This window comes from Nostoc sp. FACHB-892 (genome assembly GCF_014698795.1).
Lineage (GTDB): Bacteria > Cyanobacteriota > Cyanobacteriia > Cyanobacteriales > Nostocaceae > Nostoc.
In genome coordinates, this window is the sequence record NZ_JACJTR010000004.1 from 1 (window position 1) to 115,343 (window position 115,343).

Genomic DNA, 115,343 nt, shown 5'->3' on the forward strand with positions numbered 1-115,343 from the left:
TCAAGGAACCTGCTACTGGTTCACGGATACCATCGATGTCTACTGGAGGTGCGGCGATGAAGGCGATTACGAAGCAGGCGGTAGCGGCTAGCAGGGTGGGGATCATTAGTACGCCGAACCAACCGATGTATAAACGGTTGTTGGTGCTGGTGATCCACTCGCAAAACCGATCCCATACGTTGGCGCTTGAGCGCTGTTGTAAGGTTGCTGTCATGGTTTTATAAGTGCGGTTAGTTATTTATAAATCAGGCGGTTTTGTTTTTGCCTGTGAAACTACTTTACAATGCTTTACATTTTTTAATCAAGTTTTATTACTTCAGTAAAACTGATAGAAATTATTAGTTTTACTTATATAACACCGTGTGCGACTTATATGAGTTTTTGCTGATGTCAACGCTGAAAAGATAGAATAGAAAGTAAAAATTGTTCTTATCGACTCTGAATAGAGAGTTGATATCGAATTACTACCAAAATTAGGAGGGGAGGTGTGACATGGCAATTACTCTAAATCACACCATCGTGCCCGTACATGACAAGGAAGCTTCGGCGAGGTTCTTTGCAAAAATTTTTGGTTTAGAGGTAGAGGTTCCCGTTGGTTATTTCGCTGCTGTGCATATAAATGATGCACTAACGCTCGACTTCGCTGACGCTGAAGCATTTGAGTCGCATCATTATGCGTTCCATGTCAGTAATGAAGAATTTGATGCAATTTTTGCCCGCGTCAAAGAGGCAGGTCTTGAATACAGTAGCGACCCCATGCATCAGAATAAAGGGCAAATTAACCACAGAAAGGAAGGTCGTGGCTTCTATTTCTATGACTCTAATGGTCATAATTTAGAACTGTTGACCCGTGCATAGATATTTGGTATTAGTTTAATTCCTAACTCTTGGAGAGGCTGCGCCCTAAGCGTACTCCTAGGTCGAAGCAAGCTAGGCGTAGCGTCTCTAAGAGTTGCTATGCCGCAGGCTTTACGACTACGCTACTTCAACGCCGCCCTTCGGCTACACTCAGGACAAGCTCAGTACAAGTCAGGACAAGAGGCTCAGTGACCCCTGCCTCCTGCCTCCTTCACTGCATTACTTCTTTACTAAAAAATATGCTGTAGCATATTCCGGCAATTGGCTGATATTTTGCCCAAATTCTTTTTGATTCTTAAAAATACCTGCCAAAAAATCTAGTTGATAAAGATTGGGTAAAAAGGCTCCACCTGTATCAGCCATAACTCCCATTTGCAGATGTTTGCGACCATTTTTAGTATGCTCAATAATTATTACTCTACCTAAACCGATATTCAAAACATCTCCGGCAAAAGTTACTCCTGGTTTAATTGAGATTTTTGCATCTATTTTGTATCCATAGCCTTTAATGGCATCAACCTCTCTAAAATACCAATAACGTTTTTGTGCTGTTGCTTTTAATCCGCGAACATACGACATTCCATTATTTCTATCTACGTTAAAAAAGGCTTTGTAACCATCTGTAAAGTTAATCAAGACTGTTCCTTGCATTAGTGCTTCTTCTAAACCAGTTCTGGTTAGATATGCAAGACTTTTAACTTTTCCAAATTCTTTACCACCTGGTTCATAAATACCTGACAAAACATCCTGTTTTGTATATTTGGTGTAGAAAGTATCGTTTTTAGAGCTATCTTTTAGGCTATAAATTGGTGTATTAAACTTAGAGGTTTTCTTACGAGAGCCGGGATGAGTAAACACAGCATATTTAGTAATTCGTAATTGTTTTTGTTTCCTATTTTTTGGGTTATAGGCAGTCCATTTGATAACTCGGAAATTGGTATTGATAAATTTAGGATCTTGTAAACGAGTAGCTCGATTATTAGCAATATCCTCTTTCAAAACAGCAACCATGAAATCTAAAGTCTTAAGGACATCTGGCACAGTAACTCCTTGACTAGCAAGGATTCCTGTACGGAGAATATCTGGGTCTTGTGAACTATAATCTTGAAAATATTTTCTAGTATTAACGAGAACGGTTAATAAATCTTTTTGATTGAAATTAACCTTACTACTTGGCAGTTTGACCGGAGTAACAACCTGGTTGCCATTAATACTAAAATTATATTTTTTGAACTCATCGACAACTTGATAAGGTGCAGATGCTGCTAACAAATCTTGCCCAGATGAAAAAGCGTTTTCTTTGCCTATAATTTCATCAGATGTTTGCTGAACGGTAAAAGGATTTTGAAACGTTGAGGTGAGTTCATCAGAAGCTTGATTTGATGTTAAGGAAATTTGTGATTGAAGTGGGGCAAAATTATCTTGCTGAATAAAAGACTGATCTTGTTTGGTTTTTGACTGAGTATATAGATGGCTACTGGTTAAACTGACAAGCAATAAGGCAGCACAACCCACTGTGAAGCGGAATTTTTGGCTAGATAAGATATTCATAACTTGAAAAATAAATTTTTAATGCTAAATAATCAACATTATGCCTCTATTATCTCACGCACTAAGTGCGCCAACTTTTCGGCACTATCGGGAACTGCGATCGCCTTTGCATTTTCCCCCATTCTTGCTAACTCATCTGGTGACTGCAACAGATTCAACACATTACTTTGCAATATTTGTGCTGTCAACTCCGATTGCTTCAGTGTTAACGCCGCACCAGATGAAGTAAATACGTCTGCATTGTAAGATTGATGGTCTTCTGCGGCAAAGGGGTAAGGAATCAAAATCGCTGGAGTTCCACATACTGCTAATTCTGTCAAGCTGCCTGCACCAGAACGACTAATGGCTAGAGTAGCTCGTTGCAACAACGCCGCCATATTGTTGTAAAAAGGTAAGGCTGTATACTGTGGATGTTTGAGGCTATCTGCTTCCTCGTCGCGATCGCCAGTTAAATGTACTACATAAGCACCAGCATCAAACCAAGCATTTGCAGATTCACGCACTAACTTATTTACCGCAACTGCACCCTGGCTACCACCAAAGACAACAATTAACGGAACACCCTCTGGGATGGCTAAATCTAATGGTGCATCAATTGCTGCATCGAGAAATTGCGCTCTTACAGGAGTACCGACACAGACATTTTTAGCACGAGGCAAGTACTTAGCAGCTACTTCAAATCCCAAGGCTACCGCACTACACCAAGGACCAAAAAAACGAGTTACTTTACCAGGTATTGCGTTAGATTCGTGGAAAACCACGGGTAAACCGAGGGAACGCGCCGCAATGACGGCTGGCCCGGCAATGTAACCTCCTGTGGTAAATACCCCTTGAAAATTTCCCTGCTTCAAAATTCGTCTAACTTCTATAATCGAACCAGCGAGTTTACCCAAGATGCGAATTGAGGAAATTCCAAACCCTTGCTGAAACCCTTCAACTGCAATAGTATTCAAGGGATACTCTTTAGGGACAAGTTGAGTTTCCAGGCGATTGGGTACTCCTAGCCATTCGATTTGATAATCTGGAAGTTTTTGTGCCAGTGCGATCGCTGGAAACAAATGTCCACCAGTCCCACTGGCAGCTATTAATAATCGTATCGGTGCGTTTGCCATCAAACCTCTACCGTTTAGCCTCTAGCTTAACTAAGATAAAACAATTTCCTTATCTTCTCTCATCAAATCAGTAAATTCTTACCAATGACTAACATTATTAACACCTTAATGAAACGACAACTCAGATTTCCAGCTAATATCTGGCTAGTTTCATTCCTGCTAACCATTGGTTTAACAAGTGGTTGGCAACGCACTCAAGCGGCGACACCACAGCAATTAGCTCAAGCTGGTATATCCCAAAATGCACCAGCTGATTTGAAAAACCTACTGACACAAGTTGATGCAGCCGCCAGTCGAGGTGATGTCAAAGGGGTGTTGCAATTCTACAGCCCCAACTTTGCTCATGGGGATGGATTAAACCTCCAAACTCTGGAAAAGTCTTTGATTTCACTTTGGCAACGATATCCTAAATTGCAGTACAGTACAAAACTACTATCTTCAAAACCTGAAGGTAATGCGATTATTGCCGAAACAGAAACGACAATAACAGGCTTACCTTCCGGTAACAGTAATAATTCGGCTCTCAATGCCACGATTAAATCGCGTCAGCGCATTACAGGTGGAAAAATAGTCCGCCAAGATATTTTGTCAGAACGTACCCAACTTACCTCTGGTACTAAGCCGCCCCAAATTGATTTTAAATTACCAGAGCAGGTGCAAGTTGGTCAAAAGTATAATTTTGATGCGATCGTTCAAGAGCCGCTTGGTGATGATTTTCTACTAGGAACGGCGCTAGAGGAAGCCATCAAACCAGATAACTTTCTCAACCCCACATCCGTAGATTTGCAATTACTAACATCTGGCGGACTGTTTAAAACGGCACAAGCACCATCTACCCCTGGTAGTCGCTGGGTTTCTGCTGTCATTCTACGAGGTAATGGGATGACGATGGTAACTCAACGTATGCAAGTGGTGAAGAAATAGTTAGGAGTTAAGAGTTAGGAGTTAGGAGTTTGGGGTTAGGAGTACTTGCGATCGTGAAACAACCCAATTAACAAAATGATCGGTGCAGCTAGAAACAGCCACATCGTTAGCTGTAACCCATACTGCTGTGCTAGCCAACCCAGTGCCAGGGGCATGAAACCACCGACTAAACCCCCCAGGTTATTGAGAACCATCACGGTGCTACTTTGCCCCAGCATGGCAGTATATAGCTGCCCCTGAAGGATGGAATACCAACCTGCATTCAGGAAACCCAGACCGCCCAAAATAACTATTTTGATGGTGATATTCGGGATCGCCAAAAAAGCGGGATAAAGGCACAAAACTAAAAATGCACTCACCCGCAAGTACTCAATGCCTCGAACCCGCTCTAGCAGCGGAATGAGCAATAAATCGCCTAATAAGCCGAACCCCAACCAGATAGTAAAAGCAAAACTCGCTTGTGTGTCGCTTGTACGCACAACATCCACAAAATAAAGGGCTAAAAAGCTCCGCAGAACATCCAACATTAAATCTGAAAATTGCAACAGGGTTAACCAGCGTAAGACGTTGCGTCGTTTGAGTGCGCGGATGATATGGCGGATACTTTTTTGAATACTAAGGCCTGGCAAATTCACTGGAGTGGATACGGTTGCTATAGCCATCGGAGACTTCCACATTAAGCCAACCAGACAAAGCGTCAGGGCTGCCAGGGTGAAAAAAACATTCCGCCAACTCTGGTGCAAGGCGATCGCACCTGCCAACGCCAAGGGGCCAATCACATTGCCGAGAGAACCTGCCAATGCCCAGCGTGCCATGTTTGGTTCGTGGCGGGTGGGTTCTAGATCCATCAGCGTCGCTTGAGACAAACTGACAAACGCACCAGATGCCGGGTAAAACAACACCAATGCGGCTAATAAACTCCAAAAGTGATGGCTGAGGGAAATCAGCAAGAGAGCGATCGCAAAACTGATGCCTCCTCCCAAAATCAATAACCGTCGATGACCGAAATCTCCTAAAACCCCAAAAATTGGCTCTATCACACTGCTGACCGTATTGGGTATGGTCAATAGCAACCCGACTTGTAGGTAGGAGAGATTCAGATCATGACGAATCAACGGATAGGCTACACCCATCACACCATCAACAATTTCGTCTAATCCTTCGATCGCCAGGAAGAGACTGATGAATAGAATAACTGATCTGGTTGTTTTGTTCTGACCATCCAAAGGCATCATAAAATTCTCCCGTTCTCCAAATTTGTTTACCAACGCACTTTTGTCACAGCGTGGCAATTGGAGGGGGAATCCATGAACAAACGCTTCGCCATAATGATCGGGCGAATTGCCTGTTGGATTGAGTTTCAGAAGCTTACCAAGGAGGGAATATCATCATTACGACAAGGTTAAACATGCGACATACGGACAGTTAACACCGTCTCTAGCCCATTGTAGACGCTACAGTTACTGAGTTTTCACCCGTCCTTTTCACGTTTATAAGACAATACAGTTCAGTTAAGCATTGATTTCTTCTCTCTGTGTCGTGCCAGTAGTTCTTAATTTTGGATAAAATCGAGTTTAGATTTAGCTTTCGAGTAACATCTAAGAAAAAAATAAATATTAATAGCTGAGAAAATATGTCTGTACTCAGTAACTTGCTAAATTGCTAAATTCTGTATTTAAATTAACACTGGACTCTTGACTTTTTCTTCAATGACTTCCCTACAAAATCAAATCATTTTGATCACTGGTGCTAGTAGTGGTATTGGTACTGCTTGTGCAAAAATCTTTGCTGGTGCAGGTGCAAAATTAATCTTAGCGGCACGACGGTTAGAACGTTTGCAGCAGCTAGCAGATACTCTCAGCAAAGACTTTAGTATAGAAATTCATTTGTTACAGCTAGATGTGCGTGATCGCAACGCTGTTGAATCTGCTATTTCTTCTCTACCGTCCGACTGGTCTAACATCGACATTCTCATTAATAATGCTGGTCTAAGTCGTGGTTTAGACAAGTTGCACGAAGGCAGCTTTCAAAATTGGGAGGACATGATTGATACTAACGTCAAAGGTTTACTTTACGTTTCGCGTTATGTCGTTCCGGGAATGGTGAGCCGCGATCGCGGTCATGTGGTAAATTTAGGTTCCATTGCTGGACATCAAACCTATCCCGGTGGTAATGTCTACTGTGCTACTAAAGCTGCTGTAAGGGCAATTTCTGAAGGTTTAAAACAAGACCTGTTGGGAACGCGGGTACGTGTAACTTCCGTTGACCCTGGGATGGTAGAAACTGAATTTAGTGAGGTGCGTTTTCACGGAGATACTGAACGCGCCAAAAAAGTTTACCAGGGAGTTATGCCCCTGACAGCAGATGATGTCGCTGATGTAATATTTTTCTGTGTGACGCGATCGCCCCATGTCAATATTAATGAAGTTGTGCTGATGCCTGTTGACCAAGCCAGCGCTACCCTAGTTAATCGGCGAACATAAGGAATAATTAAGCAGTCTTAAAAAATCGAATAATTTCGCGGACATGATCAAGAAATTGCCCGTCAGTTGAAAGTTGTGCGATCGCAGTTCGTGCTTCTCTTGCTAAACGCTCATGTTCAGTTTGATTGGTCGCCCGTAATTCCTCCAAATTAGCAGCAATTCGAGCTAAATCTCTGCGAGTTTCTTCGGCAAAGCGTTGTTGAGTTGCGGGTAATGAATAAGATTGTTCTGGGTTAAGTTGCTCCTCAAATGACTGGATTTTTTGTTCCAATATCGAAAAGCGATCGCGCAGTTCAACAATATCTTCGCGGGGATACTTCCATTCTTGGCGAATCATTGCTAACCGCGCATATAAGTACTCATACGCCCGAATCGCTGGACGCAGAATTGTTAATAACAAAGCCGCACCAGAACTTATATATCCCACAGTACTAATACCAGTGGCAGCAAGAGTATAAAGACCAACGGCTGAGAATAAGTGTAAAGCAATGGCAACCCAGAGCGATCGCTTTGCCAAAGCTGTGACATACTTCACTTGTTTCTCATCAACTGGAATTCCTTTCTCTTTGGATTGTGCTGCTTCTGCTAAGACTTCTTTAGCTTGAAAATGTACATTCCACGGTACGGTAACAATTACCAACAGCCACCAAAAGCTTGCACCACCAATTACCCAATCAAGAAAGTTACCAGCAGGGATGTGCAACCATTGCAGTAAGCCAAAAGCTGTTAGTATCACAACCACAATTCCAGCAATGGAACTGATGAAAAAGTTTATATACATTTTCCCCTGTCTCCGGTGAAACCATCATCTCGATCATGACTATTTCTTAGCAGTTATACGTAAATTATTGTGATGGTTTTTCTATTTGCACACACCAGCTTCTCGATGAGATAGCTACGCCAATTCGGTTGAGTATCTTTGCTACCCTTTTGGAGAAAGTAGCAACAAACATGATTGTGATGGTTTTTTTTGTTGCACATACATAATACATTTTGTATTATATAAAGTAATATAGCTAAAACTTTTATTCTTTCGTAACAAGCTTGTGCCAAATTTGACTTGATTGCACTAAAAGGAGAGTGGCAATGAAAAAAGTAGCGGTGTTTGGTAATACTGGAGGCGGGAAATCAACTCTAAGCAAGAGATTATCTCAAATCACTGGTTTGCCACTCTATGCCTTGGACAAGATTCAATATCAATCAGGCGGCACAGAGGTTCCACATGAAGATTATAAGCGTGCCCATCAGCAAATTTTAGTTACTGACCGATGGATTATTGATGGGTTTGGTTGCATAGAAACTCTCTGGCTGCGACTTGACGAGGCGGATACTCTGGTTTTTGTCGATTTACCGCTATATGTGCATTTTTGGTGGGTAACTAAACGATTTATCACAGGTTACTTTCAACCGCCAGAAGGCTGGCCTCAAAACAGTCCAATATTGAGGAGTTCGCTTACTAGCTACCGCGTACTTTGGCTATGTTACAAATATTTAACCCCAAAATATCGTGAATATATCGAGCAGGCTCAAAGCATCAAAAATGTTTATCACATTCGCTCGACTAAAGAAATTTCGCAATTTTTTGAATTAATTGATGCAGTAAGTAGCTAAACAAAATTAATTCAATTCAAATAATGTTTGCGACGCATCAATTATTCGTAAGGGCACAACATTGTTGTGCCCCTACCCATCTGTCGCATTCTTTTTTCAAATTGGTAAGCTGTTCCGCATTTAAATTGCATAAGCTGGGCGGGCAAGATGCAACGTGAGACAATTTAAACCTTTCCCCGCCTCTATTGGATAAGATAGCTACGCCAAATTGATGGAGTATCTTTACTACTCTTTTCTGGAAGTAGCAATCGCCAAGTTTTGCCTTCTTGCTGAATTTGCAGGTAAACATCAAAAGGTTTTTTTGGTTGCGTCAAGCTCCGTTTTGGTAGCTTTACAATTAAGTCGTAGGTTCCCCGAACGTGGAAAGCTGGTAAATTTTCAATGGTTAGGGGTTGTTCTTGGGTAATTGATAGCCGCTTAATTTCAAATCCTTGAAAATCTAGATCCAACTGTTGGCTAAGTTTTTGTTGAGTTTGCTCTAGCCCAAGTGCGATCGCTTTTTGCACTAACTCGTTAGTCGGTAGCAGTCCAATACTGCCACAAGCCGTTACTAGTATCAGCAATATTGCTGTCAAAACTAACCGCACTATGTTATTCACTGCCTGATCTGCTATTTTCATCCTTATCAGTTTAAACCGAAGTGAGAACAGCTATATATCCTCTAGATACTAGTAAAGGCACGGTATAACCGTGCCTTAATTCGCAAAAAGTATTATCTTGAAAGGTTTTTGCTTTACAGTAAATTTAATACTGGCGTAAAATTGCAGACAATGAAGTCTCTTTACGAAGATCCATTAAGTCTGCTAAAGATTCTGTGCGCGTATCCAAGTGGTGCTTATGTTCTGCTGGCAGAACCGTCACCAGATGTTTTGCTTTAGGTTGCATCTGCATAAGCGGCATTAGTTGTTGCTGTGGCACAAAAACTGGCTGGTTCTTGGGAAGGCGTGGCTCCAATCTTTGGTAATGGTTCTGTGCCAAGCGTGCTTGATGACGGTTAATCTGTTTTTGGACTTTTTGCGGTTGCTTTGTTTTGTTGAGCATTCGGAAAATGAGCAAACAACCACTACCACAACTGAGGACGATCGCAGCCACCATCCATAAAGGTGTTGGATTACTATTCTCAGAGGGTGCATTAATTGGTTCTTCAACTATAACTGGGATTTTTTCTGGTTCTTCTTGTGCTACCTGTCCAGCATTACCTAAGCTGTACAGGGCAAAAGCACCTCCTCCTAAAAACATGGCTAAACACCCGGTTAACAATAGCCAAGGATGATGTGTAACCAGATATATCAGAACATTCGAGCTTTGTTTTAATCTCGATTTCCTGTTTGTCAGCTCTGGAGTAGCCCTTCTGAGTTGGGTTGGCTCGCGCTGTACACTCTGACTTTTTTCCATGATTACTTTCAGATTTGTACCCCTCTAGTCAATAAATTGTACTGGAGGAATTAATCATCAGGTATCCGTAACAAAAGTAAAGATTTAAGTAGCTTTTTTGTAAAATATAGGCTACTAAATCTGGCTAACTTTTGCCAAAATTCTGTATTTATTGTGACTTTTTGCTCTAAAAATTTGGAAATTAGTTCGCTTATTTTTCCCGTCAGTTAGGAGAATGCCTTTCAAGAGCAAGTTGAATTAATCGATCAACTAATTCTGGAAATGAGACTCCACTATGTGCCCAAAGTTGTGGATACATACTCGTTGCAGTAAAGCCTGGCAAGGTATTTATTTCGTTAATAAAAACTTCTTTTGTCGCTTCCACATAGAAAAAATCTACCCTTGCCAACCCCGCAGCATCAACGGCTGCAAAGGCTTGCAAAGCCATATCCTGAATTTGACGAGCGATCGCATCTGGAATCGATGCAGGTATCAGTAAATCTGCCCGACCCTCAGTATATTTAGTTTCATAGTCATAAAAATCGCTATCATAACTAATCTCTCCAATGACAGAGGCTTGGGGTTGATCATTTCCTAAAACGGCGCATTCTACTTCTCTAGCTACGACACCAGCCTCTACCACCAACCTCCGGTCATAACTAGCAGCATTATCTAAGGCGGCTTCTAATTCTTGGCGCGATCGCACTTTGGCAATACCCACTGATGAACCCAAATTAGCAGGCTTAACAAAAGCGGGATAACCTAATGCTGCTTCAATTTCATCACACAATTTTGGAAACACGCAAGGATTAGACCAAACCTGCGTTCTAGTTATCGCCTTGTATTTTACTTGTGCTAATCCTGCTTGCTCAAAGGCCATTTTCATGGCAATTTTATCCATCCCCAGTGCAGAACCTAACACTCCAGAACCAACAAAGGGGACTTGCATCAAAGTGAGTAACCCTTGAATCGTCCCGTCTTCACCGTTGGGGCCGTGGAGAATGGGAAACCAAACATCCACTTGGGCTACTTGAGAGGGAGATTGCCACTTGCTGAGGGTTTGGGCTTGAGGGTTAGATGTCAGATTCCCAACAGATGTTGATTGTTCAGATTCCAGTAGAGGACTGCCGGTTTCTAAAACCTTTTCGGGTGCTTCTCCTGCTAGCCAGCGTCCATCCTTTTGGATGTAAAAAGGCAGGATTTCGTACTTACTAGCATTTTGCTCTGCACTTAATGCTTTAGCGATCGCCCGTGCTGATTTGATCGAAACTTCATGTTCTCCGGAACGACCGCCAAACAGTAACCCCACCCGCAGCTTAGTCATTTTCGGTTCCTCCACACTTCTCAAGCAGATAGCGTATCACAACCTACAAAAGTTGCCATGTTTTTCTAAATTATTTTTATTGCCTGCCCAAATTGCAAGAGAAAGCTTTCCTATTTGAGGAGTTAGTCAGCGATCGCCCATCTGACATAAGGGCGGGAAGCCACCACATTTTTGTAAGTAATTAGGTGAGCAGGTGCATCAATTTTTCGCAAATCCACACGGAAATAAGCTTTTTCATCCTTAAATTCTACGTTGTAGAAAGTATGTTTTTGCCCCCGAGTTCGGCCTACACAAGAAGCATAATTACTCCGTAAAGGTGAAACAAATTCCACAAACTGCTTATTATTAGATGAAACTAACTTAGTTGTATCTGCAAACTCTCTAGTATCTGCCACTACCGTATGTTCAGCACCGCCTTCATAAGGGAGAACAAACCACCATAATCCAATTCTTTGAGGACATTTACCACTGCTACGTTGTACATTCAGTGTCACATGAGGAGCAGAAATCGGCTCTGTACCTGACTGTGGCTGTGCTTGTGCTGTAGAAGCTATGGTTCCTGCCACAACTAGAGGGCATAAAATAGTACCAAAACTTGTTAATTTTACCCAATTTTCCATAACTTGAATCTTTTCAAATTTCAGGTATCCAAATAACATCGACTTTCATAAATTTGTAAAAGTGCCATCTTATTTGAAACAACCGTGTTGTCAGCTACAGTTATATTCCAGGAAAATGGGCAACAATATTGATGAATAACTAGAAATGCAGCCCCACCTGTAAAAGATGCTGCCGTTTCATGAAACCCAGAATTATTGTTTGTGGCTTAGGACATACCGGATATAAAACCTTTCGTCTGCTGAGACATCAGGGAGCTTTCGTTGTTGGCATTCATCACCACCCTATCCCTGGCGAAACAGCAGGGGATGTGATTGTTGGCGATTTACAAGCAGCTTCTACCCTAACAGCAGCTGGAATTCAACAGGCACATACTTTAGTCATCGCTGGATCTAAAGATGCTCTGAATTTGTCTATTATGATGCAAGCACGGGTGCTGAATCCCCAGATTCGCATTATCAACCGTTTTTATAATACAAATTTGGGGGAGCGCCTAGATCAAAGTTTGCCAGACCACTTGAGTATGAGTGTTGTAGGATTAGCAGCACCCGTCTTCACCTTTGCAGCAATGGGAAACCGAGCGATCGGACAAATTAAATTATTTCAGCAAACTTGGCCAATTCACGAAGAGTACATTGATGAAAACCATTTTTGGCAGGGCCTAAAGCTGAGTGATTTGTGGGAAGACCGATCGCGGATGCTAATTTATTACTTGCCAGTAGAAGGTGAGATGGATTTGGTGTCAGCTGTAATATCTGGACAAGAGATACAAGTAGGCGATCGCTTAATTATTGGTACACAACCCCGCATCTGTTCCCCTCGGAGATCATTGATTAAAAAAGCGCTGAAAGCCCTCACCAATTTTAGGCAGTTTCAGCAACACGGGCGATCGGTAGTAGTGGGTGCTGTTGTATTATTCGCAGTGATTCTCATTGCTACACTCACCTATACGTCGGCTGAGTTGAGTTTATCTGCTATTGATGCTCTATATTTTTCTGTAGGCATGATTACTGGAGCGGGCGGTAATGACAAAGTAATAGAAAATGCTCCTAACAGTATCAAGTTATTTACTGTCGTGATGATGCTGGTTGGAGCAGTGGTGATCGGTATTTGGTATGCCATGCTCACCGATTTTGTCTTAGGAAGCCGCTTTAAGCAGTTTTGGGATGCAGCCCGAATTCCCCAGCGATATCACTACATTGTCTGTGGCTTGAGTGGTATTGGAGTAAGAATTGTCCAGCAACTCCACGCCAGTGGACATGAAGTTGTAGTAGTTGAACCCGACTCCAACAATAAATATATCAACACCGCCCGCGAACTGGGTATCCCCGTAATTCAGGGCGATGCCAGCTTTCGTACAATACTCAAAGCCAGCAATATAGACTCTGCCGCCGCAGTGCTTGCTGTTACTAGCAATGATGCTACCAATCTGGAAATTGCCCTCAAAGCCAAAGGCTTAACACCCAACATTCCAGTGATTGTTCATTATGCCGATCCTGATTTTGCTGGTATAGCGCAACAGCTATTTGGCTTCGAGGCCGTACTAAGTCCGGCTGAACTAGCAGCCCCAGCTTTTGCTGCTGCTGCACTAGGGGGACGCATCCTCGGTAATGGCATCACAGCAGATAGTCTTTGGGTGGCTTTTGCAACTGTGATTACACCTTCACATGTCTTTTGTGGTCAGTGGGTGAAAGATGTAGCTATGTCTGCCGATTGTGTTCCTTTATACGTAGAAACAAACCACCAAACCCTTCACGGCTGGGATTTATTAGAAACCAATCTTAGTGCTGGTGATATTTTATATATGACTATGCCAGCGACGCGACTATATCAATTGTGGCGGGGCGAACAAGTTTGCGAAGCACACGCTTAAATAATTCCTAATACTCGCCTCCAGCGAGAAGCAAGCTACGTAATTCGTAATTAATACACTACTTCCCACTCCTCACTCGCATTTATTTGTTAACTACTCGTTGTTGATATTCCTGCTCAGTAATCATATCGAGAGTGTTTTCTAGACGATCTACAAATACGATACCGTCAAGATGATCGTACTCGTGTTGAAAAATCCGAGCGATAAAATCGGTCAATTCTTGTTTTTGTAGGTTGCCTTGAGAGTCTGTGTATTCAACTTCAATAGATTTATATCGAGGAACTAGCCCCCTAATTCCTGGAACACTTAAACAACCTTCCCAATCTTTGACAACTTCAGTTGAATGAGCAATAATTTTGGGATTAATCATAGCAGTAGGTTCCATTTCCGGGGCGTTGGGATACCTGGCATTAGGACGAGAAGCCACAATAAATAAACGATAGGATTGTGCTACTTGAGGCGCAGCAATACCCACGCCGTTAGCTTTGGCAACAGTGGCGATTAAGTCTTCAATTAACTTTTGGATCTGCTCATCTTGAACATTGTCAACCCAAACAGCTTTTTGGCGTAATGTTGGATTGCCTAATTGAATTATTGGTGTTAATTCAGTCATGAAAAAACTCTTTTAGGTGATGGGGAGTGGGAAATAGGGAATAGGGAATAGGGAAAGGGAATAGGGAATTGGATATGCCTTCACCAATGACCAATGGCTAACATCACCCTTCCCGTGTCATAGGCAAAGGAGCAGGTTGGACTCCTACTTGAACAATTTGCCCATTGCGTTCCACTTCTATTGGTAACTTAGTGCCGATTTTGCTCTTTTCTACTAGCCTTTGTACTTCTTCAATTTTAGTCACAGGCTGATTATTAATGCTTTTAATCACATCACCCACTCGTAGTCCAGCTACAGAAGCAGGCGATCGCGGCACAATCTCAACCAGCAAAACGCCCTCATCAGCTGTAAGATTTAAGCGATCGCCTGCTCTAGTTGTTATTTTTTCTTTAATATCTGGTGTCAGTGTCACCATCTGAATACCCAAATAAGGATGATCCACCTTGCCTGTAGCAATTAGTTGCTGGGAAATTCTTTGTACCGTATTAATGGGGATAGCAAATCCCAAACCTTGAGCGCCTCGAATAATTGCTGTGTTCATCGCAATTACCTGGCCGCGAATATTTAGCAATGGGCCACCAGAGTTTCCAGGGTTAATTGCTGCATCCGTTTGGATGTAATCAACTCGCTTGTCGCTAGCACCGATGTCGCTACCAGAACGACCTGTAGCACTAATAATCCCAGAAGTAACAGTATTATTCAAACCTAACGGGTTACCAATGGCGATTACTGCTTCTCCTGGTTGCAAAGCATCGGAATTACCCACAGCTATAGTTGGCAGATTATTAGCATCAATTTCGATCACAGCCACATCTGTAACCGGATCTTCACCCATTACTTTCCCGTCAAAAGTTCGGCCATCTTTGAGTGTGACGGTTACTCTATCAGCGCCATCTACTACATGGGAATTGGTCAAGATTTGACCTGAAGAACTAATGATAAATCCAGAACCGCTACCCCGCTCTACCCGTTGTCTAGGCTGTGGCACACCGTCTCCAAAAAACCGCCGGAAAAATGGATCGTTAAATTCGTTTGGTACGCGAGAAGTGATTGTTCGGGAAGAATCAATCTGAACTACCGCAGGCCCCACATTTTGTACTACTTTTACCACAAAATTAGGATCTCCAGACGAAGAAAAAATCGGCGGCGGGACAATTACCGGATTAGGTTCTGTTGTCTTTTGGACTGGAATATCGCTTTGCCGATTCTCAAAAGTCTTAGCAGGTAGAAGAGAGCAGCTCCCCAGGAACAACACTGCTAACCCATATGAGAGCATCAACAACCTATGGCGTAAAACTCTTCCGAAGAGGCAAGGGGACTCGGAGTCCCCACGGAGTGGGGATTGGGGGAGAGGGGGTACTTCCCTTGGAGAAATGACCCCATCCCCCTCGCTCCCTGCTAAGAGCTCCCTTGACTCTTTTTCAATCTTTTTGGGCGCTGAATCATCGTTTATTATCTTCATGTGTCGTTCCTTCTCCGTGTCAGTCAGTGGATGTTAGGATCTTGCCTACCGGGTATGTCCCAAAATGATTACAACTTAAAAGCTTATTCTAGGTCTAGCGTGTCTGGATGCTAAATTGATGCTTTCTCTTCTATTGTGACGATTAGCAGCAAAGGTGGTGGATAATGGAAATTCCCATAGAAACTCTGTGGAGTCAGGTACTAGAGCGCCTACAGCTTGAGCTATCCCGACCCACCTTTGAAACTTGGATCAAAACTGCTAGTGCGGAGCGATTAGAAAATAATTGCTTGGTAATCCGTACTCCTAACCCATTTGCTCGTAATTGGTTACAGAAGTATTACATCAATACCATTGCTCATGTAGTACAAGATATTCTGGGTCATCCCGTAGGAATTTATATTACTGTTGCTCAAGGTGATGAAGTTTCTCATTTTAGTGAACGAGAGATTTCTTGGGAATCAACAAATCCTAACGGTATTTCTGAACCTATTTCTAATAATAATCAGAAAACTACTGAATTAAACTCTAAATATCTCTTTTCCCGATTTGTAGTTGGTGCTAATAATCGGATGGCTCACGCTGCTTCTTTGGCAGTTGCAGAATCCCCGGGTAAAGAGTTTAACCCTTTATTTTTATGCGGTGGCGTAGGTTTGGGTAAAACTCATCTCATGCAAGCTATTGGTCATTATCGCTGGAAAATCTGCCCTGATTGTAAAATATTTTATGTTTCTACTGAACAGTTTACTAATGATTTAATCACAGCGATTCGTAAGGATAGTATGCAAAATTTTCGAGAGCATTATCGAGCTGCTGATGTTTTATTAGTTGATGATATTCAGTTTCTTGAAGGAAAGGAATATACCCAAGAAGAGTTTTTTTATACTTTTAATACTTTACATGAAGCTGGTAAACAAGTTGTGATTGCTTCTGATCGTCCTCCTAATCAGATTCCTAGCTTGCAAGAGCGCCTTTGTTCTCGGTTTTCTATGGGGTTAATCGCAGATATCCAAAAACCGGATTTAGAAACTAGAATGGCGATTTTGCAGAAAAAAGCCGAGTATGAAAATATTCGTCTTCCCCGCGACGTGATTGAGTATATTGCTTCTAACTATACTTCTAATATTAGAGAGTTAGAAGGAGCTTTAATTCGGGCGGTGGCTTATATTTCTATTTGGGGCTTACCGATGACGGTGGAAAATATCACACCAGTTTTAGAACCGCCTAATGAAAAAATGACAGCTACCCCAGAAGGAATTTTAAAGGTTGTAGCAGATAATTTTGATGTTTCAATAGACGACCTCAAAAGCAACTCAAGACGAAGAGAGATCAGCTGGGCGCGTCAAATTGGAATGTATCTCATGCGCCAACACACGGCTTTGAGTTTGCCGAGAATTGGAGAGGAGTTTGGTGGTAAAGACCATACAACGGTAATCTATAGTTGCGACAAAATTACCCAACTTCAGGAGAGCGATCGCACTTTAGCACAAACACTACGCCAACTAAGCGATCGCATCAACATGACTAGCCGTTCTCAAAAACCATCCTGAGAATGTATTTGAAGTTTTCCACAACTAACACCCTAAAAATTAGCCTTGGCGGCTGAATAATTAGCCGATAATATTAAGTAACGGATAAAAATTGATTAAATTTGACTTAAATTGTGGAAAATATCTTACTTTTTGTGGATAAATCTGTAAAATTCTTGATATTTTGCTAGTAAAGCTTAATTAAGTATAATTACCTTGTGGAAAAGTATGTGAGTTTTTCCACAAGTTTTCCACAGATGTAGAATTACATAAATTATCCAAATGAACGAACCACAGAGACGCAGAGAACACAGAGACAGGAGAAATAGAGAAGATTTTTGAGTCAGTTTTAGGATATTTTTTTATTTGGAAATCCCTAAAATAACCTGTTAAACCCTTGTTCCCTCCGATCGCGAGCAGAGGGCAGGTGATAAACTAATAGATATAGCAATGAAAAATCATATTAAATTAAAAATTTTTTCATTATCACATGAGTAATCCCAGCTTCTTCAAATATTTCTCCTTCTTCTACAAAGTCTAATTTTTGATATAAAACTTTGACAGATGTTTGGGCGTGAATTACAACTTCTCGAATATTTTGACTAGCTATAACTTGTAACGCATTTTCCATTATTTTCTTACCAATACCCTGCCCCCTAATTGTAGACAAAACAGCAAGTCTTTCTATTTTGGCAGTTTTATCATCTAAATATCTAATCCTGGTAGTACCCACAGCTTTATCATCTAAATAAGCAATCAAATGCTGAGATGTTTCATCTTTGCCATCAAACTCTAAAGCGGGATCTACCCCTTGTTCTTCCTGAAAAACGGATTTTCTAATTGCTATGATCGCTGGAAATTCTTCTGGTAAATCAGCAATTTTTATGACTAAATTACTCATCAAACTTTTTCTGTATTTAGTATATAAGAAAAGGTGGGCAATGCCCACCCTACAAGTTTTAATCTGCACCTTCAATTGGTGCAAAACCTTGACGTTGAATATTTTCTGTTACTGCGCGTGGTTCGAGGAATTGCAGGAGGTAATCAGGGCCTCCGGCTTTAGAACCGACTCCAGAAAGTTTGAATCCACCAAAGGGTTGTCGTCCTACGATCGCTCCTGTAATATTGCGATTAATGTATAAATTTCCGACTTCAAATTCTGTCTGCGCCTGCTGAATATGCGAAGGTGTTCTAGAATAAAGTCCTCCAGTTAAGGCGTAGTTTGTACCATTGGCGACTGCTAACGCTTCCTGAAAATCTTTCACCCGAATTACCGCCAGTACAGGGCCAAAAATTTCTTCTTGTGAAATTACCGCATTTGGCGATACTTCACTAAAAATGACAGGCCCGATAAAATATCCTTGTTCGGGTGATGGTAACTCTAAAGTTAATTGTGCTTCTGCCTTACCCTTCTCAATATACTCGCGGATGCGATCACGGGCATTAGCATCAATCACCGGCCCAACTTGTGTACTTGGTAACTCTGCTTCCCCAATGTTCAAGGATTTTGTCGCTTCTACCAATCGTTGCACAAAGGCATCATAAATCGGTTGCAGCACAATCACCCTGGAAGCAGCAGAACATTTTTGTCCACTGTAACCAAATGCCGACTGTACAACCCCCACAACGGCTTGGTCTAAATCAGCACTTTCATCGACAATAATGGCATTCTTGCCACCCATTTCAGCAATCACCCGTTTCATATGCTTTTGTCCGGGTTTTAAGATTGCCGCTTCTGCGTAAATTCTACAGCCGACTTCTTGAGAACCCGTAAAAGCAATTACATGAGTATCTGGATGATTTACCAAATAAGCGCCGACTTGCGAACCCTTGCCAGGTACGTATTGAAATACACCTTTAGGAAAACCAGCATCTACCAAGATTTCTGTGAGTTTAGCTGCAAGCACAGAAGATGTTTCAGCAGGTTTGAGGAGAGTACAATTGCCTGAAACCAAAGCTGCAACAGTCATTCCACAAGCGATCGCTAGCGGGAAATTCCAGGGAGAAATTACCACAGCAATTCCTCGTGGTTGGTAGATATAATGGTTAGTTTCGCCAGGTATGTCGTAATTCACACCCTTATCTAACCGTTCTATCTCATCAGCGTAGTAGCGACAAAAGTCTATCGCTTCCGAAACCTCTCCATCAGCTTCCTTAACTGGTTTCCCGACTTCTAAAACTATCCAAGCTGAAAGTTCAGCGCGGCGGAGTTCCATCAAATCACCAGCTTTCCGCAAAATATCAGCGCGTTGTTTAGCTGGTGTTTTCCTCCATCCAGGAAAGGCAGCTTTAGCAGCTTGCATTGCCTGCTCCGCTTGTTCAACGCTAATCAACCCAACTTTACCAACTACCTCACTGAAATTAGAAGGATTAAGAGAATCAACAAATTCTGGCGGATTAACATACTCCCCGTTAATCAACGGTAAATAAGTTTTACCCAACTGTTGACGAACACTTTGGAAAGCTTGCGCCGCTTTCGTTCTCACCTCTTCCTCAGCGTAATCGGTATCAGCAGCACCAGAGAAATGAGAGTGAGGAGTTAGGAGTGAGGAGTTAGGAGTTAAAGAGTTTTTCTCCTCTTTGACAATCGGCGGCGCTAATAATTCTTCAATTGGTCGATTTTCGAGATTTTGACGTAAAAAAGAACTATTAGCTGTATTTTCTAACAATCGGCGAATTAAATACGCCATTCCAGGTAATAATTCACCGTAGGGACAGTAAACTCTGACTCGATAGCCTTTATCAACCAACGCTTTTGCAACTTTATCACCCATCCCGTAAAGGACTTGCAATTCAAAGCGACGGCGAGGGATATTTAAACTTTCAGCTATGGCAATGGCGCGAGAGTGCGATCGCACATTATGGCTACCAATGGCAGAATATACATATTGGTGATTTTCTAGCAATAACTGAGTGATGGTTTCAAAGTTAGCATCAGTTGCCGCTTTATCGTTGTAAACTGGCTGTGGCCAATGCTTTTGTGCTGCTTTGATAGTTTCCTGATCCCAATATGCGCCTTTCACCAAGCGGATTGTCAGGGGATAACCACGTTCTTTCAACCAAGAAATTAGGTCTTTGGTATCTTGCTCACTATCACGCAGATATGCCTGAACTGTTATGCCAATATCTGTACGTTGCCGAAACTCTTCTTCTAGTAACAGTTTTTTCAGGATGCTGAGAGTTATATCCTTGTAGGCATACTGCTCCATATCAAAATGCACAGCTGCACCTAATTCTTTAGCACGACGTAAAAGAATACGAATGCGATCGCTAACTCGCTCCTCGCTACCTTTAGCATCTAAAGGGTCAAATTGAGAATAAAATGCTGTTAACTTAACAGAAACCTGAACTTTTGGTATTGCTTCGCCATCAGCCTCATCAATAGCTGGGATAGCTGACCAATTCTTTGATGCTTCCACCAATTGTTGCATTAATTCTAGATAGCGTTCTAGATAAGACTGCGCTTCGGCTTCGGTAATTACTGCTTCACCAAGTAAGTCGATGGTGAAAGCCATTTTTTCTTTTCGCAGTCGTTCAACTGTTTTGATGACTTGTTTAATATTTTCCCCAGAAATATATTTATGAGCAAGAGTCTCAACGGCTGTACCAACAGTTGTAGCAGCAACTTGTCCGGGCATCGAGTCGGGGTTAGCAAAGTTTAGCATTCCCTTCAAAGCTGCCGGTAACTCTACACTTTCATCTCCTAAATATTCTTGTAAATGTGAGGCAATTTCTGATTTACTGTGTAAAGCAGGTAGGGTATCTATAAAGCGAAATAATTGCACCCGTAATCCAGGATTACTCATCGCCCAAGCTAGTAATTTATCATCCCAGCGCATTTGATCCCGTAGGGAAGAAAAAAACGAACGATTTTCCTGGGTTGCTGCTAGAAGTTGTTTAGCAATTTCTTGGGTTTTAGCTTCGTAGGTGCTTGTTTGTACTTGTAATACCACTGATAATAAACTCCGTTAATCAAAATAAGGCTTTTTGTCGAAAGCCTGTGTCTTCTATTTTGACGCTTTCATTTAGCTGTCACCATATTTAGGAATAGCAAAGAAATAAGGGAGCAAGGGAGAAGAGTTTTCCCTCTGCCCCCCGCACCCTGCCCCGCTGCCTCTTTTCAATGCCCAATTCAACCACTGACAAGTGTTATCCTTTTGTTGATCTATTTCTAACTTAGTTGACAAATGTTGCAACACAAGAGATTAACTCAGTCTTATTAAAAGTGTGGATATTACATTTATGTCTACAGAAAACCTTACGCATATTTTATTTTCTAACTGGCAACACACACTCCAACCCTTTGGTGTTGACCAGGTAGCGGCTGAGAAAACCTTTAGTTGCTTGGTTGCAGCTTATTCTACCCCTGGTCGCTATTACCATACACTAAAACATATTGATCAAGTCCTCAGCACAATTCAGATTTTGCAAGGCTACACGAACAACCTAGCTGCTGTTCAACTAGCTGCCTGGTTTCACGATGTAGTGTATGACACTGAAGCTCAAGATAATGAAAAAAGAAGCGCAAACTATGCTTTTGAATTGCTGAGTAATTTGGGTATTCCAGAAACTACCATAACTACTATCACCCGTCTCATTCTGAATACTAAAGACCACCAAGCTACGGCGGATGACTATGATAGCCAAGTTCTACTTGATGCAGATTTAGCGATTTTGGCTACTAACTCAGTTCAGTATTATGAATACACCCATGCTATTCGCCAGGAATATGGCTCGGTCGCAGAGGCAGATTATATCACAGGTCGTCAGCAAGTTTTAGAACGATTTTTACAGCGATCGCGTATCTACTTTACGCCTTTAATGTCAGAGTTCGCCGAACCATCTGCCCGTGGCAATATCCAGGGAGAAATTCAGTCTTTATCAAAGAAAGACACATGGTAGTCTTGCTGAAGGCTCATCCCAATTCACGAAAAGCTTGATACATATTTCTGGTAAGGGCATAGCAATGTCATGCCCTTACCAGCGTATTTGTACCATTATTAAATTGAAAGAAAATATGCCTCCTGCTTCTTTCACTTGCTTACCGTCTACTACCACCACGGTAAGGCAGTTCAGGATCTACTACTTTTCTTTTAGGTGCAAACGTTTGTTGATGTTGTTGCGGCTGAATTTTTTGCTGTGCAAACTTAACACGGGTGCGAACTCCAAGATCAACATCTGTATCGAGCATTTGCTGAAGCTGATTTGTAATCCGCGACGCTTGCTCAGGTAAAGTGACTGATATGGCGTTGCCGCTTTGCGGGTTGTCGCCAGACATCGCTAGTGTTTCTAAACTCGTCACTGCCGCATAGCGCACTACCCACTCTGGATCTTGAGAAATCAGTAGTAAAGCCTCTAGTACCTGAGTCTGGATAGATTCTAGTTTCTCAGGCGGTACTTGATACCAGCGCAAAGTGCCTAATCCTCTGGCAGCTGCCCGTCGCACGCTCAAGGAAAAATCGCTTTTTGCCGCTTCTAAGAGGGTATCCAGCGCCCGTACATCTCCAATTCCTGCTAACGCACGAACTGCCCATGCTCTAGCACCATAGTTGTAGTTATCAATTAGTTCCAACAGTGGCTGCACTGAAGCTTCCCCGATCGCAATCAGCCCATCTACCGCCGCCACTGCCGCCCCTGGATTGTTGTAACCCAAAGCTGCAATTAAAGTGGGAATAGCTTCCTCTATACCAGCTGCTGCTAACTCTTGAACTGCGTCTAATAAGCGCTCCGAGGAATCTGCTTCTTCTACAGCACGGATCAATATTTGGGCAAGATCGCTGTTATTCATAATAATTTTTCATCAGTAATTAGTTGTCAGCCAATTGTAGCTTAAGTTATCCGTAGTTGACATCATACATAAACCCCCAAGCTTTGATTTTACAGTTAGCTTGGGGGTTTATGTGTAGCAAACATTCTTTTGTAAAGTATTAATGACAACTAATGATCTAGAACTTATGACTACAATAGCGAGTCCATCAAGTTCATAACTTTAATTGTATCTTCTGAGAAAGTGCTTGGTGTTGTGTGATTGACTTGATGTTCTAGTAATCCTTTAAGAGAAATTAGCTTGAGGCTATTTTCTGCTAGAGTCTGTGCGATCGCATCTGCTGCGGGTAGATACCCAATCGCTCCCAAATCTGCCAGCACTGCTCGACGCAATTGCAATTTCTCTCCCGCCAAAGCTTGTACCAACCGTTCTCCATAAACTGGTTCTTGGGTTAATTGATACATGGCTCGTGCGGCAGCATATTGCACCAATTCGATTGGATGCTCTAAGAATGGCTTTATTAAAGGGATATACTCAGTAGCCCGCAAGCTTCCCAAAGCTTCTAAGATAGCCTCGTAGGGTTGAGATAAATCAGGCTGCTTTGATATGAGCTGCTCTCCCTGCAAACCTACTGCTAATAGCTTGATTAGCGCGGGAATACAAACCGGATCGCCCAGCATCTCTAAGGATTGTGCCGCCGCTTCCCGTACATAAAAATCTGAGCAGTCTAAACACCCAATTAAAGGTGATACTGCTTGGCGATCGCCTAGTTTTCCTAAGGCTCTAGCTGCGTTTCGTCGCAGAGGATATCCGCCTTCTGGTGTCTTATCGGCTTCATCCTCTAAGGCTTTGATCAGTGCTGTAACCGCAGCTGCTTCACTTATACGAAACCTACCCAACCACCAAGCAGCATAAAATCGCAGACCTAAATCTGCACCTTCAAGATTAGCTAGAGCCTGCTCTACCGTTAAAGATCCACCTTCGGCATTGTTACCTGTCAGTGATAAATCTTCAGTTTTCTCCGGACTGGGATTCATGAGAAGATTGATGGCCGTGTTCGCTATTTGTTTGAGCCTCACCGTTCCAGGGCTGAATGCTGACTATTTTGCCGCCCAAGCGAGTGATCCGCTGCATTTCTTGATTCATCCGGTTCTCAGGCACTGTGATAAAGACACTAGCACTAGAACGAATGGGATAGCCGACTTTTTCTGTTTCTTCGCTTTGGCGCATACCAACTACTTCATAGCGGAAGGAGCGATTACTATTTCTACCACTAATTTGTCCCAGCATAAATCAGTTCCTAATTTATAAATCGTAGTTTTCATTAGTCTTTGGTCAAAAACTAATAACTCATGACCAATGACTAATGACTAATGAAATTAAAGTGGCTTCACACTGGCAATTTTACCACCTTGTTTTAGCACTCTCTGGAAGTAAGGAGATAGCCCTTCATATGGTAAAATAACAGCTTGATTGACGCGGCGTGTACTAGGATATCCGGCTCCAAAAACGCCTGCTACTTCAACGCGGTAAAGTCTGCCTTCTTGGCCAAAAGTTCCTGCACCACCAAAAGTACTGTTAGGAGTAACGCCTTTTTCAGGAGCAACGTAGGAAAAGCCTGAACCGCTACCAGATGGAGGAACAACAACAGATGCACTATTGCGACCTAGTTCGCCGGCAAGACGGGGGGAATTACCTCTAAGCTGAGAGGTATCGCTGCTGGCATAGCCGCGATAAAGTTGGAATATCCGGCTAAATCCGACAGTTTTCTGACCTGTTTGAGTTTTAAAACCGCGATAGAAAGGCACAATATTTTCACCAAAGCTACTTTGATACTCTGGCGAATCAATATAAGAATCAATGTCGGCTTCATATCCCTTGGTTTGATATAAGTCCAAGTGATAAATCACCTCTGATTCATCATAGGGAGCACGACCCAACAAATGTTTATAGTTCAGTTCAATGACGCGAGTTTGAAAACTGTTGTAGAAAAACTTGGATTTGTACAGTTCTGATTTAGCTACTTGACGCACAAACTCTTGTACTGTAATTTTCCCATCGCGCAGAAGAGATTCAGCACTTGTGAGACGCTCAGATTTCATTAAGTAATCGTTGCCCAACAACTGACGATAGGTGGCAGCAATTATCTTTTCTATGTCTTCTTGACTTGCATTTGGGCGCAATTCTAGAGGAGCGTTATCACTAAAAGCTTCTGTTCCCAGACGCGAAGCTGCTGTTGTAATAGCCATTGGTAATTTTCCTTATGTAATTGGTAGTTGGGAAAAGTTAGGAGTTAAGAGTTAAGAGTTGGGGTAGAGTTAGGAATTGAAAACTCATAACTCCTCAATCCTTATTCTTAACTCCTCACTTAATTCCCTATTCCCTAATTTATACAGATGTGATGCTAATAACCTTGCTGCCCTTACGATTAAGCTGCTGCAATTTACTAGAAAGTTGCTCATAGGGTACGAGCAATTCCGCAGTACCCCGGCGCACTACAGTTGAGTTTGGAGAAGCTGCTTGTAGTACCCTAATCCGGTATGTTTCTCCTCGCTCACCTCTTGAGAGACCTGTTAAGGCTCCTGTAGAGACTGGGTAGATGGGTGAAGCCAGATTCTTAGCTATTTCCCAAGTTAGACGTCCTTGTTTTTGCCCTTGGGCGCGATCGCTATTGGCATAACCCCGATACAGCTGGAACAGTCGGCTATAGCCAACGTTTTTCTGCCCTACTGGACTATTAAAGCCACGATAGTATGGTACAATATTTTCACCAAAGCTTTCTTGATATTCTGGCGAGTCAATGTATGAATTAATCTCAGCTTCGTAACCTTGTGAGTTGTAAAGCTCAACGTGGTACGAAATCTCTGACTCATCTTCTGGGGCGCGACCCAATAAATGCTTATAATTCAACTCGATAAACCGAATTTGCGAGTTGCAATGGAAAAATTTCTCTCGATAGAGTTCGGATTGAGCAATGGCTAGCACAAAATCCCGAACAGAAATCATACCTCGCTGCAACAGTGATTCAGCACTGACAAGACGCTCGGATTCCATCAGGTACTCATTACCCAAAACCTGACGGTAAGCCGTCCGGATGATTACTTGCACATCCGATTCTGTTCTATCGGGACGTAGTTCTGCCAGTTCTGAGTTTTCAAAGGCTCCAATTCCTAGCCTTGCTGCTTGTACCAAAGCTGCCATCTTTAAACCTCCTCAGTTTTCACTGCAAAACTGAAAACAAAGTTTTTACAAAATTTTTTTCTAGTTTTTTAACACTTGTTTGAAAATAAAACTGCCCAGAAAGGTAAACCAACTCCTAGCCATTTGCCAACAGAGCTTGTTTTCCTTTCCGGGCTAAATACACTCTTTAGCTTAGAGCGTTAATTGCGTAGTCGATGTAGGAATTAGCTTCTACAGCAGGGTCGCCACTTAGACCGTGGTTAGCCTTGATGTACTTGAGAGCTTCAACGTACCAGCTGGGAGATAGATCAAAGGTGCGGTTGATTTCAGCCAAACCAGAAATCAAGAAGTCATCCAAGGGGCCCGTACCACCGACAACCAAGGAATAGGTAACGATCCGCAGGTAGTAGCCGATGTCACGCGCACACTTTTCTTTACCAGTGTTGGTAGAAGCGAAGTTAGGGCCTTGTTGTTGAGTGGTGTAAGGGAACTTGTTGTACACCGCTTGAGCTGCGCCTTCTGTCAAACGTTGAGCATTGGCGCTCAAAGCTTTTGCTGCTTCTAAGCTAGCTGGAGCTTGGCGGAAACGACCAAAAGCGGTTTGAATTTCGGTGCTGGAGAGAAAGCGGCCTTGAGAATCTGCTGCTGCAACTGCTTCGGTAAGAGGTGTCTTCATCGGTTTAGTATCTCCCTATTTACAATTTTGTTGAAATTTGTTTTGTCTAACTGACAGTTGTCAGTGAATAGTCTTGACCGGGTTTAGCTTACTGCTGCGGCTGCACGATCAAAGTAGCTAGCAACTTCAGAGGATATAGCGCTGCAATCGCCTCTGGTGATACCATTGGGGTCGTTAACAAGAGCCAAAGCTGCGTCTTTCATTTTTTGCACACCAACTGCTACAGAAGCACCAGGAGTTCCTAGAGCCAAGTAGGTTTCGCGCAGACCGTTCAAACAACGATCATCTAATACACTTGCATCACCAGCAAAGATTGCATAGGTTACATAGCGTAAGATGATTTCCATGTCACGCAAGCAAGCAGCATTTCTACGGTTGGTGTAAGCATTACCACCAGGAGCAATCAACTGGGGTTGTTCTGCAAACAGAGCGCGAGCTGCATTGGCAACAATTGCTGAAGAGTTGCTGGTAATCCGGTTTACGGTATCTGCACGCTTGTTGCCATCTTTAATCATGGCAGATAGGGCATCCAACTGAGCAGCACTGAGATATTCACCACGGGCATCAGCTTGGGTGACTACTTTTGCAAATGCATCTAAAACCATTGCCTTAAATCTCCTAATTTGTTTGCTTAAGAATAATTTGGACTCAAAACTGAATGGTTCAGCTTTTTTGATGTCAGCACTGCCTGACGAGTTACGAAAGGTTCAAAACAGACATCCACGGAATAAGTTTACAATCTCCAGGCTTTCAGATTAAAACTTTTGTTAAAAAACTTCAAACTTCTGTAAACTACTGGAAAACCTGATTAAGATGTTGTTTTTCCCTTCCAAGTTATCTTTATACAATGCTGCCGGGTCATTATTTATTACAAATTATTGTTATGTTTGTTAATTTCGTTTACATAACTTTACAGTATTATGTCTTTTCCTTATTGACTTCTCTTCAACCCAAAATATGGGATAATTTGTTTTTGGGAAATCCCTTTAAGGGTGCGTAGGCGTAGCCCACCGCAGGCATCGTATATTTAATTGTGTATTATTGACTACTTTCTAGTTCCTGCCAAGGTCACGTGCTATATGTGCGGTTGCATTGCAGCCGTGGGTTTATAGCCGCAGTGAACCATGCAATTGCAGACTTAGCATTATTATTAGCATCGCCGAAGCTCTAGATTTGCAACGCAGTATAAATGAAGCCAGTGTTGCAGAATAGTGGGATGAATTAGGGCAAGCAGGGGGAGAATTTTGGAAGTTGCTAAATCATCCCACTATTCTGCAACGCCATAAAACCTACCAAAATAGGCTACAAGAAATAACTTTAGGGTGAACTATCCACATTTAATTCTATGTTCTATAGGCTAGCGATCGCGTGGTCACTTATGCCTGACTTAAACAATAAAATCCTCTCCAAAGAAAAATGCACTTGGAGGATGATAACTCGTGCCTTCAAACTCTATACAGAGATGGAAGCGTTATTTGTAAAGTAATAGAATGTTTTAGATGAAACAGAGTTAGAAAAGCATGTCACAGCAAATCATCGATTTCGATACTAATTCACCTGTTGCAGCAGATGAATATGAGCAAATGGCACGCCTCGCATTGCCCGGTTATGAAGTAATGCATACTTTTGTGCTGGCTTCTTTGCGCTCCTATTTATCGGAAACAGCAAATTTATTAGTTGTCGGTGCTGGTGGAGGGATGGAGTTAGTTCGCTTGGGGCAAGGTAATCCCCAGTGGCAGTTTTTGGGTGTTGATCCTTCAGCAAAGATGCTGGCGATCGCACAACAAAAAATAGCTCAACATCAACTATCGCAACGTATTAAACTCATTCAAGGATATGTTCAAGATTTACCGAATACCCCAGTCTACGATGCAGGCACTAGCATTTTAGTAATGCACTTTATCCCAGATGAAGATAGTAAACTTACTTTCCTTCAAAGCATTGCTCAACGTTTAAAAACATCGGCACTGTTTATTTTGGTTGATGTTTTTGGTACAAAAGGAAGTCCTGAATTAGAGCAAACTATTGCTACACTTCATGCCTATTGGAAAGAAACGGGATTTCCTATAGATAGGCACAAACAACTCCTGGAAAACTTCAATAACGGGGTTTATCCACTCTCAGAAGCGAAAACTTTAGAACTACTTCAGCAAGCAGGTTTTAGCCATGTCATTCGCTTTTACACTGGGCTGTGGGTAGGTGGTTGGATGGCATTCAAAGGGTAATGAATAGTTCGCGGATGAGTTTTTGATACTCATGAGCGATGTTTCTATATTAATTCTCTAAAGTGCCATGCCAACAGGATGTGTTATGTCATGTCCGGCTAATTAGTTACAGTTACTACATCTGTGCAAAAAGCGGAAACCCTCTTTCCTCCTGTCCCCCAGCTTACTTATTAGCCCCTGCCAAACACACTACCAAGGGCACGCGCCATATTTTGCGGTTGCATTGCATCCATTGCGGCAGTAGGTTCGTAACCGCAGTGAACCATACAATCGGCACACTTGGGATTACCACTCTTCCGGCCATATTGGCTCCAGTCAGTTTGTGCCAGTAATTCTTTGAAGGTGGAATAATAACCTTCGTTCAACAGATAGCAAGGTTTTTGCCAACCAAGAACGCTATAACTAGGACTACCCCAAGGCGTGCATTCGTAGTCCTTCTCACCAGTGAGAAAATCTAAGAACAACGGATTGTGATTAAAGTTCCAGTTTTTTTCACCAGCTTTGTATGGAGCCAAAATTTGCCGAAAGAGGGCGCGTGTTTGTTCACGGTGGAGAAAATGATCTTGATCTGGTGCCCACTCGTAACTGTAGCCGGGAGAAATCATCATTCCGTCAGTATTTAGTGTGTCCAGAAAGTCGAAGAACTCTTGCATATCTTTGGGTTTAGTCCCCTCAAAGATAGTAGTGTTAGTTGTTACACGAAACCCTTTAGCTTTAGCGGCGCGAATAGCTTTGACAGCAATATCAAAAACACCTTTGCGATCGACGCATTGATCGTGCAACTCACGCATTCCATCTAAATGGACGCTGAAAGTCAGGTAAGGAGAAGGTTGAAACTTATCCAGGCTCTTTTCTAACAACAAACCATTGGTACACAAGTAAATATATTTCTTGCGCTCAATTAATCCTTGAACAATTTCATCAATTTGGGGATGTAGAAGAGGTTCTCCCCCAGGAATTGAGACGACCGGTGCGCCACACTCTTCCACTGCGGTAAAGCACTGTTCTGGGGTGAGGTTTTGCTTTAAAATTTCCTTTGGATGTTGTATCTTACCACAACCAGTACAAGCTAAATTACACCGAAAAAGGGGTTCCAACATCAATACTAATGGGAAGCGTTTACGTCCTAAGAGACGTTGAGTAACCAAATACTTCCCAATATCTATAGCTTGTTGTAGATTAACTGCCATTCTATAACTCCTCTGTTGGTAAAAACACCCCTTCTCAATCCCAAGATTTATCTGGTGGGGTCTTTAATTTTGAATTTTGAATTTTGAATTCCCCTGAGGGGTTGACATACCCCTGAGCAACAAACCAATCCACAGCATCTTTAAGTGCCACCTTTAGCGGAGATTGAGGTAGACCCAACTCTCGTACAGCCTTAGCGGCATTGTAATACATAGGTTGTTTCGCCATTCGAACGCCATCCAATGGCACTGAGGGCGATTTACCCAAGGGTGCGAGAATCTTTTCATCGACCCAGGCAACACTAAGAGGGAGCCAAGCGGGTACTGTTCTTTGAGGTGCTATCAAACCTGTGATATCGGCGAGTTGTTCGAGTAGTTCCTTGAAACTTAGGTTTTGGTGACCTAAGATATAGCGATCGCCTGATTTACCCCGTTGCAAAGCCAGTAAATGCCCCCATGCCACATCCCGCACATCGATAAAATTCAGACCAGTATCTAAATAAAAGGGCATTTGCCGCCGCAAAAACCGCAGAATTATATCACCCGTCGGGGTAGGTTTGATATCCAACGAGCCAATCGGGCTGCTGGGATTGACTATAACTACCTCCTGACCTGTAGCAACGGCTTGCATAGCTTCTTGTTCAGCGAGAAACTTAGACTTTTTGTAGTTACCCACCAACTTTTCTAAGGGACTCTGATGTGTTTCATCGACGACTTGACCAGATGATCCTACCCCAATTGCCGCTACTGAACTAGTATAAACGGTGCGCTCAATGCCAGCTTTGCGGGCTGCTGCCAACACATTGCGCGTACCCAGAACATTGTTATGGTGCAGTAGCTCCCGATCTGTTTGCCACAGGGAATAATGAGCTGCTACATGAAATAGATATTGACAACCTCTCATCTGTTGCCAGAGATTGGGATCATTCAAATCGCCTTTGACAATTTCCACCTCCAAACCGCGTAGATTCTCCAAATTGCTGCTTGAGCGTACTAGGGCTTTGACTGTGTAACCCTGTTGCAGCAACAACCGTACTAAGTGGGCACCAATAAAGCCTGTACCCCCGGTGACAAAAACTTGCATTAACTTCTCTCCCTCGTTTGAAATCGGGGAAACCAATCATCCAAAATGGCGTAGACTACCGGCACTACAATCAAACTAAGGATAGTCGAAGTTACGAGTCCACCAGCGATCGCTACAGCCATAGGCGATCGCAATTCCGAACCAGCACCAAAACCCAATGCGATCGGTAACATCCCTAAAAGTGTGGAAGCGGTCGTCATCATAATTGGTCTAAGGCGCACTGGCCCCGCCCTGAGAATCGCCTCTGTACGGTCTAAGCCAGATTTGCGGAGTTGGTTGATGTAATCTACCAGTAAGATGGCATTTTTGTTTGCTAGTCCCAACAAGAACACAAAGCCAATCAGGGAGATCATGCCAAAGTCACTCTTGGTCAAGAGTAAAGCCAACATGGCACCGACAATTGACAAGGGCAAAGAAACACCAATAACTACTGGGTCTATCCAGCTTTTGAACAGCAAAATCAGTACCACGACAATGCACAGGGTTGATAAAAGCAAAGTAGTACCAAAACTACTAAATACTTCACCCTGGCGGGCAGAATCTCCACCCAAGTCTAAAGTTACACCAGCAGGTAACACTGTTTTTGCTTCTGCTACTAATTGGTCTGTAGCACTACCCAAGGACAAATCCTTGCCCAGATTGGCACTGATATAGGCAACTCTTTGATTGTTGAGCCGCTCAATTTGAAAAACTGTACCCTGTGGATTAGTTTCACTTGTCACAGTAACATCAGCAAATCCTGGTAGTTTTTCAATTCGCTCTTTAATTGCCTTGGCAGCTTTGCTGAGGCTTTGGAGGTTATCACCTCGTAGTGACACCTGTAAAGGTTTTTGTCCACCAGTGTCAACAAATTGAATATCTTCCACACTAGTACTCACACCAGGGAGATTCGGCAAAGACGAGCGTAATCGGTCTTGTACTTCCGCAGTTTTGATATTGCGGTCTTCCTTAAGCTTCACATAGAGAGTACCTTTATTTGGTTCACCTTCACGAGAACCAACAGTAGTAAATACCGTTTCCACTACTGGAGATTTTCTCACGACATCTTCTAGTTTCTTGGCAACCTCTAGAGAATCATTCAAAGGGTTGGGGATGGAAAATTGAGATGAGGGAAATGAGGGAGATAAGGGAGAAATTCCTGCTTGTTGCTGTAAAAATTGCTCAGGGATTTTTGGTAAGGGGGCGGTATAAGTAATATTGAACTCGCCGCGATCTAATTTAGGAATAAACCCTTTAGGAATGAATAGACTCAGTGCCATACCTGCAACAAAGCTGAGTATAGCTAAGGCGATGACTGTCTTGCGGTGGTTTAAAGACCAGTGGAGTAAGTTTCTGTAAAATTGGGTAAAATTCCCCCAAGTGTTTACTCCCTGACGGCGTTGGGGAGTTGAAGTAGCAGGTTTTAACCAGTAGGTAGCCAAGGCTGGTGATAATGTACGGGCAACCAATGTCGAAGCAATCATGGCTGCTGAAACTGTAATTCCGAACGGCTTAAAGAACTGCCCAATTACTCCACCCATCAAACCAATGGGTAAAAAAACCGCTACTGCTGTAGCAGTGGTGGCGATGACTGTTAAGCCAATTTCATCTGTAGCTGAAAAGGCGGCTTGCCGAGGAGTTTCCCCTTCTTCGATGTGCCGCATGATGTTTTCAACATCGATGATCGCATCATCGATTACACTGCCGATAACTAAGGCTAAAGCCAGCAACGTAATGGTTTCTAGGTTGAAGCCAAAAATTGCCATGACAATAAACGTTGCCAACAAAGATGTCGGAATCGCCAGGGCTGAGATGAGAGTTGCCCGCCAATTCCATAAAAAAGGAAAAATGACCACAATGGACAACAAAACTGCTTCTAACAAAGCATCGATGGTTGACTGAGTGGCTTGACGGATATATTCTGCTTGGGTAGCAGCTAAAGTGAGGTTGACATCCTTGAGGGTGGAGCGTAGCCTTTGGACTTCTTTTTCAACTAGACTCACCACTTCCAAGGTGTTAGCACTACCGCGTTTGATTACCTGGAATGCGAGTGCATCTTGCCCATTAAACCGGACTAATGTCGCCCCTGCTTGGGGGACAGCGGCACTTGCATTCGATGGATTTAGGGGAGGAGTTGCAGTAGCACCACCCAACAGAGAGACTTTCAGGACTCCTGGTAGTTTAGCGATCGCACTCACAATCTGATCTTGTGCCAACTTTGTCAAATCTGTGAGATTCCGGGTGGGACTCTCAATGGCATAACTAATGGCGGCTGACTCATTTAAATTCAAAGGAATAATTTTAGAAGTCGCTCCTTGAGGCAAAGTCAGCTGCTTGAGCGCAGTTTCAACTTCTCTAGTCGATGTTTCTAAATTTGTCCCAACAGCAAAAGAAAGGGCAACTGCTGTTTGACTAGGATACGTGGATGAGCGAATATTCTCCAGTCCTTCTAAGGAGCGGAGGCGTTCTTCCAAAGGTTGGGTGAGCTTCGCCTCGGTATCCAGAGCAGTTGTCAGAGGGGCTGTAGCATTTACAACCACTACTGGAAATGTAATATCTGGAAACAAGGCATACTTGAGGGAACTGAAAGCCAGAACACCAGCTACCGTTACGGCAATCCAAAAACTCACCGTCAGCCACGAAAATTGAATCGCCAATTTGGAAATATTGAACAGTTCTCGTGCGGATTTTGAGTTACGAAGCTTAACCATCTTAGAAAATTATCGTGTGGGTGACACAATTATTTAGTCATGCTACAGCAATCACCTTCGTTTGCGAGTTTTGGTTACCAGCAAACGGCAATATTAGTTATTGTCACTCAGATGTGGCAAAATTTTTAATACATTGAACTTGAAAAATGAAACTTGGTTCTGTTGAGCATAAAGAATTATGCCGTGATCGCCTATTTATAACCAAACGCAAACTTGAAACTGTCGAGGGGGCTAGTGCCTAATTTTTTGCCCAACAACACAATTCTGGTACCTCAAGGAGCAGAATATAAAGCTGTCTGTCGCGGATTAAGCGGCATTACTGGTTCTATCCCAACGGTAGTAGCCATACCTGTTGGAATGAAGCCTTTACTCAAATACCTGCAACAATCTCAAGGAAATGGACAATTTCTGCCTCCAAAATCTAGGGTACTGATTATGGGTATCTGTGGTAGCTTGAGCGATCGCTATACAGTTGGTGATATTGTGCTGTATCAAGATTGTGTTTACCTTGGGGAACGGCAAGAATGCGATCGCACTTTCACATCACAATTACACTCTGATATATCAGAACAAGCCTCATTAGTCAAGTCAATGACAAGCGATCGCGTAATTTGGTCTGCTACTGAAAAACGTCATTTGGGTGAGACTTTGGGAGCTGATGTTGTTGATATGGAAGGATTTACCGCCTTAGAGTTTTTCAATGCTGCTGGAGTTGCAGTCGCGATGCTGCGAGTAGTTAGTGACGATTGTCAGCATAATATTCCCGATCTTACATCAGCAATTGACTCTGATGGCTCTTTAAAGCCTTTCCCTTTAGCGATAGGAATGCTTCGACAGCCTCTTGCTGCAACTCGGCTGATTCGAGGTTCATTAACAGCACTAAAGGTGTTAGAGCAAGTTACAAATCGCCTTTTTTCTGGCTATAGATTGGAATAATTTGTTGCAAAAATAATGGCACAAGTCTTAGGGGACTTCTAGTCGCTACTATACAAAGAAAGTCCACCTACGTGGACTAACACAAAATCAAGGATTTCCTAACCCAATACAGTTCAGTTAAGCATTTATTTCTTCTCTCTGTGTTCTCTGCGCCTCTGTGGTTAGTAAAAAAAACTAACCTTGACAAAAAGCTTTAGCCTTAACTGAACTGTATTCTTTGGTAACCTGCGGAGGCAGATTTCAAGGCTACTGATTTTGGGAATGGAAGGGACAACCCCCTGCCGTTAATTTCTGGAGAAAGACATTATTATCAAAATAATGCTCTAAAGACTCAATTTTCAAATCATCACTCACACGAGCAATACTAATTCCTACAATTTCTATGGTTTCCCCTGTGGGTGCATAGTCTTTATAGGAACCATTAAATGTTCCCCAGTGTCGCCACTTAAAAGTAACATTAGGTGGTCCTGAAAGAACTTCTGTTAATTCCCAAAGAAAGCCATTAGGAAAAGCATTATGAAAAACCTGAAATGAAGATTCAAAAGTTTCTATTTCAGAGCTATACTGCTCACTCTCACCCAGGAAGAGATTATAAGTACCTTCGACTGCGACATCCTGAGCAGTGTATTGTTGTCCTCCATTAGTACTCATTTTAAACTTATCAGTAACAATCGAAAGCCACTGTTGAGGATTAGCTTTATTAGAAGCTTCCATCTCAAAATTTCGGACTAAGTTTTGTGCGATCGCTTCTAAAGAACCTTCTGGATGCTGAAATTTACTCTCTTGATGAAGAAATTCATTGGTGTAAGAATAATCCGGGCGTTTTCCTTCTCGCCACTGTACTTCTTCATCATGAGCAATGACTATATCTCTATCTTGTACCCAGAGTGGCAATTCTGTAGTTTTTTCGCTACTCATACAAGTTGATTGGCTATAAACATCGTTTCTCAGAATAAAGTTTTATGGATACAAGTCAATCAAAAAATATATAAAATTAAAAAATATTTATAATTACAGCGTTTTTCAGCTAAATGAAGTACATGGGTAGGGGCACAACATATTGTGCCCCTACAATAATCTGTACCTCACCAACTTGGAATCTGCTGTAAGCCAATTTTATTGGGTTTTTGCACAAATCTAAATAATGCCAATTATCTAAGAGGCTGCACAAAATCAGGCTTATTCAAGCTTGAAGCTTAACCCTGATTTATCATAAAAAGGGAATAAAGAAGGGCCAAAAACTGGTTTTGAACCTCAGTATGCTTTCAAAATTTAAGTTTGAATCTAATATTTGCTTTGATATCACATGAAAACAAACTAATAAATATTAATAGAATAACAATCAATTCATTTACGTATTAATGCTGAGGTTAATTATAAACTAATTTTTACATAAACTTTATCATTATATATATTAACTAGAAAAGGAAATTGGGAAACATAATATATAACCTGATCAGGGTTGGGTTACATGAGAGCTAATTCCACTAAATTGCTAATTAAAAATGCTTTTTTGTCAGGATAGCTCGGAACTAATTAGCCAATTATCAAATATTATTTATGAAGCTCAATCACAAGCTCTACCTCTACTCGTTCCTAGCTAATTTCAGATGGCTCAAAAAAAGTTACACCGCTAAAATTATGTTGGTGGCATTTTTGGGCACTCATGTACCACTTTTGACTTTACTCTTGAGTTTCGTCATCTCAAACTCTTATTCTTTGGGGATGGCAACGCAAGTTATGATAATTGCTCTGTTGGCGACGTTAGCAGGTACGGCTGTCACCCTCTATGCACTAAACCATCTCCTCAAACCGGTCATTTTCACATCTGCTACATTACAAAATTATCTGAACACCAAAACACTACCCCAATTGCCTACAGAATATGCTGATGAAGCAGGTACATTGATGGCAGATACCTCACAAACTCTTTACAAATTAGATGAGTTAATTAAGTACATCACTAATTATGATGATTTAACTGGATTACCTAATCGTGATTTATTCCGCGATCGCCTCCATCAGATTCTATCCCAACCTGAAAACAACCAGCACCTTGTAGCTGTCTTTTTGCTAAGTATTGATGATTTCACTGGGATGAGTCATGGATTGGAGCATGAGACAACAAATTTGTTGTTAAGAGCAGTTGCCCAAAGGTTATCAACCTGCACAACGCAAACAGATATTCTGGCCCATTTGAGCGGAGATGAATTTGCTCTTGCCCGAATCGACATTCATTCTTTTGAAAGTTTAATTAAGCTATCTCAAGTGCTGTTGAGTACCTTGAGCAAACCCTTCTCTATAGAGGGTAACTCGATTCGTATAACCGCCAGCATTGGTATTACAATTAATGACCTAAATGATCGTAATAGCGTAGATCAACTTTTGCAACAGGCTCACATAGCACTTTATCAAGCCAAGCAGCAAGGACGTAGTCAATACCAATTTTATTCGCCGGAAATTAATGCTCAGTTACAGGAGCGACTGACCTTAGAAAATGAATTACATGGGGCGCTTGAGCGCAACGAAATGCTGGTTTATTATCAACCTCTGATTGATTTACATAGCGGACAAGTTACAGCTATGGAAGCATTAGTTCGCTGGCAACATCCTACATTAGGTTTGATTTCTCCAGCAAAGTTTATTCCGATCGCAGAAGCCAATGGTGCGATCGTACCAATTGGTGAATGGGTTTTGCGAACTGCTTGTGCCCAAACCCGTGCTTGGCAGCTGGCTGGATTTACCCCAATTCGGATATCTGTGAATCTGTCATCTCGACAGTTTGAACAACCGTATCTGGTTGAGATCGTCAATCAAATTCTTGAGGAGACTGGACTTAAAGCATCTTACCTAGAACTGGAAGTGACAGAAAGCTTCTTGATGGCTGACATTGAGCGTTCATTTAAAACCTTAAAAGAATTACAAAAACTCGGTATATGCTTGGCTCTAGACGATTTCGGCACAGGATATTCCTCGCTGAACTATTTGAAGCGTTTTCCTGTGGATATGCTCAAAATTGATCGCTCATTTGTACAAGATGTCATGTCTAATGCTGATAGCGCCGCCGTCACTGATGCGATTATTGCCTTAGCAAAGAGCCTCCGGTTAAAAATCACGGCAGAGGGTGTGGAAACTCAAGAACAGCTTGAATACCTGCAAATGCGTGGATGTGATGAAGGTCAGGGTTTCTACTTCAGTCGTCCTGTCCCTGCTGATATAATTGCCTCGATGTTGCAGAAAAGTTCTCGGCAGATGGAGATAATTGCAGCATAGGTGGATGCCTAAGCCATTACAACGTGTGGTAGCAAGGCTTCCACACAAAAAACCAAAATTGGGCCAGAAGTTTTACTAGTTTATTTGCGATCGCCTATTGTCTGCGAAATCCTCGATCTTCATACAACTAACCATTTGACAAGATTTGTATTTTCTTAACTTGACATCAATAACAGGATGCTCACCCCACAAAAACCATCTGTTGATTCAGCAATACCTATTTTGAAACTGTGGAAAGCTTTGCAACCATCTGAGTCCGAGATGAAACCTCAAGCTTGCGAAACATCCTTTTTAAGGCTTGTTTGACAGAGTTTTCAGTAATCCAAAGTTCAGCACTAATTTCTGCATTGGTTTGTCCTTGAGCTACCAAGTCAGCAATTTGCACTTCACGAGGCGTTAAACGCTCTGTCTGTAATAGTAATGGGTGTTGCGCTCGCGCCATTGTCACCCAAGTAGAAATGTGTAGACAAAGCGCACTCAAATCTGTGAGATTTTGTGAGTTGAATACATCCATCCCTTGCTCACGGGTAAAACCTACCGCGCCCACTAACTGACCATTGCTGACAATTGGCCCTGCCATAACGTGCCAGTGATCAGCGCGAGGACAAATCAACCTCCACGTCTTAGGTTCTACTACTAAAGCTTCATGAACAGGGGCATGGTGTTCTAGCAAGTAGCGTGCAACTGGATTATGTTGGGGTGATAATGCAATTTGCAATGCTTTTTGGAGCTTGCTATTAACTAGAGGAATTTGAGCAAAGAAAAACAGCCCACCTCGTGTAGCTGAAAAATATTCACTCATTTCTGCGGATATGTGCGATCGCAATGTCTGTTCATCTTCAGCTTGAGCAATTGCATGAAATAGAGCTTGTAAGGCAATCATGATTGGCAATTTGTACCCTTTCGAGGTCTAGGCGCAGTATAGCAACCAGACCTATCTTAGCTTTAGTCACATCAAGTATTTTCTCTTGTCTGCTTTTTTGGGATTACTTAACCATGACTTTAAATTCTGGCATTGATGATACACAGATGTCCGGGCGCTGGATTCAAATCAGTTTTTTTATCGCAGTAGTGTTTTTCAATCTCTGTTTAGCAATCCAAGTACTCAGTGTTGGACTGGCTTACTTTTACAACTCTGATTGGTGGAACCTACACATTTGGCTGGTGCGAGGATATAGCGGACTCTCACTAATTTTGTTGATTTGGGTGTTTTTGATGCCGTTTCCTTCAAGAGTCCAGCGCCTGACAGCAGTTATTCCAGCGCTGCTGGGACTGCAATTTCTCACAATTCACTTGAAGACTTCTTTTCCTTTGGCAGTCTTCCACCCACTCATCGGTTTTTCCTTATTCTCTATTTCCACAACCTTAGTTCATCGGACATCGCAGATCGTATTTCCCAACCACAACCAAGGCTAAATCTGTAACTTTCAATTCTTTTAACGCTATTACAGGAGAAATATAAATGTCTCAGTACGCTCATCCATCCGTTCTTGTTGATACCCAGTGGCTGGCAGATCATCTCAACGATCCAAATGTCCGCATTATTGAAGTGGATATCAGCCCAAAGCCGTACAAAAATGCTCACATACCTGATGCTGTTTTCTGGAACATCTTTACAGACTTACTATTACCCGATTTTAAGATGAATTGGGATGCGCGAGCTTTTGAGAGACTGATGGCACGCTCAGGCATCACCAATGACACCACAGTGATTGCCTATGGCAGTTATCCTGGAACTGGAGCCTGGATTTTCTGGTTTTTCCAAGTCTTTGGGCATAAAAATGTAAAAGTTCTCAATGGTGGCTACCAGAAATGGAAGTCAGAAAATCGTCCGCTAGCAACTGAATTATCCACGTTTCCTCCTACTGATTACCGTGCCACAGCTACTCATGCTCATCTGCGAGTATTACATAATGAAGTTCAGGCATCAATTGGTAGAAGCGATGTCTACGACGGGCTACGCCAACGCGTGTTATTGGATGTCCGAACAATTCAAGAATACTGTGGTGAGTGGTTTTTCGATCAGCCACCAAAAGAAGGTCAGCTTACTGGTCATATTCCGGGTGCAGTGCATCTTGAGCATATTTTAACTCTCAATGAGGATGGCACTTTTAAATCATTCGACGAATTGAAAAATCTTTATAACAGTAAGGGCATTACGGCTGATAAGGAAGTGTTTCCTTACTGTACTATCGGTGCGCGTTCTGGATATATCTGGTTTGTCTTGAAGTATTTATTAGGTTATCCGAATGTTCGGAATTACGATGGCTCTTGGAATGAGTGGAGCCGCCTGCCTGATGTAACTATAGAGAGGTAGTGAGAGTTACTTGGCATGATCTCAATATTACCAATAACCGCACCTTTACAGACGGACACCACTACCGTTAGAAAGATTAAAACCTCTTAACCTTTCGTTACATTAGAGACATCGAGAAGGACGAAAGCAAACCTCTCGAAGCTGAAATCAAAGGTGAACGACATGAATGGCACAATTCGCGTTGGTAATCTCTTCGGAATTCCCTTCTATATCCATCCGTCATGGTTTTTAGTTCTGGGTTTAGTAACTTGGAGCTATAGCAGTGGACTGGCGGCACAATTTCCCCAACTATCTGCGGGATTAGCTTTGCTACTGGGATTGATGACAGCGCTGATGTTATTTGCCTCTGTCGTCGCCCATGAATTAGGCCACAGTTTTGTTGCGATTCGTCAGGGTATTGATGTCAAATCTATTACTCTGTTTATATTTGGCGGTTTAGCTAGCTTAGAAAAAGAATCGAAAACCCCAGGTGAAGCTTTTTGGGTAGCGATCGCCGGGCCTTTAGTTAGTTTCCTACTGTGCGGTATCGTTACAGGTGTTGGGGTTACTACTACTGCATCAGGTCCGTTAGCTGCAATTCTTGGTGTTCTAGCTTCTGTTAACTTAGCATTAGCGCTGTTTAACCTGATTCCTGGCTTGCCCTTAGATGGCGGGAATATACTGAAAGCCATAGTTTGGAAAATTACAGGCAATCCTTACAAAGGTGTGACCTTTGCTAGCCGAGTTGGGCAAATCTTTGGTTGGGTAGCAATTCTTTCAGGTGTACTCCCCTTACTATTATTTGGCAGCTTCGGTAACTTCTGGAACTTATTAATTGGCTTCTTCTTGTTGCAAAATGCTGGTAATGCGGCTCAATTTGCCAGAGTGCAAGAAAAACTCACAGGTTTGACTGCTGAAGATGCTGTAACTCATGATAGCCCGATTGTATCTGGTAATCTTACTGTGAGAGAGTTTGCCGATGAGCGAGTTATAAGTGGGCAAAACTGGCATCGGTTCTTAGTAACTGATGATGATGGACAATTAGTAGGTGCGATCGCAGTTGATAATTTACGAACCATCCCAACAGCACTGTGGTCAGAAACTCAAGTAAAAGAAGTCATGCGTCCGATTACTGAATCTACCATAGTCCAATCAGATCAACCTCTGCTGGAAGTCATGCAGTTACTCGAACAACAAAAGGTATCTGTGCTTCCTGTGATTCGTGAGAATGGCGTTTTAGTTGGAATCTTAGAAAAAGCTGCAATTGTCCAGCTACTTCAAAGCCGAACCCAACCTAACCCTGCATAATTTAATTGATAGCCGCAAGGATTCCTCCACCATAATTAAAAATTTGGTGGGGGAATCCTTGCAGTTATCTTACTCTTTACTGGGAAAAAGTTGCTGAAAAATAATTTAAACCCCTCAAAATTGACGTTGAGAACTGTCATTTACTTCTCTCCATGACTTGATGTAGGATCAATAAACCAAAAAGTTTTTCTCAAAGAGCGATCGTCCAGGCGAGTAGCAAGCAATGGAACAGGAAGGTAAGCTAAGTCCAAGATGCTTACTATCCTCCTAGGTTCTTCACCATCTCTGCGGTAAGAACACGTCCCCAAGTTAATTCTTTTGTAGTATCATCCCAATGCCAACGTAATAAATTAGCGGGTTGACTCTTGGCAATTCCTGGTAAACCAATTGCTTTTCTAGGTGCATTAGTAGCTAGTAAAATTGCACTTTCTACGTCACAAATTCCCCACTTCACCAAATTCTGCACTCCCACCAACAAAGGTAAAGTCGTCCCCGACAAAGTGCCATCTGGCAGTCGTGCCGTACCGTTTTTAACTTCAATTTGCCGAGTATCCCAAGGATATACACCATCGGGTAGCCCCAAAGGAGAAAGGGCATCGCTGACGAGGAACAGCCCTTTTTCTTGATAGCTAGCGCGAAGTAAAATTTGCAGCATTATGGGCGAAACGTGTTCACCATCAGCAATAAAACCACACATTACATCAGGATGGGTAATTGCTGCCCCTAATAAACCTGGTTCGCGGTGATGTAATGCTGGCATAGCGTTGAAAGCATGGGTTACCATCGTTGCACCCTCCTCAAAGGCACGTTGCGCTTGAGTCGCTGTTGCTTGAGAATGCCCTAAACTCACAGTAATCCCCAGAGAACGCAAATATGGAATTACTTCACCAGTGAAATCTAACTCCGGTGCTAAAGTGATGACTTTCACAACATGGGCATAATCAGCCAAAACCCGCTTTACCTCGTCAATTGTCAGAGATAACAAATACTCTGCCGGGTGTGCGCCGCGCTTTTGGAAATTCAAAAATGGGCCTTCTAGATGTACTCCCAGAATCTTGGCACCAGCTTGTTGGCTGCGGAGAATCTCAGCAATAATAGCAAGCGATCGCTGAATATTTTCTACTGAAGTTGTCACAAATGTCGGTAAAAATCCATCTACCCCTACATCCCACAAAAATTGTGAGATTTTCACCAGTAAGTGAGCATTTTCAGCCGACAAATCAGGAAATGCCAATCCCAAAGCACCGTTAATTTGCAAATCAACGCCGCCTAGAGAAATCCAGTCACCTGCTACATCTAGTAGGGACATACATCTGTGCATCCCTACCGTACCCATTGGCAAGATTTGCTCAATTATGCCTTCTTGGTTAACCAAGAGCATCTGCAAATCTTTGTAACCAGGCACTCTAGCATTGATAATATCTACAGGATTTTGTGTTGCTTGGGTCATCACACTGGCTAGGGAATAATTAAACCTGACCCGATTTTAGATGCAACAATCAGTAATTAATCCAAAATCCAAAATTCTATGGCTTCCTTAGTTGGTATTATCATGGGCAGCGATTCCGATTTGCCCACCATGAAAGATGCGATCGCAGTTTGTGAAGAATTTGGCGTTGAGAGCGAAGTGGCGATCGTTTCTGCTCACCGTACCCCAGAACGCATGGTGCAATATGCCCAAGTTGCACACCAACGCGGTATTAAAGTGATTATTGCTGGTGCAGGTGGTGCTGCCCATCTTCCGGGAATGGTAGCGTCTTTAACTCCACTTCCTGTCATTGGTGTTCCTGTACCCACCCGTAACTTACAAGGTGTAGATTCTTTGTATTCTATTTTACAAATGCCTGCGGGGATTCCTGTGGCAACAGTAGCGATCGGTAATGCCAAAAATGCCGGACTTTTAGCAGTACAAATCCTCGCAACTCAGCAACCAGAATTACTAGAGAAAGTGCAACAATATCGCCAAACCCTATGTGAGTCAGTAATTGCAAAGCAACAAAAGCTAGAACAGCTAGGCTATGAGCAATATTTAAAGCAGATGCTTTAAGATAATTCGTAATTCGGTAAGAAATCTTAACAGCACAACAGGGGGGATGAGGGAGATGAGGGAGCAGGGGAGGCAGGGGGAGCAGGGGAAGAAGAACTATTGATTGATTCTTGAGCCATGCCCAATCCCCAATGCCCAATTAAATTCCAAGATTGAAGCGATCGCTCCAGAATCAATGCAGCATTCTGAAGTATCTTGATGCTGAGGCCTTAATCAAAAATTTAGAGCTGCAACATCCATGTGCCAATTGCTCGGAATGAATTGCAATGTTCCAACGGATATTTGCTTTTCTTTTGAAGGGTTTTCTGCACGGGGAGGAAAAACGGATGATCATAGCGATGGTTGGGGCATTGCTTTCTTTGAAGGAAAGGGATGTCGAATGTTTTTAGATGCCCAACCTTCTGTTGCTTCTCCGGTAGCGGAGTTTGTTCGGAGTTATCCCATCCACTCAACCCATGTCATAGCCCATATCCGTAAAGCTACTCAGGGTGAAGTTGCCCTACACAACTGCCATCCTTTCCGCAGAGAATTGTGGGGTCAATATTGGGTATTTGCCCACAATGGTAATTTGCCAGATTTTGATCCAGAAAATTTGGGCTTTTATCAAGCCGTAGGCGACACCGATAGTGAAAAGGCATTCTGTATGATGCTAGAAACACTGCGATCGCGTTTTCCCCAAGGTAAGCCTGACATCAAGGAACTGTACTTTGTGCTGCAAGAAATTACTGCTGTAATTGCAAAACTGGGTATATTCAATTACTTGTTATCAGATGGAGTCCACTTTTTTACTTATTGCTCAACTAATCTCAGTTACATCGTCCGCCAAGCGCCCTTCGCAGCTGCCCATTTAATTGATCAAGACATGACCGTAGATTTTCGGGAGGTGACTACTGAACATGATCGCGTTGCTGTCATTGCTACCACACCTCTAACTGACAACGAAGTTTGGACACAAATCCAACCTGGAGAATTACTAGTTTTTCAGGATGGGCTGCCCTTGAAATATACATTCAGTTAAGAATAAGCAGTTGCTAAATTTTTCCCATTTAGATAATTTCTAGATGGGTTTTGTTTTTCATGCTTTTCATCTTAATTTTGTTGCACTGCGTTGGGAAAAAGCGATCGCTAATTAGTCATTCCCTAGCAATTTGCTTGATCTATTAAGTAGCGAATTATGATGACAACTTGATAGTTGAAAATAAAACAATTGTAATTCCTCACAAAACTGGTAAAATCACCATATTCTTGATAAAGAATGTGAGGTTTTTTGGTGTTTGCAACTACATATATGGAATCATCTAGTATTATAAACACTATATAACTGTATTCCCATCAATTATTTGTAGATTTAGTGGAGGAAATGGAATGAGTTTGTGGCAACGCCAACTGAAAAGATTAGAAGCAATCGCTGAACATAGAATTAATCGGTTCAGACTGAATTCGCTCAAAGGCTTTGTATCACTCTTTTTGGTAGGAACTGTTTTGAGTGTGGCGCTTGCTGCCTGCTCCGGTGGAAGTGCGAGTAATTCTTCCTCTGAAACCCCTAGTGCTAACCCTGTTGCTGCACGCAAGGATAATGTTGAGCTAACCCTCGTTTCCTTTGCTGTCACCAAAGCAGCTCACGAAGCCATCATTCCTAAGTTTGTAGAACAGTGGAAGAAAGATCATAATCAAACTGTCACCTTCAAACAAAGCTATGGCGGATCTGGTTCCCAAACTCGTGCCGTTATCGATGGTTTGGAAGCAGATATTGTCCACCTGGCACTAGCTGGAGACACCCAAAAGATTGAAAAGGCTGGATTGATTCAACCAGGATGGGAGAAAGAAGTTCCCAACAATGGTATTGTCTCCAAATCTGTAGCGGCGTTAATAACTCGTTCAGGTAATCCTAAAGGTATCAAAACCTGGGAAGATTTGGCGAAAGATGATGTAAAAATGATTACAGCTGATCCAAAAACGTCAGGCATTGCTCGCTGGAATTTCTTGGCACTTTGGAACTCTGTAATTAAAACTGGTGGTGATGAAGTTAAAGCTACAGAATTTGTCACCAAGGTTTACAATAATGTGCCAGTTTTAACTAAGGATGCACGAGAAGCCACTGATACATTTGCCAAGCAGGGTCAAGGGGATGTCTTAATTAACTACGAAAACGAAGTTATTCTGGCACAACAAAAAGGCGAAAAAGTTGATTATATTGTTCCCGATGTGAATATATCTATCGACAACCCGATCGCAGTGGTAGATAAAAATGTTGATAAACACGGAACCCGCGAAGTTGCTGAAGGATTTGTCAAATTCCTTTATACTCCAGAAGCACAGGAAGAGTTTGTAAAATTAGGATTCAGACCTGGAAATGAGGAAGTAGCCCAAAGTAAAGCAGCTACAGATAAATTTCCCAAGGTGAAAACTTTGGGTACAGTTGCAGACTTCGGCGGTTGGGAAGCAATTGATCAGAAGTTTTTCGCAGATGGGGGTGTATTTGACAAGATTCAAGCCCAAAAGAAACGGTAACTAAATAATTCGTAATTTGTAATTCGTAGTTCGTAGAGTGTGCGTAAGCCCTATAGTAATTACGAATTAACAATTACGAATGCTAACAAAAAACTTCTTTTGAATTTTAAACTATGACAACTGTATCTCCTTCTTTAGAAGTTGAACACAAAACACCGTTCTGGAATAGATTACGGCGGGTTCCCTGGACTTGGCGAATCACCATAGGATACCTGACGGTAATGTTGTTTATCCCCATCATTGCCATGTTCCTAAAAGCAAGTACGGAACCTCCGGCGAGATTTTGGGCGATCGCAACCAGTGATATTGCATTAGCCACCTACAATGTCACTTTTGTTACAGCGCTATTTGCTGCCTTCCTTAATGGCATTTTTGGTACTCTGATTGCTTGGGTTCTGGTTCGCTACGATTTTCCTTTAAAGCGCTTGATTGATGCCACAGTAGATTTACCCTTTGCACTACCAACTTCGGTAGCAGGGCTAACCTTGGCAACAGTTTACAGTGATAATGGGTGGTTAGGTTCTTTACTCGCACCTCTAGGGATTAAGGTATCTTTTACTCGCACGGGAGTAGCGGTGGCAATGATATTTATCTCACTACCTTTTATCGTGAGAACTGTGCAACCCGTGCTTCAGGAAATGGAACGCGAAATTGAAGAAGCCTCCTGGTGTCTGGGTGCTTCTCAATGGCAGACCTTTTGGAAAGTGATTTTGCCACCTTTATTTCCGACAATTTTAACTGGTGTAGCCTTGGGCTTCTCTCGTGCAGTTGGGGAATATGGTTCGACTGTGATTATCTCTTCTAATACGCCCTATCAAGATTTGATCGCACCTGTGTTGATTTTCCAGCGATTAGAGCAATATGACTATTCTGGTGCAACAGTAATTGGCATAGTTTTACTATCAATTTCATTGGTACTGCTGTTGGCAATTAATTTCTTACAAGCATGGGCAAGGCGATATGACAGTAGATAAGCCAAGTTTTCACTCATCTGCATCTGATACACATACGCCCAAGGCTAAAGAGCAGAAAAGTTGGGTACCAGTAGTTTTAATTGGTGTAGCGATCGCCTATTTAGCCCTAGTTCAATATATCCCGGCTATCAACGTTTTCACCCAAGCTTTTAGCAAAGGAGTTGGGCCATTTCTTGCCAACTTGTCGCAACCAGCTTTTCTCCATGCAGCTTGGCTAACGCTATTGCTGGCTGTGATTTCTCTACCTTTAAATACAGTATTTGGTTTATGTGCAGCTTGGGCGATCGCTCGTCATAAATTCCCCGGACGCGCCGTAGTTTTGAGCATTATTGACCTGCCATTTTCCATCTCGCCCGTAGTTGCAGGATTGATGATTGTGCTACTTTACGGGCGTAATGGGTGGTTTGGTCCTTGGCTTCAGGCTCTTGATATCAAGATAATCTTTGCCTTTCCAGGTATGGTGCTAGCTACAGCCTTCGTGAGTATGCCCTTTGTAGCGCGGGAAGTAATTCCTGTTTTAGAGGAATTTGGTAAGGATCAAGAAGAAGCTGCTAGAACTCTAGGTGCGAAAGATTGGCAGATATTTTGGCGCGTCACTCTGCCTAGTATCCGTTGGGGTTTACTCTATGGTTTAATTTTGACCAATGCCAGAGCAATGGGTGAATTCGGGGCGGTTTCGGTAGTATCTGGCAACATTGCGACCCAAACCCAGAGTCTACCACTGTTTGTAGAAGATGCTTACAAACAATATGAAACCGAAGCTGCCTTCTCTGCGGCTGTACTGTTAGCATTATTAGCAGTAGTAACCTTAGTACTGAAGGAAATTCTGGAACGGAAAACCCGCATTAAAGATGTTGAATAGGTTCGGCATGGGGTATGGTTTATTAATTATTCTAGCCCCCAATCTTTTTGATGGTGACAATCATGACTAGTGAAAATACACTTACCAATAAACGGATTCGATTAAGAATTCCCAAGGACTATCACCAAGAACCTGTAATTTCTCGACTGGTATCTGATTATGGACTGACTATAAATATCACCGCAGCGATTTTAGGAGCCAATGCCGTCGGTGATGGTTGGTTTGACCTTGAATTACAAGGAACAGATGCACAGATTCAGAGCGCACTAACCTATCTCCACGAATTGGAGCTGGAAGTCTGGGATGACACTAAAGCAACTGATTGGTAAAATCAAATGCAGGTGAAATTAAATTACTTTGAGCTGACTAACGCTTTTTTATGACTCTCACGAAATAAAAATCAGAAACATTGGTTTCTGATTAGTTTTTATAAATTTAAGCGTAGGTTGGGTTTCACTTTGTTCAACCCAACCTATAAATATTTTATTTTTTCATAGTAATAAAAGAAAGTATTTAGCGATCGCTCTCTGGAGAAAAAGTTTTTGGTTTACTGAATATATGCGATTACCCAATAGCCAATCAATTAATTTCAATTAAAAAACTTTAAAATTGCGTTTCAATGTTTTGGAAACACTCAAATACTCTTATAGTATACATTTATACTACAGATGTAGTAAATTTTCAATAGTAGTACTATAATACTCCAAATAAACTGAGTATAGTTACGTGCATTTACTCATTGCTTTTTTGCGGTCTTTGTGAGAATCTCCTTTACATAACAAATAAATGCATTAAATCGATAGTGTTACCGTAGTTTAATAGAAGCCAGAAATATGAAAATCTCTATGAGGCTGAAATTCAAGGAAGCACAGTTGAATTGCAGGGGTACGGCATTAGCAAAATTCTCTGCCGAACCTAAAGATTGCGTAGGCACAGCTCACCGTAGGTATCGCTATTGGGAATGAATCTGATGTCTCAGAATAAATCTGTAGAACCCGCTTCAGTCCAAAGCCGCATTCTCGTACCTCAGAGGTATCACAGGCAACCTGTAATTTCGCGGCTGGTGTCTCGTTATGGTTTAACCGTCAATATCAAAGCTGCATCTCTGACATCAGACAATGACAGCGATGGCTGGTTTGATTTGGAACTTTCGGGAAATCCCCAAAAACTGACAAAGAGCCTATCTTACTTGCAAGGATTGGGAGTGAATTTATTGGAATTAGCGATCGCTAACCACATTCAACCCAACCAGCACTCTTTAACTTTCCCAAATCCAACTAGCAAACAGAGTCCCAAAGACTCTGCATGGCTGACAAATCAATGGCAAGAACAACTCCAGCAATGGATTTCTTTGGGTCAAACCAATCGATTACGCTTGCAGCTGTGCGTCTTAAAATCTTATTACGAAGAACCGATAATTTCTGAGTTAGTTTCTCGTTATGGACTAACAGTTAATATCACCAGTGCTAGACTTCAACCCGATACGGAAGATGACGGCTGGTTTGATTTGGATTTGTGGGGGAGAACAAAGCAACTCTACTCTAGCCTGAGTTATTTAGAAAAACTGGGGCTACCAATTTGGTTGGATTTGTCTAGTGTTTATAGCGATGTCTACGACGGGCTACGCCTACGCTAATTAATAAAATAGTCACTATTTAATGGCAGCATTAAATAATCAAACCAATTCCCAAGCCAGATTATCACTGGTTTCTTCAGTCTATGCAAAAAGCCAAGTAACTCAGATTCGTCTGCGGATACATATTCCCAAGTACTATTTGCAAGTGCCTGTAATTTCGCAACTAATTTCTGTTTATGGCTTGGTAGTTAATATTACTAAGGCTCTGCTACAACCAAATGTAGATGGAGAAGGATATTTTGACATTGAACTTCGGGGAACAGCGCCACAAATTTGTAGCGGTTTGGCTTACCTGGAATCCCTAAATCTAAGAATTGTGGGCAAGCCGAATACTGACGGCGATGGCTGGTTTTGCTGAAATAATCTAAATTTCGTAGTACCAAATCTCTTCTTCTCGCACTACGATTCGATGGAGGGAAAGACGATCAATTAGCCCCTCTTGCTCAAACTGCCCAAGAACACGAGTGATAGTCACACGAGTTGAACCTAGCATTTCTGCCAAGTCTTCATGAGTCAGACGCATATCTATTAAACGTCCCTTTTCAACTTCCGAACCAAACTTTTTAGATAACCATGCCAACAGCTTGATCAACATAGAATCGACTTTTTTATGGCTACGAATAACCATCAATTCTTGAGCCTGTTGGATATGAGTAAGTAAAGTTTCTGTTAGTTGAGTCCATTCCTCTAAAGGTAAGGCTGTTGCCTCTACTTTAGTTAGGCATTCCATTTGGTAAGGTTCTAATTTTGACAAAGCCTTACCAACGACATCTCCAGGGCCCCACAATCCTAGAGCGACGATTGTACCATCTTCTAGATAGGTAAAAGTTCTGACAAAACCCTTTTCAATCTTCCAGAGGCCGTTTTGATGCTCAGGTAGAAATGACCTACGGGCAAAAAACTCTTCAGTCTTATTACTGCTTAAGCTAGGTAAATCCGTATATAAAGCTACCATAATTTATAAAGCTGTTCTCCGATAAATTAACCGTAGTATTATATTTATATCAGGTTCTAAGAGGCTATGAATATTTTAAATAGGGGAGTGGGGAATGGGGAATGGGGAGTGGGGAGTTAGGAGTTAGGAGTTATTATTTGCCCCATGCCCAATGCGCCCAATGCCCAAAATTAAATTCCTGCGCCATCAAGAAAATCTTCAATCATCCCATCAGAATTATTGCTTTTAGGATTATCGGTTTGTTCGTCGCCAAGCTCAGTTGGAGACAAACTTGATTGTTGCAACTCCTCGAACTGTTTCTCTAGAGCCTTGACGCGTTCAAATAAAGCACGGATCACTTCAGCTTCTACGTCGCGGACTTTATCATGATCCAGAATATTAGTAGACGAGTTGTTCTGACGAGTCACGCGCCCTGGAATGCCGACTACAGTAGTGTTACTGGGCACATTTCGTAGCACCACAGAACCTGCTCCAATACGGACGCGATCGCCAATTTGAATATTCCCTAATACCTTTGCACCGGCTCCTACAACTACATGAGAGCCTAAAGTTGGATGGCGTTTGCCGCTTTCTTTCCCAGTCCCGCCAAGGGTGACACCTTGATAAATCAAGGCATGATCGCCCACGATCGCTGTTTCGCCAATCACTACTCCCATCCCGTGATCTATAAACACTCCCTGCCCAATTAATGCCCCAGGATGGATTTCAATGCCAGTTATAAACCTACTAATATGAGAGATGAGCCTTGGTATAAAGGGAATTCCAATTTTATACAGCCAGTGTGCTAATCGATGAAACACTAAAGCTTGGAGTCCAGGGTAACAGAACAATACTTCTAGCCAGTTACGGGCTGCTGGGTCACGCTCAAAAATGGTTCGCAAATCATTTATTAGCATACTCTGTTGGGATTTTTGTTGGTAGGTGAGGTTCTGAAAACAGAAACTCAGGATAATTCCCACAAAAAGATCAGGTCATTTATGGGAATTGTGTAGGATAATAATCTACGGTAAGTCGATAGCGTATCGTGCTTTTGTGGGTAGTTAAGTGGGATGCTATCACATTCCACACCTTGAGAAAAATTAATTTCGCATAAACTGCGATAAACCCCCCAATTCACCGTAGTATGTTTAATACAGTCTTGAATAGCCAAAACTATGCTCTTTTGGATCTCTCTTCCAAAGTGGAATACGCACTGCTAGCACTCTTAGAACTGGCAAGTCACCACGGGAAAAAACTTCCTCTAACCATGAGCGAGATCACTGCCAAGCAACTCATACCTGAACGCTATCTTGAACAAATTTTGACCAACCTCCGGCGTGCTGGTATAGTGCAGAGTCAACGCGGCTCTAAAGGAGGTTTTGTTTTAGCTCGTGAACCTTGGCAGATCACAATGCTAGAAATAGTCACTTTGGTCGAAGGTGAACGGAAAGAGAAAGATACCTCTAACTCTCCGACTCTAGAAAAGACTCTAGTTTATGAAGTCTGGGAGCAAGCCAACGCTGCCTCAATTGAAGTTTTGGGTCGCTATACACTCCAAGACTTGTGCCAGGAAAGGGAAACTCGCGCACAGCAAAGTCCAATGTATTATATTTAGTCACCAAGGAGTACTAATATGCGGATAGCACAAGATATCACAGAGTTAATCGGACGGACTCCTTTAGTTCAATTAAACAAGATTCCCCAAGCTTCAGGAGCGGTGGCTCGGATTGTGGTGAAGCTAGAAAGCATGAATCCAGCATCTTCTGTGAAAGACCGGATTGGTGCGAGTATGGTGGAAGTGGCGGAGGAAGCAGGCTTAATTCACCCTGGAAAAACCGTTTTAGTAGAGCCGACTTCTGGAAATACAGGAATTGCGCTGGCAATGGTGGCAGCCGCCAAGGGGTACCATCTCATTCTAACGATGCCTGACACAATGAGCCAGGAAAGACGATCCATGCTCAAAGCTTATGGCGCTCAACTAGAGTTAACGCCAGGGGTAGAAGGGATGCGAGGAGCGATCGCCCGTGCAGAGCAGATTTTAGCTCAAACCCCTAATGCTTATATGTTGCAGCAGTTCCGCAACGCCGCTAATCCGAAAGTTCATGCCGAAACCACGGCAGAAGAAATTTGGGATGATACCGATGGAGAGGTGGATATTCTGGTGGCGGGAGTCGGTACTGGTGGGACGATTACGGGAGTTGCAGAAGTTATTAAAAAGCGCAAACCCAGCTTTCAAGCGATCGCAGTTGAACCAAGCCGCAGCCCAGTATTAATAGGCGGTAAATCAGGGCCTCACAAAATTCAGGGTATTGGCGCGGGATTTGTCCCAGCAATTTACCGTCCAGAACTGGTGGATGAAGTGATTCAGGTAGCGGATGAGGAGGCGATTGCTTACAGCCGTCGCCTAGCAAAAGAAGAAGGATTGCTATCTGGCATTTCTACTGGCGCTGCGTTGTATGCTGCTATTCAAGTGGCACAGCGCCCAGAAAATGCAGGTCGTCTAATCGTCATGGTGCAACCTAGCTCCGGCGAACGCTACCTAAGTACTTCTCTGTTTAAAGACCCAAGTGAGAATGAATGGTTGAGCAAAGTTTGATTCCCGATACCAATTTTAGATTTTACTGACTTCTAAAAAATAAATTATCTAGTAGAGTGGGTTGCAACAATTAGGGGTGCAAAGCTGTGCGCCCCTAAGAGAAATACTTAGTCGTTCTAGCACATTAATGCGGTATTGTGGGAAATCGTATGTTATGACCATCCTGCATGAGTGAGCTACAGACAGCCTTCACTGAAGGGATAATTGCCTTCACAGCTACCAATATTGATGACATCATTATTCTATTAATATTTTTCTCACAGGTAAATGTTAATTTTCGACCGCAGCATATCTTACTTGGTAAATATTTGGGTTTTACAGCCATTGTCATCGCTAGCTTACCAGGATTTTTTGGTGGATTGGTTGTACAGCGAGAATGGATCGGGTTGCTAGGGCTGCTACCAATAGCAATTGGTCTTCAACAATTAATATATAGAAAAGAAGAAACTGCAACAGTTCAGATCAGCAGTGATTTTAGGCAATCCACAGTTACCAACCCGATATTGTCTTTTCTTTTGAGTGTTTTGCAGCCCCAAACCTATAAAGTAGCAGCAGTAACTGTTGCGAATGGTGGTGACAATATTAGTATATATATCCCCTTATTTGCTGGTCACGATCTTGCCAGCTTGGGAGTAATTCTAAGTATATTTTTTATCATGGTAGGGGTTTGGTGTGCGATCGCTTATTTTTTAAGCCGTCAACCAACCATTGCTTATATTTTAAGTCGCTACGGTCAAGCTATTGTACCTTTTGTGTTAATTGGTTTAGGTCTGTTTATTATGTATGAGCGAGGCACATTCACTTTATTACCTTGGGTAAGAAGTTAATCAATCTTCGAAGAAAAGCTTTTTGTTTACCAATTCTTAACCTAGATGAAGGTTGAGCATCAATATAATAGTGTGACTTATTAAAAGTTAAAAATTGTATAATGCAATACTAAATAATAGTGGAATTCCCATAAACCCTGCACTGACTATTCCACCGAACCAAGCTTTAGGAGGTATTGTAATTCGCACCGACGAACTTGTATCACAGGGAAAAAAGGTCTACGGCTACTCGCTGTTTGCCCCTGATGTTACTTGTACTCCGAAAACACTGCTGAATATCGCTAATTCTTGTTTTCCTATGAATACTGGAACGGATGGAGGCATAGATTTAGCTGCACCTAATCTGGGTGCTGTCTTTTTTGGAGAGTGAGCGAGCGGCGAAAAGCTTTTACAACCAAAAGTTAGGCAGAGAGAGGATTGCTGGATAGGTTAAAACCTATCTAAAAGTTTTTGGAAGCATGAAAACTGGCATTTAGCTTAAACAAGCTTTAATAACTGCTTATCAGAACTCAGCGCTGGAAAATGCTTGACTTTAAAACGCTTTTCGTTATATAAACAAACCATTCGGTCGGTAATATTTAATTTACAGCAATTTTTAATTCAATAAACTACACCGCTTTTTACTCTCTACCTAATAAATCGCTGTAATGTCCAAAGGCGAAGAAACAAAAAGCAGAATTCTCTATCAAGCAGCCGAATTGTTTAACCAACAGGGGTATGCAGGCTCATCGATGTCAGACATCATGCGTGTTACTGGATTGCAGAAAGGAGGAATTTACAATCACTTCCAAAGCAAAGATGATCTCGCACTACAGGCTTTCGATTTTGCGATCGCTCGCATCAACCAGCATACTAGATTTGCATTACGAAGCAAACGCCACGCAGTAGAACGCCTGCAAGCAATCATTGGTGTATTTAGTAGCTTTGCAGAAAATCCACCTATCAAGGGAGGGTGTCCACTGCTAAATACTGCTGTAGAGAGTGATGATGCTCATCCAGCGTTGCGGGAACGTGCTCAACAGGCGATGAACTCTTGGCTGCATTTGATTCATCGAATTATTGAAACGGGAAGAAAAAAGGGTGAAATTCGTCCTGAAGTTAGTGCTGATGAAATCGCTACTATCATAATTGCAACGTTAGAAGGAGCAGTAATGATGAGTAAGCTTTATGGAGATTCAATTCATATGTACAGAGTGATTAATCACTTGAATCAATATTTCGAGACTAACCTTAGAATCTATGGCAAAAATCAAGGTATAGAGAAATAATGCTAATAAATAATAATTTGCACAGACCATTAGAAGTCATATTAGAAATTCCTGTAAAAACATACGACATTGATTTTATGGGAATCGTGAGTAATATTGTGTATATCAGATGGCTAGAAGATTTACGTTTAAAGTTTTTAGATGAACACTGGCATCTCAATCAACAAATTGAGCAAGGATATGCACCTGTTCTAGCTGGAACTGAAATTGAATATAAACGCCCGATAAAGATGATTGATCAAGTAATTGGACGTTTATGGCTGAGTAATTTAGGAAGGCTGAAGTGGACTGTTCAAGCTGAATTTTTATCTAACAATGAGTTAGCAGCAGTGGCTAGCCAAAAAGGCGCTTTTGTCAGTTTACAAAATAGTCGTCCTATTCCCATTCCAGAGGAATTAAAGAATAAGTATTTCGAGGTTCAAAAAGGGAATTTGAAAGACTGTTTATAAATTAATATGCTTTGGTTAAAAATTGATCCTCCCTAACCGTCCTTTTTACCAAGGGAACTAGAGCAAGTCTTTTTAAAGAAATGTTAGGGTTTCCCAACTTGTATTCCTACTTTTAAAGCTTGCTTTAAGCTGCCATATCTTTAAAAACAGAGGAGCGAGAAAAATTTCTTCTCATCACTCCTCAATAAGCTACTCCTTACACTTGCTTTAAGTACAACAGTTTAGTGCATCAGTAAACCTCTAACTAAAGATGCACATTATCCATTAATAAGGAGGTGTTATCTACATGGATACTATGGACATTATGCGTTAGTCAAGCATATTGCTAGTTACTAGCATCATTTTAATAATTCAGACTAGAGCTTTTCTTAATTAAATGAGGTAAATAAGAGCAAGCTCTCGAAGATCGGGGAGGGGGTAGGGTTCTTGTATTTGACTCAAGCGAGAACCGCTATAATTTACTTAGCACCAGTCAATATACTTTCGATATCTGTTAACTGCACCACTCCTGAAAAAGTTGGACTATTAATTACAAAAAAAGGTGTGCCAGAAACAGCCAATTTCTCAGCCAGTTGAATATCTTTTGTAATTGCGGGAGTAGCACGAGTAAGGTCGCGTTTAAACTTACCCAAATCTAACTTCAAATTTTTAGCAATATCTAAATATAACGCCTCACCTAGCTTCTTTTGATTAGTAAATAGCGCATCATGATACTCCCAAAATTTACCTTGCTGATATGCTGCCCAAGCTGCTGTTGCAGCTGGTAATGCTTCAGCATGAATTGAAGTCAATGGTAAATTCTTATAAACTAATCTTATTTTATCTGGATATTTTGCTAGCAATTCTTTCAATGTTTTATGCGCCTCAGCACAGTAGGGACATTGAAAATCTGAAAATTCTATTAGCACAGTTTTTGATTGAGCGGAACCTATGGTGGGAGACTCACCAATCACTGTTTGAGGATTCGTTTTTAAATCCTGTAAAAATCCTAGTTGTGCTTGCTTAACTTTTTGTTGTTGTTGCTGCTGATAAGTTTGAACAGATTCAATAATTACCTCTGGATGTTCGCGGATAATTTGTAATACTTGCTGTTCTAACTGCGGATCAATGCGGCTAGCAGCTTGTGCAGGAAATGAACAGGTAACAACTAAAAGTAGCAGACCTATTGCTGACCAAATACGCAAATACTGAAATAAGGGACTAAACCAATCAAAGAATATACGCATACAAAAACTGATAAATATTTTTTGTTTCACCCATAGATTTGCAGTCGTTTCGACTTTTAAAATCCCATAATTTAAGCGATGGAAATTCTTTTTTTACTTCTTAAACAGAGCCAGCAATCATCCCAGCAAGTAAAATAAAACCAATCCACACGTTTTGCCGAAACATCTCACCATAAACAGGATTAGGTAAGTCTTGCTGTCTTAATCGCAGAGACTGCCAAACCCATCCGATAGTAGCAAATGCAAGGCTAATCCAGAAGGCTAAGTCTAGATGTATCAATACACCTAACCAAGCCAATAACAAGATAGTGCCAGCAAAGAAAATTCCAATAACTACAGGGGCATAATTCCCAAAAAATAGAGCGCTAGAATTAACACCAATGCGGCGATCGTCTTCCTTGTCGCTCATGGCGTAAACTGTATCAAAACCCAATGTCCACAGTACAGTCGCGCCCCAAAGTAACCAAGTTGGTTGAGTGATAGTTTGTGTCACTGCACTCCAGCTAATTAACACGCCAAAACCCCAAGCAATAGAAAGTACCAGTTGCGGTACAGGAAATACCCGCTTTGCACCTGGATAAAGGAGAATTACAGGCACTGCTGCCACACATAACCAGAAACTCAGGGGGTTAAGGTAAAAGGCCAGGATGGCTGCACATACTAGCGATACGATCGCAACTACAATCCCAACTTTCACAGACAATGCGCGAGAAGCGAGGGGGCGATCGCGTGTTCTCTCTACTTCTGGATCAATATTCCGATCCCACAAATCATTGACAACACATCCGGCCGCACTTGTGGCCAAAGTCCCCAATATAATCACACCAACCAGAGGTAAAGGCGGTTTCCCAGAAGCTGCCAAAAATACAGCCCAAAGGGCAGGAATCATTAAAATTAACCGTCCTTCTGGTTTATGCCAGCGCAAAAGCCGGATAATTACAAGCCAAACTGGTTTCTGAGGGTATTCTGGCGTGCCTAACATAGAAATCAATGAATAACTTTAGATAGATGTATTCACACATCTTTACATCTATAGAATAACGTTATTTGTTATTTGTAAAAGCATAACCTCAAGTGGCAACTTTAAATATCTTTAAGTAGTCACTACGGTTAGAAACAGTAGGGTGAATATACTTAGCTCTGTTACGCTCAACAAAATATGAACAGTGCTGAGTATGTTTTAATTTACTCAGTGCTGAGTACGGGCTAAACGCCCAGCTAACGCTAACACTACTCAGTTTGAGCAAGTGTGTTGCAACAAATATCAGTGCCAGCTACCCCGACATACCACCGTTTGCCATCATTTCTTATATAGAGAGAAAAGTAGATGCAGAATTTAGTTTCGGCTAGCTGGGAGAGTGTTCCAACTCAACCACCTAAGCAACATCGGATTATTGCGGCTATTGACTTGGGAACAAATTCTCTACACATGGTAGCAGTCAAGATTGACCCCAGACTACCAGCTTTCAGCATTATCGCTAGGGACAAAGAAACTGTAAGATTAGGCGATCGCAATCTTACCACTGGAGAACTTAAACCAGAGATCATTAAAAAGGCGATCGCAGCTTTAGGACGCTTCCAAGAAGTTGCTAAAACTATCAACGCTGAAACAATCATTGCTGTGGCAACTAGTGCTGTACGGGAAGCCCCCAATGGTAAAGATTTTTTGTACAGGGTAGAAACGGAGTTAGGTTTAAGCGTTGACTTGATTTCTGGTCAAGAAGAAGCGCGACGAATTTACCTTGGCGTGCTGTCAGGTATGGAATTTCACAACCAGCCCCACATGATTGTTGATATTGGCGGTGGTTCAACAGAGTTAGTTTTGGGCGATAGTCACCAAGCGCGTACTCTCACCAGTACCAAAGTCGGTGCAGTGCGACTCACTAGCGAGTTAATTACCACCGACCCGATCAGCAACACCGAGTTTCTGTATCTGCAATCTTATACGCGCGGTATGTTAGAACGTTCCGTGGATGAGATACTAGGAAACCTGGAGTTTGGCGAATCTCCCCGTTTAGTGGGTACATCTGGCACGATTGAAACCCTGGCGATGATTCATGCACGAGAAAATTCAAGTGTTATTCCTTCCACTCTCAATGGCTACCAGTTAAGTCTTAAAGACTTGCAAGAGTTGGTAAACCGCTTGCGGAAACTGAGTAATTTAGAAAGAGCTGCGATTCCTGGTATGCCAGATAAGCGAGCTGAAGTTATACTGGCTGGCGCAGTTATATTACAGGAAGCAATGACCCTTTTGGGAAGTGAATCGATCACAGTTTGTGAGCGTTCTCTGCGGGAAGGTGTAATTGTGGACTGGATGCTAACCCACGGTTTAATTGAAGATAAGCTGCGCTATCAAAGTTCAGTTCGGGAACGCAATGTTTTAAAACTCGCGAATAAATACCACATCAACTTAGAATATAGCGATCGCGTAGCAAAATTTGCCCAGAGTTTATTTGACCAAACTCAAGGTACGTTACACCACTGGGGATCTGACGAGCGACAACTGTTGTGGGCAGCAGCAATATTACACAATTGCGGTCATTATGTCAGCCATTCGTCCCACCACAAGCACTCTTACTATCTAATTCGCAATGGTGAATTACTCGGTTATACAGAAACCGAGATTGAAATCATCGCCAATTTAGCGCGTTATCATCGCAAATCGCCGCCCAAGAAAAAACATGAAAGTTATCAGAGTTTGCTAACTAAACACCACCGCCAAATGGTTAGTCAATTGAGTGCAATTTTAAGATTGGCAGTGGCATTAGATAGACGGCAAATTGGTGCGATCGCTCAAGTGCAATGTGAATATTATCCACAATTACAGCAGGTAAATCTGCTGGTTTTTCCATCTCAATCTGATGATGACTGTGCTTTAGAACTCTGGAGTTTAGATTACAAAAAAGGAGTATTTGAGGAAGAATTTGGAGTTAAATTAATAGCGACTTTAGAAAAATCTAGCGTTGCTAACTTCTCCTAAAAACTAGAAAATAGGGTGCGTTAATGCTTAACGCACCTGCTGAACAAAGTATAAGCGCATATATGTACGTCACTACAAAATATGTTGATAATTTCAAAATTTCAGTTATCTCATATAGTTTTCATCATACTTAAGGATGAATTGAAAAACTTCCTAAAGAAGTAATTTAAAAACAGAAACTAGAATTATAATTAAGTTTATAGTTAATAGTCTATTTACTGTTGGTTATGTTGCTATTGGATATCTAAGCTGGGAAAACTTAGATATCCTTATATAAAAAAATATAAAATTTAAAATTTTATTCAAAAGCATACAAAAGAAAATTTGGCTGCATCATCTCAAACAATGCAGCCCAAATAAAACTTTATTCTGAGAGGTAATTATACCTTTGCCTTGCGAAATTCTGCTTGCTTTCTCTTCGCTAGCCAAGCCAGACTAACAGCAAGTATACTACCAGCGATCGCACTTGGTTCGGGTACTCTTGTCAGTAAAACGCTACTGGCTGTAAGAGTTATACTGCCTCCTGCTCCTGAATTATTGTTACTAGCAGCGATTGCACTTGGTTCGTTGGGTACTGCAACTATGAAATCAGTATTAATATTTATGTTACCTCCTAGCCCTGAATTGTTGCTATCAGCAGCGATCGGGCTTGGTTGGGGCGCTCGTCTTAATAAAAGAAGATCGCTAACATTGAGACTGAGGTTACCTCCTAAACCATTGCTGATTGACCCAGAATTGCTGTTGAGGGTGGCACCATCTCTTATGGAAAGGGTACTGGTTGTAATAGTTATCTCACCTCCAGCTCCCAAATTATTGCTACCAGCGTTAATTTGCTCAGAATTGTTGTTGACGGTGCTGGTGGGAATCGTTACCTGACTACCTGGATCATTCACGGAAATGCTATCGGTAGCTGTTACAGTTAAATTGCCTGCTGCTCCTGAATTGTTGCCACCACCCTTAATATAGAGCCTACCAGTAGAGATAGTAAAATTGCCGCTAGAGGTAGTTAAATTGCCGCCGATGGTGATGCTATCGAGAGCCTTGACATTACTATCATCGCTTCCTGTTAGTCCACCATTGATCGCCAAATTCTCGCTGTTGATAGTGCTATTGATAAGTGTTAAGTTACCATCTATATTCAAATTGCGGCCGCTAATAGTGCTATTGGTAAACGTTAGGTTACTAGAATTGTAAGCGTTGATATCACCAGCGATCGCTAGCCCAGAAAATGTAACATCGGCAGCGTTAATGTCAAACACGGGGAAGTGATTATTGCCACTGATGGTAAGTAAGTTAGCACCTGGGCCATTAATAGTGAGGTTTTTAGCGATCGCAAGTGCCCCACTCGTTAGGCTAATTGTACTAGGATGACTTGCCAATAAGAACTCTACCACGTCATTGCTATTTGCAATGTTGATAGTATCTCGCAATGAGCCAACGCCACTATCATTGAGATTATTAACCACCAAGGTAGCAGCTTGGGCTGATTCCACTTGCATTATTACCCAGCCCAAAGCAACGGCTGTGGAAATAGCTTGAGCGACAGCCTTTTTTCTATTGTTTTTTGTCACTTAAAACTCCTAGTATTAATTTGTCAAAGAATAAAAAACTTATTTGTACAATTACATAGATACATCATAATGTTTAAATTTAATTTGCAAAGCGGGTTTTGATAATTCGCAGATTCAAAACCTAATTGAAGAATTTTCAGAAGTCTTCTTCGGTGTACCATACAAATAATAATCGTGTTCGCTAGACCAATCCTGCGGTGCGTCAACAGTTCCCGCGATCGCTTCCAGCACATCCCAAGCATCCCCGGATGATGATTTTTCTTTCAACTCTTGAATTGTAATTACATAACGCGTGTTAGGTGCTAAATCTAAAGGGACATCTGAGCGCAAAACACCCCCGTCAAATACAACTGTTACTCTCTTGTTCATAAAAAACCTCTGAAAGTGCAGCAGTTGTGTGAGCTAATCTAAAGTACCCGAAGCTGACCCGATCGCGCTTCCACAATCATGATAATATAGTGCGAAAATTGGCAGAAGCAAAATTGTACGTAGGCGTAGCCCATTGTAGAAATCGTTATTTGCGATCGTTTTAGAGGATGCTTTTAGACTGTGGTAGCGATCGCATAAGCGTTTGCCACAAATAGATAAGTTCTGGTAACGAAACTACTTAATTGATAAGCTTTGCTTAAGCATTGTTAATGAGCGCATAAGCGTTGCTATAGATAGACAAGCGTTCTGAACGAAACAAGTTGATTGATAAGCTTTGCTTAAGTTGTGGTGACGAAAACATAAGCGTTCTGAACGAACAGACAAACGTTCTGAACGAAACAAGTTGTGTTCTGAACGAACAGACAAGTTTTCTGTAACAACGGACAAGCGTTCTGAACGAAACAAGTTGTGTTGTGGACGAACAGACAAGTTTTCTGTAACAACGGATAAGCATTCTGAACCAAACAACTTGTGTTGTGGACGATCGCACAAGTTGTGGTGACGAAAACAACTTTATTGTTAACGTTTGCTTCTGTTTTGGTAACAAATTGTCATCATCCACAGTAGTTGATTCCAGCAGTTGCACCAAGGCGGCGATCGCAATTTCATTGCCAGTGCCGATTTTCCCTAAGCTATGTGCTGCCCGCGCGCGTACGGGTGAAGTCATGCACAGTAGTTTATTGCAGCAGTTGCACTAAGGCGGCGATCGCATTTTCTTTGAGGTCATCTAACAAAATCGCGTTGTTTCCCAGCAGACTTTGCGGCATTTTGCGTTTAGATATTACTATATCAAACTTAGACATCTGCTACTTCTACGAAGTTCGCTTGAAAGATTTTGTTCTTGGATTAAAGTAAAATCATGACGTCCGAAAAATCTGAGTGATTCAGGCGTAGGGAACACATAAATTGGTCTAACTCCTCTACGTGCAAGGTTTTGCACTAAACAAGACCCCAACCCAAGGCGGCGATAATCCGGTTTAACATATAAAGATTTCAACAACGAATAACTACTTTTCTTAGACTGTATAGCATAAGCTACTAAGCGATTATTATGTTCTATTAGTAAAACTATTAAGCTATCTCTTCTATGAAAAATACTTGCAAGTTGCAAAGAGGAAGTTATTAATATTGAACTGCTTACTATTAGTGGAATTATTACTAAAGATATCAAAAAATCCTGAAAACTAATAGAACAATTCCCGATAATAATACATATAGCAGAAAGGAGTAAAAAATACTCGTTATTAAAAGTATAACAAAAATAATTAAGCTTTTTAAGCTACTAAAACTCATTAGAATAATTTGATATATTGCTGGAATGTCAATATTACGCGCTTGGCGAATAGTATAATCCGGTGGCAAAGATGAAGCTCTAGTCATTTATTTAGTCTCTGCTTTTGATTATGCCAACCTAAATCCATTACTAATCTTAAAATCATCGCGTAAGCACCCCAAATTTTGATTTAACATGAGTTCGACGGAACTAAAAAACGGCACAAGGCAGTGTAGGCAAATTTTTTGGTTAAATGTCAATCGAGTTTATCACCAAGCTTTTTGCCTTTTTATAATCGTCGAACTCACGTTCAATTAGAAGCTGCCTTTTCTGCCACATTACGAATTATTTCCTCCAGGGTTTGGAGTAATTCTTGCTCGTTATAAGGTTTAGAGAAATAAGCCCGTGCCCCCAATTGCATAGCCAATTGCCGATGTTTATTGCTGCTACGAGAAGTCAGCATTGCAACTGGAATATTTTTTGTATCAACGTCGGAATTTATCTTACCTAAAAAGCCATAACCATCAAGACGAGGCATTTCAATATCACAAATTACTGCCTCAACCCTCAATCCACTATGGAGTTTCTCTAAAGCATCTTGACCGTCTTTAGCTTGCTCTACTTGATAGCCTCCTTTTTCAAGAGTCAAAGCTAAAAAGCGGCGAACATTAATTGAGTCATCTACGATTAAAATTGTACCTTTCTGCTTAACAGTTGCTGCTGATATTTTGTTTTCATCAAATATCAAGAACGGTGTTTTTAACCTTGCTGATGGTAATTGGCTACCTTTATGAGTCCGCCGATTTGTAGCAATCCAATACAGCAATTCATTGACATTAACTAGTGGCACTACTCGACCATCACCAAGAACTGTGCAGTTGCTAAAGCCTTTCGGTAAAGGTATATTTCCCTCAACTTGGCGGATAGCAACTTCTTGTTCACCCCAGCAACGGTCTATTTGGATTGCTACTGACTGATTATTACCTTTGACTACTAACACACTATTAGCATTAATTGCTGCCGGAGTTTCTAACTCTTGGCTATCGTAGCGCACGCAATTAAACTCTAAATAACGATTCAGGCGAATCAGTGGCAGCGTGGTTTCTTGCCAATTTATAACTTCGCTACCTGCCATTTGGAAAACTTGCTCGTCTTGCAGTAAAGATATTTCTGAAATGACATCTGTGGAAAATGCCAACAGCATTTTGTTGATTTCTACCAACAAAACTCGTGCAACGGAAAGTGTAAATGGTACTGATAGTGTGAAGGTAGTACCAACTCCTGGTTCCGTATCAACTTTGACATCTCCTCGAATCAGTTTGAGGTTGTTACGAACTACATCCATGCCGACACCGCGACCAGATAATGTTGTAACTTGCTCGGAGGTGGTAAAACCTGGTTCAAAAATTAGTGATAATAGTTCTTCATCACTTGCATTAGCCAGTAGAGAAGCATCCAACCCCATAGCTAAGGCGCGGGTGCGAATTTTCTCCAGAGAAATGCCCCAACCATCATCACGGATGGTAATTAAGGTGCGATTACTGCGGTGAGTAGCTGTAATTTCAATCAATCCTTGTTCTGGTTTACCCAAAAGGCGACGGGTACCAGGGTCTTCGATACCATGATCGAAAGCATTCCTTAAGAGATGCATTAAAGGATCGTTTAACGCTTCTAAAATGCTGCGTTCAATTAAAGTGTTACCACCTTCAATTTTTAACTGGACATTTTTCCCATACTCCACATTTAAATCACGTAAAGCTCTAGGAAAACGTTCGGTCAAATCAGACAATGGCCGCATTCTAATGTGATTTAGTTTTGTCTGTAACTGTTTCGATGTTTTGTTGAGTTTACGAGCAATTTGGTCTGCATCATCTACACTGAGTTGCACATCAGTTGTAACTTCCTGTACCTGAACAATGGTTTCCATAACTTCCTGCGATCGCAGGTTAAATTCGTTATAGCGATCCATTTCTAAGGCATCAAATTCTGTGTTTGCATCCTGTATTTGGTGACTATTCTCAGCTTGCATCTGCACGCTAACAGAAGTAGCCGCTTGAGTAGAAATCTTGTTGTAGGCTGTGCGTAAATCCTGGTTTTCTCTGTCGAGAGTTTGGACTCGTTGGTTCAGGTTACGAACAAGTTTACGTAATCTTTCTATTTGTGAGTTTAATCCATTGCGCTGGACAATCAGTTCGCTAAATAAATCATTAATTTGCTCTAGTTGTTTGCTGGGAACTCGGACACTATTTTCATGATTTTCTCGTTCTTTAACAACGCCATTTGGCTCTCCTTTGCTTTCACCAAATTTAGCATCTGGAGGATTATTTTCTCTAGTAAATATTGTATTTTGCTCTGTGACATTGACAGCATTAACATCATCGGCAAATTCTGCATCTAGAAATGTAAAATTAGCAGCGATACCTGCGATCGGCTGCGCCAATGCTTCATGATTAGTCCAATTTTCGCTAGTGTTTTCTGGTTGCCAAACAGGTGTTGACACTACTTCTGTGTCTGCGGGGGGAAGCTGTGGTATTATTTCTGCTGGTAATAATAGTGGTGGCGTAGAACTACTATTGAAGTCAAGTTCTGTAGGTAAGTTATCTAGTTGATTTGTCAGCACCAAAGCTTGCGATCGCCGCCATGCTTGCAATGCTAACTGGGCAATTTCTGGAATGCGCGAGCTGCTAACCGTTTCTAATTGCTGCGTTACTGACTCACAAAGCTTGGTAAAAGCTGCCAACTGGAGCATTTCACCCAAACCGCCCAATTCAGCTGCCATGATCACAACTTCTTCATGCAAACCAGGTTGTTCCCTATCTGCCAATACAGATTCTAGACGCTGCAAACACTCTTCGACTTCTGTGCCAAATAGCAAGGGGACAACGTCTTGCCCGTCTTCTGGGGATAGCATGGATGAGGCATCTTCAGGGGTGGGGTCGCCCAAGCGATCGTGCAACTCATCAAAAATCGGGTAACAAAAGGTTGCTAACCACGCATCTTCAACAACATTTCCTTCTGCAAGTAATTCTACAATCTGACGCAGCCAGTCAACTCCAGATAGCAATAAACTTTGCAACTGAGTATCAATTTCTAAAGAATTTTTTTTAGTTTTTAAAACTTTAAAGGAATCTTCCAAACGGTGAGCTAAATGACTTAACGATTTAAATCCCATCATTCCCGCGCCACCTTTGATAGAATGAGCGGCTCGGAGTGCAGCATTGATTTTATCTAAATCAATGCGGTTAGTAGTATCGATTTCCAACAATACCCCTTCTAAGGTATTCAAGTAATCAGTTGCTTCTTCCAGAAACTGCATCTGGATTTCTAATTCTTTGTCTTGTAACATGGTTTTTGTCCTTAGTCATTGGTCATTGGTCATGGTCATTAATCATTGGTCATTAGTCATTAGTCATTGATAAAAGGACATAGACGCGCTAGCGGCTTCCCGCAGGGTAGGACAAATGACAACCGACAAATAACAAAAGTCATTTGTCATTGATCACTAGCAAATAGCAAAGGACAAATGACAAATGACAAATGACAAACTTAACTAACTTTGAAAGCCTCGACAGTCTCTTGTAACTGATGAGAAATCTCCACAGTTTGTTGCAGAGATTCAGAGACTTGGCGAGAAGAATCGCTAGTGCGTTGTGATACAGCAGCGATATCTTTCATCAATTGGCTAACACTTTGCGATGTTTCAACCTGAGATGCAGTTGCAGTGGAAATCGACTGCACTAAGGAGTCAATTTGACGCGATACATCCAAAATTTCACTCAGGCTTTCTTTAGCCTCCTCCACAATTCGAGTTCCTTCCACCACTTGGGTAGTTCCTATTTCCATCGCTTGTACCACTTCACTGGTTTCTCGTTGGATATTTTCAACAATTTGTTCAATTTCTTGGGTTGCTGCGGCACTCCTAACTGCTAGTTCGCCGACTTCTTCAGCCACTACGGCAAAACCTTGACCTTCTTCACCCGCACGCGCTGCTTCAATACCGGCGTTAATGGCTAGTAAATTAGTTTGAATAGCGATTTGGTTAATCAAGGACACCACGCGAGAAATTTGTTGCGAAGATTCTCCCAAACGTTTCACTTTCTTGGCAGTTTCACCCACAGTTTCCCGCAAAGACAGGATGTTTTGTACTGTCAAATCCATCGCGTGTCCACTCTTGCTAGCTGTGTGAGCCGCATGGTTGGCAACGAAAGCAGCTTTTTCGGCGCTTTCGGCTACAGATTTCATCGATTGGGTCATTTGGTCAACAGCATCAAGGGTGTGGTTGATTTCGGCAGCTTGGGTAAGTGCTTCTTCTGCTAGGTGGCGGATGGCTCCTTCGTTAGAGCCAATAGCAGTATTCACATGGGTAGCAGCTTGTTGAACTTGGGTAACAATATCTCGGAGGCTTTCTACAATAGAGTTGAAAAAGTCGGCAACAGTGCCTATTTCTCCAGCCGTCACGTCTGCACGTACTGTCAAGTCGCCTCTAGCTGCACCTTCTACATCGTTGAGCAGTTGTAAAAGTTGCTGTTGCAGTGTCTCTTTTTGATGTCGTTCGTCATCAGAACCGATTACTGGAACATTCCTAGATTCTTGTATCTCGTCGAGTTCCTGTTCCTTAACTAAAACCTGCAATTGTTCGGCCATCTGGTTGATATTTGCACTCAATAAGCCTAATTCGTCTTCTCTTTCGATTTCCAGACGGGTATTGAATTTACCTTGACCAAGCTTTGCTAATGCCGCAGTCGCATTTAAAATTGGCTGTGTAGTAAGTTTAGCTAATCGAGATGCGATCGCACCCACAATTAATGCTGTCAGTGCTGTACCGATGGCTATAGTCCACAACAATTGTCTTTGTGGCTCAAATACAATTGCTGTATCTGTGGATAAAAGTACTTGCCAGTTTAAATCTGGTAAGCCATCTAACTTAGTGGCTGGTACGTAGCTTACTAGTTCTTGTTTTTTGTGAGTTTTGGGAACTTCTATAAAACTATTTACCTTTTTGGCTGCTACTAGTTTAGGTAAATTAGCATACTCTCCCTTTGCCTCTTTCCCCAATAATGCCTTTTGTGGACTCAAGAAAACTGTTCCTGAAGCATCAAGCAAATGATATTGTTGTCCATTGGCTACGTAGTTTTTCAAGATTTCCTCTAAAGATTTTACGGGCATACGTGCTTGTACCACGCCAATGGTTTGGCCCGTCCTTGTCTCTTTAACAGGTGCAGCTATATAAATACTCACTACTCCAGTATCCTTTACTGTTTCGGGTTTGCTGATGACAGGAGTATCTTTTTGTAAAGCGTCTTGAAAATAGGTACGGTCTTTTTGGTTGTTCAGGGGTTCGCCTGTAGATTGGACAATCAAGTTACCTTGGCGATTAAAAACAGCAACGCTGTCATAGGCTTTGTAGGCTTCAACAACACGATTTAGGACTGCTTTTTTTTGTTGGTTAGTGGTATTTACACTAGCTTGGGGACTGGTTAAAAAAGGCAAACTTGATATTACCTGAATATCCCCGTAGCGTTCCAACATGAAACGGTTAACTTTATCACTTAAGCCACTGGCTTCAGCTTGTTGAGACTGGGTGATTTGCTTAGTAATTGATTTGTTTGCAAAGCTAAAAGCGATCGCGCCTATCCCCAATACTGGTATTGTACCGATTGCGATCGCTAAAATAGTCGCTTTTTTAACTAGTCCTAGCCTTGCAAAAGATGCAACAACTTGACTTAGGGAAGAATTATTAGCCGTTTTACTAGTAGTCTTAGTTGGTAGGTTTACTCCACTAGCAGTGATTTTTTGGGAGGAAATCAGCGAGGCTCGATTTTTAGCACTACTACCTTGATTTGAGTTGGTTTTATTAAACATAAAATTAATTCTCCTAACTATGTGAATAAGAACACTAAAAATCCTTTTTAGTAGTACACCCTAATCACTGCGGAGAATAGAAGACTGGACAATTGCCAGTGCATCTAATACCAGTAATATTTCTTGTTGTTGCACAACGCACCCACATAAATAAGGAACTAAACTGGATGCCACTTGTCCTATAGGAGAATGAATATCATCAGGGAGGAACTTGGTTGTACCTTTTATTTCTTGCACAACTAAACCTAATACTAATGATTCCACTTGGATAACGATCGCACTGTACTGTCGCACTCGATAATCTAGAGATTCTAAATTGAGCATTCGTGGCAAATCAACTACCCAAATTATCCGACTTCGCCAATTCATTAATCCCAATATGCAAGAAGGCATATTAGGCATTGAGGTTACAGATTCAATAGGGACAATAACTGCTTCTTGCGTATATTTCATTGATAAAACAGCAGCAGTCTGTTGATTTAACTGAAACTTTAGATAACCATCTCCTAAATTAGTTTGTGTTGGTTTTAAAGGAAGTGTAATGTTTGCATTAGTCATTGATTCAAATTACCACTGATTTAATAGTACGTAGAAGATGGTCGCGGGTGTAAGGTTTAGTTATATAAGCATCTGCGCCTTGTCTCATAGCCCACAAACGGTCAATTTCTTGATTTTTAGAACTACAAATTACAATTGGCACTTTTGCAGTAATCGGGTTTCTTCTCAAAGAACGACATAATTCAAATCCACTCATTTCTGGCATTACTACATCAGTAACGATCACATCTGGTTTTTCTAAAACAGCTTTCTCTAAACCCTCTTTTGCACCGCTTGCTTTAATTACGTTGTAGCCACTTTCTTTGAGATAATGGCTCATTAATTCCAATTCGCTGGGAGAATCTTCTACAATTAGAATTGTGCCAAGCAAAGTCAGGCTCACTATTAAATCTCCTAAAAAAATAAATTAAATTTGTTGTTTTTATTACCTTGTTTAGATCAACCAAGATGCTTAAAAACCATTTTTAGCAATTCTGATTGTGTAAAAGGCTTAGTCAAATATCCTGATGATCTAACCATCTTAGCTTTTGCCCTGTCGATAAATCCTGTTCTACCAGTCACCATGATGATAGGTGTATTCTTAAAAGCTGAATGTTTCCGTAATAGCGAACATAGCTCGTACCCATCTAAACTTGGCATCTCAACATCTAGCAAAATCAGATCAGGTTTACTCCGAAGAATTTGCATTAAAGCTTTCACCGGATCATTTATCATTACAACTGAAAATGTGTTTTCATCCAAAAAATATTTAATAGAATTCAAAACCGTTTGACTATCATCAATGCAGGCAATTGTATATAGTTTTTTGGCAACAGGTGCTTGAATATTTTTATTATCAGGAATATCAAAATTAATTGGTTTCGGTAATTTTTGCCCAAGTTTTATTTGCAGTTGTGGCTTAACTTGAGAAGGTTGTGTTGTAGGCAAAACTTGGGAACCCCCACCAGCCGGAATTGATGACCGGATGTTTTGCCGATTTCGTAACTGCTTTTGACAGTATTCAACAAGTAACCGCAAATCTAGATGACAAAACTTTGGTAATTCATCCAAAGAGCTTTCCGGGCTGAATTCATAGCTACCTTCTTTTAAACACAGAAATAATTCCAGTACTTCTTTTGCCAATTCGTCTATCAGGCTTGCTGCTTGCACCGAAGTGATGTAACCCTGATTTACTAACCAACAAATAGCTTGATAATCTGCATTTGGTATTGCTTGATGTTCATTCTTCGCCTCAAACATCAGCCGCATTTGCACACGAGTGGCGCTGTTGAGGGCAGGAATTTGCTGGCTCAACCGTCGCAAGTTACTGTCAAGCCGCTCAAACAATTTATCTGAATAGGAGGCATAAGTAAGTTTACCGTCCTCTAGATAAATTGACCAAGAAACTATTCCAGTAAATATGTTTAAGCACCCTGTAGCACGCCGACTGGTTAATTGCGCCAACAGAGATAGCGGATGTAGTTTCTGGAACAACCTGTAGCTACCTATAGGAGTTGTGCTCATTTTGCTTTTACTTCAGCTAAATTCGGTACGTGTAAACTAAATTCATCCAAAGTTATTCCACAATTTAAATTGAGTAAAAAGCATCAAACTTTTGTATTTTAAAGTACATTAGTTTATCTCTAGGGTTTGTGGTCAAACTCAACAAAAACAGCGTTATTTTCAAATGATCAAATCTCAGTAAATTCGTAAATTATTGTTAATTTACTTCCTGTTACTGAGATTTACAGACATTTTTGGAGAATCAGACATAAAAATGTCAAGAGTAGATGAAGCCACTTTCCATTGAGTAACCCCAATCTGACCACAGGAATAATACTGATTTTGCAGATAGTAATATATTTGAACTTCTGTATTTACACTTAAGTAAATATGTTTTTTGAGTAGATAATGGCTAGATGAAGCCACTTTGCATCGAGTAACTTCAAGTTGACCACAGCAATAATACTGATTTATTGATAATAATAAATTGATTTATTAATATTCACACTTAAAAATGTAGATTAAACAAAATACAAAACTTATCTTTTGTAGCGTCTCTACAACACATTAGGCTATGCGGTAAAGCATCTTCAAAAAGGGCTACGGTGTATATACAGATGCTTTCTAAACGTAATTTCCGGTTAAATCTGATAGCTTCTGAAATACCTCAAGAAAGTTTTTGCATAGTAAAACCTGTCCCTCTCCTCACTAAGTCTACCGTGTACACACAAGTGACTTATTTTGCTCAAAGCGCTCCCAGACCTAACCTCCAACCCCTTAATAGCTAGAATCTTCAAAACCCCTCTCCGCGTCGGAGAGGGGTTTGGGGAGAGGTCTGCTGACTTGTGCGTACACCGTAGCCTCACTAAGTAGAGGGATTAAAGAGGAAGCCCGTTGGGAAATTCGAAGGGTAGTCCGCCTACGCGGACTCAAAGAATTTGAAACTCACGCAGGTGTGTTTTTACAAAAGTGAGATGCTCCCAATTTAAAGATATGACAGGGTGAGGTTTTAGAGGATTTTTAACTAATTAGATAACTTATGTGTATATATACCTTAATAAAAAGTAGGCTTTCAAAACCCCCTTTTTTAAAAGGCTGGTAATTATACCTGAACTTTTAAATCAAGCATCACTACCAGCCTAGATAAAGCAATTCAATTTATCAAAAGTGCGGATGAAAGGACTTGAACCTTCACTCCTCTCGGAACTAGAACCTAAATCTAGCGCGTCTGCCAATTCCGCCACATCCGCATCAGTTTACTATCATACCATAAGAAATTATTTATGGGAATAGGGAGTGGAAAGTAAACAAGGGAATAGGCTACAGGGTACAGATTATTCCCTATAACCTGTCACCTGTTACCTCTGCCCTAATCCCAATGCCCATACCTAATTACATAACCGCAACACGAGGCAAACGATGCTTAAACCCACAAAGAATTTCCCAGGAAATAGTGTTTAGTTGTTCTGCCCAATCGTCTGCTGAAATTTGTTCTTTTCCCTGTTCCCCTAGCAAGGTGACAACTTCCCCTTCTTGGATATTAGGTATGGCACTTACATCCAGCATCAACTGATCCATTGTAATTGTCCCAATTTGCGAGACTCGCTGACCGCGAATTAATACCTGCATTTTGTTGGAAAGATTACGAGGCACACCGTCAGCATAGCCAATTCCCACGACAGCTAGGCAAAGTTCACGTGGGGCAATAAATTTATGCCCATAACTGACAGCAGTTCCTGCGGCGATTGTTTTAACTTGGGTAACTCGTGCCTTAAGTTGCAAAACTGGTTTGAGATCGATCGCATTTTGTAAATGCGGTGCTGGGTAAAGCCCATAAACAGCTAAACCTACTCGCACAATGTCGTAGTGCAATGCCGAATCTGTGAGTGCAGCTGCTGAGTTTGCCAAGTGCAAGCAAGGTGGTTCAATTCCCATTGCTTTGATTTGGGCGATCGCTTCCTCAAATCGTCTATGCTGTTCTTCCATTGCCGTAGTATCAGGATCGTCTGCTGTTGCCAAATGGGAATAAATGCTGGCAATAGATAAATGTGGTAATCGCTGCACTAATTGCACAAATTCACCAGCTTGCTGCCAATTAGTTCCCAACCTAGACATACCCGTGTCTAATTTTATGTGTACGGGCACTGAAGAACCATAATTCAGGGATTCTAGAGTATCGGAAAATACCAAAGCTTGTTTAGGGCTACAGAGTGTGGGCTGAAGATTCCAATGTGCGATCGCATGAATCTGCTCTGGTGTATGAGTTGCCCCTAAAATCAAAATGGGTGCTTGAATCCCGCCTTCTCGCAATTGGATAGCTTCTGGAACTGTAGCGACTCCCAGCCAACTTGCTCCCGATTCAATCGCAGTTTGAGCTACTGTTACCGCTCCATGTCCATACGCATCAGCTTTTACTACTGCCATCAACTGGGTACGCGGCGATAAAAACTGCACTAATTGTTGTATATTATACGACAACGCCCCTAAGTCAATTTCTACCCAAGCTCGTTGCGAAAACCACGCGTAGGTGTCGCACTGCTCATTAGGAACTACACCAGAGATTTTTTTGCGACTTAACATTTGCACTGACTCCTATCCCACCACGGCTAAACTTCCAATTTATCCATCTATACACGCTGCTAAAAGCGAGATCAGATTAAATAGGAAGTTTAACCTTCAGATTGGAATTGATACAAGATGTTGTGGTAGTAAAGTAAAAGTTAAGATTTATGAGTTTAGGATTTAGATAAAAACTCTCTGAAAATCTTATTTTTACCCTTAAGTGCAGGACGCTGTGCGAATGTATCCTTTGTTTCGTTTGCCCTTAATTGTTGCAAGTGGCATAGGAAAACTACCGCAGCGACTGGCTCAACTTTTGGCTGCATTCTTTGCATCAACCACGTATTTATTTTACTTTAAGTTAAAAATTTTACTTGCAAATTCTTAACTCATAACTTAATTGCTGAATTCTTCCGAAAGTATAATTTATTCTCATTTCCCTAGCAGGGTGTATTTGTGTTAACATTTATGTAAAGCTATTACCCTGAGCGCAGATACATGGGGAAGGTTTTAGTCTTAAACGCATCTTACGAACCTCTCAATATAACGAGTTGGCGTCGTGCTGTAGTTCTGTTAATCAAGGGCAAAGCAGAACGCGTAGAACACAACGGTAAATTTTTGTACTCGGATTTTCCGTTGCCGACTGTGATCCGGTTGCGTCATTACGTGCGTGTTCCTTATAAAGAAATTCCTCTGACTCGCCGAAATATACTGCACCGTGATGGTCATGCCTGTCAATACTGTGGTTACACAGGGGATGAGTTGACTCTAGACCATGTAATACCGCGATCGCGCGGCGGTGGCGACACTTGGGAAAACATTGTAACTGCTTGTGTCCGTTGCAATGTTAAAAAAGGCAGTCGTAATCCCCACGAAGCTCATATGCCTTTGCGTCATCCCCCCCGCCAACCTTATAGCAGCCTCTATTTCGAGGTCAGCAAACATCTTAAGAGTGGACTGCATACAGAGTGGCAAAAGTATGTTATAGGTCTTTGAGCAAAAAAGCAGAGGAACAGAGGAGAAAGAAAAAAGACCTTCTTGCTTTGGGAAAGTGCCAATAACTTTAGTTATCGATTGTTGAACAATTGGTGGCTATATAACCTGCAACGAATGCGATCGCGTCTCGTAAACACCTGCAATGCGTCAACACTCAAGCCTCTACTTTGTGTATGGGGCTTCCTCTTTACTCCCCGTCTTCTCCCAAGGGAAGACGTTAAAAACGATCTGCCTTCTTGCACTGGGTTTTGCTATCAATTATCAGAATTTTCAAAAAGGATACAAAACACGCATTGTTCATTAAAAATTATTGTTAATTGCTCAATAGTCAGAATGATGAGATTATTGAGCGTAAGACTATTTCAAATATCAAGGACTATACCGAAAGTATAAAATAGAAAATATACCCTAAGTCAGATTAAAATCCTGCTAATTCAATTTATAGAAAACAAAAAAAGCTCCTCAAACAGATTTATGCTCTCAGATACAGCTCGATATACTAAACTTCCTTGTTCCCAGCATCTATATGCTCTCTAGTGGAATTTAGTTGATTGTTTACCATTGTTGAGCATTGCTGTTACTGGCAAAAAGTATACTTAGATGTAGAGTGCAATGTCTTGATATTTTTGCGAAGATCATAATCTGGCTAAATTCAAGGAATTGCTGCTCGTGGTATTTCTGAATTAAAGGAGCCTCACACTTTAAAAAAGTTCCCTATGTACTTGAATTCTCCCACTAGTCAGTTTGAGAGTTTGTCATTGACCACAGAACCAAAACCAGAGGAACCTGAAATAGAGAAAGTGCCAGTAGAAGTTGCATTTAAAAGTCCGTCATTACCGCCATCGGTAGCTGAAGGAGCTATATATCTCAGCCAGCGTGGTAATTCTCTGGCACAACAAAAGTCAGAAGAACTGCAAAAGACCCTTCTGGCACACCGACATGATCGCCAACTGGTAATTCTGCAAGATTTTCCTGACCCTGATGCTCTTTCTTGCGCCTGGGCTTATCAGTTAATTGCCCAGCAATATGATATCAAATGTGAAATCATTTATGCTGGCGCATTGAGCCATCAAGAAAATATTGCCTTGGTAAGGCTGACCAATTTACCTATCCAACGCTGGACACTGCAAACCTTGAAAACCAAAGATTTGTCATCTTATCAAGGTTTTGTATTAATTGATAACCAGGGAACCACTTCACAGCTATTGTCAGCAGTGCAGCAGGCTGGAATTCCCCTAATAGCCCTCATCGACCATCACAGTATCCAAGGTGATCTCCAATCAGAGTTTGAGGATATTCGTCCCCATGTAAGAGCGACGGCAACCATTTTTACCCAGTATCTCCAAACTGGATTACTGGCATTAGATAGCAGTATAAATCAACACGTTAAATGTGCTACTGCCTTAATGCACGGCTTGCGATCGGATACAAATCGGCTCATGCAAGCGCAAGAAGAAGACTTTATGGCAGCAGCGTATTTAAGCCGATTTTATGACGCTCAACTGCTAAACGCCATTTTACAGGCGAACCGTTCCAAGCGGGTAATGGATGTGATCGAGCGATCGCTAAAAAATCGCATCGTCCAAAATAACTTTTCCATCGCTGGTGTTGGTTATTTACGTTACGACGACCGCGATGCCATTCCCCAAGCGGCTGATTTTCTCGTCACCGAAGAAAATGTCCACACCGCCGTAGTTTATGGCATTGTCCACGATGAAGATGATGAACTGGAAATAGTCATCGGCTCCCTGAGAACCACCAAACTTACCCTTGACCCTGATGAATTCATCAAAGAAGCCTTTGGGCAAGATAGCGCAGGGCGGTTTTTTGGCGGTGGAAGGACAAGCGCAGGCGGCTTTGAAATCCCGATGGGTTTCTTATCTGGCAGCAACGAAAATTCCGCCTATGCAAAAATGAAATGGGAAGTATTCGACACTCAAATTAAGCAAAAACTGCTGAGGTTGGTTAATCCTAAAGACAACCCGATTCAGTCAGAATAAAGGGAGAAGGAGATGGGGAAAACTCCTAACTCATGCAGCAGTCAAAGTGTTTGGTCAAATAGCATCCCTAAATCATTCGTGATAAACATCTTTCCCGACTTTTTATAAAAAGTCGGGAATTTTGATCTTTACACAGAGGCTGAACTGATTGAGGATGTAGTTTGTGCATAATGTTAAGTAGCTAGGCAAAATAAAATTAACTTCCACCTACTTATTCTATAAGTGTAAATATGTTTAACATATAAGGAATCATCTGTGAAAATTGCTGTCAGTTTGTTAACTAATTATAAAGATATGCGCTTGGGATGCGAATAATACCTTTTGAATTTCTCATTCCCAGACGACCTGTTTCGTTACAGACAAAAAAAAGAGAAAATCTTCAGGCATGGAAGAATTTTGTGCGCGTTGAAGCCCAAAAGGTTTGGAAAGATAACAGTCCGATAAAAGACGGCGATCTCCAACTGACGCTAGTTTATCTTTGTGATGAATTTCCGGCTGATATCGATAACATTATCAAGCCAATTCAGGATGCACTTGTAGACTTAGTTTTTGAAGATGATAGTTTAGTATCAGATGTAGATAGTCATCGTCGATTTATGTCTGATCCGATTGATATTATAAGTCTGCCTTCTTTATTACAGCGTGCTGTCATCACAGGGAAAGAGTGTGTTTATGTAAAAGTGAGTCAATCTCAACCACTGGAACAATACTTATGATTAACAATACTAAAACTCTATATGATGAAAAGTTAAAATCTCTGGCAGATAAGTACAAAAGTCAAGGATTTCGTGTTTTCACTGGTCCAAAAACAGATGAATTACCATTCGGTTTGGGTAACTACCAGCCAGATATGATTGCTATTAAAGACGGCTCAGGTTTGGTAATTGAAATAAAAACAAGCCTCAGCAGAGTTTCTGTGGAAAGTTTACAGGCTTTAGCAGAGGAAGTTAGTAAACATCCAGGCTGGCGTTTTTTATTGCTAACACTTGAAGACATAGAAGGCAAATCCTTACCTGGAACATCCGAAGAACTTCTTTCATGGCAAGAGCTAACTGATCGGTTTGTCCAAGCACATAAGCTTATTGAAAATTGTGAAATTGAACCTGTTTTTCTTTATATGTGGAGTATTTTTGAGGGGGCTTTAAGAAAGCGAGCAGTCAGTGTGTCAATTCCTATTGAGCGTTTCCCAGCCATAGGATTACTAAGACATTTGTACTCTTTGGGAGAGTTATCAATTTCTCAATTTGACCTTGCTCAAACTTGTTTTGAAGTTCGTAATCGTCTTGCTCACGGATATGGATATATTGAAAACCTAAATTTGCGAGTTGTACATGACTTTGAAAATTTGGTTCGTGAATTATTAGCGGAATGGACAACTGATAGTTTGGAAGAGTCGTGTCTTGATTCATCATTATCACTAGCTAAAGATTTAATAAATGATAAAAAACTAAAGAAGGAATTAAGTAACGAGTCGGTTGTAAAAAATTTAGAACTCGCTATTAGTCAACTTTCGCCAGAGGATATAGCTGTTTTTCGTGCTTGGTTCGCAGAATTCAATGCAGCATCCTTGGAAAAACGAGAAGACTTAAGGAGAAATTTAATCAATCAGAAAAGCAATGTCATCTCACCACTAGAACTATTAGAACTAATGATAGATTCAATAAATGAGAGAAGTGAGAAAAAAATAAATAAGGACTTAAACAACAAGCAGGTTATAATAACAAATGTCGAATTTGCTGTTAGTCAACTTTCACCAGAGGATCTCGCCGCCTTTCGTGCCTGGTTTGGGGAATTCGATGCAGCAAGGGATAAACAGATTGAAAAAGATGTGGTTCAACAAGAAACCCTCTCGTCTATTACTGACAGTCCAACCTTAGAATCTTTAACCAACCTTGACTCCTGGACTCAGAGTTTAATAGGTGTAATCCAGCTAGAAGAAGAAAATCCGACAGAAAATTATGTGGATTATTTAGAGGAGAAATACGGTTGAAAGGGGTGTTGTTCGACAGCGATGTGTTGCTCGATATTTTGGCACAGCGTCAACCATTTATCGTAGCTTCTGCACGAGCATTAAATACAGTAATGCAGAATCAAGTACAAGGTTATGTTTCAGGTCATGCAGTAACCAATATTTTCTATATTCTGCGTCGTCAAGTTGGTAATGAAGTAGCGCGTGAACTATTAGCAAAGTTATTGCAGCACCTTCAAGTTGCCAGCGTAACAGATGAAGTGATTCGGAAAGCTTTGAATAGCTCAATTAAGGATTTTGAGGATGCGGTAACGAGCGCTGCGGCGCTTACGGCAGGTTTAGAAATAATTGTTACACGAAACACACCCGATTTTGTGGCTTCTTTAGTTCCGGCAATGCTGCCAGATGAGTTTTTGACAATGCTATCTGAGTGCTCCTAAATCCATAACACTTAGAACCTATAACACTGCACTGTACTGGGTAAATCGCATATCAATGAATACGTAATAATGATTAAGATTAGGATAGGTTAATTGACAGCAGACGTAAATCCTAACTAAGCACGGGCTACGCCCCGCTATGCTAACAGAACTAAAACTATGGAACTATATTTAATTCGTCATGGCATCGCCGAAGATAAAGGATTAGGCATCAAGGATGAGGAGCGCAGTCTTACCAAAGAAGGAAGGCAAAAAACTGAGAAAGTTGCCGAGAAACTTGTTAAATTGGGATTAAACTTTGATTTGATTCTCACCAGCCCCTTAGTGCGGGCCCGCCAAACGGCTGATATCCTTATAGCAGAAAAATTAAGCTCTAAATTAGAGGAATCTAGCCACCTCGCTCACGATGGTCAAATTTCTAGTTGGCTAAAAGACTGGTTAGAGCCAAGAAATTATTCCCAAAATACCCAACTGGCGCTGGTTGGACACGAACCTGATTTGACCAATTGGGCAGAAATTCTCCTATGGGGAGAGGTCAAAGAAAGCTTAGTCTTGAAAAAAGCAGGTATGATTGGGATAAAACTACCAGAAACAGGTTCTCCTTTGGGTCGGAGTCAGATGTTTTGGTTGACACCACCCAAGTACCTGCTATAACAGTTTTTCAACATTTTCGATTGTTGTTAGAAGGGCTACTGTTATAGCGACAATAATTTCTGGTAAGTTAGCTTGATCAGATATTTCACAAAGCGAATGGTGGTGCCATGATGGTGTGCGAATACAAGCCTGGTTTAGAAGGCATTCCCGCCGCCCAATCAAGTATCAGCTATGTTGATGGGCAAAAGGGAATATTAGAATATCGTGGCATCCGGATTGAGGAACTAGCAGAGAAAAGTACATTCCTAGAAACTGCTTATCTCTTAATCTGGGGCGAATTGCCAAGCAAGGAAGAACTGAAAGCATTTGAGCATGAGGTTCGTTACCACAGGCGGATAAAATACCGCATTCGGGACATGATGAAATGCTTTCCAGAAAGCGGTCACCCAATGGATGCGCTGCAAGCCTCTGCTGCTGCTTTAGGCTTGTTTTATTCGCTCCGGGATTTACATAATCCTGCCTACATTCGAGATTCGGTGGTACGCCTGATAGCAACTATTCCCACAATGGTAGCTGCGTTCCAACTGATGCGAAAAGGCAATGACCCGGTACGTCCTCGTGATGACTTGGACTATTCCGCCAACTTTCTATATATGCTCAATGAGCAAGAACCCGATCCTCTGATGGCGCGGATTTTTGATATCTGCTTGATACTTCAAGTCGAGCATACAATGAATGCTTCCACCTTTAGTGCTAGGGTGACAGCTTCCACCTTAACTGATCCTTACGCTGTGGTTGCTAGTGCCGTGGGAACCTTGGGTGGGCCCCTGCATGGTGGAGCCAATGAAGAAGTAATTCAGATGTTGGAAAAAATTGGCTCTGTGGAAAATGTCCGTCCCTACATAGAGCATTGTCTGCAAACTAAATCTAAGATTATGGGCTTTGGACATCGTGTGTATAAAGTAAAAGACCCACGAGCCATAATTTTACAAGGACTAGCAGAGCAACTGTTTGAGAAGTTTGGGCATGACAAGTTCTATGACATTGCTCAAGAAATGGAGCAAGTGGTAGGGGAAAAACTAGGTAGCAAAGGAATTTATCCTAATATTGACTTTTATTCAGGTTTAGTGTACAGGAAGATGGGGATTCCTACAGACTTGTTTACGCCAATATTTGCGATCGCTCGTGTTGCCGGTTGGCTAGCCCACTGGAAAGAACAACTAGCAGAAAACCGGATTTTCCGTCCTACCCAGGTTTACAACGGTCTCCACGAAGTTACTTATACCCCCATTGAGCAACGGTAAATGGGCAGGTGGCAGGGGGCAGGGGGCAGAGAGCAGAGGGAAATGTGAAGAAGCAAGGGAGCAGAGAGCAGGGGGAAAAGGGGAAACTTTCTCCCCTGCAAAGCGCACCTTGCCCCAATTCCTCTTTTCCATCCCCCCTGCTCCCTGCTCCCTTGCCCCCTCATCTCCTCAACAGCAATCTCAATGCCAATCATAAGTAGAAGTTCTCATTTTGCTTCAGGGTGCTCAAACCATCCAACGATATACTAGGCATGGGAATTAGCAACAAATCTTCAATCAAGCGTCATCTGGGCAAAAATTAAAAATGGGTGAATTTACAGGTATTAATTTAACTAATAGTTGTAACTCACCATGACTCGATGTCTTAAAGAGTGGAAACATGAACTCAGGAATTGACCTTCAAGGAACTTTTATTGAATCCCTCCGGGATTTAGGTATACCAGCAGGAACAGCCAAAGCGATTTGGATGCCACTGCCAATGATACTGATGCTGATTGGGGCAACAGTGGGGGTATTAGTCGCTACTTGGCTAGAACGAAAGATTTCTGCCGCCGCACAGCAGCGAATTGGGCCAGAATACCAGGGGCCTTTTGGGTTGCTGGTACCTGTAGCGGATGGTTTGAAGTTGGTATTTAAAGAAGATATAGTACCAGCCAAATCTGACCCCTGGCTGTTTACCCTTGGCCCAATTATTGTTGTGATTCCGGTGTTTCTGTCATTCCTGATCGTCCCCTTTGGGCAGAACATCGTAATTAGCAATGTCGGCATGGGTGTCTTTTTGTGGATTGCCTTATCAAGCATTCAACCCATTGGCTTACTAATGGCTGGCTACGCATCTAATAATAAATACTCCCTCTTAGGGGGGTTGCGGGCAGCAGCGCAATCTATTAGTTATGAAATTCCTTTGGCATTGGCGGTGTTAGCGATCGCTATGATGTCTAACAGCCTCGACACCGTTGATATTGTAAATCAACAGTCTGGCTATGGCATCTTGGGCTGGAACATTTGGCGACAACCAATCGGTTTCCTGATCTTTTGGATAGCCGCTCTAGCTGAATGTGAACGATTACCCTTTGACTTACCAGAAGCGGAAGAAGAAATCGTCGCAGGCTATCAGACTGAATATTCAGGTATGAAATTCGGTCTTTTCTACCTGGGTTCTTACGTTAACTTGATCCTTTCTTCCTTGCTAGTAGCAATTCTTTACCTGGGCGGTTGGGACTTTCCCATTCCTCTCAACCTCATCGCTGGTTGGGTGGGAGTCAGTGAACTAAATCCCGTCTTCCAAATAGTAACTGCGGCTTTGGGAATCACGATGACCGTGTTCAAAGCCTATCTACTAGTGTTTGTCGCCATCCTGTTGCGCTGGACAGTGCCACGGGTACGGATTGACCAACTATTAGATTTAGGATGGAAGTTCTTGTTGCCAGTTGGTTTGGTTAATCTCCTATTAACTGCCGCCCTGAAACTAGCCTTTCCCTTCGCCTTCGGGGGTTAGTCATTAGTCATTAGTCATTTGTACTAATGGCCAAGGACAACGGACAAGGGACAAAGGACAAAGGACAAATAAAGAGAGAGTGAAACATAATGCTAAAGTTCCTGAAACAAGTTGGTGATTACGCCAAAGAAACAGTACAAGCTGCACGTTACATTGGTCAGGGACTTTCTGTTACCTTTGACCACATGCGGCGGCGTCCGATTACCGTACAGTACCCTTACGAAAAACTGATTCCTGGCGAACGGTTTCGCGGTAGGATTCACTTTGAATTTGATAAGTGTATCGCCTGCGAAGTTTGTGTTCGCGTTTGTCCGATTAACCTGCCTGTAGTCGATTGGGAATTCGACAAAGCCAGCAAAAAGAAAAAACTCAACCACTACAGCATTGACTTTGGAGTTTGTATCTTTTGCGGTAATTGTGTGGAATTTTGCCCTACTAACTGTCTATCGATGACAGAAGAGTATGAACTTTCCACTTACGATCGCCATGAATTGAACTATGACAGCGTGGCACTCGGTCGTCTACCCTACAAAGTAACAGATGACCCAATGGTTACACCACTGCGCGAACTAGTTTACCTACCCAAAGGTGTCCTCGAACCACATGGACTGCCCGCAGATGCGCCACGTCCGGGTGCGCGTCCAGAAGATTTGGTGGAACAAACAGAAAAATAAATGTCATTTGTCATTTGTCTTTTGTCTTTTACTAACGACCAATGACCAATGACCAATGACCAATAACCAATGACTAAGGACAAAAAACAGTGAATCTAGCGGAAGGAGTACAGTTTGTATCGCTTGGCATACTGGGCGTGATGATGATTGGGGCGGCCATTGGTGTGGTACTGTTCTCCAACATCGTCTATTCAGCCTTTATGCTGGGGGGCGTGTTCATTAGCATAGCGGGAATCTATCTGTTGCTAAATGCTGATTTTGTTGCAGCTGCACAAATACTGATTTACGTTGGGGCAGTTAACGTGTTGATTTTGTTTGCCATTATGTTGGTGAACAAGCGAGAGGATTTTGTCGCATTTCCGAACTCTTGGGTGCGGAAAGCATTAACGGGTTTAGTCAGTGTAGGATTGTTTGGTCTTTTAAGCACAATGGTTCTGGCTACTCCTTGGGCTTACTCAACTCCTGCTGTGGCGGGTGGTGAAAGTTCGATAATTTTAATTGGAGAACATTTCTTCACTGACTTTTTACTGCCTTTTGAATTGGCTTCCATTTTGCTGCTGATAGCGATGGTAGGAGCAATTATTTTGGCACGCCGCGAGTTTTTGCCAGACCTATTGACACCATCCAAACAGGGGCAAACTGTTTTGACTTTGCAAGAACGCCCCAGAGAACTAGTATCAACAACCAGCGAAACAAAAGAGTAAGATTTGCGACCTGAGTCGCAGATAGAAAGCCAGTTTTTTCAGGAGGGATACCCAGATTCATGCAACTCCAGTACTTTTTATTACTAGCAGCAGCTTTATTCTGCATTGGCATCTTTGGTTTAATTACCAGCCGCAATGCTGTGCGGGTGCTGATGTCAATTGAGTTACTGCTCAATGCTGTTAATCTGAATTTAATGGCATTTTCCAACTTCCTCGACTCAACATTAATTAAGGGTCAGGTTTTCACAGTATTTGTGATCACTGTGGCCGCAGCCGAAGCGGCGGTAGGTCTAGCGATCGTGCTTGCCATTTATCGCAACCGCGATACCGTCGATATGGAGCAGTTTAATCTCCTGAAGTGGTAACTGTGCGTGCAACTAAAGCAGGTAATCATTGCTTATAAAGCGCGGGATGCCCGGAGTAAACAATGGGCAGAAATCTGTGCTAAACAACTAGAAAGCCGCGAGTGCCATGTGTTGATGGGACCTAGCGGGCCAAAAGACAACCCCTATCCTGTCTTTTTGGCTTCTGCGGGTCAACCAATCGATCTCGCTTTGGTGCTCGGTGGCGATGGTACTGTTTTAACTGGTGCCAGACACTTAGCCCCAGCGGGCATCCCGATTCTGGGAGTGAATGTGGGAGGTCATCTGGGGTTTTTAACTGAGTCAGTGGAAGAGTTTCAGGATACTGAGAAAGTTTGGGATCGGCTGTTTGAGGATCGTTATGCTATCCAACGGCGGATGATGTTACAAGCTGCGGTGTATGAGGGTCATGGGTCTAATTTAGAACCAGTGAGTGAGCATTATCTGGCTTTGAATGAATTTTGCGTCAAACCCGCCTCCGCTGACCGAATGATTACTTCTATTCTAGAAATGGAAATCGACGGTGAGGTAGTCGATCAGTACGTCGGGGACGGGTTGATTATTTCCACTCCCACGGGTTCGACTGGTTACACCGTTTCTGCTAATGGGCCAATTATGCATGATGGTATGGAAGCGATTACCATCACTCCTATTTGTGCAATGAGCCTTTCTAGTCGCCCCCTCGTTTTACCCCCTGGTTCTGTGGTGAGTATTTGGCCTTTGGGGGATTATGATTTGAGTACCAAGCTGTGGACAGATGGGGTTTTGGGGACTTCAATTTGGCCGGGACACCGCGTTGATGTGCGGATGGCAGATTGTCGGGCTAAATTTATTATTTTGCGCGAGAACAATTCCTACTATCAGACGCTGCGGGAGAAGTTGCTTTGGGCAGGTACAAGAGTTCACTACAGCAATAATCACCGTAATTAATTCAGTATTTTAGAGTGCATTTACCGCAGATTGCGTAGGCGTAGCCCGTCGTAGACATCGCGTAGGCATCGTAACCAAAATTATCCAAGCCCCTGGATTCATCCGGGGCTTTTCTGTCCTAATTGTGATTTTCTTCGCTAAATTGCATTTATAGCGTATATCAAAGGGAAATTTTGTATCTTATTGCCAGATTTCTTGGTAATTAATGCTCATAATAAAAGCACTCTACCTCTAATCTGAAAGAATAAAAAGCTCTCTAGAGGTTCTGTTATCGAAAACCGTATCAATCACACTCGACACATTAATGCATAATGTGATCTATTTGTATAGTGCCTAAATCATAGTAGAATATTTTCGCAAATCGTAAGTAGGAAGATAGATGGAAGTTTCTGGACGCAACATCAATTACCCACTAAATCCTCCTCACCCCCTGGAAGATTTCCCCGTCCTTCAAACTGAAAAATATATCCTAAGACTGGCATCAACTGAAGAAGAATTAGAATCAATCTTTCGGTTACGGTTTGAAGTTTTTAATCTTGAACTAGGTTTGGGATTTTCGGCTTCTAAGTTTACCCAAATGGATATAGATAAATTTGATGCAGTTTGCCATCATTTAATCTTGATCTCCAAACAAACGGGTAAAACAATTGGAACTTATCGGATGCAAACCTATACAATGGCTTCTCAAAGACTAGGCTTTGATGCTGCCGATATATTTAATCTTAATGCGATTCCTAATTCTGTGCTTCAGGCATCAGTTGAAGTTGGGCGTACATGTATAGCTAAAGAATACCGCAATATTCAAGCACTTTTACTCCTCTGGGAAGGGCTGGCAAACTATCTCATTTGGAGTAAAAACCAATATTTCTTTGGCTGTGCATCATTACTAACACAATGTCCTTGGCAAGGTACTTGTGCTTATGATTATTTTCGGCAAAATCGCTTGATGCATCCAAGTATTTTGGTTTATCCAAATTCACAATTTTGTTTAGAACTGTCTCAAAGTTATCCAGATTCATATAATGTTGATATTCCTAAAATTTTGCAGGCGTACTTGAATATTGGAGCTAAGATATGTAGCCTTCCAGCTATTGATCGGCAGTTTCAGACGATTGATTTTTTAACTATATCTAATATTGTAGACTTTGCCAGATGGCGTTAGCAAATATTGTAAAAATTCTCTAACTTGAATTCTCCTTATTGTCTTGTAGGGAACTCAGGATTTCCATAAAATTTGGGTTTAACCCAAATTTTATGGAGATTAGAGTCGAAGGGCTGGCTTTCAAGGGTAGGTGTTTAAAAAAGGCATAGATAATAGGACTAGTACCGCAAGGTGAAAGTCAAAAGCCAAAACAATTGTATTCCATTCCTTTGCGCCATTTGAAATGGTATGTTTAGTCTCAATTATTTACCTTTTAACATTTTTGTCTTCCAATGCTCTTACTTTGTCTGACAATGCTAAAATTGTTTTTTGCTGTTCCTGAACAACTTTGGTTAGTATCCCTACAATATCCATAGAACTGAGTCCATTTCTATCAGGGGTTGCTACAAGCTCTGGAACATCTTCTGCAATGAATCCAATGTGGTGTGTTTTTTCTGTATCAGCTTTGTATTTGAACTTGACAGGGTTCAGGTCTTTTAGTGTCTCAAGCGCTTCTTTACTTGAAAGCTCGGTAATATTTTCCTTCAACTTCTTAGATGAGCCCTGGATTAACGAACCACTAATTGAAACATTTCCATTGGGGCTCAAACTCATTACATTTGTAAGGTTTGTAAAGAAATTCATTACGCTATTATCACCAGGACCAACTGCGATATCCCAAAAGTTAAAATTAGCCACATTGAATCGCAATCGGGCAAAATCACCAGGCTGTGTCTGCCTAATCTGAATCTAAGGAAAATCAAAACCAAGATTATTACTGACAAAAATCCTTTGGGTCTGTTGTGCTTGTGCTGGTTCATCGCTAAGGATTTTTGTGGCTGCTGCTCCAGCAATGAAAGCGCTAGTTGCCCTTAAAATTTGATTCCGAGAGAAGTTATTAGACATGTGCTTATAACCTAATGGAATGTAAGGATAAACTAAGTACCTCTGGTAGTTAATCAAGTATAGGACTGACGCAAAAGTACATGCTGTAGGGACAATTCATGAATTACCCCTACCTGAAAATAAGGGTTTTGGTTATTGTTTACGTAAGTCCTGAAGGAGACTAACTCTTAAGCATAATATCAATGTACGCGTTAACAGAATAGAGGTATTTATAAAACTTAGCATCATACATAAGCAATACACGCGATTTGGGTATTTCAGCCATCTTTAGCATTCAGTGATCGCAAAGAGAACGAGTAAATCAGGATTATGTAAAACGCTTAAAACGACCAAATCTCATGATCCACATTATGATTATGGTTAATTTGTACAGTGTGTAAGAAAAATTTTGTATCTTATTACCAGATTTTTTCGGAATTAATGTTCATAATAAAAGCACTCTACCTCAAATTTTGCAGGCATACTTGAATATTGGAGCTAAGATATGTAGCCTTCCAGCTATTGATCGGCAGTTTCAGACCATTGATTTTTTAACTATATCTAATATTGCAGACTTTGCCAGATGGCGTTATCCAAATCCTTTCAAAAAAGCTTTACCACTGAGGATTTGTCACGATTAATGCCACTGCTGCCACGTTATCCAACGGACACGAGAAAAAATATCCTTGTCCACATTCACAGTTCAATTTTCTCAGAAATGCTAACTGCTCTTTTGTCTCCACTCCTTCGGCGGTCACATCCATACCTAATTTGTGTGCCAGTGTGATAATTGTCTCGATAATTTCTAAATTCTTACCGTTAGCATCTATTGGGCTGACAAAGGAACGGTCAATCTTTAACACACTAATCGGAAAGCTATGAAGACGGCTTAAAGAAGAGTAGCCTGTACCGAAATCATCAATTGATAACTCAATGCCCATTTTCCGAAGTTTTGAAAGTGCGGCATTTGCCTCATCGTCATTTTCCATAATTACACTTTCAGTAATTTCTAACATGAGACTGCCAGCATCAAGACCAGTCGAGTGCAAAATTTCCCCAATCTGCTCAATCAAATCCGGTTGAGAAAATTGCTTGACTGAGAGATTAACGCTGATTTTCTCTAACGAGTTTATGCGATCGCGCACTCGCCAATTTTGCATCTGGCGGCACGCCTCATGTAGCGCCCAGTAGCCAATCTCGACAATCAGTCCGGTTTCTTCTGCCAGAGGGACAAAATCTGTTGGCAAAATTAGACCACGCTCTGGATGCTGCCAACGCAGCAAAGCCTCAAAGCCTAAAATCCTGCCAGTAGTCAGGGAAACAATCGGTTGGTAATAAACTTCAAACTCGTGGCGTTCGATCGCTCGGCGTAGATCGTTCTCTAACTGCAATCTAGCTAGAGCATTACTATACATCTCTGGGTTGAATAGTTCATAGCGTGCTTTGCCCAGCGCCTTGGCTCGGTACATAGCCGTATCAGCGTCTCTTAGCAAGTTTTCTGCTTGGTCATAGGCTACTGTCGAACTCAGGGCGATGCCAATACTTGCTGTTGTAGATACTTCTTGCCCGTCAAGCTCAAGAGGTAATGTCAATTCTTGTTGAATCCGCTCAACTACTTTGATGGCATCTGATAAATTCTGGATTTCGTCAAGTAGGATTGTAAATTCGTCTCCCCCAAGCCGTGCAGCTGTATCCGTGGAGCGTATACATACTTCTAACTTATTTGCAATAGCAAGTAGAAATTGGTCTCCTTTTAGGTGTCCGAGACTGTCATTGATCACCTTAAACCGATCCAGGTCGAGAAATATTACAGCAAATAAATAATTCTCCTGCCGTTTGGCTCGCTGGAGACTCTGTTTTAAACGCTCCATAAAGAAAGCTCGGTTGGGTAAACCTGTCAGTGCATCGTGAAACGCATTATGTAGTAACTGTTCTTCTGCCTGCTTGCGATCGTTAATTTCAGCTTCTAACCGCCTGTTAACCTCTAATAGTCCAGCAAATGACTCTTGTAATTGAGTAGCCATTTGATTATGAGCCTGACCGAGAACTCTTAATTCGTTTATACCCCCCAATGTAACGGTTTGGTCTAACTTTCCATTAGCGATTTCCTTGGAAGCAAAGCTCAAATGGAGAATTGGTTGAGTAATCCAATGAGAAGTAATTACTCCTATGACTGTAGCTAGTATCAAAGCTCCTAAACACAACAAAATAGTGGTTCGGGTGTTGGCTTCGATATGCTCCATAAAGTCGGCTTCAGGAACCACCACGATAATCATCCAATTCAGCCCACAGTCGGCTGCAAAGGGCATTAAGTGTACGAATTGCCGCTTGCGATCAATTTCAAATTCTAGCTGCTGGCTAGAATAAATGTTTCTAAAGCTACCAAATTGTGACTGCAAATACTGTGTTGTTAGGCGAGTGATCCGATCGCTGCTGGCGATCGCTCTAAGCCGTTTGTATGTTTTTTTGCCACCCTGAACACTCACAATGAAAGGTTGCTCCGCCGTTGAAGTTGCTACCAAATCTCCAGAATGCTCGACAATAAAGGTTTTTCCTGAACGACCAATCTTTAAACTGTGTAAAAACTCATTCAGTTGCGAGAGAGATAACGTTGCATTCGTCACTCCAAGCAAAGTATTTGTCTGGTCATAAAGAGGTTGGGTTGCACTGAATGCTAGCCCTGATGAAGAGAAATAGGGATAAATTTCTGTGCAAGTAGATTTACCTGCTTTTACAGCATTTGTGTACCAGGGGCGAATGCGAGGATCAAAGATTTTGTTAACTTGAATTAACTTGACACGATTACCTTCATGATCAGTGGCGTAAGTATAATAATTGTTACCTGTTGATTGATCCTTTTTTCGGATGACTAGTGAGCCATCCTTAAGGCGATCAATCGAATGAATTTCTCCTTGTGTATTTGCAAAAGCGATCGGGTTTAAGGGCTTGAATAACTGTATTTGATGCCATAAATGGTGTTCTAAAACTTTTCCATTTTTTAAACTTAGCTCACCAATATGGACAGAATTAGCGTTAATCTGAGTGACGAGTTGGGGGATTTTTATGTAATCGGTGACATGTTGATGAATTCGAGTAGTAACTTCATTCCGCAGCTGAGTAGCAACGTCATTAACAGCTTTCTGACCATTTTTTAAAGACAAGAATGCTGTTAATCCCACAGCAGCAGAAATTTGCAGGATGAAAGGTACTACAAGAGCTACACGGAGCGGCACCCTCAATAACCCTTTTGGAATCGGACGCAAGAAGTTCTGCTGTGGCATCTGCGCGATCTTAGCCTCGCATAGTTTAAAAGCAAGAGTTGTCTTGCCAAGGCAGTATTTTCAATCTGCTGATACAGCTACTTTAAACTGCTACCTTGAATTCTTATTAGTTAACAATCGCCTACAGTAGGCGGGTACGCGATCGCCGAATGCACGGTAGCTGTAGAGTCGTTTTACCACAGATGCAGCTACACTTAGTGTATTTTACACTCCATTCGGATTTCGGTTTCAAAACTAAGTCTAGTTTTGCGGGATTTGATACAACCTTGTCCAATTCTTTTTGTAGTTAATAAAGGAGAGGTGTTGATTGCCAATCTTCCCAATCAAATTAAAGTGCAGTTGGCCATGTTTAACAAATAGGCGATGTCTACGGCGGGCGTAGCTACGACACCTCATCCACTCTGCTTAATTAAATGATTTGAGAAAATTTTTAGGAACCCCACTTATGCGCCACCTCAAATTTGCTCCGAGTTGGTTGCGATTTTTAATTATTTTCTTATTGGCGATGGGTATATTGTTTCGCTTTTTTAACCTTGATGGCAAAGTTTACTGGCATGATGAAACTTATACCTCATTGCGGATTTCTGGTTACACAATTAATGAAGCAAAACAGCGACTTTTTAATAATCTTGTCATTGGCGGAGAAAGTTTTGCCCAGTTTCAAGGTGTAAATCCAGAAAAAAGCTTAAATGACACAATTATGACTTTGGCAAAAGAAGATTCTTACCATCCACCGCTTTATTACATAATAGCCAGATTGTGGATGGAAATCTTTGGTAATTCGGTGACGGCGATTAGAAGTTTATCTGCCTGCATCAGTTTACTGGTTTTTCCTTGTGTTTATTGGCTATGTCGAGAATTATTTAATGTGCCGTTATCGGTTCCTGGGGTAGCGATCGCACTTATGGCAATTTCCCCAATTCATCTAGTTTATGCCCAAGAAGCACAAGAATATATTCTTTGGTTAGTCACCATATTGTTATCGAGTTCATCTCTGCTGCGAGCAATGCGGCTGGAATTACAAGATAAACATGAGCCAGTAAAACAAAGGAAACGACCTGATTTATTCGCTATTTGGAGTATTTATGCAATAACTTTAGCTATTAGCTTTTATACATTTATTTGGAGCGGATTTGTAGCAGTTGCTCATGGAATTTATGTGATAGTTACTGCCAAATTTCAGTTGACTGCAACTGTCAGAACTTATCTGTTAGCATCACTTGTAGGTTTCTTAGCCTTCATGCCTTGGGTAACAGTTGTAATAGGTGACTTTTTTCAATTTTTGATTTCATCAGACAAAACAGAAACGCAGCAAAACCTGTTACCTATATTTCCCTTTTTACTAATGCAGTTAAGTCGGATTTTTTTTGACATAGACCTTAGCCTAAATAATCCTTTTAATTATTTGATTATACCAATTTTATTAGTTTTGGTAGGATATTCAATTACTTTTCTTTGCTTAACAACTAACTATAAAGTCTGGTTTTTTGTCATTACATTGATTGTAGTACCAGCACTACCTCTAATACTGCTAAGTCCTGGGAGCATACAACCATTTACTGAAGCATATTTCATACCATCTTATTTAGGAATCCAAGTGGCTGTTGCTTACCTATTCGCTACGCAAATATATAATGGAAGCGTGTTACGCCGGAGCATTTGGCACGTAATTATGGCATTAGTAATTATTTGTGGACTGATTTCTTCTAGGGTGAGTTCCCAGGCAGAAACTTGGTGGAATAAGGGTATGAGTTATGGCAATCCACAAGTTGCTCAAATCATCAATCAAGCGACTCGCCCACTTTTGATTAGTGATGCTTTGGGGAATAATTATGGGAATGTCTTTTCTTTGAGCTATCTTTTAGAACCAAAAGTCCGATTTCTGTTGGTGAACAATCAAAAAATTCCCCAAATTCCTGATGTATTTGTTGATGTATTTTTACTCAATCCTTCAAACGCTTGGCGCGAAACAATCGAAAAAAAGTATAGATTAAAGACAGATATTGTTTACAGTGACAATTATTATTCGGTCTGGAAATTGATTAAATATCCTAAGTTGCGCCAACGTAATATTTCACCTAATAATAAGTTATCTGCTAGTTTATAGCATGATAGGCTGCACAAAATTTTTATTAACACAAGCTAAAAATAACAAATATTAACCAGATTCTCATCTTAAATTAATTTAACTGTTAGAAGGATACTTTATATTACCCTTTGATATGATTTTAATGATTCATTAAAAGGGTATTGTATGCAAATAACAGATTTGCTTGGTCTTTTACATCCAGCGATCGCAGTTATATTCGTGTTCCCACTCATTGGTACAGTGGTTAATTTTGCTTGGCAAACACGCCAACGCAGATTGCAAATTGTAGGCGGAAGTAAGAGTAAAATTCCTCCAGTGGTGGGTGTAGAGCATAAGCAGTTAGGTGAATGGCTAACAAGTGCAGTTGTCGGACTAACTTTAATTGGATTAAGCTACCCTATCGGCAAAAATATTATCAAAAATCAATTGTGGAATGGAACACCTTTTCAAGTTGTTTTTATCGTATTAATATTTGCTGCTACCATTGCATCTTTAGTATTACTTTTTCGGGCGAAACAGCGAGTGTGGCGGGCAGCTTTTGCAACTTTAACTGGTGCTGGTTTAGTAATACTAGGCTGTCAGGATGGAGTGTATCGCCGCACCAATGAGTGGTATTGGTCACATTATTATATTGGCATTAGTGCAGCACTGCTGATGATTTTTTCATTAGCAATTGTTCAAGATATTTATCAAGATAAGTCCAATCGCTGGCGCATCGTCCATACGATATTAAACTGTATTGCTTTGTTACTATTTATTGGGCAAGGTATGACAGGAACGCGAGATTTATTAGAAATTCCTCTGAGTTGGCAAGAACCCTATATTTACCAGTGTGATTTTGTCAATAAAACTTGTCCAACGCCAAATTCAGAAACACCAAAGTGAACTAAGAAATTTCCAATACAATAAATAAATTATCGAGACTTCAGTTAAAGGTCTGTTACCAAACCACCAGCCGCCAAGGGAAGCAACCACAGCATCAAGCCTTCCAAATTGTTTAAGCAGTTGATCACGAATACTTTCGGCACTATCAATTTGACCAATTTCTCCCACAATGGGAATAAAGCGATCGCCTTGTGCAAGTTCACCTAAATAAGTGCGTAGTTCTTCTAGTTTTTCGACTTTACGGGACGGCACAGCTACTATGGTACCTGCTTTGAGAAATGCTCTCACAATGCCTTCTCCTACATTGCCTGCACCACCAAGAATTAATGCAACTTTGTTCTCTAGTTGACTCATGATTGCTCCCGCATCTATTGTTTTTACAAAACCCCCATTCAGCAAGTAAAGCAGTGATCACGCCGCCAGTAATCCGCCATCCACAGCCAGGGTATGTCCATTGACAAAATTAGTAGCATCAGAACACAACCAGATCACAGCATTAGCAATGTCATCGGGTTTGCCCAAACGTCCGGCGGGAACAAAATTCTCAAAAGCTTTGGTATTACCGCCAGTCGCCTGACTGAGCATTTCCGTTTCAATTGGCCCTGGTGCGATCGCATTTATCCGAATTTTTTGTGAGGCATATTCTAGGGCTGCGGCTTTTGTCAGCATCACCACAGCAGTTTTAGAGGCATCATAAATCGATAAGCCAGGTGCTAAAGGACGAAAACCATTGATGGAGGATGTATTGACAATTGCTCCACCATTACCTTGAGCCAACATCTGGGTAATTTCATGCTTCATACAGAGAAAAACTCCCTTGACATTGACTCCAAAAACCCGGTCATAAGTTTGCTCTGTTTGCTCTGCCAGCAAGGCATTTTCACCCAGCAACCCCGCATTATTAAAGGCGATATCAAGCCTACCAAACTTATTGACAACGGCGGCAATGGTTGCTTCTATGTCTGCTTCTTGAGAGACATCGGCTTTCACAAATAAACCTTCACTTCCTACCTGATGAATCAAGCTGACGGTTTCACTGCCTTCTTCTTCTCGTCGTCCGACTACAACAACTTTGGCACCAGCATGAGCAAAAGCGATCGCAGTAGTCCGCCCAATTCCAGAAGTACCACCAGTAACAAGGGCAACTTTGTTTTCTAACGGTTTCATCCAAATCTCTCCATTTTCGCTAACTAAAACAGTGTGCCTGATTTGTATTCTTCTTTACAAGAAGGAACTTTCTGGTGATATAGTTACCTCATGGTTCCCAACAATGAGCAAATACTCCTGGGCGCAAACTGTCCTATGCGGCAAATGCTGGATTTGGTAGGAGATAAATGGACACCGCCAGTACTCTATCTTCTATCTTCTGGTACTAAGCGATATACTGATTTTCAACGTCAAATTCCTGGAATATCAAAAAAAATGCTGACACAAACCCTAAGAAGGTTGGAGTCAGCTGCTATTGTTAATCGAACTGTGTATCCAATTGTGCCGCCCAAAGTGGAATATAACCTGACTCCCTTTGGTGAAAAGTTGATTGAACCGATTGCAGGTTTGGCAGAGTGGGCTTGGCAACACCAAGAAGAGTTGAAATTGGTTTCCGAACGTCAACAGATGTCTTTGAGTAGTCAGAAATTGAAACTTTGAAGTTTTTCAAAACGGATTCAGGAGTTAAGGCACCAGACCCTATAAATTGCCGTCTCTACGAAGGATGATTCTTGTAAAGACGGCGGTAAACCGCGTCTTTGTGATCTATCAAAAAACTTTAACCGAAACGTATTGCCATCTATCTTTCTGCTTAATTGCGTAAAATCCAGACAATAGGGGCGCACAACTACAGACATATATAGCAGTCCTAAATCAGTCGTTAACAATAAGATCCCCGACTTCTTAAAGAAGTCGGGGATCTGAGCCTCTCGATTTTCACAACTCATTTAGGATTGCTATAAAAATCCTGTAGTAAGACTAAAAGTTAGTACAGGAAAAATTAAATTAAGCTCATCTCATTCCCTAAAAGGGGATGGGCTAACACAAAACACTGTTAACCGTCAACCGTCAACGGTGTCGGAGCGTTTCTCATCCCATTTTTAAAACAAGTGCGTTTTCCCAACGCCTTTTTACAATCAAATAATTACAAAAAACTTGTCAGATTTCTAAATTAGTTGTTTACCTAATATTGTCTACAAGCCGATCGCGAATTGTTTGAAGTTGGTCTTGAGTCTTAATTGGTTCTCGCGGCGCGGGTAATTCGGTATTAGGCCAGTTAGGTAAATCATTGCAGGGGCATAATAACGCCGGCATCCCGATGTTTCGCGCGGCTACTGGCATACTGCAACGACCACAACGCAGCATATCCCATGCCGGTGTCAAGAGTTCAGCAATGGTTTCTTGCGTACCCTCCAGGTAACAATCACCCGATTCTGGTGAGAGAATTTTTTGCCAGCACTCTTCAAATTCTTCACTATAGCGATCGCCATTTAGCACCGATTGGGGCAAAATGCTTGCCTTACCGTTGCCCGTAATCACCTTCTTACCCAACTGAAACCAGTAGGCAAGGTATCCCTTAACTTCTTGTTTGGTTGCCATATTACAATTTTAGATTTTAATTTAGATTTGGAATTAATTTGAATCAATTAAGAATCTTGACTCATCACCTCTCCTTCCCCTCTAATTGGCAATGGCGAACCAAGCACGCTTAGATTGAGAATATGACCAGCAGTAACTAAATAAACAGTGTGGCTAAGTGCAGCTAGTTGGCGCACTAAAGAACCCAGGCGATCGCGGAATGCCCTCCCAAGAGGATAAGCTGGTACCACACCCCAACCTACCTCTTCTGCTACAAACAGCATATCAGCAGCAACCAAATCCACTGTCTCTAATAACTCTGCAACAATGTTTTCCCAGCTAGATTCGTCCTCTTCTAAGAGATTAGCAACCCAAGTTCCTAAAGAATCAACTAAAAGACAGGTATGGGGTTTAGCATCGGCGAGGGTCGCAGACAGTTCCACAGGTACAGATAAAGTTATCCAGTCTTGAGGGCGACGTTCTTGGTGTTCTAAAATGCGTTGATGCCATTCTTGGTCATCGGGGTTATCAGTGGCTGTTGCTACGTAAACAACTGTTTTTCCTGACTGCATAGCCAGAGTTTCCGCCCATTCACTTTTACCAGATCGTGCTGGCCCTGTTACTAAAATGATTTTACCCAAAGTTGTTTTCTGAGTATTTTAACAAGAGAGGCAGGAGACAGAGGGCAGTTCTTGCTGGAGAAATATTGCCGTCTCCCTCCAGCCTTCTCTACCAATATGCCTACAGTTGTAATTTATCACCGCAATTTTTTACTACATTGACGAGATTTTTGGTTTCAAATAACTTTTAAGGGATAAAATTAGCACCAGCACCATTCAAAATTTATAATTCATAATTCTGTTTCCAGTCAGGATTGAAACCCCACCGCAAACAGGACTAGCGTCATTATGCACCAGGTAAAAACCCTTTCTAATTACGAATTACGAATTACGAATTAGATTGATGTCACAACTGGCAAAAGCCAAAAATCCCAACAACCCCATTCTCAATTATTCAACACCATTGGGGAAAGCAAACTTTAGGATGTCTTTATGAACGCAGGCTTAAAACGCATAGAAGCAACTCTACACGATTTAGGGAATCGCGGCACTGCCTCTGCCGCCGAAACAGTTGATTCGACGACAAAACGACCTTTCTCCTTTAGAATCAGCGTCGGAGCTAATGAACCGACAGAAAGTACACAAGCTCCATCCTCTCAGGAAGAACAAACAGTTGACTTGGGCAAAGATACTGATAGTGATTATCCTTCTGAAGAAAATTTCTTTCCTCACCATGACTCTGTGCAAACCTTTCAGGCAGAAGAGAATGGTGGCAAAACACCCAGCCTACCCAAATTAAAAACTCCGAGCTTTAGTAGCCATCGCCACGGAGCAAATCCAGCATTGGCGATGAATCTATTGGTAGAAATTCAGGAAACTGTCGCCGATTGGCAAACAGAACTGCAAAATATTTTGAAGCAAATTCAGGATATTTACTTAGAAGGGCCAATTGTTAATGGCTGGTTAGAATCCAATCCCACCGAACCAGAGGCAGGAGGAACTGCAACACTGCGCCACGCAGAAGTTGACCGCCTAATGAACTACGTAGAAGAAATTTGCGCGACTGGTGGAAAAGTATCTTATCAATCATCTATTACTGGCTACCGCCTTTGTGGTGTGGACGATGCTGGTAAAGTCTGGTCGCGCCCATGTCCAGCAGATCAGGTTCCCAATGTTAGTATGGCGATCGCACGTTACCAAAAGTTACGTCAACTGTTGGGACGCAAGCAATCTTTGGAAACCCGTCTGAGTCAACTGGCTCAAACACTTGTAGTTTTACACAGTCATATTCAACAAACGTAAAGTTTTAAAGTTTATTTCCGAAGAAACTCGGTTGGTGGGTGGGTAATTTTTAGTTTAGATTAACTCTCAGTAGATGTGCGTTGGATTTAAGATTTTTATCTAAAATCGTTCGACTGAGCGTAGCTGTACCACTTAGTGGAAGCAAACTACGCGTAGCGTTTTGCAGGAAAGTCCCAAATCTCAAATCCAAAATAAAATCTATGCCAGACACCCAAATCTCTGCCATTATCTGTACCCACAATCGAGATACCTATTTAGGGGCTGCAATTGATAGTCTTTTAGAGCAGGATTTTGCTGCTGACTTTGAAGTTGTGGTAGTTGATAATGGATCTAGCGATCGCACTCGTGAGGTTGTAGAACAAAGGGTTCACAATCCGCGCCTGAAATATATATTTGAACCCACCATTGGTTTATCTGTCGCCCGTAACACGGGTGCAAAAGTAGCGGGTGGTGATATTCTTGCTTATCTAGATGACGATGCCGTTGCAAGCAAGGGCTGGCTACAAGTTTTATATTTTGCCTATTACAATAATTCTAAACTAGCGATCGCAGGTGGCAAAGTCACTCTCATCTGGCCCGAAGGAATCCAGCAACCACGGTGGTTATCTCCAGGGCTAGCTGCAAATCTGGGTGCATACGATTTGGGTGACAATATCATCTACATCGAGCAACCTGGCTTAACACCCAGAGGCTTAAATTACTCCATCCGCCGCAGTTTCCTAGAAGAAATTGGCGGTTTTGATCCTCATCTCGGTCGAGTCGGCAAAAATCTACTATCAAATGAAGAACTGCAAATGACCGAATTTGCCCTACAGCGTGGTTGGCAAGTCGCTTATCTTCCCGAAGCGCTGGTTGCTCACAATGTTGCTCCAGAACGCCTCCAACGCTCTTGGTTTTTAAACCGAGGCTGGTGGCAGGGTATCAGTGAATGCTATCGAGAACAACTCGCTGGTAAAGCTGGGATTGCTCAATTGCAGCGAGGTAGCGAACGGTTTGCGCGGGGCTTATATAAAGCATTGCAATATTTCTCTGATCCAGCAGAACGGTTTGATAAACTTGTCTATGCTTACGGTCAAATTGGTTACTTAAATGCTGCTATTCAAGGACTTTTATCTACATCAAATAAGAAATAAACAATAATATAATTTATACTTAATATGTCATCTAAAATACCAGTTTCTGTATTAATTCCAGCAAAAAACGAACAAGCAAACTTGCCAGCCTGCCTCGCTAGCCTCAGCAGAGCAGATGAAATATTTGTAGTAGATTCTCAAAGTACCGATAACAGCATTGAAATTGCTAAAAGTCACGGTGTAAATATCGTCCAATTCAACTTTAATGGACGTTGGCCGAAAAAGAAAAATTGGTCTTTAGATAATCTACCTTTTCGTAATGAATGGGTGCTAATTGTAGATTGCGATGAGCGCATCACCCCCGAACTTTGGGAAGAAATTGATCAAGCAATTCAAAATGCTGAATATACAGGTTATTACCTCAACCGCCGGGTATTTTTCTTAGGAAAATGGATTCGTTATGGTGGGAAATATCCCGATTGGAATCTACGTTTATTTCAACATAAAAAAGGTCGCTACGAAAACCTAAATACAGAAGATATTCCTAATACTGGTGATAACGAAGTTCACGAGCATGTGATTTTACAGGGCAAAGTTGGGTATCTCAAAAATGATATGCTCCATGAAGACTTCCGCGATCTTTACCATTGGTTAGAACGGCACAATCGCTATTCCAACTGGGAAGCCAGTGTTTATTTTAATATTCTCACAGGGAAAGATGATAGCGGCACTATCGGCGCGAATCTATTTGGTGATGCAGTCCAACGCAAGCGCTTTTTGAAAAAAGTGTGGGTACACCTGCCATTTAAACCCATGTTACGGTTTATTTTATTTTATATTATTCAACGCGGTTTTCTGGATGGTAAAGCCGGATATATCTATGCACGCTTGCTAAGTCAATATGAATATCAAATTGGCGTTAAACTCTACGAATTACGTAACTGTGGTGGTCACTTAAATACTGCAACTACCCCGAAGGAAGCAGGGAAGCAAGAAACCAGTGAAGCAGAGGGAAACCTATTGACCATTGACTCATGACAAATGACAAATGACAAATGACAAATGACAAATGACCAATGACCAACCTTTTGTAGATTTACGCAAATATGACCAATCTTGGTTTGATCGGGGGCGTCCAGCTTGGTATATTTTCTTATGGTGGCTTGTACAAGCGATCGCCTTTCCTCTAACTCCTCAACCGTTAAATAGTCTGCGTTGTGCTTTGCTACGACTATTTGGCGCTCATATTGGTAAAGGAGTATTAATTCGACCCACTGCCCGCTTTACCTACCCTTGGAAAGTTACCATTGGCAACTACAGTTGGATTGGAGATGACGTAGTTTTATATAGCCTTGATCAGATTCGTATCGGTGAACACTGCGTAATTTCCCAAAAAAGTTATCTGTGTACTGGTAGTCATGATATCCAAGACCCTGCCTTTGGATTGAAAACAGCTAGTATCACAATTGACAATGGTGCATGGGTAGCAGCAGATTGTTTCGTTGGGCCGGGAGTCCAAATCGGGGCTAATGCTGTAATTGGCGCTCGTAGTAATGTTTTAACTAATATGCCTTCTGGCCAAGTTTGTTGGGGAAGTCCCTGTCGTCCCAAGACGGTTAGGATAAAACCTGATCCCTCCGTAAGCCCGTGATTTTATAGATAAATGTTAGGTAGCACAGTTAGTTGTTCTACCTGACATTTACCTAAATATTTATTTGTTTTTGCGAAGAGAATAAAAGTGCGATCGCTAAAATATTAATGCACATTTAGCTAAAAATCTGAAATTCAGTAAATCGCAAAGTTTTTCAAAGGCGATCGCTAACTCATAACCTAAATCATAGTTAAGTAGCAAAAATAACTATTAATATTCTATAATTTTATTGAATATATGCTAATCTTTGGTAAAAGTATCAAAGTGCTTTTGTCCAAGCCCTACACCCCAAGCCACTTGTTAATAAATTTACAGATAGTGATTAATACAAAATTAAAGTTAGTCATTAGTCTATTAGTTATTCTCCCCCTACCCTATGCTCTGTTTGGTCAAGCAAAATGGTAAGCAGCAATGGTAATATATTTTTACGGCTGCTCTAATCCTTGCTATTGATGAACAAACTATTGGATGAAACGCTGTCAATCAAAATTGCTGAAGACATAAACAGCAAAGCTAGCACTCCGTTTGATAATGCTTACAAAGCAGCATTATCCACTGAGGGAGCTAGATATATTCAGGGATTTTTAGCTTTTGCGGGGAAACCATACAGACCGATTGAACACAGTTGGATTGAGATTGGCGACGCCTCCGATGTCCGCATTATCGATCCCACATTACCGCACCTAAATAAAAATCCCCAAGAACTCTGGTATTTTGCAGCACAAAGGCTGACTGTTAAAAAACTGAAAGCCATCATTGAAGAATCCAAAGAAGATTATCCAGAAGATGATCCATTACCAGTCTATGGTGATCCACCTTATGAATACTACGGTGATGTGATGTTGGGTGGTCAAGATTACTTGGCAGCATATCAAGCCGCAGAGGCTAAATGTAGAGAAATCAGCGAACTTAACCCTGAGAGTAACTAAGTAATTCGTAATTCGTAATTCGTAATTCGTAATTTAGAATTACGAATCATGAATTATTTAATATGATTTGCCATCGCTGCCAAAGTATTCCCTATAGCTGCAAATTTTGTCTCCACGCACATCAAAAGAAACTGCTACCCGATTTTTGTAAGGCTGTCCGAATAAAAGTCCCTCATCCCGAAACTCAAAGACAGCTGTTGTTTCATTACTAGTAACACGGTCTAGACTAGTCAGGTTCAAACCAGGATTGAAGGATTCAGAAACGTACTCGAAAAATTCTCTAGCTCGCTCTTTTCCCACATTTAAACCGTGGAATTTACCCATTGGAAACCAAAGGGTAAAATCTTCTGTGAGCATATTTAATAATGGTTCCCACTCTCCTGTCGCCAAACCATGCGTCAGGTTCTCAAATGCCTGCCGAGCAACTTTTAGAGTATTTTCTGAATCTTGTGTCATTCTTACCCCTGACTAGATATAGATTAATACCGTGTTACTTAAAACCTGACAACTACTTTGCCACAATTCTGACCACTGAGGAGATATTCTACAGCGTTGGGTATAGATTCTATGCCTTGAAACTGTTTTGGGTCAACGGCAACTTTGAGTTTGTCTGTGTAAAAGAGGTTTAAGAGGCGATCGCGTCCCTCTGCCATATACTCCTTATAATGAGGCATAAGAAAGCCTCTAACAGAAGCGGCTTTCCAAAATAGCTGGTGATAAATGCGTGGTTGTGTAATCTGTTCCAACTCTTTTGCGTATTCGGAGATAAAACCAACTACTACTAAGCGTCCCCGCACTGCCAAGTTATCAACGCAAGTATCAAATACTGCTTTACCTACACATTCAAAAATTAAATTAATGCCATTGGGGTATTCTTGCTTGAGGACTTGATTGAGATTTTCTGTGCGATAGTTGATAATGCGATCGCACCCTAATTCCCTTAGTAAATCTGCCTTCGCTTCAGAACTACAAGTACCAATGACATGATTACCAGCTAGCTTTGCCAATTGCACCGCAATATGACCAGTTCCCCCTGCTGCTGCTGTTACTAAAACCACTTCATTACTTTTCATCTCCCCCACTTGTTCTAATGCAACCAAAGCTGAGATACCTGTAGGCATTAGTGTTAGCAACTCTGGTGTCGCTTCCTGTGCCTTCACCGCTAAGTTTGCATCAATAAGCTGATATTCTCGATAACCACCACCACGCGCTGTAGTTATGACAGCATCACCTATTTGAAAATTTTTAACATTTTCACCCATAGCGACAACTTTTCCCACCGCTTCCACGCCTAAATCAAAGGGAGGAATTAAGTTAACATAGGGAACATCACCACGGCAAAGCAAGGTGTCAAAGCCACCATTAACGCCAGCAAACTTGTTTTGAATTAAAAGTTCATTAGCAGTAGGTTGGGTAAAAGGAATTTCGACGATTTCAACAGCAGATTTAAAATCTTGATTAAGTTGCTTTGCTATTAACTTTTTGTAACTTTTTACATTCATTGATATAAGTAAATTGGCGCAAACATTTAAAGCTACGTTGAGAATTTCAAATGTAGGGTGCGTTATGCTTTCAGTTAACGCACCATCAACAATCAAAAGTGCATTATACTAAGCTTTTAAGGCTTTATTCCACTCCAATTGATGAGCTAAACCATATTTGATAAAATCTTCTTCTTTAGCTTTGTCGCTTTTACCAAAAACGCCTAAGCTATAAGGATTATCTTGCATACGTTGTGTAACTTGTTCTTTTTCAAATCGGATAACTTCATCTCTAGGTTTATCGGGTTTAAAAAAGTCTACAACCAAAACAGTTCTATCATAATTGGTGTAATTATGCGGACAGTGTGGATAGCTATGATCCAAAACCATGAATTTTCCTTCATGCCAATAAAGTTGATCGTGGCATATTTTCATAGCCACATCCCCCTCTGGCACGATTAATCCTAGATACCCACGATTCATGTGAGGATTATAGTTCACATGTAGCTTGATATCCAAGCCAGGATGGAATGTACCATAATACACGTTTCTGATAATCCCATCATCAAGATAGTTTACTGTTTCTATAACTTTCGCCAAGTTTGGGAAATATTTCTCTCTTAATGCAAGTGCTTTTTGTGATGCAGCATCTGATCCATAATCAGGATATTGTATTTGATGCGCCTGAATATATTTTTCAATAAACAAACCTTGAAATAAAATACCAAAAGCACTATATTTTGCATCACCTTTGGTTTTAATCGTTTCACTTTTAGGCCCCAGAATATCGTAAGTGAGTTTTAACTCCTCATGAGATGCATTATTGATAAAGCTCGTAAACTCATCTCTAATCACTTGCCAGCTATCTTGAAAACTTTTGAGAAAAGTAAATTGCTTTGGGTCTATATGATACTCATTAAAATTTTCCATTGTCTTTTCTCCTGAAGATGAACTCATAAAAAACCGTTATATAATGATGGAATTTGGTCTGCGTCCCGATTCGATGTTGAAATTCCTGACTAAACTAAGGCACTCATTTATCAGTAGCTAAAAAACAAGTGTCCAGAGTTCTGTATCTGAACTTGTACAATGATTCAATGGAATAATATCATCTGTGTTGATATCCTTTTTGAACATTAAAATTTTAGGTTATGTACTCATTTTAGTAGGAGGTCTACTGTGTCTGAAACTCCTGTATTAGATCAAATTATCAAAAATGTGCGGGTAGTTCGTCCCCATCAGGATGCAATCGAACTACTTGATTTAGGCATTAAGAATGGAAAATTTGCTCAGATTGCCCCTAATATTAACCCAGACACAGGTAAAGAGGTATTTGATGGCAAAAACCTGCTAGCCTTTCCTGGAGTCGTAGATGCCCATATGCACATAGGTATCTACCAACCTCTCGACAAAGATGCTGTAACTGAAACCAAAGCAGCCGCAATGGGAGGCGTGACTACTAGCTTAAATTACATCCGTACAGGGCAGTATTATCTTAACAAAGGCGGCTCCTACCGCGATTTTTTTCCAGAGGTGTTGGCGTTATCCACAGGTAATTTTTTTATAGATTACAGCTATCACATTGCACCTATAGCTAGCCAGCATATTGACGAAATACCTTTATTGTTTGAAGAACACGGTGTCTCTTCGTTTAAAATCTTCATGTTTTATGGCGGCTATGGTTTGCATGGTTTGTCAGACCAGCAGAACCTTTTTTTGATGATTAATAAAGAGGAACGATACGACTTTGCCCATTTTGAATTTATTATGCGTGGTCTAACTCGCTTGATGGAAGCACATCCAGAAGCGCGAGATACTATCAGCTTGAGTTTGCATTGCGAAGTTGCAGAAATTCTCAACGCCTACACCAAAATAGTTGAAAACGATTCTAGTCTTAGTGGATTACACGCTTACAGTGCAGCACGCCCTCCTCATTCCGAAGGTTTAGCAATTTGCATTGCTTCTTATTTGGCGCATGAGACTAACTGTGCAAATATCAATTTGTTGCACCTGAGTTCGCGTAAAGCAATGGAAGCGGCTTTGACTATGCAAACTGCTTTTCCTCATATCAACTTTCGGCGAGAAGTTACTGTTGGACATTTGCTATTAGATGTTGATACCCCAACAGCTACTTGGGCAAAAGTCAACCCTCCTATTCGTCCCCGTGCCGATGTGGAATACTTATGGCAAGCAGTACTCAACAATCATGTAGATTGGATAGTTAGCGACCACGCTTGCTGTTCTGCTGAACAAAAAAGAAGTGCTAAAGACCCGAATAATATTTGGTTAGCAAAGTCTGGTTTCGGCGGTACAGAATATTTACTTTCTGGTGTATTTAGTGAAGGTAGCAAGCGGGGGATGTCTTACAACCAGATGGCTAAGTTACTATCTTGGAATCCATCACGGCGCTTTGGTTTGTTAGAAAAAGGTGATATTGCTATTGGTTATGATGCTGATTTGGTGTTAGTAAATCCAAATGAAAGCTTTGTGGTACGTGCTACTGAGTCGCAGTCACAACAAGGTTATACACCTTTTGAAGGAGTGGAGTTAACTGGGAGGGTGAAAAGCACTTTTTTGCGTGGAAATTTGATTTACAACAATGGGCGGGTTTTAGGTTCACCCACTGGACGTTATTTGAAACGCTCACGCTCTTGAATAACTCTCTTTAAATAAAGTATTTGTTGGTTTAAATTAGAGATAAGATTACTTAATCTTTTTGTATCTATTTATTCCAATCCCAAGGATAATATGTATGCAATGGAGGTTCCCAGGCATGGTAAGAAATATGAGGATTGCCTCCCCGTACTAAAGCAAAATACCCGGTTTCTGTGTATGCTGGGGCGTGCGAAATCAATGGCGGTCGCCAAAAGTAACAACCTGGAGTCATTTGACCAGCTTGCGTTGTGAGACTGCCTTGGAGGACAAATTCTTCTTCAGGAATGGGATGATACTCTGCAAAAGGTTCGACAAATTGTGGCAAACACCCCAAAAGCCAAGTGCTTCTTCCACCCTCTGACCCCTTGCGTAAAGTCTTTCTCATTGCTCCTGGAGGAAAGCCAGGGGTGATAGTAGCAGTCCAAGGAATCAGTTCTGAACTTAACGAAGGTATATATAATTCTCTTTTTGCTCCTGGTTCATCTTTCAAAGCTTTTGTAAAGCTGGGATGGCGCTCAGGCATCCACAAAGCTATAGTATTTTCGCTGGTATTCCATGCTTCAATACAAACGCCTTCAGGAATAAAGGCATAAGTGTAACGTCCGAGGCGAAGTTGCCCAATTCGTATTTCTCCACTGAGAACAAAGATTTCTGCATTACAGTTGAAATAACCTGAATCACTCTCCCAGTTTTGTGTCCACTCAATTAATTCTGTGGACGCACCAGTTTCAGTATCAAAACTCAAAATACGTGTCAGTCCACCTTTCAGTAAACCATCTACAAACCAAGCTTTTTGGATGACATCTGCTGATTGTATAAACTCAATATGATTTCTTCCCATAATGTTTTTGCCAAATACCTATCTAAAGTTTTAAATTCTTTAATTTTCTAGAAATTCTATTACTATCTGCGATATTTCTTCAGGCAATTGGTTCATCATACAGATTGTCCCGCCTTCAATTTCAACCACCTTGCTATGAGGAATTGCTTTGGAAACAAAATATCTATTTTCTACCTTGGCTAAACCAAGTTTGTCAAAAGTTCTCATATCTTCAGTTCCCCACATAATCAAGGTGGGAGATTTTATCAACTGAAATCTTTTTGGGGCATTCAAACAGTAGTTTTGTACAGCCCAAATAGCATATAAAGGATAACCAAAGCTTTTTAAATCGTCTAAAACCCAACGTTGATTTAATTCTGGAGAACCCACATATTGAGCACGGGCTAACCATCTTTCCATGAGATGGGAGCCATCCACTTTTATTTTAAAACCATCATAAAATCTCTTTAAAAGGGCTTCTCTTCCTTCTTCATCGAAGCCAAAAGCATTACATAATATTAGTTTATCTACTTTTTCAGGATATGCTGCCGCTACTTCTCCTGCTACAAAAGCACCCGTATGGTTTCCCAAGATGCTTGTACTTGAAATACCTAATTCTTCCAAAAGGGCAATGACAGTTTTCGCGTAGTCTTCAGTGGAGTACATTCTTGGAGGTTTATCAGAATCACCTAATCCCAAAAAGTCCATCGCAATCACACGCCTTGTCTGAGCAAAAATAGACATTAACTCAAGAAATTCATCACTACTTCTGGGATTTTGATGCAGTAATAGCAAAGGCTCTCCTTCGCCAGCGATACGATAAAGAATCTGCCCATCTTCAGTGTCTAAAAATGCTCGTTTGATTGGTTTACTCATATCATGCCGATAAAATTTAGCGTTTTTTAATTGGTTGTAATACAAGCTGTTCACCAGGGTACAACATTGTTGTGCCCCTACTGCCTATTGCTATTTGATGTTTTTTATTTTTGATTACGGCAAAAAGAGCTATGAGTAATTATTTTTACTTTTTACCTTTTTTGTGCTATTGTTTGTAGCCATTCAATCAGGGGTCTTAAGGTTCCTGGCAATGCTGCTTCACTGACAGTCACCGTATGCTGCTTGCCGTTATCTTCTACCGTTAACTTATACTGAAAGCGATCGCTCTGAGGATTTGGCGAGGTAATGTGTTCAGGTAGCCTAAATAAATCAGCAGCTTCAACCAGTCGGGGAAGCGTGCTAGCTTCGGTTGGCGGGAGAGTGGCTGTATCAACGGTTGTTTTCTTGGTAATCCCAGCAAAGCCGCCCGTGCGTTCAAAAGATATCCGCATTATTTTGCTCTCCGTTGTGCTATTTAGTTGGGATAAATACTTAAACCGGGAGATATATAGTTCTCGGTTCCCAGTTTACCAACAATAAACAACAGATTTATCAGTCTTGAGTGTTGAGTGAGGCAGTGTAATGTATTAACTATTTATTCCTAACTCCTCACTCTTAACTCCTAACTCCTAACTCCCAACTCTTAACTCCTAACTCTAAATAACTCCTACCTTTTGCCAAGCGTTCTGTACAGCTTTTTGCTCATTACTGTCATTACCGTAGAGTTCGCCAGCAACTTGAATGGTGACGTTGGCAGCTTTTTTAAAATCTGCTTTAGCATTTAAGCGATCGCGTAAAGCTATGTACCAGATTTTACCAACTGTTTCCCAAGCATAGCCACCAATCTCAACAGCCGCTAGATAAAAGGCATGGTTAGGAATTCCTGAGTTGATATGAACCCCAGCGTTATCTTCAACACCAGTATATTTATCTTTCATATGACCTGGTTGAGGATCTTTACCCAATACTGGATCATCGTATGCTGTCCCCGGTGCTTTTAAGGAGCGGAGGGCAACACCTTTAACAGTCGGTGCTAAAAGACCTTCACCAATCAGCCAGTCTGCCTCTTGTGCAGTCTGATTTTTGGTCTTTTGTTTCACCAGAGAACCAAAGACATCAGAAAACGATTCATTTAGTGCCCCAGGTTCGCCATAATACTGTAAACCCGCTTCATACTGAGTTATACCATGAACTAGTTCATGCCCAATCACATCAATTGACTTGGTGAAACATTGAAACATTTCTCCATCGCCATCACCATAAACCATTTGGTCACCGTTCCAAAAGGCGTTGTCATATTTAACGCCATAATGCACGGTGGAGTCTAAACGTAGTCCTTTGTCGTCAATCGAATTGCGATCGAATATCTCATAAAATAATTCATAAGTAGCACCAGCAGCATCGTAGGCTTCATTAACTGCTACATCACTGCTGGGAGGATCTCCCTCACCGCGCACTAGTGTACCAGGAAGTTGCTGGCCATGTTTTGCATCGTAGATGGTACGGCGCATTTCACCCGGAGAAGGTGCAAATGAGACAGAACCTATGACATCTCTTCGTCCACGAAACTGTGCCGAAACATTTAATGTCTGAAAAGCCCAACTACGCTGCTGGGGGTTGCCATTCACCACGACATTTTCCAGCATATGGGGCGGAATAATACAACAAATAGGGCATCTAGAGTCAAGTGGATGCTCATACTTGAACCGGGCTGATTTCTTTTTATTTCGAGCCATCCAAGATATTCTCCTTTTGAAACTAATTTATGGCAAATAGTGGCTTTAATTTCACCTTTGAAACGAGCAAAAAAACGAATTCAAATAGCATATTCCTGGCTTGCTTTCTGAATAAGATTTTCTACTCTGTATTTTCAGATAGGTCTATGGAGGATTAATAGTACCCTCACGGGTACTTCTAATGTAAGTAAAAATATTGCATAAAACACAAAACAAGCTTATATATCGCAAGTTCCAGTAAAAATCCTTGTGTTAGTTAGCAAAACCTCCTTTACAGACCTAATGCGTTTATATATTAATTCTCATCAAGAGAAATCATGTTATTTATTGCTGTTTTGTTACTATCAAGCTGTTAATGCTATAAAGACCCATTGGAAACAGGTAAATCCCAAATCCAAGCATTCAAAACCTAAAATTTTCACAGCCAGCCACCAAACACCGCTAGACCATAATATTTCCAAGGGACTGCAACTATCTTAAATCCAGCTTTACTTAACATTTGTAAATGGGCATCTAAGCTAGCTAGCTGGTCTTGACCGGAGTAACCTTGAGTGCTAGTTGTACCAAGCTTCGCGCGAATATCTGTTAAATTAGTTCCCTGTTGAACTGACCATTCCTCTCGTGCCGCCTTATAAACTTCTGCTAAGGCTGGTGATTCCGGTAAAATGGGGTCTGCATCCCAAAAACAGCCGTCTTTAGTGAGGCTAGCAGTAATTCGCTCAAATAACTTCAATTTCATCTCGTCCTGGAGATGGTGAATTGCCAAGGATGAGACACAAGCATCAAATCCGCTACCAATATCTAACTTCTCTGGATTGTCTGCCCAGTCGCCAAAGTCTGCTTGTATACCAGTCCAGTATTTTTGATATCCTGCTGCTGTGAGTTTATCTTGGGCAAATTGCAGCATTCGAGGTGAGTAATCTAGGGCGATTACTTGGGCATCTGGACAACGGTTAAGTATTTTTAGACTAAGTTCGCCTGTACCACAACCTAATTCTAAAATACGCCGACTTGTGGAAGGCACACAACGGGTAATTACTTCCAACATCTCATCGTATCTCGGTAAAAGTTGGCGAATACCAGTGTCAAAATCAGCAGTATTGGCAAATACCTCTCCAGGAAATAGCTGTTGCATGGTGATTAGAACAAATAAGCTAGTTACGTATTTAACTTGAACATTTACATGAAGGCTGATGACCGTTAACCGTTAACGACCGTAAAGAGTGTTTATACAATTTAGGCGCGCATCAGCTTAGACACACTAATCAATGCTATATCGGCAAGAGCAATTTTTAATATTAAAAAATATTCATTCAATGTACTTTTGGCGGAATTATATATATCATGTTTTATGTAATGAGCCAGTAAGTTATCTATTAATTTAAGCTTAAATTCCAGAGTTTAAACTAAAAGGGGATTTAGATCCCGACACAAAACGTAATTGCGTTAGCGACGTAGGAGCGTCATTGCGAATTGGTTTAATTACCTATTACTTAAGGTTCAATGCAGATATCACGTTTTTTGCTTATACGTAAATTACCCGGTCAATTTTATTTATGGTGTGCCATTATCATCTTTGGCGCTGCAAATTCTGTGACTCGCAAGCTTACAGAAATTGGTGCGGAAAAATATGTTAATGGTCGCAATCCGATTTCGCTTTGTAATGTTTTATTTGTAGGGAATATCTGCGCTTTACTAGTATTATTAATCGTCTATGGACAACAATGTAGGCTAAGTAGATTACAGCAAATTTCCCAAAATCAATGGTTATATCTTACCATTGCTTCGATTATCGGTGGGGCGCTTGCTCCTGGTTTAATTTTCCAAGCACTAGCGATAACTGACGTTAATAATGTCGTTTTAATTGGTAGGTTAGAACCACCTTTGATTTTAGCTTTTTCTTTTTGGTTGCTGCGAGAGCGAGTTAATTTTTGGGAAATAATTGGTGCGATCGCATCTTTTTTTGGGGTATTTCTCACCATCTCATTGCCAAGTAATATTCAAAACATGGTAGAGATGAAAGATTTGTTCAACTTTGGGACTGGAGAAATTTTGACTGCGATCGCATCTGTCGCTTTGGCTGCTTCTACAATTATTAGTAAGAAAAAACTCTCACGAGTCCCTTTGGGAATTTATAGTATCTACCGTACAGTTTTAGGAACAATAATATTTTTTTTCCTCGCCTTAATTCTATACGGGCAAAATCATTTCATAGATATATTCTCACCTTTTCTGTGGAAATGGATGTTAATTTATGGCCCTGTGATTGTAGTAGTTGGTCAGTCATGTTGGGTTACAGGCTTAAGGGCTACTAGTGTAGCTCAAGCTTCTTTAATTGGCTCTTTTACTCCTATTATTGCAGTTGTTGTAGCTTATTTGATTTTGGGTGAGGCTCCAACTTTTGCCCAGTATGTTGGTGGAGTAGTAATTTTGCTTGGTATTATTCTCAGCCAATTTGGAATTTCCCGGAAACAATGGCTACAAGCCCAACAATCACAGAATGATTCGATAGCAAAATTAAAAGAAGTTGAGAGTGAAATTGGATTTAAAGGAATGTGATATTATTCGGGTATATCGCCATCTTAACCAAACGCTAAAAACAATAAAATGTAGAGATTTAGTATTATCAAATCTCTACAAAACTTATCTTTTTATGAAAGCTTTTTTATCGGTACATCAATTAACAAACCAGCTATAAATTACTTCACTTCACTAGCCTCAAATTTTTCTATTTTACCAGCTTTAACTGCGACAACTACATCATAAGTTGCACAATAAGCAAATGTGGTTTTGCTAGCTTTGTTGTATAAATTTACAACCATACCTGCACCACCAGGTTGAACAGCAATTGGTTCCAAATCCCCGAAGAAATAACGGCGTAGTTGGTCACCGCTACCAAATATTCCTTTATGTTTAGTCAGCATTTCAATTTTTTGAGTAATAGTTAAACCAGTTGCATCTTTCATGTCTGCTTTCGATGCGGCTTGTGCAGTCATTACTTTTGCTTCTTTTGCAAAAGCTTGATTTGATTGTGAGCTAATTGTATTCAGTGCAGTACTACTAATAGCAACTAAACCTGTTAAAGTAGCAGTGGCAATAACTGTTTTGAGATTCATGATTGCGATTCCTTGAATTAATATTTGACAAACCAACAAATGAGAATTGAGATATTAGGTGTTATGTCATGTCCGCTTGATTGCTTATTAAACCTGAAGAACCCCACCCCGCCAAAGCTATGCTTTGTCTCCCCTCCCCGCTTGCGGGGAGGGGAAGTTTTGGCTTTAGACAAAACTGGGGTGGAGTGACGCGGATCATGATGCGTAAATGAGTGAACTCAATATCAGTTTCACGTTAAGTTGACACGTATGGGCAATGCCATGCCTTAACGAGAAATCTATATGTATCAGGATTTTTGTGAATTGGTATTAGATGGATCGGGAAATCGAAGCCCTCTGTTGTTTATTAGTATTAACTCTTTAGCTGAGAATTGGCTGAGAATAAATTGAATAGAAGCTAAAAGCTAACTGTTTTTGTTCTCAGACTACTACCTTTTCCACGGAAGTTTGACCGTAAATCGACTCCCTTTCCCTAACTGGCTTTCGGCATGGACAGTACCACCGTGCAACTCGACAATTCTTTGCACCATTACTAATCCTAAACCAGTGCCTGTAGAACGACGGGTAGAGGCATTTTCAACCTGCACAAAAGGCTGAAATAATTTGAAAAGATCATCGGAAAGCATACCAATACCTGTATCTACCACACTGAAAAAGATATACTCGTTTGTAGGATTTGGCTGGACTTCAATCCAAACTTTGCCTCCGTCGTGAGTAAACTTAATAGCGTTAGTTAACAGGTTGATAAATACTTGGCGGATGCGGCGCTCATCAACTTGGATAGGTTCAAGTTCTTCAGGTACTTGTGCATTCAGTTGGATATTTTTCTGTAATGCTAAATGTTTGACAAAACTCAAGCTAGAGTCACATATTCCTTGAATCGAAGTAAGAGCTAGTTGCAGTTCTATCTTGCTGGATTCTATGTCGGTAATCTCAAGGATATCGTTAATCAATTCTAGTAAATTCTTAGCACCGAATTCGAGGGTATTTAGGGACTGGCGTTGTTCTTCATTTACAGGGCCGTACACTTGATCTTGGAGTGCCTCTGTAATTTCAAGAATGGAGCTTAAGGGAGTCCTGAGTTCATGGCTGATGTTTCCTAAAAAGGCGCTTTTGGCACGATTTGCGATTTCCGCAGCTTCTTTAGCCTCATGCAGAGAGGATTCTGCATTTTTGCGATCGCAGACTTCTAAAGTTAGGGTGACAAATTCAGCTATTGAGCTAACAAAGTTTTGCTCGCTCAGTTCCCATGTCCGCGTAATCCCAATCTGCTCATACAATACCATTCCCACCACTTCCCCACCAACCCAAATGGAAGTATTAATTAGGGATAGGATGTTATTCGGTTCTAGCAGTTCATCCCATAATTCTTGTACCCGTAGATCAGTGCGAGTATCGGTTACGGCAATGATCCGAGCAGATATTAAGGATTTAAAATAGATGGGATAATCTTCAAGGTTGCGTTCTAAACCCGCCGAATGTCTCTGATTGCTACGTTCATAGAGACTTATACATTGTAGTTTGGTGCCTTGGCGCATCCCGTCGTAGGCATTGCGATTAAATAACCAAACACTAACTCGTTCTATTTCTAAAGCATTTGCTGCTTTCTCAGTAATAACTTTGAATGCTGTTTCCAGCTTTCCTTCTGAAATCGCCCTGTGATTTGCCAGTTCTGCTAACGCCTGATGATGCTGGCCAAGTCTTCGCTCATTGTTAATACGTTCTTGAATCTCTTGCTGTAATTCTTGAGTTCGCTGCTGAAATTGCAATTCTAACTCTTCACTTTTGGTAATCTGTGCAGTAAAATTTTTGCGTAGCTGCTGCATCATCTCGTTAAAAGATTCACCCAGCACCTCTAGTTCTTTAATGCCCTGTACTATCATCACTGAGTCTTTGCCATTAGTAAAATCGGCTAAATCTTTAGTCGCCGTGCTGAAATACGAAATTGGCTGAGTTATCCAATCGGCAGTGACAATCCCTAGTAAAGTAGCTAGTACCAATGCTCCCAGACAGAGAAAAACTATGGTTTGAGTGTTGCGATCAATCTGTCCCATAAAGTCTGCTTCTGGGACAGCCACTATAATCAACCAATTGACATTTGTTTCGCTCTGTAACGGTCTAATTTCTAAAAATTGCCGTTTGCCGTCAAAGGAGAAATCTAGCTGCTGTAAACTTTGAATCTGGTCAAAGTTACTAAATTTCGTTGTTAAATATTTAGCGATCGCTTGAGTAAAAGAATTTCTGCTTTGGGAAACCGCTAACCGACTGGGTTTACCATTTTGTAAGCGGAATGGTTCTTCTGTTGTGGAACTTGCGACTAATAGCCCCGATCGCTCGATAATAAAAACTTGCCCAGACTTGCCAACTTTAATATTTTGTAGCAAATCCCCAATTTGTGATGTGCGAGTTAGAGCGTTGTTGACTCCGAGTAACTGGCCTTGAGAGTTATATATAGGCTGAGATGCACTAATCAGAAGCGTTGGTTCGGTGATGGATGGAAAGATTTGACTAAAGGTGAATTTTTTGGCGGTAACTGCTGCTTGATAATCAGGACGCGATCGCGCATCATAGTTTTTGATCACCTCTGGTAATTGGGTACGTTGACCTTGAGAGTCAATTCTGTACGTGTAGAGATCGTACCCAGTTGATTTATCGGCAAATCTTAGCAAAAATTCGCGATCGTTGAGCTTTTCCACCGCTAGGTGTTCTTGCTGTTCATTGCTTACCGTTAAAATGGCATCAGGAAAAATTTCTAACTGCTTTATTAAATATGACTCCCAAGTTGCCAGATTTTCTATCTTTAGCAACCCAATATCAATAACATTTTGATTA

107 protein-coding genes, 1 tRNA gene and 2 pseudogenes (1 of these 110 running past the window's edge) are annotated in these 115,343 nt (G+C 41.4%); 53 read left to right on the forward strand and 57 right to left on the reverse strand.

The window, feature by feature from the left end:
- Positions 1-214, reverse strand: a pseudogene (locus H6G96_RS06790) (photosystem II q(b) protein); the annotation flags it as partial.
- Positions 215-492: 278 nt separating this feature from the next.
- Here H6G96_RS06790 and H6G96_RS06795 point away from each other — a divergent pair.
- Entirely contained in the window at positions 493-858 is a 366-nt protein-coding gene (locus tag H6G96_RS06795; RefSeq protein ID WP_190910742.1) for a VOC family protein, read from the forward strand.
- A gap of 219 nt (positions 859-1,077) precedes the next feature.
- Here the strand turns inward: H6G96_RS06795 and H6G96_RS06800 are convergent, their stop codons facing one another.
- Both H6G96_RS06800 and murG read right to left on the reverse strand, forming a co-directional pair.
- Positions 1,078-2,409, reverse strand: coding sequence for a hypothetical protein (locus H6G96_RS06800; protein WP_190910743.1), 1,332 nt, complete (start codon positions 2,407-2,409; stop codon positions 1,078-1,080).
- Positions 2,410-2,447: 38 nt separating this feature from the next.
- Positions 2,448-3,521 (reverse strand): undecaprenyldiphospho-muramoylpentapeptide beta-N-acetylglucosaminyltransferase, encoded by a 1,074-nt coding sequence (murG, locus tag H6G96_RS06805; RefSeq protein ID WP_190910744.1) that lies wholly within the window; start codon positions 3,519-3,521, stop codon positions 2,448-2,450.
- Between the two features lie 84 nt (positions 3,522-3,605).
- On the opposite strand from murG, the gene H6G96_RS06810 reads away from it, so the two are divergent.
- Positions 3,606-4,445: a nuclear transport factor 2 family protein gene (locus tag H6G96_RS06810; protein WP_190910745.1), complete on the forward strand. Its 840-nt coding sequence runs from the start codon at positions 3,606-3,608 to the stop codon at positions 4,443-4,445.
- Positions 4,446-4,480: 35 nt separating this feature from the next.
- On the opposite strand, the gene H6G96_RS06815 is transcribed toward H6G96_RS06810, so the two are convergent.
- Positions 4,481-5,713, reverse strand: a complete 1,233-nt coding sequence (locus H6G96_RS06815; protein WP_242063190.1) for an MFS transporter — start codon at positions 5,711-5,713, stop codon at positions 4,481-4,483.
- Between the two features lie 441 nt (positions 5,714-6,154).
- Between H6G96_RS06815 and H6G96_RS06820 the strand changes: the two genes are divergently transcribed.
- Positions 6,155-6,928: an SDR family oxidoreductase gene (locus H6G96_RS06820; RefSeq protein WP_190910746.1), complete on the forward strand. Its 774-nt coding sequence runs from the start codon at positions 6,155-6,157 to the stop codon at positions 6,926-6,928.
- A gap of 7 nt (positions 6,929-6,935) precedes the next feature.
- Here the strand turns inward: H6G96_RS06820 and H6G96_RS06825 are convergent, their stop codons facing one another.
- Positions 6,936-7,709, reverse strand: coding sequence for a hypothetical protein (locus H6G96_RS06825; protein WP_190910747.1), 774 nt, complete (start codon positions 7,707-7,709; stop codon positions 6,936-6,938).
- Between the two features lie 305 nt (positions 7,710-8,014).
- Between H6G96_RS06825 and H6G96_RS06830 the strand changes: the two genes are divergently transcribed.
- A complete protein-coding gene (locus tag H6G96_RS06830) occupies positions 8,015-8,539 on the forward strand; it encodes an isopentenyl transferase family protein (RefSeq protein ID WP_190910748.1) in 525 nt (174 codons plus the stop codon).
- 182 nt (positions 8,540-8,721) lie between these two features.
- On the opposite strand, the gene H6G96_RS06835 is transcribed toward H6G96_RS06830, so the two are convergent.
- The 4 genes from H6G96_RS06835 to H6G96_RS06850 form a co-directional block, all read right to left on the reverse strand.
- On the reverse strand, positions 8,722-9,129 hold the full coding sequence (locus H6G96_RS06835; RefSeq protein WP_190911036.1) for a hypothetical protein: 408 nt from the start codon (positions 9,127-9,129) through the stop codon (positions 8,722-8,724).
- A gap of 154 nt (positions 9,130-9,283) precedes the next feature.
- Complete coding sequence (locus tag H6G96_RS06840) at positions 9,284-9,934, reverse strand: hypothetical protein (RefSeq protein WP_242063191.1); 651 nt, start codon at positions 9,932-9,934, stop codon at positions 9,284-9,286.
- 202 nt (positions 9,935-10,136) lie between these two features.
- On the reverse strand, positions 10,137-11,237 hold the full coding sequence (locus H6G96_RS06845; RefSeq protein ID WP_190910749.1) for a D-alanine--D-alanine ligase family protein: 1,101 nt from the start codon (positions 11,235-11,237) through the stop codon (positions 10,137-10,139).
- A 122-nt stretch (positions 11,238-11,359) separates the two neighbouring features.
- Positions 11,360-11,896 carry a hypothetical protein gene (locus tag H6G96_RS06850; RefSeq protein ID WP_347242191.1) on the reverse strand — a complete coding sequence of 179 codons (537 nt, stop codon included), beginning with the start codon at positions 11,894-11,896 and terminating at the stop codon, positions 11,360-11,362.
- Between the two features lie 140 nt (positions 11,897-12,036).
- Here H6G96_RS06850 and H6G96_RS06855 point away from each other — a divergent pair, with 140 nt between their 5' ends.
- A complete protein-coding gene (locus tag H6G96_RS06855) occupies positions 12,037-13,728 on the forward strand; it encodes an NAD-binding protein (protein ID WP_190910750.1) in 1,692 nt (563 codons plus the stop codon).
- A gap of 82 nt (positions 13,729-13,810) precedes the next feature.
- Here the strand turns inward: H6G96_RS06855 and def are convergent, their stop codons facing one another.
- Positions 13,811-14,341, reverse strand: a complete 531-nt coding sequence (def, locus tag H6G96_RS06860; RefSeq protein ID WP_190910751.1) for a peptide deformylase — start codon at positions 14,339-14,341, stop codon at positions 13,811-13,813.
- 103 nt (positions 14,342-14,444) lie between these two features.
- The gene (locus H6G96_RS06865; RefSeq protein WP_190910752.1) at positions 14,445-15,617 is read right to left on the reverse strand and encodes an HhoA/HhoB/HtrA family serine endopeptidase; all 1,173 of its coding nucleotides are present in this window, start codon (positions 15,615-15,617) and stop codon (positions 14,445-14,447) included.
- A gap of 350 nt (positions 15,618-15,967) precedes the next feature.
- Between H6G96_RS06865 and dnaA the strand changes: the two genes are divergently transcribed.
- Positions 15,968-17,350, forward strand: coding sequence for a chromosomal replication initiator protein DnaA (gene dnaA / locus H6G96_RS06870; protein WP_190910753.1), 1,383 nt, complete (start codon positions 15,968-15,970; stop codon positions 17,348-17,350).
- Positions 17,351-17,792: 442 nt separating this feature from the next.
- Here the strand turns inward: dnaA and H6G96_RS06875 are convergent, their stop codons facing one another.
- A complete protein-coding gene (locus tag H6G96_RS06875; RefSeq protein ID WP_190910754.1) occupies positions 17,793-18,230 on the reverse strand; it encodes a GNAT family N-acetyltransferase in 438 nt (145 codons plus the stop codon).
- A 58-nt stretch (positions 18,231-18,288) separates the two neighbouring features.
- Complete coding sequence (gene pruA / locus H6G96_RS06880) at positions 18,289-21,282, reverse strand: L-glutamate gamma-semialdehyde dehydrogenase (protein WP_190910755.1); 2,994 nt, start codon at positions 21,280-21,282, stop codon at positions 18,289-18,291.
- Positions 21,283-21,571: 289 nt separating this feature from the next.
- Here pruA and H6G96_RS06885 point away from each other — a divergent pair, with 289 nt between their 5' ends.
- Positions 21,572-22,231, forward strand: coding sequence for a hypothetical protein (locus tag H6G96_RS06885; RefSeq protein WP_190910756.1), 660 nt, complete (start codon positions 21,572-21,574; stop codon positions 22,229-22,231).
- Positions 22,232-22,370: 139 nt separating this feature from the next.
- Here H6G96_RS06885 and H6G96_RS06890 read toward each other — a convergent pair whose 3' ends face one another.
- The 7 genes from H6G96_RS06890 to H6G96_RS06920 form a co-directional block, all read right to left on the reverse strand.
- Positions 22,371-23,117 carry a HEAT repeat domain-containing protein gene (locus tag H6G96_RS06890; protein ID WP_190910757.1) on the reverse strand — a complete coding sequence of 249 codons (747 nt, stop codon included), beginning with the start codon at positions 23,115-23,117 and terminating at the stop codon, positions 22,371-22,373.
- 170 nt (positions 23,118-23,287) lie between these two features.
- The gene (locus H6G96_RS06895) at positions 23,288-24,133 is read right to left on the reverse strand and encodes a HEAT repeat domain-containing protein (protein ID WP_190910758.1); all 846 of its coding nucleotides are present in this window, start codon (positions 24,131-24,133) and stop codon (positions 23,288-23,290) included.
- The gene (locus tag H6G96_RS06900) at positions 24,108-24,386 is read right to left on the reverse strand and encodes a phycobilisome linker polypeptide (RefSeq protein WP_190910759.1); all 279 of its coding nucleotides are present in this window, start codon (positions 24,384-24,386) and stop codon (positions 24,108-24,110) included. Before H6G96_RS06900 ends, H6G96_RS06895 begins: the two co-directional genes overlap by 26 nt.
- Before the next feature lie 89 nt (positions 24,387-24,475).
- Positions 24,476-25,345: a phycobilisome linker polypeptide gene (locus H6G96_RS06905; RefSeq protein ID WP_190910760.1), complete on the reverse strand. Its 870-nt coding sequence runs from the start codon at positions 25,343-25,345 to the stop codon at positions 24,476-24,478.
- Positions 25,346-25,484: 139 nt separating this feature from the next.
- Positions 25,485-26,297: a phycobilisome linker polypeptide gene (locus H6G96_RS06910; protein ID WP_190910761.1), complete on the reverse strand. Its 813-nt coding sequence runs from the start codon at positions 26,295-26,297 to the stop codon at positions 25,485-25,487.
- Between the two features lie 166 nt (positions 26,298-26,463).
- Positions 26,464-26,952 (reverse strand): phycocyanin subunit alpha, encoded by a 489-nt coding sequence (gene cpcA, locus H6G96_RS06915; RefSeq protein ID WP_094349677.1) that lies wholly within the window; start codon positions 26,950-26,952, stop codon positions 26,464-26,466.
- 83 nt (positions 26,953-27,035) lie between these two features.
- Positions 27,036-27,557: a phycocyanin subunit beta gene (locus H6G96_RS06920; protein ID WP_190910762.1), complete on the reverse strand. Its 522-nt coding sequence runs from the start codon at positions 27,555-27,557 to the stop codon at positions 27,036-27,038.
- A gap of 915 nt (positions 27,558-28,472) precedes the next feature.
- On the opposite strand from H6G96_RS06920, the gene H6G96_RS06925 reads away from it, so the two are divergent.
- Positions 28,473-29,177: a class I SAM-dependent methyltransferase gene (locus H6G96_RS06925; protein WP_190910763.1), complete on the forward strand. Its 705-nt coding sequence runs from the start codon at positions 28,473-28,475 to the stop codon at positions 29,175-29,177.
- Positions 29,178-29,347: 170 nt separating this feature from the next.
- Here H6G96_RS06925 and hpnH read toward each other — a convergent pair whose 3' ends face one another.
- Genes hpnH through H6G96_RS06940 form a run of 3 tightly spaced genes read right to left on the reverse strand, consistent with a single transcriptional unit; the run spans position 29,348 to position 34,138 of the window.
- Positions 29,348-30,367, reverse strand: coding sequence for an adenosyl-hopene transferase HpnH (hpnH, locus tag H6G96_RS06930; RefSeq protein WP_190910764.1), 1,020 nt, complete (start codon positions 30,365-30,367; stop codon positions 29,348-29,350).
- A 34-nt stretch (positions 30,368-30,401) separates the two neighbouring features.
- A complete protein-coding gene (gene hpnA / locus H6G96_RS06935) occupies positions 30,402-31,448 on the reverse strand; it encodes a hopanoid-associated sugar epimerase (RefSeq protein WP_190910765.1) in 1,047 nt (348 codons plus the stop codon).
- The gene (locus H6G96_RS06940) at positions 31,448-34,138 is read right to left on the reverse strand and encodes an efflux RND transporter permease subunit (RefSeq protein WP_190910766.1); all 2,691 of its coding nucleotides are present in this window, start codon (positions 34,136-34,138) and stop codon (positions 31,448-31,450) included. The genes hpnA and H6G96_RS06940 overlap by 1 nt, the downstream gene beginning before the upstream one ends.
- Positions 34,139-34,372: 234 nt before the next feature.
- Between H6G96_RS06940 and H6G96_RS06945 the strand changes: the two genes are divergently transcribed.
- Complete coding sequence (locus tag H6G96_RS06945) at positions 34,373-35,074, forward strand: phosphorylase (RefSeq protein ID WP_190910767.1); 702 nt, start codon at positions 34,373-34,375, stop codon at positions 35,072-35,074.
- 246 nt (positions 35,075-35,320) lie between these two features.
- Here the strand turns inward: H6G96_RS06945 and H6G96_RS06950 are convergent, their stop codons facing one another.
- Positions 35,321-35,992, reverse strand: coding sequence for a SnoaL-like polyketide cyclase (locus H6G96_RS06950; protein ID WP_190910768.1), 672 nt, complete (start codon positions 35,990-35,992; stop codon positions 35,321-35,323).
- A gap of 642 nt (positions 35,993-36,634) precedes the next feature.
- Between H6G96_RS06950 and H6G96_RS06955 the strand changes: the two genes are divergently transcribed.
- The gene (locus H6G96_RS06955; RefSeq protein WP_190910769.1) at positions 36,635-38,347 is read left to right on the forward strand and encodes a GGDEF domain-containing phosphodiesterase; all 1,713 of its coding nucleotides are present in this window, start codon (positions 36,635-36,637) and stop codon (positions 38,345-38,347) included.
- A gap of 217 nt (positions 38,348-38,564) precedes the next feature.
- Here the strand turns inward: H6G96_RS06955 and H6G96_RS06960 are convergent, their stop codons facing one another.
- Positions 38,565-39,230, reverse strand: coding sequence for a LuxR C-terminal-related transcriptional regulator (locus H6G96_RS06960; protein ID WP_190910770.1), 666 nt, complete (start codon positions 39,228-39,230; stop codon positions 38,565-38,567).
- Between the two features lie 113 nt (positions 39,231-39,343).
- Here H6G96_RS06960 and H6G96_RS06965 point away from each other — a divergent pair, with 113 nt between their 5' ends.
- The 3 genes from H6G96_RS06965 (at position 39,344) to H6G96_RS06975 (ending at position 41,951) form a co-directional block, all read left to right on the forward strand.
- Positions 39,344-39,763 carry a DUF6220 domain-containing protein gene (locus tag H6G96_RS06965; RefSeq protein WP_190910771.1) on the forward strand — a complete coding sequence of 140 codons (420 nt, stop codon included), beginning with the start codon at positions 39,344-39,346 and terminating at the stop codon, positions 39,761-39,763.
- 46 nt (positions 39,764-39,809) lie between these two features.
- Positions 39,810-40,664, forward strand: a complete 855-nt coding sequence (locus H6G96_RS06970; RefSeq protein ID WP_190910772.1) for a sulfurtransferase — start codon at positions 39,810-39,812, stop codon at positions 40,662-40,664.
- A 162-nt stretch (positions 40,665-40,826) separates the two neighbouring features.
- Positions 40,827-41,951 (forward strand): site-2 protease family protein, encoded by a 1,125-nt coding sequence (locus H6G96_RS06975; RefSeq protein ID WP_190910773.1) that lies wholly within the window; start codon positions 40,827-40,829, stop codon positions 41,949-41,951.
- Positions 41,952-42,210: 259 nt separating this feature from the next.
- Here H6G96_RS06975 and nagA read toward each other — a convergent pair whose 3' ends face one another.
- Positions 42,211-43,401, reverse strand: coding sequence for an N-acetylglucosamine-6-phosphate deacetylase (gene nagA / locus H6G96_RS06980; RefSeq protein ID WP_190910774.1), 1,191 nt, complete (start codon positions 43,399-43,401; stop codon positions 42,211-42,213).
- A 78-nt stretch (positions 43,402-43,479) separates the two neighbouring features.
- Between nagA and purE the strand changes: the two genes are divergently transcribed.
- The 8 genes from purE to H6G96_RS07020 all read left to right on the forward strand — a co-directional run bounded on the left by purE (position 43,480) and on the right by H6G96_RS07020 (position 50,339).
- A complete protein-coding gene (gene purE, locus H6G96_RS06985; protein WP_190910775.1) occupies positions 43,480-43,998 on the forward strand; it encodes a 5-(carboxyamino)imidazole ribonucleotide mutase in 519 nt (172 codons plus the stop codon).
- 238 nt (positions 43,999-44,236) lie between these two features.
- The gene (locus H6G96_RS06990) at positions 44,237-45,016 is read left to right on the forward strand and encodes a class II glutamine amidotransferase (protein WP_190910776.1); all 780 of its coding nucleotides are present in this window, start codon (positions 44,237-44,239) and stop codon (positions 45,014-45,016) included.
- Between the two features lie 347 nt (positions 45,017-45,363).
- A complete protein-coding gene (locus tag H6G96_RS06995; RefSeq protein ID WP_190910777.1) occupies positions 45,364-46,509 on the forward strand; it encodes a sulfate ABC transporter substrate-binding protein in 1,146 nt (381 codons plus the stop codon).
- A gap of 113 nt (positions 46,510-46,622) precedes the next feature.
- On the forward strand, positions 46,623-47,483 hold the full coding sequence (gene cysT, locus H6G96_RS07000; RefSeq protein WP_190910778.1) for a sulfate ABC transporter permease subunit CysT: 861 nt from the start codon (positions 46,623-46,625) through the stop codon (positions 47,481-47,483).
- Positions 47,470-48,345 carry a sulfate ABC transporter permease subunit CysW gene (cysW, locus tag H6G96_RS07005; RefSeq protein WP_190910779.1) on the forward strand — a complete coding sequence of 292 codons (876 nt, stop codon included), beginning with the start codon at positions 47,470-47,472 and terminating at the stop codon, positions 48,343-48,345. The genes cysT and cysW overlap by 14 nt, the downstream gene beginning before the upstream one ends.
- 62 nt (positions 48,346-48,407) lie before the next feature.
- The gene (locus tag H6G96_RS07010; RefSeq protein ID WP_190910780.1) at positions 48,408-48,674 is read left to right on the forward strand and encodes an NIL domain-containing protein; all 267 of its coding nucleotides are present in this window, start codon (positions 48,408-48,410) and stop codon (positions 48,672-48,674) included.
- 641 nt (positions 48,675-49,315) lie between these two features.
- Positions 49,316-49,981 carry an NIL domain-containing protein gene (locus H6G96_RS07015; RefSeq protein WP_190910781.1) on the forward strand — a complete coding sequence of 222 codons (666 nt, stop codon included), beginning with the start codon at positions 49,316-49,318 and terminating at the stop codon, positions 49,979-49,981.
- Positions 49,982-50,003: 22 nt separating this feature from the next.
- Positions 50,004-50,339 (forward strand): NIL domain-containing protein, encoded by a 336-nt coding sequence (locus H6G96_RS07020; protein WP_190910782.1) that lies wholly within the window; start codon positions 50,004-50,006, stop codon positions 50,337-50,339.
- A gap of 6 nt (positions 50,340-50,345) precedes the next feature.
- Here the strand turns inward: H6G96_RS07020 and H6G96_RS07025 are convergent, their stop codons facing one another.
- The gene (locus tag H6G96_RS07025) at positions 50,346-50,936 is read right to left on the reverse strand and encodes a Crp/Fnr family transcriptional regulator (protein ID WP_190910783.1); all 591 of its coding nucleotides are present in this window, start codon (positions 50,934-50,936) and stop codon (positions 50,346-50,348) included.
- A 170-nt stretch (positions 50,937-51,106) separates the two neighbouring features.
- Positions 51,107-51,883 carry a serine O-acetyltransferase gene (cysE, locus tag H6G96_RS07030; RefSeq protein ID WP_199339434.1) on the reverse strand — a complete coding sequence of 259 codons (777 nt, stop codon included), beginning with the start codon at positions 51,881-51,883 and terminating at the stop codon, positions 51,107-51,109.
- Between the two features lie 176 nt (positions 51,884-52,059).
- On the opposite strand from cysE, the gene H6G96_RS07035 reads away from it, so the two are divergent.
- From H6G96_RS07035 to H6G96_RS07060, 6 genes are all read left to right on the forward strand, one after another.
- Positions 52,060-52,530 carry an Rrf2 family transcriptional regulator gene (locus H6G96_RS07035; protein WP_190910785.1) on the forward strand — a complete coding sequence of 157 codons (471 nt, stop codon included), beginning with the start codon at positions 52,060-52,062 and terminating at the stop codon, positions 52,528-52,530.
- A gap of 18 nt (positions 52,531-52,548) precedes the next feature.
- Positions 52,549-53,511, forward strand: a complete 963-nt coding sequence (gene cysK, locus H6G96_RS07040) for a cysteine synthase A (protein WP_190910786.1) — start codon at positions 52,549-52,551, stop codon at positions 53,509-53,511.
- Between the two features lie 167 nt (positions 53,512-53,678).
- Positions 53,679-54,338 carry a cadmium resistance transporter gene (locus tag H6G96_RS07045; RefSeq protein WP_190910787.1) on the forward strand — a complete coding sequence of 220 codons (660 nt, stop codon included), beginning with the start codon at positions 53,679-53,681 and terminating at the stop codon, positions 54,336-54,338.
- A 94-nt stretch (positions 54,339-54,432) separates the two neighbouring features.
- A complete protein-coding gene (locus tag H6G96_RS07050; RefSeq protein WP_190910788.1) occupies positions 54,433-54,708 on the forward strand; it encodes a hypothetical protein in 276 nt (91 codons plus the stop codon).
- Positions 54,709-54,985: 277 nt separating this feature from the next.
- Positions 54,986-55,606, forward strand: a complete 621-nt coding sequence (locus tag H6G96_RS07055) for a TetR/AcrR family transcriptional regulator (protein ID WP_190910789.1) — start codon at positions 54,986-54,988, stop codon at positions 55,604-55,606.
- Positions 55,606-56,055 carry a thioesterase family protein gene (locus H6G96_RS07060; protein WP_190910790.1) on the forward strand — a complete coding sequence of 150 codons (450 nt, stop codon included), beginning with the start codon at positions 55,606-55,608 and terminating at the stop codon, positions 56,053-56,055. Before H6G96_RS07055 ends, H6G96_RS07060 begins: the two co-directional genes overlap by 1 nt.
- Positions 56,056-56,513: 458 nt before the next feature.
- On the opposite strand, the gene H6G96_RS07065 is transcribed toward H6G96_RS07060, so the two are convergent.
- Both H6G96_RS07065 and H6G96_RS07070 read right to left on the reverse strand, forming a co-directional pair.
- Positions 56,514-57,281: a thioredoxin domain-containing protein gene (locus tag H6G96_RS07065; protein WP_190910791.1), complete on the reverse strand. Its 768-nt coding sequence runs from the start codon at positions 57,279-57,281 to the stop codon at positions 56,514-56,516.
- Positions 57,282-57,381: 100 nt separating this feature from the next.
- The gene (locus H6G96_RS07070) at positions 57,382-58,263 is read right to left on the reverse strand and encodes a 4-hydroxybenzoate solanesyltransferase (protein ID WP_190910792.1); all 882 of its coding nucleotides are present in this window, start codon (positions 58,261-58,263) and stop codon (positions 57,382-57,384) included.
- A 345-nt stretch (positions 58,264-58,608) separates the two neighbouring features.
- On the opposite strand from H6G96_RS07070, the gene H6G96_RS07075 reads away from it, so the two are divergent.
- Entirely contained in the window at positions 58,609-60,261 is a 1,653-nt protein-coding gene (locus H6G96_RS07075) for a Ppx/GppA phosphatase family protein (RefSeq protein ID WP_190910793.1), read from the forward strand.
- 380 nt (positions 60,262-60,641) lie between these two features.
- On the opposite strand, the gene H6G96_RS07080 is transcribed toward H6G96_RS07075, so the two are convergent.
- Positions 60,642-61,832, reverse strand: a complete 1,191-nt coding sequence (locus H6G96_RS07080) for a PEP-CTERM sorting domain-containing protein (RefSeq protein WP_190910794.1) — start codon at positions 61,830-61,832, stop codon at positions 60,642-60,644.
- A 114-nt stretch (positions 61,833-61,946) separates the two neighbouring features.
- Positions 61,947-62,201: a hypothetical protein gene (locus H6G96_RS07085; protein WP_190910795.1), complete on the reverse strand. Its 255-nt coding sequence runs from the start codon at positions 62,199-62,201 to the stop codon at positions 61,947-61,949.
- A gap of 536 nt (positions 62,202-62,737) precedes the next feature.
- Between H6G96_RS07085 and H6G96_RS07090 the strand changes: the two genes are divergently transcribed.
- Positions 62,738-62,959, forward strand: coding sequence for a hypothetical protein (locus H6G96_RS07090; protein ID WP_190910796.1), 222 nt, complete (start codon positions 62,738-62,740; stop codon positions 62,957-62,959).
- Here H6G96_RS07090 and H6G96_RS42295 read toward each other — a convergent pair.
- The 8 genes from H6G96_RS42295 to alr all read right to left on the reverse strand — a co-directional run bounded on the left by H6G96_RS42295 (position 62,939) and on the right by alr (position 74,016).
- Entirely contained in the window at positions 62,939-63,064 is a 126-nt protein-coding gene (locus H6G96_RS42295) for a hypothetical protein (RefSeq protein ID WP_277932897.1), read from the reverse strand. The genes H6G96_RS07090 and H6G96_RS42295 overlap by 21 nt on opposite strands.
- A 780-nt stretch (positions 63,065-63,844) precedes the next feature.
- Positions 63,845-66,880 (reverse strand): hybrid sensor histidine kinase/response regulator, encoded by a 3,036-nt coding sequence (locus H6G96_RS07100; RefSeq protein WP_190910798.1) that lies wholly within the window; start codon positions 66,878-66,880, stop codon positions 63,845-63,847.
- A gap of 200 nt (positions 66,881-67,080) precedes the next feature.
- The gene (locus H6G96_RS07105; protein WP_190910799.1) at positions 67,081-69,396 is read right to left on the reverse strand and encodes a methyl-accepting chemotaxis protein; all 2,316 of its coding nucleotides are present in this window, start codon (positions 69,394-69,396) and stop codon (positions 67,081-67,083) included.
- A 60-nt stretch (positions 69,397-69,456) separates the two neighbouring features.
- Complete coding sequence (locus H6G96_RS07110) at positions 69,457-69,954, reverse strand: chemotaxis protein CheW (RefSeq protein ID WP_190910800.1); 498 nt, start codon at positions 69,952-69,954, stop codon at positions 69,457-69,459.
- A gap of 4 nt (positions 69,955-69,958) precedes the next feature.
- Positions 69,959-70,336 (reverse strand): response regulator, encoded by a 378-nt coding sequence (locus tag H6G96_RS07115; RefSeq protein WP_190910801.1) that lies wholly within the window; start codon positions 70,334-70,336, stop codon positions 69,959-69,961.
- A 56-nt stretch (positions 70,337-70,392) separates the two neighbouring features.
- Positions 70,393-71,457 carry a response regulator gene (locus H6G96_RS07120; protein WP_190910802.1) on the reverse strand — a complete coding sequence of 355 codons (1,065 nt, stop codon included), beginning with the start codon at positions 71,455-71,457 and terminating at the stop codon, positions 70,393-70,395.
- A 1,147-nt stretch (positions 71,458-72,604) separates the two neighbouring features.
- A tRNA-Leu gene (locus H6G96_RS07125) sits at positions 72,605-72,686 on the reverse strand.
- A 142-nt stretch (positions 72,687-72,828) separates the two neighbouring features.
- The gene (gene alr, locus H6G96_RS07130; protein ID WP_190910803.1) at positions 72,829-74,016 is read right to left on the reverse strand and encodes an alanine racemase; all 1,188 of its coding nucleotides are present in this window, start codon (positions 74,014-74,016) and stop codon (positions 72,829-72,831) included.
- Positions 74,017-74,493: 477 nt separating this feature from the next.
- Between alr and H6G96_RS07135 the strand changes: the two genes are divergently transcribed.
- From H6G96_RS07135 to H6G96_RS07195, 13 genes are all read left to right on the forward strand, one after another.
- On the forward strand, positions 74,494-74,991 hold the full coding sequence (locus tag H6G96_RS07135; protein ID WP_190729748.1) for an HNH endonuclease: 498 nt from the start codon (positions 74,494-74,496) through the stop codon (positions 74,989-74,991).
- A gap of 716 nt (positions 74,992-75,707) precedes the next feature.
- Positions 75,708-76,991, forward strand: a complete 1,284-nt coding sequence (locus H6G96_RS07140; RefSeq protein ID WP_190910804.1) for a bifunctional oligoribonuclease/PAP phosphatase NrnA — start codon at positions 75,708-75,710, stop codon at positions 76,989-76,991.
- Positions 76,992-77,296: 305 nt separating this feature from the next.
- Positions 77,297-77,707: a RusA family crossover junction endodeoxyribonuclease gene (locus H6G96_RS07145; protein WP_190910805.1), complete on the forward strand. Its 411-nt coding sequence runs from the start codon at positions 77,297-77,299 to the stop codon at positions 77,705-77,707.
- Positions 77,704-78,981, forward strand: coding sequence for a hypothetical protein (locus tag H6G96_RS07150; RefSeq protein WP_190910806.1), 1,278 nt, complete (start codon positions 77,704-77,706; stop codon positions 78,979-78,981). The genes H6G96_RS07145 and H6G96_RS07150 overlap by 4 nt, the downstream gene beginning before the upstream one ends.
- 5 nt (positions 78,982-78,986) lie before the next feature.
- Positions 78,987-79,400, forward strand: a complete 414-nt coding sequence (locus H6G96_RS07155) for a PIN domain-containing protein (protein ID WP_347242197.1) — start codon at positions 78,987-78,989, stop codon at positions 79,398-79,400.
- A 159-nt stretch (positions 79,401-79,559) separates the two neighbouring features.
- Entirely contained in the window at positions 79,560-80,054 is a 495-nt protein-coding gene (gene sixA / locus H6G96_RS07160; protein ID WP_190910808.1) for a phosphohistidine phosphatase SixA, read from the forward strand.
- A 107-nt stretch (positions 80,055-80,161) separates the two neighbouring features.
- Positions 80,162-81,298: a citrate synthase gene (locus H6G96_RS07165; RefSeq protein WP_190910809.1), complete on the forward strand. Its 1,137-nt coding sequence runs from the start codon at positions 80,162-80,164 to the stop codon at positions 81,296-81,298.
- Between the two features lie 379 nt (positions 81,299-81,677).
- Positions 81,678-82,796 (forward strand): NADH-quinone oxidoreductase subunit NuoH, encoded by a 1,119-nt coding sequence (nuoH, locus tag H6G96_RS07170; RefSeq protein WP_190729753.1) that lies wholly within the window; start codon positions 81,678-81,680, stop codon positions 82,794-82,796.
- 89 nt (positions 82,797-82,885) lie between these two features.
- A complete protein-coding gene (gene ndhI, locus H6G96_RS07175) occupies positions 82,886-83,470 on the forward strand; it encodes an NAD(P)H-quinone oxidoreductase subunit I (RefSeq protein ID WP_190729754.1) in 585 nt (194 codons plus the stop codon).
- A gap of 89 nt (positions 83,471-83,559) precedes the next feature.
- Positions 83,560-84,174 carry an NADH-quinone oxidoreductase subunit J gene (locus H6G96_RS07180; RefSeq protein WP_190910810.1) on the forward strand — a complete coding sequence of 205 codons (615 nt, stop codon included), beginning with the start codon at positions 83,560-83,562 and terminating at the stop codon, positions 84,172-84,174.
- 59 nt (positions 84,175-84,233) lie between these two features.
- Positions 84,234-84,539: an NADH-quinone oxidoreductase subunit NuoK gene (gene nuoK, locus H6G96_RS07185; RefSeq protein ID WP_190910811.1), complete on the forward strand. Its 306-nt coding sequence runs from the start codon at positions 84,234-84,236 to the stop codon at positions 84,537-84,539.
- A 6-nt stretch (positions 84,540-84,545) separates the two neighbouring features.
- Positions 84,546-85,466 (forward strand): NAD(+) kinase, encoded by a 921-nt coding sequence (locus H6G96_RS07190; RefSeq protein WP_190910812.1) that lies wholly within the window; start codon positions 84,546-84,548, stop codon positions 85,464-85,466.
- A 379-nt stretch (positions 85,467-85,845) separates the two neighbouring features.
- Complete coding sequence (locus H6G96_RS07195; protein ID WP_190910813.1) at positions 85,846-86,628, forward strand: GNAT family N-acyltransferase; 783 nt, start codon at positions 85,846-85,848, stop codon at positions 86,626-86,628.
- A gap of 246 nt (positions 86,629-86,874) precedes the next feature.
- On the opposite strand, the gene H6G96_RS07200 is transcribed toward H6G96_RS07195, so the two are convergent.
- A complete protein-coding gene (locus tag H6G96_RS07200; protein WP_190910814.1) occupies positions 86,875-87,306 on the reverse strand; it encodes a tail fiber domain-containing protein in 432 nt (143 codons plus the stop codon).
- Positions 87,307-87,357: 51 nt separating this feature from the next.
- Positions 87,358-87,513, reverse strand: a complete 156-nt coding sequence (locus tag H6G96_RS07205) for a hypothetical protein (RefSeq protein WP_190910815.1) — start codon at positions 87,511-87,513, stop codon at positions 87,358-87,360.
- A gap of 440 nt (positions 87,514-87,953) precedes the next feature.
- Between H6G96_RS07205 and H6G96_RS41175 the strand changes: the two are divergent.
- A pseudogene (locus H6G96_RS41175) lies at positions 87,954-88,133 on the forward strand (ornithine-acyl-ACP acyltransferase); the annotation flags it as partial.
- Here H6G96_RS41175 and H6G96_RS40725 read toward each other — a convergent pair.
- A complete protein-coding gene (locus H6G96_RS40725) occupies positions 88,107-90,773 on the reverse strand; it encodes an EAL domain-containing protein (protein ID WP_199339429.1) in 2,667 nt (888 codons plus the stop codon). The pseudogene H6G96_RS41175 and the gene H6G96_RS40725 sit on opposite strands and share 27 nt — an antisense overlap.
- Positions 90,774-91,218: 445 nt before the next feature.
- Between H6G96_RS40725 and H6G96_RS07215 the strand changes: the two genes are divergently transcribed.
- Positions 91,219-92,880: a glycosyltransferase family 39 protein gene (locus H6G96_RS07215; protein WP_190910816.1), complete on the forward strand. Its 1,662-nt coding sequence runs from the start codon at positions 91,219-91,221 to the stop codon at positions 92,878-92,880.
- Positions 92,881-93,027: 147 nt separating this feature from the next.
- Positions 93,028-93,747, forward strand: a complete 720-nt coding sequence (locus tag H6G96_RS07220) for a DUF4079 domain-containing protein (protein WP_190910817.1) — start codon at positions 93,028-93,030, stop codon at positions 93,745-93,747.
- Here the strand turns inward: H6G96_RS07220 and H6G96_RS07225 are convergent.
- Complete coding sequence (locus H6G96_RS07225; RefSeq protein WP_242063193.1) at positions 93,730-94,101, reverse strand: SDR family NAD(P)-dependent oxidoreductase; 372 nt, start codon at positions 94,099-94,101, stop codon at positions 93,730-93,732. The two genes, H6G96_RS07220 and H6G96_RS07225, sit on opposite strands and share 18 nt — an antisense overlap.
- A gap of 57 nt (positions 94,102-94,158) precedes the next feature.
- The gene (locus H6G96_RS07230; protein ID WP_190910818.1) at positions 94,159-94,914 is read right to left on the reverse strand and encodes a glucose 1-dehydrogenase; all 756 of its coding nucleotides are present in this window, start codon (positions 94,912-94,914) and stop codon (positions 94,159-94,161) included.
- A gap of 90 nt (positions 94,915-95,004) precedes the next feature.
- On the opposite strand from H6G96_RS07230, the gene H6G96_RS07235 reads away from it, so the two are divergent.
- A complete protein-coding gene (locus H6G96_RS07235) occupies positions 95,005-95,394 on the forward strand; it encodes a helix-turn-helix domain-containing protein (RefSeq protein WP_190910819.1) in 390 nt (129 codons plus the stop codon).
- Between the two features lie 519 nt (positions 95,395-95,913).
- Here H6G96_RS07235 and H6G96_RS07240 read toward each other — a convergent pair.
- Together H6G96_RS07240 and cobU are read right to left on the reverse strand one after the other, a co-directional pair.
- On the reverse strand, positions 95,914-96,333 hold the full coding sequence (locus H6G96_RS07240; RefSeq protein WP_190910820.1) for a hypothetical protein: 420 nt from the start codon (positions 96,331-96,333) through the stop codon (positions 95,914-95,916).
- Between the two features lie 47 nt (positions 96,334-96,380).
- Positions 96,381-96,953, reverse strand: a complete 573-nt coding sequence (gene cobU, locus H6G96_RS07245) for a bifunctional adenosylcobinamide kinase/adenosylcobinamide-phosphate guanylyltransferase (protein ID WP_190910821.1) — start codon at positions 96,951-96,953, stop codon at positions 96,381-96,383.
- A gap of 411 nt (positions 96,954-97,364) precedes the next feature.
- Between cobU and H6G96_RS07250 the strand changes: the two genes are divergently transcribed.
- The 5 genes from H6G96_RS07250 to H6G96_RS07270 all read left to right on the forward strand — a co-directional run bounded on the left by H6G96_RS07250 (position 97,365) and on the right by H6G96_RS07270 (position 101,827).
- The gene (locus H6G96_RS07250; RefSeq protein WP_190910822.1) at positions 97,365-98,174 is read left to right on the forward strand and encodes a hypothetical protein; all 810 of its coding nucleotides are present in this window, start codon (positions 97,365-97,367) and stop codon (positions 98,172-98,174) included.
- Between the two features lie 200 nt (positions 98,175-98,374).
- Positions 98,375-99,307, forward strand: a complete 933-nt coding sequence (locus H6G96_RS07255; protein WP_190910823.1) for a glycosyltransferase family A protein — start codon at positions 98,375-98,377, stop codon at positions 99,305-99,307.
- A 24-nt stretch (positions 99,308-99,331) separates the two neighbouring features.
- Complete coding sequence (locus H6G96_RS07260; RefSeq protein WP_190910824.1) at positions 99,332-100,285, forward strand: glycosyltransferase family 2 protein; 954 nt, start codon at positions 99,332-99,334, stop codon at positions 100,283-100,285.
- Positions 100,286-100,316: 31 nt separating this feature from the next.
- Entirely contained in the window at positions 100,317-100,898 is a 582-nt protein-coding gene (gene hpsU, locus H6G96_RS07265; RefSeq protein WP_190910825.1) for a hormogonium polysaccharide biosynthesis acetyltransferase HpsU, read from the forward strand.
- Between the two features lie 452 nt (positions 100,899-101,350).
- On the forward strand, positions 101,351-101,827 hold the full coding sequence (locus tag H6G96_RS07270) for a hypothetical protein (RefSeq protein WP_190910826.1): 477 nt from the start codon (positions 101,351-101,353) through the stop codon (positions 101,825-101,827).
- A gap of 57 nt (positions 101,828-101,884) precedes the next feature.
- Here H6G96_RS07270 and H6G96_RS07275 read toward each other — a convergent pair whose 3' ends face one another.
- The 3 genes from H6G96_RS07275 to H6G96_RS07285 form a co-directional block, all read right to left on the reverse strand.
- The gene (locus tag H6G96_RS07275) at positions 101,885-102,283 is read right to left on the reverse strand and encodes a nuclear transport factor 2 family protein (protein ID WP_190910827.1); all 399 of its coding nucleotides are present in this window, start codon (positions 102,281-102,283) and stop codon (positions 101,885-101,887) included.
- 38 nt (positions 102,284-102,321) lie between these two features.
- Positions 102,322-103,329 carry a zinc-binding dehydrogenase gene (locus H6G96_RS07280; protein ID WP_190910828.1) on the reverse strand — a complete coding sequence of 336 codons (1,008 nt, stop codon included), beginning with the start codon at positions 103,327-103,329 and terminating at the stop codon, positions 102,322-102,324.
- Between the two features lie 108 nt (positions 103,330-103,437).
- Positions 103,438-104,238 (reverse strand): aspartyl/asparaginyl beta-hydroxylase domain-containing protein, encoded by an 801-nt coding sequence (locus tag H6G96_RS07285; protein WP_190910829.1) that lies wholly within the window; start codon positions 104,236-104,238, stop codon positions 103,438-103,440.
- Positions 104,239-104,487: 249 nt separating this feature from the next.
- Here H6G96_RS07285 and H6G96_RS07290 point away from each other — a divergent pair, with 249 nt between their 5' ends.
- Positions 104,488-105,963 carry an amidohydrolase family protein gene (locus H6G96_RS07290; protein ID WP_190910830.1) on the forward strand — a complete coding sequence of 492 codons (1,476 nt, stop codon included), beginning with the start codon at positions 104,488-104,490 and terminating at the stop codon, positions 105,961-105,963.
- 67 nt (positions 105,964-106,030) lie between these two features.
- Here H6G96_RS07290 and H6G96_RS07295 read toward each other — a convergent pair whose 3' ends face one another.
- From H6G96_RS07295 to H6G96_RS07315, 5 genes are all read right to left on the reverse strand, one after another.
- Positions 106,031-106,804 (reverse strand): DUF4437 domain-containing protein, encoded by a 774-nt coding sequence (locus H6G96_RS07295; protein WP_190910831.1) that lies wholly within the window; start codon positions 106,802-106,804, stop codon positions 106,031-106,033.
- A 39-nt stretch (positions 106,805-106,843) separates the two neighbouring features.
- A complete protein-coding gene (locus tag H6G96_RS07300; RefSeq protein WP_190910832.1) occupies positions 106,844-107,659 on the reverse strand; it encodes an alpha/beta hydrolase in 816 nt (271 codons plus the stop codon).
- A 152-nt stretch (positions 107,660-107,811) separates the two neighbouring features.
- The gene (locus H6G96_RS07305; protein WP_190910833.1) at positions 107,812-108,111 is read right to left on the reverse strand and encodes a protealysin inhibitor emfourin; all 300 of its coding nucleotides are present in this window, start codon (positions 108,109-108,111) and stop codon (positions 107,812-107,814) included.
- 204 nt (positions 108,112-108,315) lie between these two features.
- The gene (locus H6G96_RS07310) at positions 108,316-109,395 is read right to left on the reverse strand and encodes a M4 family metallopeptidase (protein ID WP_190910834.1); all 1,080 of its coding nucleotides are present in this window, start codon (positions 109,393-109,395) and stop codon (positions 108,316-108,318) included.
- A 418-nt stretch (positions 109,396-109,813) separates the two neighbouring features.
- Positions 109,814-110,530 (reverse strand): class I SAM-dependent methyltransferase, encoded by a 717-nt coding sequence (locus tag H6G96_RS07315; protein ID WP_190910835.1) that lies wholly within the window; start codon positions 110,528-110,530, stop codon positions 109,814-109,816.
- A gap of 368 nt (positions 110,531-110,898) precedes the next feature.
- On the opposite strand from H6G96_RS07315, the gene H6G96_RS07320 reads away from it, so the two are divergent.
- Complete coding sequence (locus H6G96_RS07320; RefSeq protein WP_190910836.1) at positions 110,899-111,954, forward strand: DMT family transporter; 1,056 nt, start codon at positions 110,899-110,901, stop codon at positions 111,952-111,954.
- Positions 111,955-112,094: 140 nt separating this feature from the next.
- Here H6G96_RS07320 and H6G96_RS07325 read toward each other — a convergent pair whose 3' ends face one another.
- Together H6G96_RS07325 and H6G96_RS07330 are read right to left on the reverse strand one after the other, a co-directional pair.
- Entirely contained in the window at positions 112,095-112,511 is a 417-nt protein-coding gene (locus tag H6G96_RS07325) for a hypothetical protein (protein WP_190910837.1), read from the reverse strand.
- A 428-nt stretch (positions 112,512-112,939) separates the two neighbouring features.
- Positions 112,940-115,343 carry the 3' portion of an ATP-binding protein gene (locus tag H6G96_RS07330; protein ID WP_190910838.1) on the reverse strand. It continues 245 nt past the right edge of the window, so only the last 2,404 of its 2,649 coding nucleotides appear in the window; the start codon falls outside the window, past its right edge; it ends in the stop codon at positions 112,940-112,942.

Excerpts from the sequence above, each read along its gene's own strand:
- H6G96_RS06795 (WP_190910742.1), top strand. The coding sequence starts at position 493 with ATGGCAATTACTCTAAATCACACCATCGTGCCCGTACATGACAAGGAA.
- H6G96_RS06800 (WP_190910743.1), bottom strand. The coding sequence starts at position 2,409 with ATGAATATCTTATCTAGCCAAAAATTCCGCTTCACAGTGGGTTGTGCT.
- murG (WP_190910744.1), bottom strand. The coding sequence starts at position 3,521 with ATGGCAAACGCACCGATACGATTATTAATAGCTGCCAGTGGGACTGGT.
- H6G96_RS06810 (WP_190910745.1), top strand. The coding sequence starts at position 3,606 with ATGACTAACATTATTAACACCTTAATGAAACGACAACTCAGATTTCCA.
- H6G96_RS06820 (WP_190910746.1), top strand. The coding sequence starts at position 6,155 with ATGACTTCCCTACAAAATCAAATCATTTTGATCACTGGTGCTAGTAGT.
- H6G96_RS06825 (WP_190910747.1), bottom strand. The coding sequence starts at position 7,709 with ATGTATATAAACTTTTTCATCAGTTCCATTGCTGGAATTGTGGTTGTG.
- H6G96_RS06830 (WP_190910748.1), top strand. The coding sequence starts at position 8,015 with ATGAAAAAAGTAGCGGTGTTTGGTAATACTGGAGGCGGGAAATCAACT.
- H6G96_RS06840 (WP_242063191.1), bottom strand. The coding sequence starts at position 9,934 with ATGGAAAAAAGTCAGAGTGTACAGCGCGAGCCAACCCAACTCAGAAGG.
- H6G96_RS06845 (WP_190910749.1), bottom strand. The coding sequence starts at position 11,237 with ATGACTAAGCTGCGGGTGGGGTTACTGTTTGGCGGTCGTTCCGGAGAA.
- H6G96_RS06850 (WP_347242191.1), bottom strand. The coding sequence starts at position 11,896 with ATGTTATTTGGATACCTGAAATTTGAAAAGATTCAAGTTATGGAAAAT.
- H6G96_RS06855 (WP_190910750.1), top strand. The coding sequence starts at position 12,037 with ATGAAACCCAGAATTATTGTTTGTGGCTTAGGACATACCGGATATAAA.
- def (WP_190910751.1), bottom strand. The coding sequence starts at position 14,341 with ATGACTGAATTAACACCAATAATTCAATTAGGCAATCCAACATTACGC.
- H6G96_RS06865 (WP_190910752.1), bottom strand. The coding sequence starts at position 15,617 with ATGCTCTCATATGGGTTAGCAGTGTTGTTCCTGGGGAGCTGCTCTCTT.
- dnaA (WP_190910753.1), top strand. The coding sequence starts at position 15,968 with ATGGAAATTCCCATAGAAACTCTGTGGAGTCAGGTACTAGAGCGCCTA.
- H6G96_RS06875 (WP_190910754.1), bottom strand. The coding sequence starts at position 18,230 with ATGAGTAATTTAGTCATAAAAATTGCTGATTTACCAGAAGAATTTCCA.
- H6G96_RS06885 (WP_190910756.1), top strand. The coding sequence starts at position 21,572 with ATGTCTACAGAAAACCTTACGCATATTTTATTTTCTAACTGGCAACAC.
- H6G96_RS06890 (WP_190910757.1), bottom strand. The coding sequence starts at position 23,117 with ATGAATAACAGCGATCTTGCCCAAATATTGATCCGTGCTGTAGAAGAA.
- H6G96_RS06895 (WP_190910758.1), bottom strand. The coding sequence starts at position 24,133 with ATGAATCCCAGTCCGGAGAAAACTGAAGATTTATCACTGACAGGTAAC.
- H6G96_RS06900 (WP_190910759.1), bottom strand. The coding sequence starts at position 24,386 with ATGCTGGGACAAATTAGTGGTAGAAATAGTAATCGCTCCTTCCGCTAT.
- H6G96_RS06905 (WP_190910760.1), bottom strand. The coding sequence starts at position 25,345 with ATGGCTATTACAACAGCAGCTTCGCGTCTGGGAACAGAAGCTTTTAGT.
- H6G96_RS06910 (WP_190910761.1), bottom strand. The coding sequence starts at position 26,297 with ATGGCAGCTTTGGTACAAGCAGCAAGGCTAGGAATTGGAGCCTTTGAA.
- cpcA (WP_094349677.1), bottom strand. The coding sequence starts at position 26,952 with ATGAAGACACCTCTTACCGAAGCAGTTGCAGCAGCAGATTCTCAAGGC.
- H6G96_RS06920 (WP_190910762.1), bottom strand. The coding sequence starts at position 27,557 with ATGGTTTTAGATGCATTTGCAAAAGTAGTCACCCAAGCTGATGCCCGT.
- H6G96_RS06925 (WP_190910763.1), top strand. The coding sequence starts at position 28,473 with ATGTCACAGCAAATCATCGATTTCGATACTAATTCACCTGTTGCAGCA.
- hpnH (WP_190910764.1), bottom strand. The coding sequence starts at position 30,367 with ATGGCAGTTAATCTACAACAAGCTATAGATATTGGGAAGTATTTGGTT.
- hpnA (WP_190910765.1), bottom strand. The coding sequence starts at position 31,448 with ATGCAAGTTTTTGTCACCGGGGGTACAGGCTTTATTGGTGCCCACTTA.
- H6G96_RS06940 (WP_190910766.1), bottom strand. The coding sequence starts at position 34,138 with ATGGTTAAGCTTCGTAACTCAAAATCCGCACGAGAACTGTTCAATATT.
- H6G96_RS06950 (WP_190910768.1), bottom strand. The coding sequence starts at position 35,992 with ATGAGTAGCGAAAAAACTACAGAATTGCCACTCTGGGTACAAGATAGA.
- H6G96_RS06955 (WP_190910769.1), top strand. The coding sequence starts at position 36,635 with ATGAAGCTCAATCACAAGCTCTACCTCTACTCGTTCCTAGCTAATTTC.
- H6G96_RS06960 (WP_190910770.1), bottom strand. The coding sequence starts at position 39,230 with ATGATTGCCTTACAAGCTCTATTTCATGCAATTGCTCAAGCTGAAGAT.
- H6G96_RS06965 (WP_190910771.1), top strand. The coding sequence starts at position 39,344 with ATGACTTTAAATTCTGGCATTGATGATACACAGATGTCCGGGCGCTGG.
- H6G96_RS06970 (WP_190910772.1), top strand. The coding sequence starts at position 39,810 with ATGTCTCAGTACGCTCATCCATCCGTTCTTGTTGATACCCAGTGGCTG.
- H6G96_RS06975 (WP_190910773.1), top strand. The coding sequence starts at position 40,827 with ATGAATGGCACAATTCGCGTTGGTAATCTCTTCGGAATTCCCTTCTAT.
- nagA (WP_190910774.1), bottom strand. The coding sequence starts at position 43,401 with ATGACCCAAGCAACACAAAATCCTGTAGATATTATCAATGCTAGAGTG.
- purE (WP_190910775.1), top strand. The coding sequence starts at position 43,480 with ATGGCTTCCTTAGTTGGTATTATCATGGGCAGCGATTCCGATTTGCCC.
- H6G96_RS06990 (WP_190910776.1), top strand. The coding sequence starts at position 44,237 with ATGTGCCAATTGCTCGGAATGAATTGCAATGTTCCAACGGATATTTGC.
- H6G96_RS06995 (WP_190910777.1), top strand. The coding sequence starts at position 45,364 with ATGAGTTTGTGGCAACGCCAACTGAAAAGATTAGAAGCAATCGCTGAA.
- cysT (WP_190910778.1), top strand. The coding sequence starts at position 46,623 with ATGACAACTGTATCTCCTTCTTTAGAAGTTGAACACAAAACACCGTTC.
- cysW (WP_190910779.1), top strand. The coding sequence starts at position 47,470 with ATGACAGTAGATAAGCCAAGTTTTCACTCATCTGCATCTGATACACAT.
- H6G96_RS07010 (WP_190910780.1), top strand. The coding sequence starts at position 48,408 with ATGACTAGTGAAAATACACTTACCAATAAACGGATTCGATTAAGAATT.
- H6G96_RS07015 (WP_190910781.1), top strand. The coding sequence starts at position 49,316 with ATGTCTCAGAATAAATCTGTAGAACCCGCTTCAGTCCAAAGCCGCATT.
- H6G96_RS07020 (WP_190910782.1), top strand. The coding sequence starts at position 50,004 with ATGGCAGCATTAAATAATCAAACCAATTCCCAAGCCAGATTATCACTG.
- H6G96_RS07025 (WP_190910783.1), bottom strand. The coding sequence starts at position 50,936 with ATGGTAGCTTTATATACGGATTTACCTAGCTTAAGCAGTAATAAGACT.
- H6G96_RS07035 (WP_190910785.1), top strand. The coding sequence starts at position 52,060 with ATGTTTAATACAGTCTTGAATAGCCAAAACTATGCTCTTTTGGATCTC.
- cysK (WP_190910786.1), top strand. The coding sequence starts at position 52,549 with ATGCGGATAGCACAAGATATCACAGAGTTAATCGGACGGACTCCTTTA.
- H6G96_RS07045 (WP_190910787.1), top strand. The coding sequence starts at position 53,679 with ATGAGTGAGCTACAGACAGCCTTCACTGAAGGGATAATTGCCTTCACA.
- H6G96_RS07055 (WP_190910789.1), top strand. The coding sequence starts at position 54,986 with ATGTCCAAAGGCGAAGAAACAAAAAGCAGAATTCTCTATCAAGCAGCC.
- H6G96_RS07060 (WP_190910790.1), top strand. The coding sequence starts at position 55,606 with ATGCTAATAAATAATAATTTGCACAGACCATTAGAAGTCATATTAGAA.
- H6G96_RS07065 (WP_190910791.1), bottom strand. The coding sequence starts at position 57,281 with ATGCGTATATTCTTTGATTGGTTTAGTCCCTTATTTCAGTATTTGCGT.
- H6G96_RS07070 (WP_190910792.1), bottom strand. The coding sequence starts at position 58,263 with ATGTTAGGCACGCCAGAATACCCTCAGAAACCAGTTTGGCTTGTAATT.
- H6G96_RS07075 (WP_190910793.1), top strand. The coding sequence starts at position 58,609 with ATGCAGAATTTAGTTTCGGCTAGCTGGGAGAGTGTTCCAACTCAACCA.
- H6G96_RS07085 (WP_190910795.1), bottom strand. The coding sequence starts at position 62,201 with ATGAACAAGAGAGTAACAGTTGTATTTGACGGGGGTGTTTTGCGCTCA.
- H6G96_RS42295 (WP_277932897.1), bottom strand. The coding sequence starts at position 63,064 with ATGTCTAAGTTTGATATAGTAATATCTAAACGCAAAATGCCGCAAAGT.
- H6G96_RS07100 (WP_190910798.1), bottom strand. The coding sequence starts at position 66,880 with ATGTTACAAGACAAAGAATTAGAAATCCAGATGCAGTTTCTGGAAGAA.
- H6G96_RS07105 (WP_190910799.1), bottom strand. The coding sequence starts at position 69,396 with ATGTTTAATAAAACCAACTCAAATCAAGGTAGTAGTGCTAAAAATCGA.
- H6G96_RS07110 (WP_190910800.1), bottom strand. The coding sequence starts at position 69,954 with ATGACTAATGCAAACATTACACTTCCTTTAAAACCAACACAAACTAAT.
- H6G96_RS07120 (WP_190910802.1), bottom strand. The coding sequence starts at position 71,457 with ATGAGCACAACTCCTATAGGTAGCTACAGGTTGTTCCAGAAACTACAT.
- alr (WP_190910803.1), bottom strand. The coding sequence starts at position 74,016 with ATGTTAAGTCGCAAAAAAATCTCTGGTGTAGTTCCTAATGAGCAGTGC.
- H6G96_RS07135 (WP_190729748.1), top strand. The coding sequence starts at position 74,494 with ATGGGGAAGGTTTTAGTCTTAAACGCATCTTACGAACCTCTCAATATA.
- H6G96_RS07140 (WP_190910804.1), top strand. The coding sequence starts at position 75,708 with ATGTACTTGAATTCTCCCACTAGTCAGTTTGAGAGTTTGTCATTGACC.
- H6G96_RS07145 (WP_190910805.1), top strand. The coding sequence starts at position 77,297 with ATGCGAATAATACCTTTTGAATTTCTCATTCCCAGACGACCTGTTTCG.
- H6G96_RS07150 (WP_190910806.1), top strand. The coding sequence starts at position 77,704 with ATGATTAACAATACTAAAACTCTATATGATGAAAAGTTAAAATCTCTG.
- sixA (WP_190910808.1), top strand. The coding sequence starts at position 79,560 with ATGGAACTATATTTAATTCGTCATGGCATCGCCGAAGATAAAGGATTA.
- H6G96_RS07165 (WP_190910809.1), top strand. The coding sequence starts at position 80,162 with ATGATGGTGTGCGAATACAAGCCTGGTTTAGAAGGCATTCCCGCCGCC.
- nuoH (WP_190729753.1), top strand. The coding sequence starts at position 81,678 with ATGAACTCAGGAATTGACCTTCAAGGAACTTTTATTGAATCCCTCCGG.
- ndhI (WP_190729754.1), top strand. The coding sequence starts at position 82,886 with ATGCTAAAGTTCCTGAAACAAGTTGGTGATTACGCCAAAGAAACAGTA.
- nuoK (WP_190910811.1), top strand. The coding sequence starts at position 84,234 with ATGCAACTCCAGTACTTTTTATTACTAGCAGCAGCTTTATTCTGCATT.
- H6G96_RS07195 (WP_190910813.1), top strand. The coding sequence starts at position 85,846 with ATGGAAGTTTCTGGACGCAACATCAATTACCCACTAAATCCTCCTCAC.
- H6G96_RS07205 (WP_190910815.1), bottom strand. The coding sequence starts at position 87,513 with ATGTCTAATAACTTCTCTCGGAATCAAATTTTAAGGGCAACTAGCGCT.
- H6G96_RS40725 (WP_199339429.1), bottom strand. The coding sequence starts at position 90,773 with ATGCCACAGCAGAACTTCTTGCGTCCGATTCCAAAAGGGTTATTGAGG.
- H6G96_RS07215 (WP_190910816.1), top strand. The coding sequence starts at position 91,219 with ATGCGCCACCTCAAATTTGCTCCGAGTTGGTTGCGATTTTTAATTATT.
- H6G96_RS07220 (WP_190910817.1), top strand. The coding sequence starts at position 93,028 with ATGCAAATAACAGATTTGCTTGGTCTTTTACATCCAGCGATCGCAGTT.
- H6G96_RS07225 (WP_242063193.1), bottom strand. The coding sequence starts at position 94,101 with ATGAGTCAACTAGAGAACAAAGTTGCATTAATTCTTGGTGGTGCAGGC.
- H6G96_RS07230 (WP_190910818.1), bottom strand. The coding sequence starts at position 94,914 with ATGAAACCGTTAGAAAACAAAGTTGCCCTTGTTACTGGTGGTACTTCT.
- H6G96_RS07235 (WP_190910819.1), top strand. The coding sequence starts at position 95,005 with ATGGTTCCCAACAATGAGCAAATACTCCTGGGCGCAAACTGTCCTATG.
- H6G96_RS07240 (WP_190910820.1), bottom strand. The coding sequence starts at position 96,333 with ATGGCAACCAAACAAGAAGTTAAGGGATACCTTGCCTACTGGTTTCAG.
- H6G96_RS07250 (WP_190910822.1), top strand. The coding sequence starts at position 97,365 with ATGAACGCAGGCTTAAAACGCATAGAAGCAACTCTACACGATTTAGGG.
- H6G96_RS07255 (WP_190910823.1), top strand. The coding sequence starts at position 98,375 with ATGCCAGACACCCAAATCTCTGCCATTATCTGTACCCACAATCGAGAT.
- H6G96_RS07260 (WP_190910824.1), top strand. The coding sequence starts at position 99,332 with ATGTCATCTAAAATACCAGTTTCTGTATTAATTCCAGCAAAAAACGAA.
- hpsU (WP_190910825.1), top strand. The coding sequence starts at position 100,317 with ATGACCAATGACCAACCTTTTGTAGATTTACGCAAATATGACCAATCT.
- H6G96_RS07270 (WP_190910826.1), top strand. The coding sequence starts at position 101,351 with ATGAACAAACTATTGGATGAAACGCTGTCAATCAAAATTGCTGAAGAC.
- H6G96_RS07275 (WP_190910827.1), bottom strand. The coding sequence starts at position 102,283 with ATGACACAAGATTCAGAAAATACTCTAAAAGTTGCTCGGCAGGCATTT.
- H6G96_RS07280 (WP_190910828.1), bottom strand. The coding sequence starts at position 103,329 with ATGAATGTAAAAAGTTACAAAAAGTTAATAGCAAAGCAACTTAATCAA.
- H6G96_RS07285 (WP_190910829.1), bottom strand. The coding sequence starts at position 104,238 with ATGGAAAATTTTAATGAGTATCATATAGACCCAAAGCAATTTACTTTT.
- H6G96_RS07295 (WP_190910831.1), bottom strand. The coding sequence starts at position 106,804 with ATGGGAAGAAATCATATTGAGTTTATACAATCAGCAGATGTCATCCAA.
- H6G96_RS07300 (WP_190910832.1), bottom strand. The coding sequence starts at position 107,659 with ATGAGTAAACCAATCAAACGAGCATTTTTAGACACTGAAGATGGGCAG.
- H6G96_RS07305 (WP_190910833.1), bottom strand. The coding sequence starts at position 108,111 with ATGCGGATATCTTTTGAACGCACGGGCGGCTTTGCTGGGATTACCAAG.
- H6G96_RS07310 (WP_190910834.1), bottom strand. The coding sequence starts at position 109,395 with ATGGCTCGAAATAAAAAGAAATCAGCCCGGTTCAAGTATGAGCATCCA.
- H6G96_RS07315 (WP_190910835.1), bottom strand. The coding sequence starts at position 110,530 with ATGCAACAGCTATTTCCTGGAGAGGTATTTGCCAATACTGCTGATTTT.
- H6G96_RS07320 (WP_190910836.1), top strand. The coding sequence starts at position 110,899 with ATGCAGATATCACGTTTTTTGCTTATACGTAAATTACCCGGTCAATTT.
- H6G96_RS07325 (WP_190910837.1), bottom strand. The coding sequence starts at position 112,511 with ATGAATCTCAAAACAGTTATTGCCACTGCTACTTTAACAGGTTTAGTT.